Source organism: Bradyrhizobium sp. USDA 4473 (genome assembly GCF_054063335.1).
The window spans coordinates 5,623,035-5,737,852 of the sequence record NZ_JBSSGE010000001.1 but is presented as its reverse complement, the minus strand read 5'-3'; the positions used below and the strand labels follow the sequence as shown (position 1 = coordinate 5,737,852).

At 65.2% G+C, this 114,818-nt stretch carries 100 protein-coding genes, 3 tRNA genes and 4 pseudogenes (2 of these 107 cut by a window edge); 35 read left to right on the top strand and 72 right to left on the bottom strand.

Annotation, left to right across the window (positions count from 1 at the left end; genetic code table 11):
- From hfq to dusB, 6 genes are all read right to left on the bottom strand, one after another.
- Positions 1-175 carry the 5' portion of an RNA chaperone Hfq gene (gene hfq, locus ACVW17_RS27075; protein WP_006020546.1) on the bottom strand. Its footprint begins 74 nt before the window's first position, so the window shows 175 of its 249 coding nt (coding positions 1-175); the start codon lies at positions 173-175; the stop codon falls past the left edge of the window.
- Positions 176-535: 360 nt separating this feature from the next.
- On the bottom strand, positions 536-1,906 hold the full coding sequence (ntrX, locus tag ACVW17_RS27070) for a nitrogen assimilation response regulator NtrX (protein WP_456754740.1): 1,371 nt from the start codon (positions 1,904-1,906) through the stop codon (positions 536-538).
- A gap of 17 nt (positions 1,907-1,923) precedes the next feature.
- Positions 1,924-4,404 (bottom strand): ATP-binding protein, encoded by a 2,481-nt coding sequence (locus ACVW17_RS27065; protein ID WP_456754739.1) that lies wholly within the window; start codon positions 4,402-4,404, stop codon positions 1,924-1,926.
- A gap of 176 nt (positions 4,405-4,580) precedes the next feature.
- Entirely contained in the window at positions 4,581-6,023 is a 1,443-nt protein-coding gene (ntrC, locus tag ACVW17_RS27060) for a nitrogen regulation protein NR(I) (protein WP_050419700.1), read from the bottom strand.
- Positions 6,024-6,035: 12 nt separating this feature from the next.
- Positions 6,036-7,211: a two-component system sensor histidine kinase NtrB gene (locus ACVW17_RS27055; RefSeq protein ID WP_456754738.1), complete on the bottom strand. Its 1,176-nt coding sequence runs from the start codon at positions 7,209-7,211 to the stop codon at positions 6,036-6,038.
- Positions 7,208-8,209, bottom strand: coding sequence for a tRNA dihydrouridine synthase DusB (gene dusB / locus ACVW17_RS27050; RefSeq protein ID WP_456754737.1), 1,002 nt, complete (start codon positions 8,207-8,209; stop codon positions 7,208-7,210). The genes ACVW17_RS27055 and dusB overlap by 4 nt, the downstream gene beginning before the upstream one ends.
- Before the next feature lie 284 nt (positions 8,210-8,493).
- On the opposite strand from dusB, the gene ACVW17_RS27045 reads away from it, so the two are divergent.
- From ACVW17_RS27045 to ACVW17_RS27035, 3 genes are all read left to right on the top strand, one after another.
- Positions 8,494-9,690: a bifunctional 2-C-methyl-D-erythritol 4-phosphate cytidylyltransferase/2-C-methyl-D-erythritol 2,4-cyclodiphosphate synthase gene (locus ACVW17_RS27045; RefSeq protein WP_456754736.1), complete on the top strand. Its 1,197-nt coding sequence runs from the start codon at positions 8,494-8,496 to the stop codon at positions 9,688-9,690.
- Position 9,691: 1 nt separating this feature from the next.
- A complete protein-coding gene (locus ACVW17_RS27040) occupies positions 9,692-10,291 on the top strand; it encodes a CinA family protein (protein ID WP_194454282.1) in 600 nt (199 codons plus the stop codon).
- A 172-nt stretch (positions 10,292-10,463) separates the two neighbouring features.
- Positions 10,464-10,862: a BA14K family protein gene (locus ACVW17_RS27035; protein ID WP_456754735.1), complete on the top strand. Its 399-nt coding sequence runs from the start codon at positions 10,464-10,466 to the stop codon at positions 10,860-10,862.
- 338 nt (positions 10,863-11,200) lie between these two features.
- Here ACVW17_RS27035 and ACVW17_RS27030 read toward each other — a convergent pair whose 3' ends face one another.
- The 3 genes from ACVW17_RS27030 to lipA form a co-directional block, all read right to left on the bottom strand.
- A complete protein-coding gene (locus ACVW17_RS27030) occupies positions 11,201-11,659 on the bottom strand; it encodes a type II toxin-antitoxin system RatA family toxin (protein ID WP_456754734.1) in 459 nt (152 codons plus the stop codon).
- A 13-nt stretch (positions 11,660-11,672) separates the two neighbouring features.
- Complete coding sequence (locus tag ACVW17_RS27025; RefSeq protein WP_456754733.1) at positions 11,673-12,212, bottom strand: DNA topology modulation protein; 540 nt, start codon at positions 12,210-12,212, stop codon at positions 11,673-11,675.
- 78 nt (positions 12,213-12,290) lie between these two features.
- A complete protein-coding gene (gene lipA / locus ACVW17_RS27020; protein WP_456754732.1) occupies positions 12,291-13,250 on the bottom strand; it encodes a lipoyl synthase in 960 nt (319 codons plus the stop codon).
- A gap of 132 nt (positions 13,251-13,382) precedes the next feature.
- On the opposite strand from lipA, the gene ACVW17_RS27015 reads away from it, so the two are divergent.
- On the top strand, positions 13,383-13,988 hold the full coding sequence (locus ACVW17_RS27015) for a DNA-3-methyladenine glycosylase (RefSeq protein WP_456754731.1): 606 nt from the start codon (positions 13,383-13,385) through the stop codon (positions 13,986-13,988).
- A gap of 4 nt (positions 13,989-13,992) precedes the next feature.
- Here ACVW17_RS27015 and ACVW17_RS27010 read toward each other — a convergent pair whose 3' ends face one another.
- The 7 genes from ACVW17_RS27010 to ACVW17_RS26980 all read right to left on the bottom strand — a co-directional run bounded on the left by ACVW17_RS27010 (position 13,993) and on the right by ACVW17_RS26980 (position 21,607).
- Positions 13,993-16,860, bottom strand: coding sequence for a valine--tRNA ligase (locus ACVW17_RS27010; protein WP_456754730.1), 2,868 nt, complete (start codon positions 16,858-16,860; stop codon positions 13,993-13,995).
- 161 nt (positions 16,861-17,021) lie between these two features.
- On the bottom strand, positions 17,022-17,759 hold the full coding sequence (locus tag ACVW17_RS27005; RefSeq protein WP_456754729.1) for a PopZ family protein: 738 nt from the start codon (positions 17,757-17,759) through the stop codon (positions 17,022-17,024).
- A 335-nt stretch (positions 17,760-18,094) separates the two neighbouring features.
- Positions 18,095-19,477, bottom strand: coding sequence for a TolC family outer membrane protein (locus ACVW17_RS27000; protein WP_456754728.1), 1,383 nt, complete (start codon positions 19,475-19,477; stop codon positions 18,095-18,097).
- A gap of 211 nt (positions 19,478-19,688) precedes the next feature.
- Positions 19,689-20,354: a protein-L-isoaspartate O-methyltransferase family protein gene (locus ACVW17_RS26995; protein WP_456754727.1), complete on the bottom strand. Its 666-nt coding sequence runs from the start codon at positions 20,352-20,354 to the stop codon at positions 19,689-19,691.
- A gap of 123 nt (positions 20,355-20,477) precedes the next feature.
- Complete coding sequence (locus ACVW17_RS26990) at positions 20,478-20,657, bottom strand: hypothetical protein (protein WP_076859518.1); 180 nt, start codon at positions 20,655-20,657, stop codon at positions 20,478-20,480.
- Positions 20,658-20,793: 136 nt separating this feature from the next.
- Positions 20,794-20,868: transfer RNA gene (locus ACVW17_RS26985), tRNA-Asn, on the bottom strand.
- A gap of 253 nt (positions 20,869-21,121) precedes the next feature.
- On the bottom strand, positions 21,122-21,607 hold the full coding sequence (locus ACVW17_RS26980) for an anthrone oxygenase family protein (protein ID WP_456754726.1): 486 nt from the start codon (positions 21,605-21,607) through the stop codon (positions 21,122-21,124).
- A 92-nt stretch (positions 21,608-21,699) separates the two neighbouring features.
- Here ACVW17_RS26980 and ACVW17_RS26975 point away from each other — a divergent pair, with 92 nt between their 5' ends.
- A complete protein-coding gene (locus ACVW17_RS26975) occupies positions 21,700-22,347 on the top strand; it encodes a TetR family transcriptional regulator (protein ID WP_456754725.1) in 648 nt (215 codons plus the stop codon).
- Between the two features lie 12 nt (positions 22,348-22,359).
- Here the strand turns inward: ACVW17_RS26975 and ACVW17_RS26970 are convergent, their stop codons facing one another.
- The 6 genes and pseudogenes from ACVW17_RS26970 to ACVW17_RS26945 all read right to left on the bottom strand — a co-directional run bounded on the left by ACVW17_RS26970 (position 22,360) and on the right by ACVW17_RS26945 (position 28,983).
- On the bottom strand, positions 22,360-22,743 hold the full coding sequence (locus ACVW17_RS26970) for a RidA family protein (RefSeq protein ID WP_456754724.1): 384 nt from the start codon (positions 22,741-22,743) through the stop codon (positions 22,360-22,362).
- A 22-nt stretch (positions 22,744-22,765) separates the two neighbouring features.
- Positions 22,766-24,013: pseudogene (locus ACVW17_RS26965) on the bottom strand (acetamidase/formamidase family protein); the annotation flags it as partial.
- 83 nt (positions 24,014-24,096) lie between these two features.
- Positions 24,097-25,117, bottom strand: a pseudogene (locus tag ACVW17_RS26960) (helix-turn-helix domain-containing protein); the annotation flags it as partial.
- Positions 25,118-25,167: 50 nt separating this feature from the next.
- Entirely contained in the window at positions 25,168-26,409 is a 1,242-nt protein-coding gene (locus ACVW17_RS26955; protein WP_456798042.1) for an acetamidase/formamidase family protein, read from the bottom strand.
- Between the two features lie 49 nt (positions 26,410-26,458).
- Positions 26,459-28,078 (bottom strand): amino acid ABC transporter permease/ATP-binding protein, encoded by a 1,620-nt coding sequence (locus ACVW17_RS26950; protein WP_456754722.1) that lies wholly within the window; start codon positions 28,076-28,078, stop codon positions 26,459-26,461.
- A gap of 5 nt (positions 28,079-28,083) precedes the next feature.
- Complete coding sequence (locus ACVW17_RS26945) at positions 28,084-28,983, bottom strand: ABC transporter substrate-binding protein (protein WP_456754721.1); 900 nt, start codon at positions 28,981-28,983, stop codon at positions 28,084-28,086.
- A gap of 503 nt (positions 28,984-29,486) precedes the next feature.
- Between ACVW17_RS26945 and ACVW17_RS26940 the strand changes: the two genes are divergently transcribed.
- Positions 29,487-29,669 carry a hypothetical protein gene (locus ACVW17_RS26940; protein WP_024584196.1) on the top strand — a complete coding sequence of 61 codons (183 nt, stop codon included), beginning with the start codon at positions 29,487-29,489 and terminating at the stop codon, positions 29,667-29,669.
- A gap of 43 nt (positions 29,670-29,712) precedes the next feature.
- Here ACVW17_RS26940 and ACVW17_RS26935 read toward each other — a convergent pair.
- From ACVW17_RS26935 to ACVW17_RS26910, 6 genes are all read right to left on the bottom strand, one after another.
- Positions 29,713-29,786: transfer RNA gene (locus tag ACVW17_RS26935), tRNA-Cys, on the bottom strand.
- A 55-nt stretch (positions 29,787-29,841) separates the two neighbouring features.
- Complete coding sequence (locus tag ACVW17_RS26930; protein ID WP_456754720.1) at positions 29,842-30,567, bottom strand: tRNA-uridine aminocarboxypropyltransferase; 726 nt, start codon at positions 30,565-30,567, stop codon at positions 29,842-29,844.
- A gap of 37 nt (positions 30,568-30,604) precedes the next feature.
- The gene (locus ACVW17_RS26925; protein ID WP_456754719.1) at positions 30,605-33,709 is read right to left on the bottom strand and encodes an efflux RND transporter permease subunit; all 3,105 of its coding nucleotides are present in this window, start codon (positions 33,707-33,709) and stop codon (positions 30,605-30,607) included.
- Positions 33,706-36,834, bottom strand: a complete 3,129-nt coding sequence (locus ACVW17_RS26920) for an efflux RND transporter permease subunit (RefSeq protein ID WP_456754718.1) — start codon at positions 36,832-36,834, stop codon at positions 33,706-33,708. Before ACVW17_RS26920 ends, ACVW17_RS26925 begins: the two co-directional genes overlap by 4 nt.
- Before the next feature lie 48 nt (positions 36,835-36,882).
- On the bottom strand, positions 36,883-38,340 hold the full coding sequence (locus ACVW17_RS26915) for an efflux RND transporter periplasmic adaptor subunit (RefSeq protein ID WP_456754717.1): 1,458 nt from the start codon (positions 38,338-38,340) through the stop codon (positions 36,883-36,885).
- Positions 38,330-39,799: an efflux transporter outer membrane subunit gene (locus ACVW17_RS26910; RefSeq protein WP_456756538.1), complete on the bottom strand. Its 1,470-nt coding sequence runs from the start codon at positions 39,797-39,799 to the stop codon at positions 38,330-38,332. The genes ACVW17_RS26915 and ACVW17_RS26910 overlap by 11 nt, the downstream gene beginning before the upstream one ends.
- A gap of 440 nt (positions 39,800-40,239) precedes the next feature.
- Between ACVW17_RS26910 and ACVW17_RS26905 the strand changes: the two genes are divergently transcribed.
- The gene (locus ACVW17_RS26905) at positions 40,240-40,641 is read left to right on the top strand and encodes a DUF2177 family protein (protein WP_456754716.1); all 402 of its coding nucleotides are present in this window, start codon (positions 40,240-40,242) and stop codon (positions 40,639-40,641) included.
- Here ACVW17_RS26905 and ACVW17_RS26900 read toward each other — a convergent pair.
- Genes ACVW17_RS26900 through ACVW17_RS26890 form a run of 3 tightly spaced genes read right to left on the bottom strand, consistent with a single transcriptional unit; the run spans position 40,630 to position 42,704 of the window.
- Positions 40,630-41,445 (bottom strand): DUF1295 domain-containing protein, encoded by an 816-nt coding sequence (locus ACVW17_RS26900; RefSeq protein WP_456754715.1) that lies wholly within the window; start codon positions 41,443-41,445, stop codon positions 40,630-40,632. The genes ACVW17_RS26905 and ACVW17_RS26900 overlap by 12 nt on opposite strands.
- A gap of 24 nt (positions 41,446-41,469) precedes the next feature.
- Complete coding sequence (locus tag ACVW17_RS26895) at positions 41,470-42,120, bottom strand: ChrR family anti-sigma-E factor (protein ID WP_456754714.1); 651 nt, start codon at positions 42,118-42,120, stop codon at positions 41,470-41,472.
- Positions 42,117-42,704 carry a sigma-70 family RNA polymerase sigma factor gene (locus ACVW17_RS26890; RefSeq protein WP_456754713.1) on the bottom strand — a complete coding sequence of 196 codons (588 nt, stop codon included), beginning with the start codon at positions 42,702-42,704 and terminating at the stop codon, positions 42,117-42,119. Before ACVW17_RS26890 ends, ACVW17_RS26895 begins: the two co-directional genes overlap by 4 nt.
- A gap of 237 nt (positions 42,705-42,941) precedes the next feature.
- Between ACVW17_RS26890 and ACVW17_RS26885 the strand changes: the two genes are divergently transcribed.
- From ACVW17_RS26885 to ACVW17_RS26865, 5 genes are all read left to right on the top strand, one after another.
- The gene (locus ACVW17_RS26885) at positions 42,942-44,294 is read left to right on the top strand and encodes an NAD(P)/FAD-dependent oxidoreductase (RefSeq protein WP_456754712.1); all 1,353 of its coding nucleotides are present in this window, start codon (positions 42,942-42,944) and stop codon (positions 44,292-44,294) included.
- Entirely contained in the window at positions 44,291-44,869 is a 579-nt protein-coding gene (locus ACVW17_RS26880) for a DUF1365 domain-containing protein (protein WP_456798041.1), read from the top strand. The genes ACVW17_RS26885 and ACVW17_RS26880 overlap by 4 nt, the downstream gene beginning before the upstream one ends.
- Positions 44,836-45,096, top strand: a complete 261-nt coding sequence (locus ACVW17_RS26875; RefSeq protein ID WP_456798998.1) for a DUF1365 family protein — start codon at positions 44,836-44,838, stop codon at positions 45,094-45,096. Before ACVW17_RS26880 ends, ACVW17_RS26875 begins: the two co-directional genes overlap by 34 nt.
- A gap of 46 nt (positions 45,097-45,142) precedes the next feature.
- Positions 45,143-46,324 carry a class I SAM-dependent methyltransferase gene (locus ACVW17_RS26870; protein WP_456798040.1) on the top strand — a complete coding sequence of 394 codons (1,182 nt, stop codon included), beginning with the start codon at positions 45,143-45,145 and terminating at the stop codon, positions 46,322-46,324.
- Positions 46,325-46,547: 223 nt separating this feature from the next.
- Positions 46,548-47,582 (top strand): cysteine synthase A, encoded by a 1,035-nt coding sequence (locus ACVW17_RS26865; RefSeq protein ID WP_456754709.1) that lies wholly within the window; start codon positions 46,548-46,550, stop codon positions 47,580-47,582.
- A gap of 81 nt (positions 47,583-47,663) precedes the next feature.
- On the opposite strand, the gene ACVW17_RS26860 is transcribed toward ACVW17_RS26865, so the two are convergent.
- From ACVW17_RS26860 to ACVW17_RS26845, 4 genes are read right to left on the bottom strand one after another with little or no spacing between them, the layout of a single operon-like run.
- Positions 47,664-48,404 (bottom strand): amino acid ABC transporter ATP-binding protein, encoded by a 741-nt coding sequence (locus ACVW17_RS26860; protein WP_249136587.1) that lies wholly within the window; start codon positions 48,402-48,404, stop codon positions 47,664-47,666.
- Positions 48,405-48,415: 11 nt separating this feature from the next.
- Positions 48,416-49,936 carry an amino acid ABC transporter permease gene (locus ACVW17_RS26855; protein WP_456754708.1) on the bottom strand — a complete coding sequence of 507 codons (1,521 nt, stop codon included), beginning with the start codon at positions 49,934-49,936 and terminating at the stop codon, positions 48,416-48,418.
- A complete protein-coding gene (locus ACVW17_RS26850; RefSeq protein ID WP_456754707.1) occupies positions 49,933-51,138 on the bottom strand; it encodes an amino acid ABC transporter permease in 1,206 nt (401 codons plus the stop codon). The genes ACVW17_RS26855 and ACVW17_RS26850 overlap by 4 nt, the downstream gene beginning before the upstream one ends.
- A 24-nt stretch (positions 51,139-51,162) precedes the next feature.
- On the bottom strand, positions 51,163-52,182 hold the full coding sequence (locus ACVW17_RS26845) for an amino acid ABC transporter substrate-binding protein (protein ID WP_456754706.1): 1,020 nt from the start codon (positions 52,180-52,182) through the stop codon (positions 51,163-51,165).
- Positions 52,183-52,513: 331 nt separating this feature from the next.
- On the opposite strand from ACVW17_RS26845, the gene metC reads away from it, so the two are divergent.
- The 5 genes from metC (at position 52,514) to ACVW17_RS26820 (ending at position 58,322) form a co-directional block, all read left to right on the top strand.
- Complete coding sequence (gene metC, locus ACVW17_RS26840; RefSeq protein WP_456754705.1) at positions 52,514-53,710, top strand: cystathionine beta-lyase; 1,197 nt, start codon at positions 52,514-52,516, stop codon at positions 53,708-53,710.
- 288 nt (positions 53,711-53,998) lie between these two features.
- Positions 53,999-54,802 carry a Flp pilus assembly protein CpaB gene (cpaB, locus tag ACVW17_RS26835; protein WP_456754704.1) on the top strand — a complete coding sequence of 268 codons (804 nt, stop codon included), beginning with the start codon at positions 53,999-54,001 and terminating at the stop codon, positions 54,800-54,802.
- A 13-nt stretch (positions 54,803-54,815) separates the two neighbouring features.
- Complete coding sequence (locus ACVW17_RS26830) at positions 54,816-56,282, top strand: type II and III secretion system protein family protein (RefSeq protein WP_456754703.1); 1,467 nt, start codon at positions 54,816-54,818, stop codon at positions 56,280-56,282.
- Positions 56,283-56,316: 34 nt separating this feature from the next.
- Positions 56,317-57,057 (top strand): CpaD family pilus assembly protein, encoded by a 741-nt coding sequence (locus tag ACVW17_RS26825; protein WP_456798039.1) that lies wholly within the window; start codon positions 56,317-56,319, stop codon positions 57,055-57,057.
- Positions 57,054-58,322: an AAA family ATPase gene (locus ACVW17_RS26820; RefSeq protein ID WP_456798038.1), complete on the top strand. Its 1,269-nt coding sequence runs from the start codon at positions 57,054-57,056 to the stop codon at positions 58,320-58,322. Before ACVW17_RS26825 ends, ACVW17_RS26820 begins: the two co-directional genes overlap by 4 nt.
- Positions 58,323-58,452: 130 nt before the next feature.
- On the opposite strand, the gene ACVW17_RS26815 is transcribed toward ACVW17_RS26820, so the two are convergent.
- Positions 58,453-59,277: a tetratricopeptide repeat protein gene (locus ACVW17_RS26815; RefSeq protein WP_456754700.1), complete on the bottom strand. Its 825-nt coding sequence runs from the start codon at positions 59,275-59,277 to the stop codon at positions 58,453-58,455.
- 139 nt (positions 59,278-59,416) lie between these two features.
- Positions 59,417-59,662, bottom strand: coding sequence for a PilZ domain-containing protein (locus ACVW17_RS26810; RefSeq protein WP_021079298.1), 246 nt, complete (start codon positions 59,660-59,662; stop codon positions 59,417-59,419).
- 256 nt (positions 59,663-59,918) lie between these two features.
- On the opposite strand from ACVW17_RS26810, the gene ACVW17_RS26805 reads away from it, so the two are divergent.
- Positions 59,919-61,601 (top strand): Na/Pi cotransporter family protein, encoded by a 1,683-nt coding sequence (locus ACVW17_RS26805; RefSeq protein WP_456798037.1) that lies wholly within the window; start codon positions 59,919-59,921, stop codon positions 61,599-61,601.
- 16 nt (positions 61,602-61,617) lie between these two features.
- On the opposite strand, the gene ACVW17_RS26800 is transcribed toward ACVW17_RS26805, so the two are convergent.
- The 7 genes and pseudogenes from ACVW17_RS26800 to ACVW17_RS26770 all read right to left on the bottom strand — a co-directional run bounded on the left by ACVW17_RS26800 (position 61,618) and on the right by ACVW17_RS26770 (position 74,753).
- On the bottom strand, positions 61,618-63,429 hold the full coding sequence (locus ACVW17_RS26800; RefSeq protein WP_456798036.1) for a M23 family metallopeptidase: 1,812 nt from the start codon (positions 63,427-63,429) through the stop codon (positions 61,618-61,620).
- A 145-nt stretch (positions 63,430-63,574) separates the two neighbouring features.
- On the bottom strand, positions 63,575-63,913 hold the full coding sequence (locus tag ACVW17_RS26795; RefSeq protein ID WP_456754697.1) for a lipid-A-disaccharide synthase N-terminal domain-containing protein: 339 nt from the start codon (positions 63,911-63,913) through the stop codon (positions 63,575-63,577).
- Positions 63,913-64,692, bottom strand: a complete 780-nt coding sequence (locus tag ACVW17_RS26790) for a glycosyltransferase family 2 protein (RefSeq protein WP_456754696.1) — start codon at positions 64,690-64,692, stop codon at positions 63,913-63,915. Before ACVW17_RS26790 ends, ACVW17_RS26795 begins: the two co-directional genes overlap by 1 nt.
- A gap of 69 nt (positions 64,693-64,761) precedes the next feature.
- A complete protein-coding gene (locus ACVW17_RS26785; protein WP_456798035.1) occupies positions 64,762-65,607 on the bottom strand; it encodes a phosphatase PAP2 family protein in 846 nt (281 codons plus the stop codon).
- Between the two features lies 1 nt (position 65,608).
- Positions 65,609-67,351, bottom strand: coding sequence for an ArnT family glycosyltransferase (locus ACVW17_RS26780; RefSeq protein ID WP_456754694.1), 1,743 nt, complete (start codon positions 67,349-67,351; stop codon positions 65,609-65,611).
- An 82-nt stretch (positions 67,352-67,433) separates the two neighbouring features.
- Positions 67,434-69,548 carry a penicillin-binding protein 1C gene (gene pbpC, locus ACVW17_RS26775; protein WP_456798034.1) on the bottom strand — a complete coding sequence of 705 codons (2,115 nt, stop codon included), beginning with the start codon at positions 69,546-69,548 and terminating at the stop codon, positions 67,434-67,436.
- Positions 69,545-74,753, bottom strand: a pseudogene (locus ACVW17_RS26770) (alpha-2-macroglobulin family protein). Before ACVW17_RS26770 ends, pbpC begins: the two are co-directional and overlap by 4 nt.
- Before the next feature lie 290 nt (positions 74,754-75,043).
- On the opposite strand from ACVW17_RS26770, the gene ACVW17_RS26765 reads away from it, so the two are divergent.
- The 4 genes from ACVW17_RS26765 (at position 75,044) to ACVW17_RS26750 (ending at position 77,722) form a co-directional block, all read left to right on the top strand.
- A tRNA-Arg gene (locus tag ACVW17_RS26765) sits at positions 75,044-75,120 on the top strand.
- Between the two features lie 595 nt (positions 75,121-75,715).
- On the top strand, positions 75,716-76,186 hold the full coding sequence (locus tag ACVW17_RS26760; RefSeq protein WP_456798033.1) for a DUF992 domain-containing protein: 471 nt from the start codon (positions 75,716-75,718) through the stop codon (positions 76,184-76,186).
- A gap of 680 nt (positions 76,187-76,866) precedes the next feature.
- A complete protein-coding gene (locus ACVW17_RS26755; protein WP_456798032.1) occupies positions 76,867-77,229 on the top strand; it encodes a hypothetical protein in 363 nt (120 codons plus the stop codon).
- Positions 77,230-77,416: 187 nt separating this feature from the next.
- Positions 77,417-77,722 (top strand): hypothetical protein, encoded by a 306-nt coding sequence (locus ACVW17_RS26750; RefSeq protein WP_456754689.1) that lies wholly within the window; start codon positions 77,417-77,419, stop codon positions 77,720-77,722.
- A gap of 99 nt (positions 77,723-77,821) precedes the next feature.
- Here ACVW17_RS26750 and ACVW17_RS26745 read toward each other — a convergent pair whose 3' ends face one another.
- The 3 genes from ACVW17_RS26745 to ACVW17_RS26735 form a co-directional block, all read right to left on the bottom strand.
- On the bottom strand, positions 77,822-78,457 hold the full coding sequence (locus ACVW17_RS26745) for a 2-dehydro-3-deoxy-6-phosphogalactonate aldolase (RefSeq protein WP_456754688.1): 636 nt from the start codon (positions 78,455-78,457) through the stop codon (positions 77,822-77,824).
- 11 nt (positions 78,458-78,468) lie between these two features.
- Positions 78,469-79,383: a 2-dehydro-3-deoxygalactonokinase gene (locus ACVW17_RS26740; protein WP_456754687.1), complete on the bottom strand. Its 915-nt coding sequence runs from the start codon at positions 79,381-79,383 to the stop codon at positions 78,469-78,471.
- Between the two features lie 170 nt (positions 79,384-79,553).
- Positions 79,554-79,769, bottom strand: coding sequence for a hypothetical protein (locus ACVW17_RS26735; protein WP_456754686.1), 216 nt, complete (start codon positions 79,767-79,769; stop codon positions 79,554-79,556).
- 207 nt (positions 79,770-79,976) lie between these two features.
- Between ACVW17_RS26735 and ACVW17_RS26730 the strand changes: the two genes are divergently transcribed.
- Positions 79,977-80,153: a hypothetical protein gene (locus tag ACVW17_RS26730; RefSeq protein WP_456754685.1), complete on the top strand. Its 177-nt coding sequence runs from the start codon at positions 79,977-79,979 to the stop codon at positions 80,151-80,153.
- Positions 80,154-80,232: 79 nt separating this feature from the next.
- On the opposite strand, the gene ACVW17_RS26725 is transcribed toward ACVW17_RS26730, so the two are convergent.
- Positions 80,233-80,556, bottom strand: coding sequence for a hypothetical protein (locus ACVW17_RS26725; RefSeq protein ID WP_456798031.1), 324 nt, complete (start codon positions 80,554-80,556; stop codon positions 80,233-80,235).
- A gap of 143 nt (positions 80,557-80,699) precedes the next feature.
- Entirely contained in the window at positions 80,700-80,912 is a 213-nt protein-coding gene (locus tag ACVW17_RS26720) for a hypothetical protein (RefSeq protein WP_456798030.1), read from the bottom strand.
- 150 nt (positions 80,913-81,062) lie between these two features.
- Here ACVW17_RS26720 and ACVW17_RS26715 point away from each other — a divergent pair, with 150 nt between their 5' ends.
- Both ACVW17_RS26715 and ACVW17_RS26710 read left to right on the top strand, forming a co-directional pair.
- Entirely contained in the window at positions 81,063-81,299 is a 237-nt protein-coding gene (locus tag ACVW17_RS26715; RefSeq protein ID WP_456754682.1) for a hypothetical protein, read from the top strand.
- A gap of 263 nt (positions 81,300-81,562) precedes the next feature.
- Positions 81,563-81,919: a DUF6481 family protein gene (locus ACVW17_RS26710; RefSeq protein WP_456754681.1), complete on the top strand. Its 357-nt coding sequence runs from the start codon at positions 81,563-81,565 to the stop codon at positions 81,917-81,919.
- Positions 81,920-81,974: 55 nt separating this feature from the next.
- On the opposite strand, the gene ACVW17_RS26705 is transcribed toward ACVW17_RS26710, so the two are convergent.
- Positions 81,975-82,208: a pentapeptide MXKDX repeat protein gene (locus ACVW17_RS26705; RefSeq protein WP_456754680.1), complete on the bottom strand. Its 234-nt coding sequence runs from the start codon at positions 82,206-82,208 to the stop codon at positions 81,975-81,977.
- 317 nt (positions 82,209-82,525) lie between these two features.
- Between ACVW17_RS26705 and dctP the strand changes: the two genes are divergently transcribed.
- Genes dctP through ACVW17_RS26690 form a run of 3 tightly spaced genes read left to right on the top strand, consistent with a single transcriptional unit; the run spans position 82,526 to position 85,454 of the window.
- Positions 82,526-83,548, top strand: coding sequence for a TRAP transporter substrate-binding protein DctP (dctP, locus tag ACVW17_RS26700; protein WP_456798029.1), 1,023 nt, complete (start codon positions 82,526-82,528; stop codon positions 83,546-83,548).
- Positions 83,548-84,099 carry a TRAP transporter small permease gene (locus ACVW17_RS26695; RefSeq protein WP_456798997.1) on the top strand — a complete coding sequence of 184 codons (552 nt, stop codon included), beginning with the start codon at positions 83,548-83,550 and terminating at the stop codon, positions 84,097-84,099. The genes dctP and ACVW17_RS26695 overlap by 1 nt, the downstream gene beginning before the upstream one ends.
- A complete protein-coding gene (locus tag ACVW17_RS26690; protein ID WP_456798028.1) occupies positions 84,096-85,454 on the top strand; it encodes a TRAP transporter large permease in 1,359 nt (452 codons plus the stop codon). The genes ACVW17_RS26695 and ACVW17_RS26690 overlap by 4 nt, the downstream gene beginning before the upstream one ends.
- A gap of 26 nt (positions 85,455-85,480) precedes the next feature.
- Here the strand turns inward: ACVW17_RS26690 and ACVW17_RS26685 are convergent, their stop codons facing one another.
- Positions 85,481-85,618: a hypothetical protein gene (locus ACVW17_RS26685; RefSeq protein ID WP_456754677.1), complete on the bottom strand. Its 138-nt coding sequence runs from the start codon at positions 85,616-85,618 to the stop codon at positions 85,481-85,483.
- Between ACVW17_RS26685 and ACVW17_RS26680 the strand changes: the two genes are divergently transcribed.
- On the top strand, positions 85,617-85,865 hold the full coding sequence (locus ACVW17_RS26680) for a hypothetical protein (protein ID WP_456798027.1): 249 nt from the start codon (positions 85,617-85,619) through the stop codon (positions 85,863-85,865). The genes ACVW17_RS26685 and ACVW17_RS26680 overlap by 2 nt on opposite strands.
- Before the next feature lie 50 nt (positions 85,866-85,915).
- Here the strand turns inward: ACVW17_RS26680 and ACVW17_RS26675 are convergent, their stop codons facing one another.
- Positions 85,916-86,764 (bottom strand): SMP-30/gluconolactonase/LRE family protein, encoded by an 849-nt coding sequence (locus tag ACVW17_RS26675; RefSeq protein WP_456798026.1) that lies wholly within the window; start codon positions 86,762-86,764, stop codon positions 85,916-85,918.
- Positions 86,765-87,051: 287 nt separating this feature from the next.
- On the opposite strand from ACVW17_RS26675, the gene ACVW17_RS26670 reads away from it, so the two are divergent.
- Entirely contained in the window at positions 87,052-89,271 is a 2,220-nt protein-coding gene (locus ACVW17_RS26670; RefSeq protein WP_456754674.1) for a lytic transglycosylase domain-containing protein, read from the top strand.
- 273 nt (positions 89,272-89,544) lie between these two features.
- On the opposite strand, the gene ACVW17_RS26665 is transcribed toward ACVW17_RS26670, so the two are convergent.
- From ACVW17_RS26665 to eno, 13 genes and pseudogenes are all read right to left on the bottom strand, one after another.
- A complete protein-coding gene (locus tag ACVW17_RS26665; RefSeq protein WP_456754673.1) occupies positions 89,545-90,516 on the bottom strand; it encodes a tripartite tricarboxylate transporter substrate binding protein BugD in 972 nt (323 codons plus the stop codon).
- 123 nt (positions 90,517-90,639) lie between these two features.
- A pseudogene (locus ACVW17_RS26660) lies at positions 90,640-91,882 on the bottom strand (threonine synthase).
- Between the two features lie 179 nt (positions 91,883-92,061).
- Positions 92,062-93,483 (bottom strand): dihydrolipoyl dehydrogenase, encoded by a 1,422-nt coding sequence (gene lpdA, locus ACVW17_RS26655; protein WP_456754671.1) that lies wholly within the window; start codon positions 93,481-93,483, stop codon positions 92,062-92,064.
- Positions 93,484-93,500: 17 nt separating this feature from the next.
- Entirely contained in the window at positions 93,501-93,743 is a 243-nt protein-coding gene (locus ACVW17_RS26650) for a hypothetical protein (protein ID WP_456754670.1), read from the bottom strand.
- On the bottom strand, positions 93,744-93,920 hold the full coding sequence (locus ACVW17_RS26645) for a hypothetical protein (RefSeq protein WP_456754669.1): 177 nt from the start codon (positions 93,918-93,920) through the stop codon (positions 93,744-93,746).
- A 12-nt stretch (positions 93,921-93,932) separates the two neighbouring features.
- Positions 93,933-95,297 (bottom strand): pyruvate dehydrogenase complex dihydrolipoamide acetyltransferase, encoded by a 1,365-nt coding sequence (locus ACVW17_RS26640; protein ID WP_456798025.1) that lies wholly within the window; start codon positions 95,295-95,297, stop codon positions 93,933-93,935.
- A gap of 2 nt (positions 95,298-95,299) precedes the next feature.
- On the bottom strand, positions 95,300-95,605 hold the full coding sequence (locus ACVW17_RS26635) for a DUF5076 domain-containing protein (protein ID WP_021079261.1): 306 nt from the start codon (positions 95,603-95,605) through the stop codon (positions 95,300-95,302).
- 5 nt (positions 95,606-95,610) lie between these two features.
- Positions 95,611-97,020: a pyruvate dehydrogenase complex E1 component subunit beta gene (locus ACVW17_RS26630; RefSeq protein WP_456754667.1), complete on the bottom strand. Its 1,410-nt coding sequence runs from the start codon at positions 97,018-97,020 to the stop codon at positions 95,611-95,613.
- A gap of 45 nt (positions 97,021-97,065) precedes the next feature.
- Positions 97,066-98,085 carry a pyruvate dehydrogenase (acetyl-transferring) E1 component subunit alpha gene (gene pdhA / locus ACVW17_RS26625; protein ID WP_456754666.1) on the bottom strand — a complete coding sequence of 340 codons (1,020 nt, stop codon included), beginning with the start codon at positions 98,083-98,085 and terminating at the stop codon, positions 97,066-97,068.
- A gap of 159 nt (positions 98,086-98,244) precedes the next feature.
- Positions 98,245-98,562, bottom strand: a complete 318-nt coding sequence (locus ACVW17_RS26620) for an FtsB family cell division protein (RefSeq protein ID WP_456754665.1) — start codon at positions 98,560-98,562, stop codon at positions 98,245-98,247.
- Between the two features lie 96 nt (positions 98,563-98,658).
- Entirely contained in the window at positions 98,659-99,210 is a 552-nt protein-coding gene (locus tag ACVW17_RS26615; RefSeq protein ID WP_456754664.1) for an NADPH-dependent FMN reductase, read from the bottom strand.
- A gap of 167 nt (positions 99,211-99,377) precedes the next feature.
- Entirely contained in the window at positions 99,378-100,514 is a 1,137-nt protein-coding gene (locus ACVW17_RS26610) for a zinc-binding dehydrogenase (protein ID WP_456754663.1), read from the bottom strand.
- Between the two features lie 48 nt (positions 100,515-100,562).
- On the bottom strand, positions 100,563-101,846 hold the full coding sequence (eno, locus tag ACVW17_RS26605; RefSeq protein WP_456754662.1) for a phosphopyruvate hydratase: 1,284 nt from the start codon (positions 101,844-101,846) through the stop codon (positions 100,563-100,565).
- A gap of 165 nt (positions 101,847-102,011) precedes the next feature.
- Here eno and queF point away from each other — a divergent pair, with 165 nt between their 5' ends.
- Entirely contained in the window at positions 102,012-102,488 is a 477-nt protein-coding gene (queF, locus tag ACVW17_RS26600; protein ID WP_456754661.1) for a preQ(1) synthase, read from the top strand.
- Between the two features lie 29 nt (positions 102,489-102,517).
- Here the strand turns inward: queF and ACVW17_RS26595 are convergent, their stop codons facing one another.
- The 5 genes from ACVW17_RS26595 to kdsA form a co-directional block, all read right to left on the bottom strand.
- Complete coding sequence (locus tag ACVW17_RS26595) at positions 102,518-103,828, bottom strand: glycoside hydrolase family 5 protein (RefSeq protein WP_456754660.1); 1,311 nt, start codon at positions 103,826-103,828, stop codon at positions 102,518-102,520.
- A 13-nt stretch (positions 103,829-103,841) separates the two neighbouring features.
- Positions 103,842-105,062 (bottom strand): VpsF family polysaccharide biosynthesis protein, encoded by a 1,221-nt coding sequence (locus ACVW17_RS26590; protein ID WP_456754659.1) that lies wholly within the window; start codon positions 105,060-105,062, stop codon positions 103,842-103,844.
- A 107-nt stretch (positions 105,063-105,169) separates the two neighbouring features.
- Positions 105,170-107,260 carry a GumC family protein gene (locus tag ACVW17_RS26585; RefSeq protein WP_456754658.1) on the bottom strand — a complete coding sequence of 697 codons (2,091 nt, stop codon included), beginning with the start codon at positions 107,258-107,260 and terminating at the stop codon, positions 105,170-105,172.
- A gap of 230 nt (positions 107,261-107,490) precedes the next feature.
- A complete protein-coding gene (locus ACVW17_RS26580; RefSeq protein WP_456754657.1) occupies positions 107,491-108,687 on the bottom strand; it encodes an MFS transporter in 1,197 nt (398 codons plus the stop codon).
- Positions 108,688-108,702: 15 nt separating this feature from the next.
- Positions 108,703-109,557 carry a 3-deoxy-8-phosphooctulonate synthase gene (kdsA, locus tag ACVW17_RS26575; RefSeq protein ID WP_456754656.1) on the bottom strand — a complete coding sequence of 285 codons (855 nt, stop codon included), beginning with the start codon at positions 109,555-109,557 and terminating at the stop codon, positions 108,703-108,705.
- A gap of 167 nt (positions 109,558-109,724) precedes the next feature.
- Between kdsA and ACVW17_RS26570 the strand changes: the two genes are divergently transcribed.
- A complete protein-coding gene (locus ACVW17_RS26570) occupies positions 109,725-110,057 on the top strand; it encodes a PAAR domain-containing protein (RefSeq protein ID WP_456754655.1) in 333 nt (110 codons plus the stop codon).
- 51 nt (positions 110,058-110,108) lie between these two features.
- On the opposite strand, the gene ACVW17_RS26565 is transcribed toward ACVW17_RS26570, so the two are convergent.
- Positions 110,109-110,435 carry an NIPSNAP family protein gene (locus ACVW17_RS26565; RefSeq protein ID WP_456754654.1) on the bottom strand — a complete coding sequence of 109 codons (327 nt, stop codon included), beginning with the start codon at positions 110,433-110,435 and terminating at the stop codon, positions 110,109-110,111.
- A gap of 172 nt (positions 110,436-110,607) precedes the next feature.
- On the opposite strand from ACVW17_RS26565, the gene ACVW17_RS26560 reads away from it, so the two are divergent.
- The 3 genes from ACVW17_RS26560 (at position 110,608) to ACVW17_RS26550 (ending at position 113,427) form a co-directional block, all read left to right on the top strand.
- Positions 110,608-111,282, top strand: a complete 675-nt coding sequence (locus ACVW17_RS26560; protein WP_456798024.1) for a response regulator transcription factor — start codon at positions 110,608-110,610, stop codon at positions 111,280-111,282.
- Positions 111,279-112,658, top strand: a complete 1,380-nt coding sequence (locus ACVW17_RS26555) for a sensor histidine kinase (RefSeq protein WP_456754652.1) — start codon at positions 111,279-111,281, stop codon at positions 112,656-112,658. The genes ACVW17_RS26560 and ACVW17_RS26555 overlap by 4 nt, the downstream gene beginning before the upstream one ends.
- Positions 112,659-112,761: 103 nt before the next feature.
- On the top strand, positions 112,762-113,427 hold the full coding sequence (locus tag ACVW17_RS26550; protein ID WP_456754651.1) for a class I SAM-dependent methyltransferase: 666 nt from the start codon (positions 112,762-112,764) through the stop codon (positions 113,425-113,427).
- Between the two features lie 20 nt (positions 113,428-113,447).
- Here the strand turns inward: ACVW17_RS26550 and ACVW17_RS26545 are convergent, their stop codons facing one another.
- Positions 113,448-114,818 carry the 3' portion of a CTP synthase gene (locus ACVW17_RS26545; protein WP_456754650.1) on the bottom strand. The gene runs 261 nt beyond the window's last position, so the window shows 1,371 of its 1,632 coding nt (coding positions 262-1,632); its start codon lies beyond the right edge, outside the window — the gene reads right to left on this strand; the stop codon is at positions 113,448-113,450.

The window sequence follows — 114,818 nt, the reverse complement described above, 5'->3', positions numbered from 1 at the left end:
TGTAGACCAGCTGCGAGTGACCGTCGCGCCGCAGCAGCAAGCAGAAATTGTCGAACCATGTGACAATGCCCTGCAGCTTTACTCCGTTGACCAGAAATATCGTCAGTGGCGTCTTGGTTTTACGAACGTGATTCAGGAAGGTGTCTTGTAGATTTTGTGCGCGGTCTGCCGCCATTGTTTTTGTCCCGCAAGCTTGTGCTTCTTTTTATTGAACCGGTTGCGGCCCTCTGACGGGGCCTCCTCCGGCTGCCCGCCTGCCCTGAGATCCCCCTCTGGCAGGCGTAGCGGTAGGATTAGAGGCCACGCGCGGTTTTTAGGCAAGCCGGTTCGCAGTGCAGTCGGTAGGAACACGGTGGCAATTCTAAGAAATGGCAGGGAAAGAGACGAATATTCTCGCGGAGAGTGGATAAATCCCCGGTTGTACCGGCTCCGCTCTCGCCTTACCGGCCACCCGGCCCGAGCCCGAACAGGCTCCGGTATCCCCGGCGGATCGCCGGGGCGTCGCTCCAGGCCGCCGACCCGGGAGCGTTCCGGGTCAGCCGACCCCGAGCGCCTTCAGCTTGCGATGCAGCGCCGAGCGCTCCATGCCGACGAACTCCGCGGTCCGCGAGATATTGCCGGAGAAGCGGCTGATCTGGGCGATCAGATAATCGCGCTCGAACACCTCGCGCGCCTCGCGCAGCGGCAGGCCCATGATGTGCTCGCCGTTGTTGGAGGTCGGCATCGCCGGCACCATCGAGCCGACGTCCTGCGGCAGCATGTCGGCGGTGATGATCGCCTCCGGGCCGCCGCCCGCCAGGATCATCACACGCTCGACGTTGTTGCGGAGCTGGCGGACGTTGCCGGGCCAGACATGCGACTGCAGCACGGCCATCGCGTCCTGCCCGATCTGCCGCTTCGGCAGGCCGGTCGCCGCCGAAATCTGGTCCATGAAATAGTCGATCAGCTCGGGGATGTCCTCGCGGCGCTCCGACAGCGGCGGCACCCGGATCGGCACCACGGAGAGGCGATGATAGAGGTCCTCGCGGAAGCGGCCCGCCGCAATCTCTTCCTCCAGATTGCGCGCCGTCGAGGAGATGATGCGGACGTCGACATGCACCTTGCTGGTGCCGCCCTGGCGCTGGAAGGTCTGATCGACCAGCACGCGCAGGATCTTGTTCTGGGTCTCGCGCGGCATGTCCGCGATCTCGTCGATGAACAGCGTGCCGCCATGCGCTTCCTCGAGCGCGCCGGCCTTGCGTTGCTGCTCGCCATTGGCTCCTTCGATGCCGAACAGCTCGATCTCCATGCGCTCCGGCGTAATCGCAGCGGCGTTGATCACCACGAACGGTCCCTCGGCGCGTCCGGAGGCGTGATGCAGCGTCCGCGCGGCGAGCTCCTTGCCGGCGCCGGACGGCCCGACGATCAGGATGCGGCTGTTGGCCTTGGCGGCACGGTCGATGGTCTGGCGTAGCTGGTTCATGCAGGCCGAGCGGCCGGTCAGCACGCTGGCTGCGGGAGCCAGCTGCTTCAGCTCCTTCACCTCGCGCTTCAGCCGCGAGGTCTCCAGCGCGCGGGTCGCGACCAGGATCAGCCGGTCCGACTTGAAAGGCTTCTCGATGAAGTCATAGGCGCCGCGCTTGATCGCGGCGACGGCGGTCTCGATGTTGCCGTGGCCGGAGATCATCACGACCGGCAGATCGGCATTGTCCTTCTTTATCTGCTCGAGCAGCTGCAGGCCGTCGAGCTTGGAGCCCTGCAGCCAGATGTCGAGGAACACCAGGTTCGGGCGGCGGTTGGCGATCTCGGCGAGCGCCGAATCGCTGTCGCGCGCGGTGCGCGTGGAAAACCCCTCATCGTCCAGGATGCCCGCGACGAGGTCGCGAATGTCAGCTTCGTCGTCGACAATCAGAATGTCACTGGCCATGGGTTACACCTGCGTTGTCAGTCGCCCGTCGCGGCTTTGAATTTTGGCACATGGATTTCTGGCTGTTGCGCATTTGGCTCTTGATTATTGGGTTCTGGATTAGCGGGGTCTTGGATTGGTTCTTGAATTTTTGGTTCATTGTTGGTCGCCTGTGCCGGGCCGTTGGTCGGCTCTTGCGGCGGATTTTTTTCGCTGTCGGGTTCGGTCTCGTCCGGCTTTTGCTCCTTGCCCTCGGGCTTCGTCTCAGGCTTGGCCGCCTGGCCGGTGACGGAAAAGCGCAGCCGCATCCAGGCACCGCGCTGGCCCTCGCGGAAATCGGAGGCGTCCTTGAGCTCGATGCGGCCGCCATGGTCCTCGAGGACGCGGCCGACGATCGCAAGTCCGAGGCCGGTCCCCTTCGCCCGCGTCGTGACATAGGGCTCCAGCAGCCGCGCACGCGCGACCTTGGGCAGGCCGATGCCATTGTCGACGACGTCGATCAGGATGTCGTCATTCTCGCGCTGCGCCACGACGTCGATGCGGCCCTTGCCGAGCTCCTCGGGCGGGACCTGCTCGATCGCCTCGGTGGCGTTCTTGATGATGTTGGTCAGTGCCTGCGAGATCAGCCGGCGGTCGAACTGCGCCGGCAGCGGTGACTGCTTGATGTCGGCCTCGATGTCGAGATCGGGATGCGCGACCTTCATCAGGAACACGGCCTGGCGCACCACGTCGGCGACGTCCTCGCCTTCCATCACGGGCTTCGGCATCCGCGCAAAGCGCGAGAACTCGTCGACCATGCGCCTGATGTCGTCGACCTGGCGCACGATGGTGTCGGTGCACTGCTCGAAAATCGACTTGTCCTTCGCTTCGGTGATGGTCTTGCCGAATTTGCGGCGGATGCGCTCGGCCGAAAGCTGGATCGGGGTCAGCGGGTTCTTGATCTCGTGGGCGATGCGGCGCGCGACGTCGCCCCAGGCCGAGGTGCGCTGCGCCGAGACCAGTTCGGTGATGTCGTCGAGCGTGATGATGTAGCTGTCGCGCGACTGGCTGGTCTGCTCGGCGGACACCCGAACCGACAGATTGCGCTCGTTGCCGTCGCGCAGGATCGTCACCTGGCCCTGCACCAGCCGCTGCGTGCCCTCGCGCGCGGTCTTCATCATCTCGTCGAGTTCGGGCAGCACGTCCGAGAGCGGATGACCGAGCGTCTCCGACTCGGCATGCCCGATCAGCTTCTCCGCCGAGCGATTGAGGATGCCGACGCTGCCCGAGCCGTCGACCCCGATGATGCCGGCGCTCGCCGACGACAGCACCGCTTCGATGAAGCGGCGGCGGCTGTCGATGGTCTCGGAGGCATCGACCAGCTCGTTGCGCTGGGTGCGCAGCTCCTGCGTCATCTTGTTGAAGGTTTCGCCGAGCAGCGCGAGGTCGCTCGCCGATTTGTTGACGGGCACCTGGACGTTGAGATTGCCGGTCGAGACCTCGCTTGCCGCACCCATCAGCTGGCGGATCGGCGACACCAGGCCGTTGGCGAAGTTCAGCCCGATCAGCACCGAGGCCATCAGGATGGTCAGCGCGATCACCGCGAACATCAGCGCGAACGCGACCTGGATGCCGAGCCGGCGGGTCTCGAGCTGGGCATATTCGGCGGCGCTGGTCTGGGTCTGCTTGAGCTGGGCAACCACGGCCGGATCAAGCAGCCGCGCCACGTAGAGGAAGGTGTCGTCGAAGGTCTTGAGGCGAACCACGGAGGCGACATAGCTCTCCGGGAATACCGAGATCTCGGGATCGGTATCGTTGACCTTGCTGAGGAAATCCGGCGGCGGCAGCGCGTAGCTCAGGTTGATCCCGGTCTCGGCGCTCTCCAGGATGTGGCCGTCCTTGTCCATCAGCACCACGACCGGCAGGTTGCGCGCGGCCGCGGCCGCGGTCAGGAACTCGCGGAACGAGAGGCGGTCCTGGTCGTAGAGCGGGGTCAGCCGGGCACGGGAGATGTCGTTGGCCATCCCCAGGATGTCGCCGCGGATCAGCTGGGCATGCTCCTGCATGTAGGCGCTGGCAATGGTCAGCGAATTCTGGATCACCTCCTTGGTGGGACCCGAGAACAGCCGGTCGAGGCCGCGCTCGATGGTGACGTTGGCCACGATCGAGACCAGCACGGCGGGCAACACCGCGATCACCGAGAACAGGCCGACGATCTGCACATGCAGCCGCGCCGCCGCCCGGCCGCGCCGCCTCGCCTGCACCATCTGCCAGACTTCCCGGACGATGATCCCGACCAGCAGCAGGATGGTGCCGGCGTTGATCATCAGGAACGAGCGCACCACCTCGGGCGTCGGCTCGATCGGGGTCAGGTTGGTCAACACCACGAAGGTGAGGAAGCCCGACAGCAGCGCGAGGGCGATGGCGAACGGCGCCAGCCAGCGCCGCAAGGGGAAGCCGCGCGCCTCCGCCCCTGCCTCTGGATTGGGCCCGGCCGGTGACGCGTGTAATGTTGAAGCGGTGGTCTCTGCGCTGGTCATACCGGCAATTGAGCTGAGTGCGATCGCCCGCGGGAATTGCGAACTGATGCAATCATATCACAATGTTGCCGAATTGCGACATTTCCGCGGCGCAAACCGCAGTGCGGCGCCGTGTCCTCAAAACCATTTGTGACTACTCAATAAAGGCAGCGAGGCCTGAAGCCCCGCCCGTGGGCCTACCCGCCGCTGCGGTAGACCTGGATGTCGAGGTCGCGGATCTTCTTGCGCAGCGTGTTGCGGTTCAGGCCGAGCAGGTCGGCGGCCCGGATCTGGTTGCCGCGGGTCGCCGCCAGCGCGGCGGTCAACAGCGGGATCTCGATCTCCTTGAGGATGCGGTGGTAGAGGCCCGGGGGCGGCACGCCGTTCGGGAAACCGGAGAAGTGCGAGGACAGATAGGCCTCGACCGCGCCGCCGAGATTGTCGACGCCGACGGTTGCAGTGCTGCCCGAGGTGACCGCCGGCGGCGCCAGCTCGCCGTCGATGACCGATGACGTGATGACGTCCTGCGGGTAGAGCGCGGCCAGCCGCCGGGCGAGGTTTTCCAGCTCGCGGACGTTGCCCGGCCAGCGGTGCTGCTTGAGCCGCTCCAGGGCCTGGGCGTCGAGCTTCTTCGGCGGCAGGCCGTCCTTCTCGGCGAGCGAGAAGAAGTGCCGGATCAAATCGGGCAGATCCTCGATGCGCTCGCGCAAGGGCGGCAGCCGCAGCGGCACCACGTTGAGCCGGAAGAACAGGTCTTCGCGGAACAGGCCCTGCTGGATCAGGATGCGCAGGTCCTTGTTGGAGGCCGCGACGATGCGGACGTCGGTCTTGATCGGGGTGCGGCCGCCGACGGTGGTGTATTCGCCCTGCTGCAGCACGCGCAGCAGCCGGGTCTGCGCCTCCATCGGCATGTCGCCGATCTCGTCGAGGAACAGCGTGCCGCCCTCGGCCTGCTCGAAGCGGCCGGAGGCGCGGGTGTTGGCACCGGTGAAGGCGCCGCGCTCATGGCCGAACAGCTCTGATTCAATGAGGTCGCGCGGGATCGCCGCCATGTTGACCGCGACGAACGGGCCGTTGCGGCGCCGGCCGTAATCGTGCAGCGCGCGGGCGACCAGCTCCTTGCCGGTGCCCGACTCGCCCGAGATCATCACGGTGAGATCGGTCTGCATCAGCCGCGCCAGCACGCGATAGATTTCCTGCATCGCCGGCGAGCGGCCGACCAGCGGGATCGAGTCGAACTCGCCGTCGTCGGCGGGGCTCGAGACCCGCTCCTTCGGTTCGGCCAGCGCGCGGCCGACGATGGTGATCAGCTCTTTCAGGTCGAACGGCTTCGGCAGATATTCATAGGCGCCGCGCTCGGAGGCGCGGATCGCGGTCATGAAGGTGTTCTGCGCGCTCATCACGATGACAGGCAGATTGGGCCGCATCTTCTTGATCCGCGGCAGCAGATCGAACGCGTTCTCGTCCGGCATTACCACGTCGGTGATGACGAGGTCGCCCTCGCCCTGGCTGACCCAGCGCCACAGCGTGGCGGCGTTGCCGGTCAGGCGAACCTCATAGCCGGCGCGCGACAGCGCCTGGTTCAGGACGGTCCGGATGGCAGTGTCGTCGTCAGCGACAAGTATGCTACCTGCAGGCATTGTTGTTGTTCCTCATCGTGCGTCCTGAGAGGCAGGCGAGGACGTACCCGGAACGTCATCGCGGTTGCTATGGTCGTGTTGCTTGGCGGCGCTGTACATCGGCATCAGCACGCGGAAAGTGGTTTTGCGCGGCTGCGACTCGCATTCGATGATGCCGCCGTGATCGCCGACGATCTTGGCGACCAGCGCGAGGCCGAGCCCGCTGCCGGTCTGCTTTGTCGTGACGAAGGGATCGAACAGGTTCGGCAGCAGGTCTTCCGGCACGCCCGAGCCGTTGTCCTTGACGCAGAATTCGAGCGGCAGCGAGACCCGCGATTTCTTGCCGGGCACCGACAGCCGCACGCCCGGCCGGAACGCCGTGGTGAGCTGGATCTCGGCATCGGTGCCGAGATCGGCGACGGCTTCGGCCGCGTTCTTCACCAGGTTGAGGAACACCTGGATCAGCTGGTCCTGGTTGGCGAGCACAGGCGGCAGCGACGGATCGTAGTCCTCGATGAAGCGCACGTTGCGGGCAAAGCCCGATTGCGCCAGGCGCTTCACATGATCGAGCACGGAATGGATGTTGACCGGGCCGCGCGCCACCGGGCGGTCGTCGCCGAACACCTCCATGCGGTCGACCAGCGTGACGATACGGTCGGCTTCGTCGCAGATCAGCCGCGTCAGCAGCCGGTCCTCGGATGACGCCTGCTGCTCCAGGAGCTGCGCGGCGCCGCGGATGCCCGACAGCGGATTCTTGATCTCATGGGCGAGCATCGCGGCCAGCGCGATCACCGAGCGCGCCGCGCTGCGATGAGTGAGCTGGCGGTCCATCTTGTCGGCGATGGTGCGCTCCTGCAGCATTACCACGATGTGACCGGGCCGCTCGGTCAGCGGCGCGACGTGCAGGTCGACCTGGCGATCGCCGCCGATCCGCGGCGTACCGAGATCGACCTTGTATTCGTTGACCGGCGAGCCGCTGGTCCGCACCTGCTCGATCAGCGCCAGCAGCGGGCTGCCGAACGGCACCAGCTCCTTCAGCGACTGCCGGCGTAGGAACTGGGTCGAGATCTCAAAGAAGGATTCGGCCGCGATGTTGGCATCGACGATGCGTCCATCGGGCGCGACCAGCAGCACCGGATTGGGCAGCGCGTTGAGGATGGCCTCGCCGTCGGTCGGCACGGGGCGGCGAAATTCCATGGCTGACGTCATGCGGCAGCACTCCAGGCAAAATCGTCGTAGGCGTCTTCGAGCGAGCGATGCACGCTGGACGGCTCTTCCGAAGTCAGGATCGCCTGTCGCCAGGTCTTCAAGGTCGCCGCCGGCGCGCAGCTATAGGCGGCCGCGATCTCCAGCGCCCAACCGAGATGCTTGCGCGCATGCTTGAGGCCGACGCGCAGGCCGTAATGGCTGCAGACCTCGTCATAGAGCGCGCGAACATGCTTGAGCTGCTCGGCGAGCGACGGCGCGGTCTCGGCGATCCCGGTCTCCAGGCGCCGTCCGATCTGGCCGGGCAGCCAGGGCTGGCCCTGCGCGCCGCGGCCGATCATCACGGCGTCGGCGCCCGACATGTCCAGCGCGTCGACAGCCTTGTCGAACGAGGTGATGTCGCCGTTGACCACGACCGGGATCGTGACCGCGTCCTTGACCGCGCGCACCGCCGTCCAGCTCGCCTCACCCTTGTAGAACTGGCAGCGGGTGCGGCCATGCACGGTGATCATCTGCACGCCCGACGCCTCGGCGCGGCGCGCCAGTTCGGGTGCGTTGAGCGAGCGGTCGTCCCAGCCGAGCCGCATCTTCAGCGTCACCGGCACCTTGACCGCGGCAATCGTCGCGTCGATCAGCGTCACCGCGTGGTCGAGGTCGCGCATCAGGGCCGAGCCGGACTGGCCGCCGGTCACGTGCCGTGCCGGACAACCCATGTTGATGTCGATGATGTCGGCGCCGGCGGCTTCGGCGATCCGTGCGCCCTCCGCCATCCAGCGGGTCTCGCAGCCGGCCAGTTGAACCACATGCGGCCCGATCCCGGCGGCCTCGCAACGCAGCTTCGACATCGGCTTGCCGTTCACAAGATCATCACTGGCCGTCATCTCGGAGACCACCAGACCAGCTCCCAGGGTGGCCGCGAGTCGCCGGAAGGGCGCGTCCGTGATCCCTGACATGGGCGCGAGAAGAACCCGGTTGACGATAGCAATATCGCCTATCTTCAATGGGTTACGAGGACTACTTTGCACGCCGGTCACAGCCGTCTCGTCGTTTTGTCAGCAACGCCATTGCAGCTGACATGGTCTATTCTGCGCACAATTCTTGTGCAGTCAAGGCTCATGCCTACGGTTTAGACATTCCTACCACTGACGCAAGTGCACTGCAACAAAATCTGCTTTTCCCACAGTCATCGCAAACGCTCTGTTTTTGCGCAGCGGTCATGCTAAGGGCTGTGCGCGGCGGTATCAGCCGCCCCCCTCATCCCCGATTCGTCTGTCGTTGGTTCAAAATGCCGAAGCCTGAGCGTACCGCAGCCATCCTCGTCGCCGCAGGCCGTGGGCTGCGCGCCGGCGCAGGCGGGCCGAAGCAATACCGGATGATCGGCGGCCAGACGGTGATCTACCGCGCCATGGAGGCGTTCTCCGCGCATCCGGACGTGTTTGCGGTGCAGCCGGTGGTCAATCCCGACGACGCCGCGCTGTTCGATGAGGCGGTCGCGGGCCTTCGCCATCGGCCGCCGACGCCGGGCGGCGCGACAAGGCAGGCCTCGGTGCATGCCGGGCTCGAGGCGCTCGCCGCCGACAAGCCCGACATCGTCCTGATCCACGACGCCGCGCGGCCCTTCGTCACGTCGGCCGTGATCTCGCGCGCGATTGCCGCCGCCGGCCGGACCGGCGCCGCGATCCCGGTGATTCCCGTCACCGATACCATCAAGCTCACCGGCGATGCCGGCGACGTCGAGGCGACACCGGAGCGCGCGCGGCTGCGGATCGCGCAGACGCCGCAGGCTTTTCGTTTCGACGTAATATTGGAAGCGCATCGTCGTGCCGCGCGCGAGGCGCGCTCCGATTTCACCGACGATGCGGCGCTTGCCGAATGGGCGGGATTGACGGTTGCGACATTTGAAGGTGATCCTGCCAACATGAAACTGACCACCCCCGAAGACTTCGTGCGCGAGGAAGCGCGGCTCGCAAGCCAGCTCGGCGACATCAGGACCGGCACCGGCTACGACGTGCACGCCTTTGGCGACGGCGACCATGTCATGCTCTGCGGCGTGCGGGTGCCGCATACACGCGGCTTCCTGGCTCATTCCGACGGCGATGTCGGGCTGCATGCGCTGGTCGACGCCATCCTCGGCGCGCTGGCCGACGGCGACATCGGCTCGCATTTCCCGCCGAGCGACGCCAAGTGGAAGGGCGCCTCCTCCGACCAATTCCTGAAATACGCCGTCGAGCGTGTCACCGCGCGTGGTGGACGGATCGCCAATCTCGAAGTGACGATGATCTGCGAGCGGCCGAAGATCGGTCCGCTGCGTGACACCATGCGGGCGAAAATCGCGGAGATCTCCGGCGTCCACGTCTCGCGCGTGGCGGTCAAGGCGACCACCAGCGAGCGGCTCGGATTCACCGGCCGCGAGGAAGGCATCGCAGCGACCGCGAGCGCGACCATCCGTCTTCCCTGGGACGACAAGAGCTGGAGTGCCTGACATGGGCGGCAGCGACGCTCGTGCCCTCTCCCGCTCGCTGCTCGACCTGTGCCGGATGCGCAAGCTGACCATCGCGACCGCCGAATCCTGCACCGGCGGCCTGGTTGCTGGCGCGCTCACCGACATCCCCGGCTCCTCCGACGTGATCGACCGCGGCTTTGTCACCTATTCGAACGAGGCCAAGCGGGTGATGCTCGGCGTCAAGGCCGCGACGCTCGAGACCTTCGGTGCGGTGAGCAAGGAAACCGCGACCGCGATGGCGATCGGCGCGCTGGAAAAGGCCGGCGTCGACCTTGCGGTCTCGATCACCGGGATTGCGGGCCCCGGCGGCGCGACGCCGGGCAAGCCGGTCGGCCTGGTGCATTTCGCCGTCGCCGCGCGCGACGGCCGCATCCTGCATCGCGAGCAGCGCTTCGGCGCGATCGGCCGCAGCACGGTGCGGCAGCGCTCGGTCGTCGAAGCGCTGCGCATGCTGATGGAGCTTGCGCGTCCGCCGCAAGCCGCCAAGCCGCGCCGCGAGGCCGCCAGCAGGTTGCGGCCACGGGTGGCCCGTTCGCCGCGCAGCCACGCCGCGAAACGGCGACGGCCGCCACGCGGATAGGCCGACGAGAGTCGAATCGCGCCAGGGCGCACGTCTCGCTACCCTTCAGTCAACTGCGGCCCAGTGCCGCCTGTCTCAGGTGGAACCTGGACGCCGGCTCGCCGCTTTCTGTTGTTCCAACTCTGCCGTTTCGACCGTTCTTCGAACGGCAAAATCCCACAACAAGGAGAAAATGATGAAGTTGGGAACTTTGGTCGTGGCCGCAATTACTGCCGGCGCCATGACGCTGTCGACTGTCGCCCCCTCATTCGCCGCCCCGCTCGCACCCGCCGCCCGCTTGCAGGACCAGCCGACCTCCGTCGAACACGTGCAGTATCGCCACTGGCACGGCGGTCCGCGTTACGGCTATCGGGGTGGTTACGGCTACCGCGGCGGGTATTATCGCGACCGTGGTGGAAACGGCGCTGCGATCATCGGCGGGCTTGCGGCCGGTGCGATCATCGGCGGCGCCATCGCGGCGAGCCAGGCCAAGGCCAACAACGACGCCTATTGCTCGCAGCGTTTCCGCACCTACGATCCGGCGTCCGGCACCTACATCGCCTCCGGCGGCGTGCGCCGTTCCTGCCCGTAACGGCAACCTTCCGTCATTGCGAGCCAACGCGTCGCGCGAACGCGCGCCCGATGACAGGCTGCGCGAAGCAATCCATCTCACCACGCGGGGAGACCTGGATTGCTTCGTCGCTATCGCGCCGCAATGACGGCAGCGCAATCGCGCATGGCTACCGCCACGTCCCCTCGCGCGGGGTCAGCGGGTCTGCAATTTCTGTATAGTAGAATAATACCGCCGATTTGCCCGACATGTCGAGTTGCCGGGTCGAATGCACGCGGCCGGCTCCTTTGCATGGGGTTGTTTTCGCTGTTTTGGCAGTGCGCCCCTGCGGAGACAGGCAGCCTTGGCAAGCAGCTTCGCTAGGCCGGCTTGCCGTAGACCTGGTCCGCGCGCTTCTCGAACGCCGCGGCGAAACGCGAGAATGCGGCGTCGAACATCGAGCCCATCAGCATCGCCAGCATCCGGCTCTTGAATTCATAATTCAGGAAGAAGCCGACGTCGCATTCGGTCTCCGACTTCGGCTCGAAGCTCCAGCGGTTCTCCAGATTGCTGAACGGGCCGCGCAGATATTCGACCAGGATCTTCAGATTGGACCGGTCGAGCGTCACCTTGCTGGTGAAGGTCTCCTTGACCAGCTTGAAGGAGACCGTCATGTCGGCCACCACGATTTCGGTGCCGTCGTCCTTCGGCGTGCGCTGGCGAATCTTGAGCGCCTGGCACAGCGGCACGAATTCCGGATAGCGCTCGACGTCGGCGACCAGATCGAACATTTGAGACGCGGTGTGGCGAACCCGCCGCTTGCTTGAGAATCTTGGCATCAGAGTTTTGGCATCAGTGAATACTCGCACGGTTTTGCCGGCGTGCGACGCTCTCCAGATAATGGTCCGCCTGCGCCCGATCCGTGAAGCAGACCAGCGCTTGATCGGGGCGCAGTTCCTTGAAATATTCGAGCAGTTTCGGCCGCTGCTGCTGGCGATAGGTCCAGACATAGCGGAAGAACTCCAGATCGATCTTCTCCGGGCAACCTTCGGCCATCTCGGGGCGTACCTCGCCATAGCTGCCGGCAATGCGCCTGACGATGCCCAGCATGCAGGTCGATCGCGGCAGGTCGAACCAGATGATCGTGTCGGAGCGCTCGCGGCGCAGCTCACCTGCGCCATATCGCGTGTAATTCCCGTCCATGATCCAGCGCGGCTCGCGCGCGGCTGCGATCATGCGCTGCTCGAATTCGTTCTTGTCGGATTCGATCCAGCCCGGTTTCCAGAACAGCGCGTCGATCGACACGGTCGGGATGCCCGTCATGACGGACAGCCGCCGCGCAAATGTCGACTTGCCGGATCCCGACGATCCCATCACCAGAACACGCTGCATTGGTCCCGTCCAAAGGCTCAATCAAGGCTCGATCAAGCAACGGCGCGTGACGGCGCCGGCTCACCGCCGTTTACAAATCTAGCGGCCGCGGGCCGTGCGGGCCGCCTGCAGTTTGGCAAAATCCTCGCCGGCATGATGCGACGAGCGCGTCAGCGGGCTCGCCGACACCATCAGAAAACCCTTGGTATAGGCGACGCGCTCGTAGCCGGCGAACTCATCCGGCGTCACGTAGCGCATCACGGCGTGATGCTTGCGGGTCGGCTGCAGGTACTGGCCGATGGTCAGGAAGTCGACCTCGGCCGAGCGCAGATCGTCCATCACCTGCAGCACCTCGTGGCGCTCCTCGCCGAGGCCGACCATGATGCCCGACTTGGTGAAGATGGTTGGGTCGATCTCCTTGACCCGTTGCAGCAGGCGGATCGAATGAAAATAGCGGGCGCCGGGACGGACCGTCAGATAGCGCGACGGCACGGTTTCCAGATTGTGGTTGAAGACGTCGGGCTTGGCCGCGACCACGCGCTCGAGCGCGCCGTCCTTGCGCAGGAAGTCGGGCGTCAGGATCTCGATCGTGGTGGTCGGGCAGCGCGCGCGGATGGCGCGGATCACTTGCGCAAAATGCTCTGCGCCGCCGTCAGCGAGATCGTCGCGATCGACCGAGGTGATCACGACATGCGCCAGTCCCAGCTTGGAGACCGCCTCGGCGACGTGTTCGGGCTCATCGGCATCGAGCGCGCCGGGCATGCCGGTCTTGACGTTGCAGAACGCACAGGCCCGGGTGCAGGTGTCGCCCATGATCATGAAGGTGGCGTGCTTCTTGTCCCAGCACTCACCGATATTGGGGCAGCCCGCCTCCTCGCACACCGTGACGAGGCCGTTCTCCTTCACGATCTTGCGGGTATCCGCATAGCCGCGCGTGTTCGGCGCGCGAACCCGGATCCAGTCCGGCTTCGGCGGCGACACGGCATCCGGCCGGTTCACCTTTTCGGGGTGCCGCGGGCGAAGCTGAGTGGTGGAGATGGTATCGACGATGGTGACCATAGGTGCCTGCAAGTCGCGAGAAACCATAGCTAATCGGTGTTGATGCGGCTCGCAACCCGCGCCGCGACGCTAGCAGATCAGCCCATATATTGGCAGTGTTGCGGCCTGTTCCACGCCGATTCCTACCTCAAAATGGCTCAAAAACCCCGCCTCACCCGTGCGACCGCGCCGCGCCTCGGCAAGGCGCTGAAGCGCTCCTTCTTCGACCGCAACGTGCTCGAGGTCGCGCCCGACCTGATCGGTGCGACCTTCCTGGTCGGCGGCGTCGGCGGCATCATCACCGAGGTCGAGGCCTACCATCACACCGAACCGGCGGCGCACTCCTACAACGGCCCGACCCCGCGCAACCAGGTGATGTTCGGCCCGCCGGGCTTCTCCTACGTCTACCGCTCCTACGGCATCCATTGGTGCGTCAATTTCGTCTGCGAGGAGCCGGGCTCGGCCAGCGCCGTGCTGATCCGCGCGCTGGAGCCGACCCATGGGCTCGCCGCGATGCGACGGCGGCGCGGGCTGGAGGACGCGCGCGCGCTGTGCTCCGGTCCCGGCAAGCTCTGCGAGGCACTCGGCATCACCATCGCACACAGCGAATTGCCGCTCGATCGCCCGCCGATCGCGCTGCATGCGCGGACGGAGACGCCCGAGATCGTCACCGGCATCCGGATCGGCATCACCAAGGCGGTCGAACTGCCCTGGCGCTACGGGCTGAAGGGATCGAAATTCCTCAGCAAGCGATTTTGAGCGGCTATGACGCCTTCTTCAGCCGCTCGATCGCCTCGAGGATCTTGGTCCGGCGCTCCTGAGCTGCGGCGCGCTTTTCCTTCTCTTCCTCGACCAGCTCTTCCGGCGCGTTGGCGACGAACTTCTCGTTGGAGAGCTTTGCGTCGACCCGCTTGATGTCGGCATCGGCCTTACCGAGCTCCTTCTCCAGCCGAGCCCGTTCGGCCGCCAGATCGATCACGCCCTTCAGCGGCAATGCGACGACTTCGCCGCGCACCAGAAGCTGCATGGCGCCCTCCGGCGCGGCGTCGGCGAAGGAGATGTCCGACAACCGCGCGAGGCGCTTGATCGTGTCGTTCCAGCGCCGGGCGCGGTCGCGCGTCTCATCCGACGTCGTCACGATCACCAGCGGCGTCAGTGTCGACGGCGGGATGTTCATTTCCGCCTTCACCGAGCGCATCGCGGTGACGAGATCGACCACCCAGCCGATCTCGGCCTCGGCTGCGGGATCGCTGAACTCGTCGGTGTCGAGCGCGGCAACGACAGGCGGAATGATCGGATCGGCCACTGGACCGGCGGTCGCGATCGCCGCGAGTTGCTCGCCGGTCACGCCGGACTTGCGCGGCCAGGCCGCCAGCACCAAAAGGCCGTCGCGCTTGGCCGTCACGGCCCACAGCTCTTCGGTGATGAAGGGCATGAACGGATGCAACAGCTTGAGGATCTCGTCGCGCGTCCAGGCGATCATGGCGCGGGTTTCGGCCTTAGCCGCGCCCTCCTCGCCCATCAGCACCGGCTTTGCGAGCTCCAGGTACCAGTCGCAGAACACGTTCCAGACGAAACGGTAGATCGCCGCGGCGGCGTCGTTGAAGCGATGGTCCTCGATCGTCTCGGTCACCTCGCGGGTGACGCGCGAGGTCTCGTGCGCGATCCACCGGTTCAGTGTCTCCTTGGCGCCCCTGGGATCGAAACCGTCCGGCTTCACGCACTCGTTCATCTCGGCGAAGCGGCAGGCGTTCCAGAACTTGGTCGCGAAATTGCGGTTGGTCTCGACCAGATGCGGCGACAGGCGGATGTCATGGCCCTGCGCCGCCTCGCGGGTCAGCGCGAAGCGCAGCGCGTCGGCGCCGTATTCGTCGATCACGCCGAGCGGGTCGATGACGTTGCCCTTCGACTTCGACATCTTGGCACCCTTCTCGTCGCGGACGAGGCGGTGGATGTAGACGGTCGAGAACGGCGCCTGCTTCATGAAATGCAGGCCCATCATCATCATGCGGGCGACCCAGAAGAAGATGATGTCGAAGCCCGTCACCAGCGTGTTGGTCGGGTAGTAGCGCGCGACCTCCGGCGTATCGTCCGGCCAGCCCAGTGTCGAGAACGGCCACAGCGCCGACGAGAACCAGGTGTCGAGCACGTCCTCGTCACGCGTGATGAAGCCCTCGCGCTTGGCGGGATCGGTGGCCATCTCGTGGCCCTGCTCCGGCGTGATGACTTCCTGCTCGACGTAATAGCCGAGCGCGTTGCCGACCGCCTCTTCCTCGGTCTCGGCGACGAACACCTTGCCGTCCGGCCCATACCAGGCCGGGATCTGATGGCCCCACCACAGCTGGCGCGAAATGCACCAGGGCTGGATGTTCTCCATCCACTCGAAATAGGTCTTTTCCCAGTTCTTCGGCACGAATGTCGTCTCGCCCGAGCGCACCGCCGCCATTGCCGGCTGCGCCAGCGTGTGGGCGTCGACATACCACTGGTCGGTCAGATAGGGCTCGATCACCACGCCGGAGCGGTCGCCATGCGGCACCATGTGGGTGTTGGGCTCGATTCGCTCGAGGAAGCCGAACTCCTCCAGCCGTGCCACAATCTTCTTGCGCGCGGCGAAGCGCTCGATCTTGTCAAACTCGGCGGCGAATTCGTCCGCGCCCATCGGCAGGCCGCGCAGATAGTCCTCGTTGCCGGTGAGGTTGAGGCAGCCTTCCTGGTCGAGCACGCTGATCTGCGGCAGGCCGTGGCGCTTGCCGATCTCGAAGTCGTTGAAGTCGTGCGCAGGCGTCACCTTGACCGCGCCCGAGCCCTTCTCCGGATCGGAATAGTCATCGGCGACGATCGGAATCTTGCGGCCGACCAAGGGCAGGATAACGTGCTTGCCGACCAGATCGGTGTAACGCTCGTCGTCCGGATGCACGGCGACCGCGGTGTCGCCCAGCATCGTCTCGGGCCGCGTCGTCGCGACCACGATGAACGACTTCGGATCCTCGGGGCTGAAAGTCCGGCCCTCGATCGGGTAGCGCAGGTACCAGAGATGGCCCTTGACCTCGACCTGCTGCACTTCGAGATCGGAGATCGCGGTGAGCAGCTTCGGGTCCCAGTTGACCAGGCGCTTGTCCTTGTAGATCAGACCCTGCCGGTGCAGCTCGACGAACACCTTGACGACGGCGCGCGACAGGCCCTCGTCCATGGTGAAGCGTTCGCGCGACCAGTCGCAGGAGGCGCCGAGGCGCTTCAGCTGATTGACGATGGTGCCGCCGCTCTCGGCCTTCCACTGCCAGACCCGCTCGAGGAATTTGGCGCGGCCCATGTCGCGCCGTCCCGGCTCCTGCCGTTCCATCAGTTGACGCTCGACCACCATCTGGGTCGCGATGCCGGCATGGTCGGTGCCGGGCTGCCACAGCACGTCGCGGCCGCGCATCCGCTCGAACCGGCACAGGATGTCCTGCAGCGTGTTGTTGAGCGCGTGGCCCATATGCAGCGAGCCGGTCACGTTCGGCGGCGGGATCACGATGGTGAAAGGCGCAGCATCCTTGCGCTCGGGCCGGCCGGCTTTGAACGCCCCGCTGTCCTCCCAGATCCGGGCCATGCGGTGCTCGATATCGGCGGGCTGGTAGTTTTTCTCGATCATGACAATGCGCTGTGGACCATGAGGAAAGGCTAGAAAGCCGCCGGAGCGCACCAAGTCAACCGGACCGGTACGTCAAAACGGCGTTTTGGGTGTTTTGGGCATTTGGGGGCTGAAATGGAGGCCGCCAGGCCCTCGCGGCCAGCACGGCCTCCCGCGCGGAGCTACCGCCCGCGGGAGACCCGCTCGATCTCGGCCTTGACGATCCGCTCGACCAGCCCCGGCAGGTTGTCGTCCAGCCAGGACTTCAGCATCGGCCGCAGCATCTCCTTGACCAGATCCTCCAGCGTCCGAGCATTGTTGCTCAGCACGGTGTTGGCCAGCGAGTTGAACGCGGACTCGACCGCTCGCATCGTGGTTCCGGAGATGATCTGCTGCATCGGCGCAGGCTCGCTTGCAGGCTGTTCGCGACCAGGTTCCTGCGCCCGGCTGCGGGCTTCGGTGAACTCGACATCATCTTGCGGCTCGACCTTGCGGAACGACGGCGCGGCTGCCGCAGGGGCAGGGTCCGGCAGTGCCATGTCGTCGGTGAGCTCGAACACGTCGGCTTCCGGTTGGGCTTCGGGCTGCGGAGACGGCCGGATCTCGGCCGCCGGCGTCGCCTCGTCGAGACTGGCGAGCAGCGAGTCGATGTCGTCCTGACTGTTGCTGGCCGGCGCCGGCGCAGGCGGCGGTGATTTCGGCGCGGTCGCGGCGGCCTTCGCGGCCGGTGGCGCTGCGGGCGGCGGGCTCTTCATCGCGGGCTTGGCTGCGGGCGGCGGCTCAACCTTCGGCGACGGCGGTGCGGCGGCCGCAGGCTTCTCGGCAGCGCCCGGCTTCGCCTCGTCGTCGGCAATGATGCGACGGATCGACGCCAGGATCTCCTCCATCGAGGGCTCTTGGACCTTCGCAGGTTGCGTCATCTCCGACTCCACATCGAAACTTATTTTACATCAAGCCCGAGAGGATTCGCCGGTTCCGATGATGCGGGCGGAGATTTTCACGGCTCCCGCCCGACTTGTCCCCAGATCAAGCCCGCCCGAGGCTTTGTGCAAGCTTCGTGTCGCCCACTGCAGCGTGACCACAGGTGGCGTCGCACCCGTCATCACGCTACGCCGGCGCGCCGCGAATCGGCTTGCTGCCCGATAAAACGGTATGTCAGGCCAATTATCGATTGCAAGCAAACGCGCCAGTCCGTGGTTCTGATTAGCTCAGAACCACAAACATGGCGCGACAAGCGACGATGAAGTGAAGGTGTTTAGCGGCCGTCGGGCGTGCGTACGCCGGCCCAATTGTCACGAACTTGCTGGTAATGCACGCTCGGATCGTAGACGCTGGTGGCAAGGCCCATCACCTGCGGCGACAGACGGCCGATGTAGTTCAGCACGTTGTAGGACGCGACGACGCGATCATGCTGCGCGGTGACCAGCGCGTTGCGCGCATTGACGAGCGCCTGCTGCGCGTTGAGCACGTCGAGCGTGGTGCGCTGGCCGGCCTTGGCTTCTTCGCGGACGCCGTTCAGCGCGATCTCCGACGCGGTCACCTGCGCCTGCGCCGATGCCACCTGCGACTTGCCGGCGATCAACTGGCCCCACGCGGTCACGACGTTGGCACGTGCCTGATCTCTTGTCTGTTCCAGGACCAGGCGCTGCTGCGCCAGCGATTCCTTGGACTGCCGGATCAGCGAGTATTCCGCACCGCCCTGATAGATCGGCAGCGTCAGCTGAACGCCGACCGAGGCATTGAAGAGGCGGTATACGGTCAACTGCGTTTCGTAGCCCTGGCTGACCGATGCCTGCAGCGCAACCGACGGCAGCAGCGCGCCCTCGGCAACCTTGGTCTGCAAGTAGTTGACGTCGACGCCGTACATCGCTGCGGTGACGTTCGGGTTCTGGGTCAGGCCGAGCTCGACGGCGGCCGACAGCGTCGCCGGCAGGTACCGGTCGACCGGCGAGCCCGGCGCCGGATTCTGCGGGTCGACACCGATGATGCGGCGGTAGTTCGAGCGCGTCGTCGTCAGGTTGGATTCCGCTGTCAGCTGCTGGGTCCTGCCCGCCGCAAGCTGTGCCTCGGATTGCGCGACGTCGGTTCGTGTCACTTCGCCGACGTTGAAGCGATCCTGGGTCTGCTTCAGCGTCTGTTCCAGCACGCGCGTATTGCTGCGCTGGACCTCGACGATGGCCGCGTCACGAAGATAGTCCATGTAGATGGTCGCCGCGGCCAGCAGCACGGACTGCTCGAGCGCACGCAATGCTTCGCGCGCCGACGACACCTGGCTTTCGGCGGCCCGCACCCTGGGCGCGGTCTGCGCGTTGTACAGCGATTGATTGGCGGTGAGGCTGACGGTCCGCTGCCGGCTCACGCCCGACACAGCCGGAGTTCCCTGCCCCAATTGCTCATCGGTATATTGTCCGCCCGCATTCGCGGTGAGCGAAACCTTCGGGCGGTAGCCCGAGAGCGCTTGCGGAACGTTTTCGTCGGTCGACCGCACCAACGCACGTTGTGCGTTCAGCTGGGGATTATTCTGGTAAGACCGCACCAGCGCGGATTCGATAGTTTCGGCGAGCGCGGGCACAGGGCCCATCTCCGCCAATAGAAGGACGGCAGTCGCAGCCGCGGTGATAGCCTTCACCCCACGCATCCCCGGTAATCCAATCATTGTAGTCGCCGTCTCCACACGCAAGTCGGTCCGGCGGTCGCCTCAGACGAAGTGAGTCCCGCCTCACCTTAGTCCGCAGCTAAGGGCAACGGAACTACCCCGCAACGGAACGCGGTCGAAACTCTTCACATGGGGCAAACGGGCCACACTTCTGATTCGGAACGGGATTTTATCAGCTGGCGCAGTGCGGTAGTCAGAAGACGAAGGCGGGCAGCCGCTCCAGTCCGGGCAGCACGGGAGCCGTGGCGTCGAACAGCTCACGATGGCCGAAATCCCCGTGGGAGTGCGTCACGAGGGCGGCGCGCGGCGGCGGCGTCAGGCCGAACACCCCGACCAGCCGGCCCCCCTCCTTGAGCTGGCCGAACAGCCCGGTGGGGAGAGCCTCGGTCGCGCCATTGAGGACGATGACGTCGAACGGCGCGCCCGCGGCATCGCCATCGGCGGCCGCAGCGGTCTTGACCGTCACATTCTGGATGCCGAGGCGGGCGAACACCGCGGTCGCCTTGGCGGCCAGCGCCGAATCGCTCTCGGTTGCGCTGACCTCGGCCGCAATGCGCGCCACGATGGCGGCGGCGTAACCGGTTGCGCAGCCGACCACCAGGACGCGGTCGGTGGCCTTGATCGCAGCGGCCTGCAACATCCTGGCCAGCAGCGCCGGCGTGATCAGGCAGCGCCTGGCCGTCCCACCCTCGCTGACATCGAGATCGAGATCGAGATAGGCGAGCGCCTGCTTGTCGGCCGGCACGAATACCTCGCGCGGCACGGTCAGCATGGCTTCGAGAATACGATCATCGGTGACGTCGCTCGGACGCACCTGACCATCGACCATGTACTGGCGCGCGGTCGAAAAACCGGTCATTGGCGGGACCCTGCAAATCGCGGCATTGCCGCTGGAGAAGCTCGAACAGGGCCATCTTTTGGAACAGGCTCCGCCAAAACGCAACACGGCGTTGGCGTGCAGGACATGCGCCGCGGCGCGCGCCTACTCGATCGTGACCGCCAGCCGGCCGATCAGGCGGGCCACTTCGTCAAGATGCTCGGAATCGTGCTCCTCGACGGCTTTTGCGAGCAGGCGAACGCACTCGTCATCACTGATGCAGGGGGCATCGTTCGGAACGAGCGTTGGCTGCGGCATCGACAGGTCGATCAGGTTAATGGCCATCAAAATCACCTCTCAAGACCCGGCAAGACGAAGTGTCGACGGCTATTGAGTCGATTTGACGACGTTTTTGGTTCTGCCGGTAACAGACCACAGGCTTGTGATTGGCGATGTCGGATGTTGATGGGGCCAGCAAAACTGGCTCCCCGGGCTGGATTCGAACCAGCGACCATTCGATTAACAGTCGAATGCTCTACCGCTGAGCTACCGAGGAATAGGCGAACAAGTGTTCGCGAGCGGGCAGCGTATAACAAAGCCTTTCGGGCTTGCAAAGAACCAAATGGGGCTCCGGCCAAACTTTAGCGGCGGACGGTAAACCTCTGCTGCACAAGGGTTTGCCGGCGTTCCAGGGCGGTGCAGGTCCGTCCCGGCTGTCCTGTCGGCGCCGTCGCGTGTCCGGAAGCACTCTGTCGGCGCGGCCATTGCGCCGCGCCGGCGATTCTGGCTCGGGCGTCCCCGCCCCCGCCTCATTCCGCAGCGATCGCGACGGTGAACAGCGCGGTCGCCGCCAGCGAGGCAACGGTCCGGACGTGGTTCCAGAAGGTCCAGTCGGTCAGATAGCGCGCCCAGACCGGCGCGGCCGCAGCGCTCGCGGGATCGGTGGCCGCAAGCTGATCGTTCAGCGGCACGTTGAAGACGGCGGTGACGACGAACATCCCGACGACATAGAGGATGCCGCCGCCGATCATAGGCATCGCGCCCGGCTCCTGCCAACGCAGCGCGCCGAGCACCACCAGCGCGGTACAGGACAGCGTGGTGCCGAGGAAGACCGGCATGAACAGCGAGCGGACAATGGCGACATCGATCGCGTTCATCGCCGAGATGCCGGCGGCCTGATCGATGCGGCCCAGCGCGGTCATGACGAAGGCCGAGAACGCGAAATAAACCCCGGCAAGCAGGCCGCAGCCGAGCGCAGAAAACCACAGCAAGCCCGAGGTCAGCATATGGCGCATCTCTCCACCCTCCAAATGCGAGAATAACTCGTATTTGTGAAATGCGATAAACTCTCGTATTAGAGACGTCAACCGGTTTGTGGAGGACAGCGATGACGAAACGAAAGGCCGCGCCGGCGGCGCGCGCCGCCCTGCCCGGGCTGGCGCGGATGGCCCCGACGCAGCAGCGCAGCCGCGATCGCTTCGAGCGTATCCTTGCCTGTGCGACCGAGATCATGGCGGAAAAGGGCAGCGAGGCGTTCCGCATGAGCGACATCGTCGCGCGCAGCGGCGTCGCCTTCGGCTCGCTCTATCAATATTTCCCGGATAAGGCCGCGATCATCGGCACGCTTGCGGAACGTCATAACGCCGCCGGGCGCGACTGCGTCAGGCGCGACCTTTCCGTGGTCACGACCGCACGCGATCTGCATCCTGCGCTCTGCCGGATCGTCGACAGCTACTACGAGATGTTCATGCGCGAGCCGGGCGTGCGCGACATCTGGCAGGCGACCCAGGCTGACCGCGCGCTGCAAAAGCTCGATGCCGAGGACATGGCCGTGCTCTCGGGCCTGTTGTCCGATGCGATCAAGCGGGTCGCGCCCGGCATGCCGGCCGCAACCCTTGCCACGCTCTCGGGACTGACGATGACGCTGATCGCAGCCGCGGTACGTCACGCCATCACGCTGCCGCCGAAGAAGGCGCGGCAGGCGCTGACGCAGTTCAAGGCCATGCTGCCGCGCGACCTGACCGATCTGGGATGACGTCAGCGGCCGTCACGGCCGTCGGCACACCAGGTCGATTTCGATCAGCGCGTCATAGGCAAGCCCGGTGACGCCGACGCACGTTCGCGCCGGCAGGCGATCCGGCGGGAAGAACGTCCGGTAGGTCTCGTTCATCGCGGCATAGTCGTCGTTGAAACGCGTCAGATAGATCCGCGACATCACGATATGCTCGAGGCCGAGACCAAGGCCTGCGAGCACGACACGCAGGTTCTCCATCACGGCGTTCGTCTGGGCGACGATTCCATCCGGCAGCACGCCGGGCGTCGCCGGCGTATCCGGCATCTGACCGGTCACGAACACGAAGCCGTCAGTCTCGACGGCATGGCTGAACGGCGCGACCGGCTTCGGTCCGCCTGCAATCATATGGAATTTCACTGTTGGTCTCCGCTTTGCGCGATCAGCCGTCGCAGAACAGCCGTTTGCTCAGAATGGCGTGCACGCCCCAATTGCCATCGACCACCTGGGTCACGCCGAAGTCAACCGCCGCCGACATCAGCGCGATCGCCTCGTCCTCGCTCAGGCCTTTGACGCTCATCAGGAAGCGACGCATCTTGCGGAAGGCATCCTTCATCGCGAGATCGAGCGACGACTTGGCGTAGACCTCGCTCTGCCCCTGCGCGCCGAACTCGGCGAGATAGTTGGGATGGCTAAATCCGGTCAGCACCCAGTCGGTCCCGGTCTCGATCAGGGGATAGCTCAGGTCGGCGAAGGGCTGTCCGGTGTGGCTGCCTTTCTTGTGCAGGATCACCTGGAACGTGCCTGTCATCGAGCATTCGATCGCAGTGCCGCTGAGCTCGCCGTCGCCTTGCGCCGCGTGGGGATCGCCGACGGAAAGCAGCGCGCCCGGCACGGCCACCGGCAGATAGACGGTCGAGCCCTTGCCAAGCCGCCAATTGTCGAGATTGCCGCCGAAATAGGACGGCGGCACCGAGTCGACGAAATCGACCTCGCGCGGTGCCACCGCGATCACGCCGAAATGCGGCCGCAGCGGAATGCGGATGCCGTCAAGCACGGCATGGCGGCGCTTGACGCTGCCGGGCGCAACCGGGACGCCGGGATAATCATAGGTCGCGTGCACCACGCCGGACGGATCGGTCTGCGGCTCCCAGCGATAGGAGTAGAGCGCCCGGGCATGCGATGAACCGTCTCCACTGGGAAATATCTCGTAGATGGTGACGACCTCGCGCGGCTTCGGACCGGCGAGAAATTCGCCGTAATGATAGCCCCACCAGGCGGCGACGCTGGAGCCGAACACACGGCCTTCGAACTGCGGGTGGCGGCTTGGCCGCGGCACGATGTCGAGGATGCGCACCTCGAGCACGTCGCCGGGCTGCGCGTCCTTCACCGCGATCGGGCCGGTGCAGATATGCACGCCGAACCCCTCGCCCGCCCCGCGCCCGAACACCGAGGCATCCATCGGGCCGGCGCCACGCCGATCCACATTCTTGCGATCCGCGGTCCAGCCGAACACGCTCTCCGCACCGGGATCGCCCGAGATCATCCGCTCCGGATCGTCGGAGGCATGCTGCGAGAGCGTCTCGATCGTGATGGTGTCGCCCGATGCGATCTCGGCCTGCGGCGGCAGCGTGCGGCTGAAATAGCCCCAGTGAACCTTGTCCGCCTCGACCGCGAGGTGATGGTGCGCCTGTGCGTCAAGAATACCATGAACCGCACCATGAACCGCGCGGTCATCGTCGCGCGACACTGCCGCGGTTTTCGGCGAGGTCGCCACCGGCGGATGCGTGCGCAACTGTGCCAGCGCATCCTGCGGCCAGCCGCGCTGGCCGATCGACGCGGGGGCTGCGCGTTCAGCCTCCTGTTGGCGGAATTCGCGTGGCGGCAGACCGAAGCGATGGCGGAAGGCGCGGCTGAAATGAGCAGAATCGCTGAAGCCGAAGCGATAGGCGATCTCGGAAATCGAGCGATGCGCCTCGCCCGGATTGGACAGGTCGGCCCAGGCACGCTGCAGCCGGCGCTCGCGCACATAGTGCGTGAAATTGTCGCCGACCCCCTCGAACAGCTTCTGCAGGTAACGTTCCGAAATCCCTTCGGCCTGCGCGACGCTCGCCGGCGCAAGGTTGGGATCGTCGAGCCGCCGCTCGATCGCCTGGCAGATCCGGTGCAGGGTCGCAGCCTGCGATGCGGTATGGCGGGCATCGGGGGCCGCACCGGCGAACTGATGCGCAATGGTGAGCAGGAGATCGGCCATGGCCTGCGCCACGGTCATCCATGCGCTGTCGTCCAGCGTCTCCAGCGTCCGCGCGGTCGCATCGAGCATGCGGGAAAAGACAGCGGCCACGCCGCCCGGCGCCACCACGCGCGCCTCGCCCAGCCGCAGCTTGCCGGGAATCCGGCCGTGCAGCGCGTCCGGCGTCACCGACAGCACGATCGCCCGCATGTCGCGCTGGAACACGACGCTGCAATCCCCGCTCCTCGGCAACAGCAGCAAGTGGCCGACCGGAACGATCTGATGGCTGGCGCCATGCCGCAGCATCACGCCGTCGTCGATCGGCAGCAGCGCAATCGGGAGGCCCTCGGCGCCCTGCGGCAATGGCGCCACCGTCTGCGCCCCCGCGGCGATCCGGGTCAGCGCGATCCCGGCAGCGCTGCGGTGCGAGGCGGTGGCATGGCCATCATAAGGAGGCCTGGCGGGGTCCGGCCGCAGGCCAATGGCGCCCAGCACGTCCCGCCACGCCTCGGGCCGGTCATCCTGCGCATAGGATTCGCTCGTGTACGGACGGAAGCTCATCGCATCGACCCAATCGGGGTCGATCGAAGCAACCTGCGTGCCAGTTGCGCCTAATCGCACCTGAACACGTTCTTCCGGATGGTGCCGTGCACGCCCCAATTGGCATCGACGACCTGGGTGACGCCGAAGTCGGCGCCGACCGACATCAGGGAGATCGCCTCGTCCTCGCTGAGCCGATGTACCGTCATCAGGAACCGGCGCAGCTTGCGGAACGCGTCGCGCATCGCCCGGTCGAGGCTGGAATGGCTGGCGATCTCGGTCTGGGCGTTGGCGCCGAGCTCGGCGAGGTAGTTCGGATAGGTGAAGCCATAGACCGACCAGGCCTGCTCGGTTTCCAGCATCGGATGGGTCAACCCTTCCAGCGCGGTACCGCCGAGATCGTTCTTCTTGTGCAGGATGAATTCGAAATCGCCGGTCAGCGAGGTCTCGATCGCGGTGCCGCCGAGCTCGCTGTCGCCCTGGGCGGCATGGGGATCGCCGACCGAGAAGAAGGCCCCGGGCACGGCCACCGGATAGTACATCCGCGCGCCCTTCCCGATCCGCCAGTCGTCGATATTGCCGCCGGTATAGCTCGGCGGGATCGAGCTGACGAAATCCGCTTCCGACGGCGCCAAGCCCATGGTGCCGAAATGCAGCCGCGCCGGCACCTTGACGCCCGTCAGGATGTTCTCGCGCTTGCGGATGGTGCCGTGATCGACCCGCACGCCGGGATAATCGATGGTCGGATGAACGATGCCGTCGGGATCGGTCTGCGGCGTCCAGACGTAGTTGTAGACCGCCTTGGCGAAGGGTTCGCCCGAAGTGTCGAGCTCGAAGATGGTTACGACCTCGCGCGGCTTCGGCTCCTCGATCAGGTCGTGATAGTGAAAACCCCAATTGGCCGCGACGTTGGAGCCGAAGCAGCGGCCGGCGTGGCAGGCGCTGCAACTCGGCCGTGGCTTGATGTCCAGGATACGCACTTCAAGGACATCGCCCGGCTCGGCATTCTCGACCGCGACGGGACCCGTGAGCAGATGAACGCCGAGCCCCTCGCCGGAGCCGCGTATGAACGGCGCGTCGGTTGAGCCGGCACCGCGGCGCGCCACCGCCTTGTGCTCGCGCGTCCAGTGAAACACGCTTTCGGCGCCCGGATCGTTCGCGATCATCCGCTCGTAGTCGTCGTTGGCGTGATGGGTCAGCGTTTCGATCGTGGCGCGATCGCCCGAACGCAGCGTGAGCGCGGGCGCGACCTTCTTGCTGAAATAACCCCAGTGAACGGTCGCCGGCGAAACCGGCAGATTGAAGTGCCTCATGCAAATGCCTCTTCGATGGATCGGAGGATCGTCCGGTCGCCGGTCGCGTTCATCGCACCGTCTCCGGCGTTTTGTCGGCGTCCATCACGTTGAGGAAACGCGCCGTGACGGGGTTGCGCGGGTTGGAGAGCACCTCGTGCGCCGGTCCCTCCTCGAGGATGGCGCCGCCGGTGAGGAAGGCGACGCGGTCGGCCACCTCGTCGGCGAAACGGATCTGGTGGGTCGAGATGATCATCGTGAGGCCGTCATCGACCGCCAGCCGCCGGATCACTTCGAGCACCTCGTTGACGAGCTCGGGGTCGAGCGCCGAGGTCGGTTCGTCGAGCAGCAGCACGCTCGGGTTTGGCGCCAGCGCGCGTGCAATCGCCACCCGCTGCTGCTGGCCGCCGGAGAGATGACGCGGCAGCGCATCGGCGCGATGGCTGAGGCCGACGCGGTCGAGCAGCTCGCTCGCCCGGCGGTCGGCATCGACCCGCGTCATTCCGTGGACCCAGCGCAGCGGCCCCGCGATGTTCTCCTTCGCCGTCAAATGGCTGAACAGGTTGAACTGCTGGAACACCATCCCGACGCCGACGCTGGCGCGCTCATTCGCGATTGCGCGCGGCGACAACGCCTTGCCGTGTTCGGAAAAGCCGAGACGGCGTCCGCCGACCCGAACGGTGCCGGCGTCCCAGTCCTCCAGATGATTGATGCAGCGAAGCAGCGTGCTCTTTCCGGAGCCACTGGGCCCGAGCAACGCCACGACTTCGCCGACGCGCACCGTCAGGTCGACGCCGTTAAGCACGGCCTGCGCGCCGTAGCTCTTGCGCAAGTCCCTGACCTCGACCGCAACGTTGTTGCGCGCGATCGCCGCGGCCCGCCTGGCGCGCCCCTCCGCCGACAGAACGCGCGTCGCCGGTGGCGGGATGTCAGCGGGCGGCACCGCGACCTCGATACCGGGCGCGGCCTTTTCGACCAGCGCGAGCACGGCTTCAGGATCGCCGCGCCGCCACGGCAGGAGATCCGCAAGACCGCGCTGGCGCCGGTCGAGATCGAGCATCCGCTCCAGCACGAGCTGGATCAGGCTGACGGCGCCCGTCAGCACCAGATACAGCAGGCCGGAGGCAAAAAAGATCGAGAAGAAGTCGAACGTCGAGGATGCAAGCTGCGTGCTTCGGAGCGTCAATTCCTGCACGGCGATCACCGAGGCGAGCGACGAATTCTTCAAGGCGCTGACGGCCTCGTTGCCGAACGCCGGGATCATGGTCCGGATCGCCTGGGGGGCCACCACCCGCCGCAGCAGCACGGATGGCGTCATGCCCAGTGCCTGCCCGGCGGCGAGTTGTCCGCGATCGACGCCCAGCACACCGGCGCGCAACATCTCGGCGATGAAGGGAGCTTCGTTACAGGCCAATGCGAGACCTGCCGCGAGGATCGCCGGCAGCTTGATGCCGATATGCGGCAGCGCGTCGTAGGCAAACACCATTTGCAGGATCAGCGGCGTGCCGCGGAAGATCACGGTGTAGCCCCGCGCCAACCCTGCCAGCAGCCCGAACCGGCTGAGCTGCATCGAGGCGAGGATCAACCCCAGCAGCAGCCCGCCGCCGAGCCCGAGGGCAGTCACCTGGAGGGTGATCTCGATGCCCTCGAGCAGATACGACAGACTGAGATAGTGCAGGAACAGCGACATCAGGATCAGTTGACGGTCAGCAGTCCCGGCTCTTTCAGGTTATTGGGGTCGAGATCCCACTTCTTCAGAAGCGCGAGCTGATCGCCGGATTTGTGGATTTCAGTCAGCGCCGCCATCACGGCTTCACGGAACTTGGGCTTGTCCTTCGGCACGGCGATGCCGACCGAATACGGAATGGTGACCGCAACCGCCTTTTCGAGCTTGTCGGGATAGGCCTTCACGGCGTTGTCGACCGTGTTGACGTCGTTGACGTAGGTGTCGGCGCGCCCCGCCAGGATGGCCTGGATGCAGTTCGCGTTGTTGTCGTAGAGCTGCAGCGTCGGCTCCGGCTTGCCGGCGGCCTTGCATTGCGGAATCAGCGCCTGCACCAGCGGCACCTCGACGAAGCCCGTATTCTCGGCGGCTGCGGCGCCGCACAGCGACAGATTGATGCCGTTGATGCCCTTGGGATTGCCCTTGGCGACCAGCACGCCGTCGAACACCTTCGAATAGGTGATGAAGTCGGCCGCCTTGGCCCGCTCTTCGGTGGCATAGATGTCGGAGATGACGATGTCGGCCTGCCCGCTCGCCAATGTGGTGAGCAGCGCAGCGAACGTCACCGCCTTGTAGGTCAGCTTGAAGCCGAGACACTCGCCGATCTCCTCGCCGAGATCGATGTCGAAGCCGACATATTTGCTGGGATCCTTCGGATCGATCGCTTCATAACCCGGTGTATGCGGGTTGATGGCGTTGACCAGCGTCTTGCCCTTCCAGTCCGGATATTTCGCCTGCAATGCGGCGCATTCGGCAGGCGCAGCCTGGGCGCCAACCGGCGTCAAAAGCCCGGCGGCGGCGACGGCACTCAATATCGCCAGGCACACTGAACGCGACGCGCGCCATCCACTCCCACAAAGCCAATTTTGCATATTGCCAACTCCTCCGAATTTGTCATGGCAAGGCCATGTCCCAAAACTCGACGGAAAGGCTACGGGGAACGATGCCGGGAAGGCTTGTCCCGGGACGTACAAAAAATTGGATCAGCCGGGCCTGAGAATTGGGCAGGCCTGCTCAAGATTCATCCGTGACGCCCGCCGATCCATTGCTGATCTCTTGGGATCGCGTGGTTGCTCGCGCACCGCGACACGCGACCGACGGCCAGCTTGCCCTCGCTGTCACGTCTCCCTAAAATTCCTGCGATATTTGACGGCTATGAATACTGCCGGACAGTCCGGAACAGTTTTTCGAAACATGTGATTTGTCTCACACGAGGTGCGGCCATGCCGACCTAGGTTCCCCCCGCGGGAGGGGTATCAGTGATTCATTAACCAAGCCGGGCGCCATCGTTCTTTTCATAAAATTCGAACGAATCGCTCAATCCGGACCGAAGACAGTTTTGCGACCATTGCGCTCTCGAACCTCGGAGAGCGCGATGAGCGAAGTCGAATTTGATCTGCTGCTGGACGCCGTGCGTACGGCAATCGCGCCCATTGCTCAGGAGGATTTCGTGGCTCAGCCCTCGCCCCGTATTCAGCCGCCGCCGCGTGCTGCCAATGACAACCAGGCGCCGTGGCCGCTGATTCCGTTTCCTGAAGGTTGGTATGCCGCAAGCTAATGCGGCTTCTCATTGATCGGCTGCAAGCCATTGATGAGATGAATGGAGGCCACGACCAGAATTGAACTGGTGTACACGGTTTTGCAGACCGTTGCGTAACCACTCCGCCACGTGGCCCCTTGCGGCGCACTTCATATACGCCCTCTCTCAGATAGGCAACCAAGCCCAATAGCTATCGCCGACGCTTCCGATAGTCCCGTTTCCTGGGTTTTGGCGCCAATTCCGGCATTTTGGCCTGGACTTCGCGGAATCTCGCCAGCATCCGCTCGAAACTGTCGGTTAACGTTGCGGCGATATCGGGCCGCTTTTGCAGCCCGGCCAGCAGGATCGCGGCCGCTTCGATGGTGGACAGGCCGTCGCGACGCGGTTCCCGGCGCAGCTTGCCGTAGCGCGAGGGCTTTTTCGGCCCGAGAATCACCCGCTGGCACTTCAGCATCCAGGCATTGCGCCACCACAGCGCCTTGGCCTGGCTCCAGGTGCCGTCGAGCAGCACGACCCCCTCGATATCGGACAGGATGGCGCGCTGGTGCGGCTCCAGTTCGCCCTTGCGGTTGATCGCGACGATCTCGGCCTCGGTCTCGAGCTCCTCGACCTTGGCCGAGCCGAGATAGAGCACCGCCCAGCGCGACGGATCAGGCACCGGCCGGCCGAGCGCCTTGGCGAGGCTCGGCCAGGACAGCCCGATCCGCACCACGGCGTTCTCGAAATGCTGCGCCAACAGCCGCGCGGTGCCGAGCGCCCGGTCCTGCTCCTGCGGATGGATCAGGATCAGCAGCTGGATGCGGCTCTCGATCGGGGTGACGCTGTCGCAGATGCAGAGCGGCAGCGGCTTGCCGCAATGCGGGCACTCCTCGATCTCGGCAACAACGTCGGCTTTGACTTCGGTCGGGTCGGACATGGCTCCGCTATACGCGCGCGGAGCTGTACAATTCAACCTATTCCGCCGGGGCGTGCACGCCCGACGGCTCGCGGCGCTGGCGCAGCCGGTCGATCAGGAGATAGATCACCGGCGTGGTGTAGAGCGTCAGGATCTGCGACACGAACAGGCCGCCAATGATGGTGATGCCGAGCGGCCGGCGCAGCTCGGTGCCCGGACCGGTCGCAATGACCAGCGGAATGCCCGCGAACAGCGCGGCCATGGTCGTCATCAGGATCGGACGGAAACGGGCCCGGCAGGCCTCGAAGATCGCGTCCCGCGACGACAGCCCCTGATGCCGCTCCGCGTCGAGCGCGAAGTCGACCATCATGATGCCGTTCTTCTTGACGATGCCGATCAACAGGATGATGCCGACGAAGGCGATCACGGTCAGCGGCGTGTTGGTCACCTGCAACGCCAGCAACGCGCCGAGGCCGGCTGACGGCAGGGTCGAGATGATCGTAATTGGATGCGCCAGGCTCTCATAGAGCACGCCGAGCACGATATACATCGCGATCAGCGCGCCGAGGATGAGCAGCGGCTGCCGCCCGCTGGTCTTGTTGAAGTCGCCGGCATTGCCGTCGAAGCTGCCGCGAATGCCCTCCGGCATGTGCAGCTCGTTGACCGCCTGCTGGATGTTGGTGGTCGCGACCTCGAGCGGCACGTCGGGCAGCAGGTTGAACGACACGGTGGTCGAGGGGAAGCCGCCGGAGTGGAAGACCGCGAGCGCCGACAGTCCGCGCTGATAGTGCACCAGCGCCGACAGCGGCACCTGCACGTCATTGGCGCCTGCGACATAGATGCGCTCGAGGTTCGACGGATCGCTCTGGAATTTCGGATCGATCTCGAGCACCACGACGTACTGGTTGCGCTGGGTGTAGATGTAGGAGATCTGCCGCTGCGAGAACGCGTTGTTGAGCGCGTTGTCGATGTCCTGCACCCGGACGCCGAGGCTGGAAGCGGTCTTGCGGTCGATCACGAGGTTGAGCTGCAGGCCGCCGGGATCGCGATCAGATGACACGTCGGTGATGCCCTCGACGGTCTCCATCCGCTTGGCGACCAGCGGCGCCCATTTCTGCAACAGCTCGAGATCGGTCGAAGCGAGCGTGTACTGGTAGTCGGAATCGCTCTGGCGGCCCCCGGTGCGGATGTCCTGGGCGGCGAACATGAACAGGCGGATGCCCGGCACCATGAACAGATTGCGGCGCAGCCGGTCGATCACCTGCGCGGTCGATAGGCCTGCCCGCTCCTCGGGCGGCTTCAGGCTGATGAACATGGTGCCGCGGTTGGAGGTGGCGCCGCCCGGGCCGCCGCCGGAGCCGACCGACGAGCCGATGCCGGCGACCGCCGGGTCGGCCATCACGATGTCGGCGAGCCGCTGCTGCAGCTGGAGCATCGCCTGGAACGAGATATCCGCCGACGCCCGCGTCGAGCCGATCACAAAGCCGCTGTCGTCGGTCGGGAAATAGCCCTTCGGCGTCTTGATGTAGAGCGTCACCGTCAGCGCGACGGTAGCGAAGAACACCACCAGGGTCAGGAAGGGATAGCCGAGCACGATCCGCAGCGTCGACGCATAGAACGCCACGACGCGCGACAGCGTGCCCTCGATGGCGCGGTCGTACCAGGTGGCGCGATCCGAGGTCGCCTCCCTGATGTAGTGCGCGCAGATCATCGGCGTGATCGTCACCGACACCAGCGTTGACACGATGATGGCAAAGGTCAGGGTCAGCGAGAATTCGCGGAGCAGCCGGCCGACGATGCCGTCCATGAAGATCAGCGGGGTGAAGGCCGCGATCAGCGACAGCGAGATCGACAGCACCGTGAAGCCGATCTGCTTGGCGCCCTCGACCGCCGCCGGATATGGCGCCATGCCCTGCTCGAGGTTGCGGTACATGTTCTCGATCATCACGATGGCGTCGTCGACCACGAAGCCGACCGAGATCGCGAGCGCCATCAGCGACAGATTGTCGATCGAGAAGCCGGCGAGCCACATCCCGGCGCAGGTGCCGGCCAGCGCCAGCGGCACCGAGACGCCGGCCGCGATCGTCGGCACCACACGACGCAGGAACACGAACACGACGACCATCACGAGCACCGCGGTCGCCAGCAGCGTGAACTGCATGTCCTCGACGCTGGCGCGGATCGTTCCGGTACGATCCACCAGGGTCGAGATCTCGACGCCGGCCGGAATCCACTTCTTCAGTTCCGGCAGCAGCCGGCGCACGCTGTCGACGGTATCGATGACGTTGGCGTCGCCCTGCTTGGTGATCTGGATCAGCACCGCCGGCTGCTTGTTGAACCAGGCAATCGAGCGCGAGTTGCGGACGGAATCCTCGACCTCGGCGACATCAGAGAGGCGGACGAAATTGCCGTTCGAGCTCTTGATGATGATGTCGCGGAACTCGGCCGCGGTGCGCATCTGCTTGTTGATCGAGAGCGTCTCGCTCAGCCGCTCGCCATTGAAGATGCCGACCGGGCCGAGCGGATTGGCATTGATGATCGCGGTCCGGACGTCGTCGGTCGCGATCCCGGCATTCGCCAGCGACACCGGGTTGAGCGCGATGCGCACCGCCGGTTGGTCGGCGCCGCTGACGGTGACCTCGCCGACCCCAGGCACCTGCGAGATGCGCTGCGCCAGCACAGTGTCGGCGACGTCGTACATCGCGCTGGTCGAAATCGTCTTCGAGGTCAGCGCCAGCACGAACACCGGCGCCGCGGCCGGATTGGCCTTGCGGAACTTGGGCAGCGACGGCAGGTCGCTCGGCAGATCGGCGAGCGAGGCGTTGATCGCGGCCTGCACGTCGCGCGCGGCGCGGTCGATATCGCGGCCGATCGAGAACTGCACCTGGATGCTGGTGGTGCCGAGCGAGCTCGTCGAGGTGATCTGGTCGACGCCCGAGATGGTGCCGAGCTTGCGCTCCAGCGGCGCGGCGACGGTCGCGGCCATGACAGAGGGATCGGCGCCGGGCCGCGACGCCGACACCCGGATGGTCGGGAAGTCGACATTCGGCACCGAAGAGACCGGCAGGAACTCGTAGGCGACGATCCCGACCAGGAACAGCCCGATCGCCAGCAAGGTGGTGCCCACCGGCCGGCGGATGAAGGGCTCCGAGATCGAGATCACTGCATGCCCTCGGTGGCTCCCGCGATCGGCGGGCCGCCCCGGCCCGGCTCCGGCACCGCCCGCTCGATCCGGCGATTGAGCCGGTCGAGCGCCAGATAGATCACGGGCGTGGTGTAGAGCGTCAGCAGCTGGCTCAGCAGCAGGCCGCCGATGATCGAGATGCCGAGCGGAAAGCGCAGCTCGGCGCCGGTGCCGCTTTCGATCGCGAGCGGCAGCGCGCCGAACAGCGCCGCCAGGGTCGTCATCATGATCGGCCGGAAGCGCAGCAGGCAGGCCTGCACGATGGCATCATAGGACGACATGCCCTGATGCCGCTCGGCCTCCAGCGCGAAGTCGATCATCATGATAGCATTCTTCTTGACGATGCCCATCAACAGGATGATGCCGATCAGGCCGATCACCGAGAGGTCCTGCCCGCACAGCATCAAGGCGAGGATGGCGCCGACGCCGGCCGAGGGCAACGTCGACAGGATGGTGATCGGATGGATGTAGCTCTCATAGAGCACGCCGAGCACGATGTAGATCGTGATGATCGCGGCCAGGATCAGCCAGGGCTGTCCGGCCAGCGAGCGCGCGAATTCGGCGGCGTCGCCGGAATAGATCCCGACGATGCTGCCGGGCATTCCGATCCGGGTCTCGATTGCCTTCACTGCCACCACGGCATCGCCAAGCGCCTCGCCCGGCGCTAGGTTGAAGCTCAGCGAGACCGACGGGAATTGCGCCTGGTGCGAGATCGCGAGCGGCGCCGTGGTGCGGATCAGCGTCGCCACCGCCGACAGCGGCACCTGCGCGCCGTTGGCTCCGGGCAGATACAGTTTGTCGAGGATCGAGGGGTCGCGCTGGTACATCGGCAGCGCCTCGAGCACCACGCGGTACTGGTTGGCCTGGCCATAGATCGTCGAGATCTGCCGCTGAGCGAAGGCATCGTTCAGCGTGTCGGTAACACCCTGCAGACTGACGCCGAGCTGGCCGGCGCGCTGGCGGTTGATGTCGAGCGCGGCGCGCAAGCCGCCGTCCTGCGCTTCCGACGAGACATCGCGGAAGATCGGGTCGCGCCGCATCTCGGCGACCAGCTTCTGCGCCCATTGCGAGACCTCGGCGGCGTCGGTCGCGGTCAGCGTATACTGGTATTGCGAGCGGCTCGACTGGGTCGAGATCTGCACGTCCTGCACCGGCTGGAAGTAGACGGTCATGCCGGGCACCGTCGCGACCTTCTGCTTGAGCCGCTCGATCACCTTGACGACGCCGTCGCGCCGCTCGTCGAGCGGCTTCAAGGTCATGACCAGGCGGCCGACATTGGTGGTCGGATTGACCGAGCCCGAGCCGATCACCGAGACCACGCCGACCACATCAGGGTCGGCCTTGATGAGCTCGGAGACAGCGCTCTGCCGCCGCTGCATCTCGGCGAACGACACATCGGGGCCGGCCTCGGTCACCGCCGTGATCGAGGACGTGTCCTGCAACGGCAGAAAACCCTTCGGCGCCAGCACATACATGATGAGCGTCAGCGCGATGGTCGCGAACGTCACCAAGAGCGTCGCGCGCTGACGCTGCAGCACCCAGAGCAGCGTGCGATGGTAGAACTCGACCATCCGGTCGATGAAGCGGCTGACCGCGGCCAGCCCCGGCACCGCCATCTCCTCATGGATGTTCTTGAGCAGCCGCGAGCACATCATCGGCGTCAGCGTCAATGAGACGATCGCCGAGGTCACGACCGCGATGGTCAGGGTCAGCGCGAATTCCCGGAACATGCGGCCGACCAGGCCGGACATGAACAGCAGCGGGATGAACACGGCGATCAGCGAGACCGTCAGCGAGATCACCGTGAAGCCGATCTCGCTGGCGCCCCTCAATGAGGCCTCCATCACCGTCTCGCCGTCTTCCATGTGGCGGACGATGTTCTCGATCATGACGATGGCGTCGTCGACCACGAAGCCGGTTCCGATGGTCAGCGCCATCAGCGACAGATTGTCGAGGCTGAAGCCGGCGAAATACATGATGCCGAAGCTCGTGATCAGCGACAGCGGCAAGGCCACGCCGGCGATCAGGGTCGCGCGCAGCGACCGCAGGAACAACAGCACCACCAGGGTCACCAGCACGACGCTGAGGATCAGCGTGAACTGCACGTCGTGGACCGAGGCGCGGATCGTCACGGTGCGGTCGGACACGACGGTCAGCTTGACGCCGGCCGGGACCGCGCGCTGCAACCGCGGGATTTCGCCGCGGATCTGCTTGACCACGTCGATGACGTTGGCGCCGGGCTGGCGCTGGATGTCGATGATGACGGCCGGCGTGCCCTGGTACCAGCCACCGGTGCGGTCGTTCTCCAACCCGTCGACGATCTGCGCGACGTCGCCGATCGTGACCGGCGAGCCGTTGCGATAGGCGATGATGATCGGCCGGTAGGCGTCGGCGGCGGCGATCTGGTCGTTGGCGGCGATGGTGTAGGATTGCTGCGCGCCGTCGAGTGAGCCCTTCGGCCCCGACACGTTGGCGCCGGCGATCGTGCTGCGCAGATCCTCCATAGCGATGCCGTAGGCAGCGAGCCGCGCCAGATCGGCCTGCACGCGGACCGCAGGCTTCAGGCCGCCGAGGATCGAGACCCGGCCGACGCCGGAAATCTGGCTCAGCCGTTGGCCGAGGATCGTGTCGGCGAGATCGCTCATCGCGCGCAGCGAGATCGTGTCCGAGGTCAGCGCCAGGGTCATGACCGGCGCGTCCGCCGGGTTCACCTTGGCGTAGACCGGCGGATACGGCAGCGTCTTCGGCAGGATACCCGCCGCGGCATTGATCGCGGCCTGCACGTCCTGGGTGGCGCCGTCGATATCGCGGTTGAGATCGAACTGCAGCGAGATCTGGCTGACGCCGAACGAGCTCGTCGAATTCATCGACGACAGCGACGGGATCTGGCCGAGCTGCCGCTCCAGCGGCGCCGTGATCAGCGAGGCCACCACGTCGGGGCTTGCGCCCGGCAATTGCGTCGTCACCTGCACGGTCGGGAAATCGACCTGCGGCAGTGCGGAGACCGGCAACGCCCAATAGCCGAGCGCGCCGCCGATCATCAGCGCGATGCCGAGCAGCGAGGTGGCGATCGGCCGGCGGATGAACGGTTCGGAGACGCTCATGGCTGCGTGCTCGCTGGTAGGTCGGACATTACGAGGTCAGGATGTCGGTCATGGCTGCGCCTTCGGCGTGCCGCCCGACTGTTCGCTCCCCGCCGCCGGTGCAGGCGCCGGTCCGGTCTGCCCCTTCTGATCGCCGTCGCTATGCTCGCGGCGGCCGCGGTGCTCGCCGTTCTTGCCTTGACCGTCCTGCCTGCCGTCCTTGCTTTGGCCGTCGCCCTGCGCCCCGCCGCGCTTGCCATCGGGATTGCGGCTGCGCTTGCGCGGCGCGAGATCGGCTGCCGGCGGCCCCTCGTCCTTGCCGACCACGACCTTTGCGCCATCGGAGAGATTGGCAAAGCCCGTGGTCACGACGCGATCCGATGTGGTCAGGCCGCTGGCGATGACGGCCTCATGCTCGTTCTGCTGCGTGACTGTCACCGGCTTGGCGGTGACGACGTTGTCCTCACCGATCACGTAGCTGAAGGTACCGGCGGGACCGCGCTGCACGGCCGAGGTCGGCACCACGATCGCCTGGGCCAAGGTCTCGACCTTGAGGCGAACGTTGACGAACTGGCCGGGCCAGAGCTGGTAGCTGGCATTCGGCAGTTCGGCCTTCAGCTTCAGCGTGCCGGTGGTCGGATCGACCTGGTTGTCGATCCCGGTGAGCTTGCCGGTGTCGATCACGGTGACGCCGTCATTGCCGAACACGTCGACCGCAAGCTGGCCCTTCGCGGCGGCGGCGTTGACCCGCATGATCTGCTGCTGCGGCAGGCTGAACCACACCGCGATCGGCTGCAACTGGGTCAGGATCACGAGCCCGGTGGTGTCGGAGGCGTGGATGATGTTGCCCTGGTCGACCTGGCGCAGGCCGGCGCGGCCTGCGATCGGCGCCACGATCTTGGTGTAGCTCAGCGTCGCCGCCGCATTGTCGATCGCGGCCTGGTCGGCCTTGATCAGCGCCTCCTGCTGCGCGACCAGCGCGCGTTGCGTGTCGGCCTGCTGCTTGGAGCCGGCATTGGTCGACGCCAGCTGTTCATACCGGGCGAGGTCGAGCTTCTGGTTGGTGAGCAGCGCGACATCCTGCGCCTTCTTGGCGACGGCCTGGTCGTACTGCGCTTGATAGATCGCGGGATCGATCTCGCCCAGCACGTCGTCCTTCTTGACGTCCTGGCCTTCGACGAAATTCACCTTGAGCAGCTTGCCGTCGACCTGCGAGCGCACGGTGACGGTGTTGAGCGCCTTCACCGAGCCGACGCCGTCAAGATAGACCGGCGCGTCATGCAGCTGCGGCGTCGCCGCCAGCACCGGCACCGGCAAATCGGGCCGCGCGCCTGCGCCGCGCCCGCCGCCTCCGCCCTGCTTCGGCTGGAACGCGAGCCAGCCGAGATAGCCGAGCCCGCCCAGGATCACGAGCGTAATGAGCAGCGATACCATGCGCCCAAGCAGGCGCGAGATCAGGCTCCGCTTGCGCGGCGCAGTGCTTTTCTCGTCGTCCTTGCCGTTTTTGGAGTCGGGCTTAAAGAGCATCGACCGGTCTTTCCATCTTCGGTTCCCAGCCGCCCCCCAGTGCCTGATAGAGGCTCACGATCGCCAAAAGCCGGGCCAATTGGGCCTGCGAATAGGCATCTTCCGCCTGAAACAAGGTCAGCTGCGTGTTTAGCACAGTTACGATGTCGGCAGTGCCGGCCTTGAGCTGCTGCTCGGCGAGGTCAAAGGCGCGGCGTGACGACGACAGCACGTCGCGCTGCAATTGCAGCCGCCGCGTGGTCTCGCGGATCGCGACCAGCGCGTTGTCGACATCGGTGAACGACTGCACGACGGTCTTGCGGTAGGTCTGCAGCAGTTCGTCCTGCCGCGCCTTTGCGTTCTCGAAATTGCCGAGGATCCGGCCACCGTCGAAGATCGGCTGCGTCATGCTGCCGACCAGGTTGAAGAAGGCCGCGTGCGGCTGGAACAGCGAGACCAGCGCCTGGCTCTGGTAACCGCCCGTTCCGGTCAGCTGGATGCTCGGAAAGAACTGCGCCCGCGCGCTGCCGACATTGGCCGTGGCGGATGCAAGCTGCGCCTCCTGCCGGCGAATGTCAGGACGCTGGGTCAGCAATTCCGACGGCAGGCCCGGCGTGACGCGGGGGATCGCGACGGAGTTGAGCGAGCCGCCGGCGACGCGCACGCTCTCGGGCGGCCGCGACACCAACACCGCGAGCGCGTTGATGTTCTGGTCGAGCGTCTGCCGCAACGGCGGCACCAGCGCGCGCTGATTGGCGAGCACGCTCTCCTGCTGGGCGACGTCGAGATCGGAGCCGGTGCCGGCCTTGAAGCGCTCCCGGATCGCATTGAGGATGCGCTCGGCGCTGGCGATGTTGCGCTGCGCGGTGCGTAGCCGATCTTGCGTCGCGAGCACCGTGAAATAGGCGTTGGCGACGCTTGCCAGCGTGGTCAGCGCCACCACCTCGCGGTCGAACCGGTCGGCGACCGCGGTCTCCTCCGCCGCCTGCGCGGCGTCGCGGTTCTGGCCCCAGAAATCGAGCTGATAGCTGGCGCTCAGCGAGGCATTGTAGTTCACCACCTCGCGCCCGCCATTGGTGAGGCCGCTGGCGCTGGAGCCGGACGTCCGCGAGTAGGTTTCCGAGCCATTGAGATTGACGGTCGGCAGCAGCGCGGCGCCAGCCTGCCGCGCCAGCGCGTCGGCCTGGCGGAAGCGCGCCACGGCCGCGGCGATGTCGAGGTTGACGGTCTGCGCCTCCTCCATCAGCTGTGTCAGCTCCTTGGAGCGGAAGCCCCGCCACCAGTCGAGCGTCGGAAGCGCGTCGCCCGGCCGGCTCAGGCGCGCCACCTTGTAGCCCTGGGGCACGTCGAGCGCCGGATCGGGGATGTCCTGGGTCAGGATGCAGCCGGCGGAGCCCGCGACCAGGCCGAGGGCGACCAGCGAGCGTCCCGCGAGCCGTCGCAGGCGGACAACGAGGCCGAAATGGCCTCCAGGCACCATCGCGGACGCGGTCTGGATCACACCCGTTCTCCGCCGCAGCCAGACTTCGCCTGTGGCGCACGAATGACGCGTTCAGCGATGGTCTGGGTAACGTTCACGGGGCAATGCTTTCAATGGAACCTGCTTGTCCATTCTACCCTCGGGATGATGGGGCGGACAGCCCTGTCAGGATTGCGCGACGTCGCGTCCACCGTGATTCGTCGCCACCCCAAATGGCGACTTTCCCCCATTTTTGCAGCGTTTCCGCGCCTTCGGGCGATATCTCAGCCGCTCGGATTCTAACAAAGATTTCATGGGGATTTCTTCACCCCTGTTGCGCCGAATCCGCAATTTCGGGCGCCTTACCCTGCGTTACCATGATCCAGACGCCATGATCCGTCGTTACCTTCCAGCAAGTCGCACCTTGCGGCTGATAGCGGCGTTCAACCTTCGGACCCGACATGACCTATCTCTACGCTTACCTCTCGACGTTGCTCGTCTTCCTACTCTGCGACATGGCCTGGCTTGGAACGATGGCGAGCCGACTATACCGTCCGACGCTCGGGGACATCCTGTCGACCGAAGTAAACCTGCCCCCGGCGATCGTCTTCTACCTGATCTACCCAGTTGGGCTGGTGGTGTTCGCCGTACTCCCTGCCCTAAAGTTGGGAAGCCTCGGCTCGGCCGCGCTCAGCGGCGCACTGCTCGGCTTTTTCAGCTACATGACCTACGATTTGACGAACCAGGCGACATTGCGGAACTGGACCGTCCAACTCACCCTGCTCGATGTCACTTGGGGGACATTGCTCGGTGCGATTTCCGCGACGATGGCCTGTCTCGTGACAGCGAGGTTAGTGGCCTGACGTCGGCTTCGGGAACGGAAAGAACGGCCGGGTTCGCGCCTGCACGTCGCGGAATTGCTGACCGCGCGAGCGCACCATGTGCTGTTCGAGCGGCGGCACGCCGGATACATGAACCAGAACCCAGTACATACAGGCAGGCGCCAGGAGCGTGATCCAGCCGGCTGGGTACCAAGCGTCGATGGCAATCAGCGGATAGGCCAACCAGCACACCCATTCGAAGAAATAGTTCGGATGACGCGACCACTTCCACAGCCCGACTTCACAGACCCGATGTCGGTTGGCAGGGTCCGAGCGAAATTTGCGTAGCTGCGCGTCGGATGACGCCTCCCCGATCAAACCGGTGAGCAGCAGCAGCGCGCCGAGCAGATCTCCAAACCCCAGCCCGGGGCGCGGGTTATGCGCAGCGAGCGCGACTGATGCCGCCAGGATCAAACCGACTGCTGCCTGCGCCTGCAACTGCAGGAACATGCGCCTATCGGCCGTCGCGCCCCATTGTTCGATCAGGTCGCGGTAGCGCGGATCGTCGCCGGCTTTCCAGGTTCGCAGCAGCAGATGACCACCGAGCCGGAGCGACCAGATCGCGACCAGCAGCGCCACCACGAGCTGCCGCTCGCTGGCCGTCCCGCCCTGCGGGACCGGGACGAGGCTGGCCGCGCAAGCAACCAGACCGGTCCCGAATGTCCAGCAGACGTCGATCCATCCGGTAGCGTCTGTTCGTCGCTGAATTTGCCAGGCGATCGTCATGAGCGCAGACAGCACAAGAGCCATGACGATGAACTGGGAGATCAACTGAAGCAGGCTCATGGAGAGCATCTTCCGGGGCGCTCGTCACATGCGGATCAGCGGTTGCAGCAAGCGGCCGATCACTCCGTTGAGCTTCAAATCGCCCTGCATTGCGACCAGGCAAATACAGTCTTCCGTCGAGTCGATCCAGATATCGTGATCCACCGTACCGTCGCCAAAGTCGAAATCTCCCGGCCCGAACTGGCCACCGGCGTGAACGAAGCTTCCGGACAGCACGCAGGTCATCTCAAAGCCGGTGTGTGTATGTTCGATCATCTTCGTGCCGGGGCTGGATTTCAGCAGAAAGGCGCGCGTCGCGCTCGGCTCGGGCAGCCGGATCGGCCGCAAATGCACCTTTGGCGCAATCCATCGCCACGAACTGTCGGGATAGCTGCCCAGAAAGTCCGGCAAGCCCGGCACATCGCGGAATGCCCGCCCCGGGCGTCGCACAGGAACGGACGCCGCCGACGCCTCGTCCAATCTGCGCTCCAACGCCTCAAACGATCCATCCGACATCGCGGCCGGCCGCAGTTGGTCCAGCACCGCACCGCCAACATGCTCCATTGCCCGTACCGCTCCGCGGCACTTGGCGCAGCCGATCAAATGGGTGGCAATCGCAATATGCTGACCCAGGTCGATCGTGCCGGCCGCAAACGCCGCCAACAACTCGTCCGGGGGGTGATGATGGACGGTCATGCGAAGTCATCCAGCAAGCTGCGCAGCCGGGCCATCGCCAGCCGCAAGCGCGATTTGACGGTGCCGAGCGGGATATCGAGCGCCTTTGCGATATCCGCATGGGCCGTTTCGTGAAAGAAGGATAGCTCGATCACCCGCATCTGGTCGTCCGGCAACACCGACAGTGCATCGCGGACTCGCGCCTCTATTTGATACGCCGCCACTCCCGCGTCAGGCAACGGGCCCTCGTCGCGCTGAAACTCAAGGTCCGTCTCCGACGTATCACTGTTCGGAGTTCGCTTCTGACGACGGAGCGCGTCAATGCGCAGGTTTCGCGCGATCGTGAATATCCAGGCGGCGGCACCACCGCTCTTGGGGTCGAACAGAGTGGCCTTCGACCACACCAGGAGCAGGGCCTCTTGCGCCAGTTCGTCGGCAAGCTGCTCGCTCGCCCCCGAGCGCTTCATGAACGCCTTTACGCGCGGCGCAAAATGCCGAAACAGCGCAGCGAAGGCCTCGCGATCCCTGCGAACAGCAACGGCTTCGATCAGCCGCGCCCATCGGGCGGCATCCGACGTCTCGTTGTCGGGAGTTTCACTCAGCATGCCGCGCGGACACTCCCTGTCGTTTAGCGCTCTGCGACCGCAATACCGGATCGCGCCCGGCCTGACCAGACCGGCAATCCCGGAGATATGTCGTATGGCGGCTTGCATACAACAGGAACGCTCTCTGGCTGAGGTTGGATCACTACCGGTGATCCAACGGTCATGATCCGTCGTTCTTACCCATGTCGTCGTCCGCACGACGCGCCGGCGCATTAGTGGATCGAAAAGGAATAGTCGTTGAGGAACGACGGCAAACTAAACGTCGCCGTAGTCGGAACCGGCATTTCCGGCCTCTCGGCCGCCTGGCTGCTCAGCCAACGGCACGATGTGACCGTCTACGAGAAATCCAATCGGATCGGCGGGCATTCCAACACCGTGACTGCGTCCCTCGGCGGCCAGCGCGTCGCCGTGGATACCGGCTTCATCGTGTTCAACCGGAAGACCTACCCTAACCTTGCCGCGCTGTTCCGATATCTCGACGTCTCCACGCAAGCATCGGAGATGTCGCTGTCGGTTTCTCTTGACCAGGGCGATCTGGAATATTCCGGGACCGGCCTTTCCGGCCTGCTGGCTCAGCCCGGCAATCTGCTGCGACGGCGCTTTTGGTCGATGCTGCGCGACCTGGTCCGGTTCTACGATCGCGCGACACGCGATGCGGCGCTGCTGCGTGACGAGACCATCAGCCTCGGCGAATATCTTGCGAAAGGCGGCTACAGTTCAGCGTTCCGCGACGACCATCTGCTGCCGATGGCAAGCGCCATCTGGTCGGCGCCTCCAGATGAAATTCTTGCCTTTCCCGCAGCGACGTTCATCCGCTTCCACCACAATCACGGCCTGCTTCAGCTAACCCAGCGGCCGGCATGGGAAACCGTGACCGGCGGCAGCCGCATCTATGTGCAGCGGCTGGTCCAGCCGTTCGCAGACCGGATCAAGCTCGACTGCGGCGTGGTCAGGATACGACGCTCGGCGCGCGGTGTGACCGTGACCGACGTTCACGGCGAAACGCGACCATACGATCATGTCGTCCTGGCAACGCACGCGAATGAAGCGCTGTCGGTGATTGATGAGCCGACTTCGGATCAATCCAGATTGCTCGGTGCCTTCCGCTACTGCCGCAACCTCGCCGTCCTCCATTCCGATACAACGTTCATGCCGCAACGGCGCCTGGCCTGGTCGAGCTGGAACTATGTCGGATCGCGCGGCCGACGTGCCACGCCGGCCGGAGTCACCTATTGGATGAACCGGCTGCAGGGCATCCCGCGGCATATGCCGCTGTTCGTCACGCTCAATCCCGCCCGTCCCCCGCGGGCGGACACGCTGCATCAGACGGAGGTCTACGAGCACCCGATCTTCGATGCGGCCGCAATCGCCGCGCAGCGCCGGCTTTGGTCGCTGCAAGGCGACGGAAACATGTGGTTCTGCGGCGCGCATTTCGGCGCGGGCTTCCACGAGGACGGGTTGCAATCGGGGCTTGCGGTCGCCGAGCAACTTGGCAAGGTACGCAGGCCGTGGAACGTGCCGAACGAATCCGGACGCATTGTGCTCGCCGCTAATACTAGATCCTTGCCCGAACGGGAGCTGCAGCCATGACACTCCGCTCCTGCCTCTATCGCGGTAGCGTGATGCATCGGCGTCTGCGTCCGACATCTCATCGGTTCCGCTACCGCGCGTTTTGGCTGCTGCTCGATCTCGACGAGATGCCCGCGCTGATCTCGCGGTTGCGGCTATTCTCGCACAACCACTTTAACCTATTCGCGCTGTACGACACCGATCACGGCGACGGCCGCGCAACGCCGCTCCGCGCTCAGATCGAGCGACAGCTCGAGCAAGCCGATATCGATCTGGCAGGCGGACAAATCCAATTGTTCTGCATGCCGCGGACACTCGGCTACAGCTTCAATCCCCTCAGCCTTTATTTCTGTTACCGAGACTCCGGCCAACTCGCGGCGATCGTCTATCAAGTCCACAACACATTCGGCGAACGTCACGCCTATGTAGCGGCGATCGATGCCGACGACGCGAGCATTCGGCACGACTGCAACAAGGACTTCCATGTGTCGCCGTTCATGGCCATGAACCAGAGCTATCATTTCCGCTTGCACTTGCGCCCGGCGAGCGCTTCGCGCTCGGTATCAGCGCGAGCGAAGACGGCGAAACCATACTGAGCGCCTGCCTTGGCGGGTCGCGCCAGCCACTGAGCGACTGGACGCTGTTGCGCAGCTTCCTTGGAATTCCGCTGGTGACGACCAAGGTCATCCTCGCGATCCATTGGGAGGCGGCACGGCTTTGGCTGAAGGGCATGCGCATTTGCGAACGACCTAGACCATCCGCGAACGGCATGACGCGCGTGGCCAAATCATTTAAGCAACGGACGAATTTGCATGCGCATTGACCATGAGCAGACCGCCCCCGGCTGGATGCCCGTCGAATGGCCGCCGGTGCTCCGCGCGACGATCGGGGTGCTGCTACGGCGATTGCTCCGCCGGATCGATTGCGGCGAAATACTCGTACAATTGCCCGGCGGGCGCGGCGTCACAATCTCCGGCTTGCGCGGCGGAGAACCGGTGCATATCAGGATTCACAGCTGGAAGTGCCTGCTGCGGCTGCTTGTCGGCGGCGACCTGGGCTTTGCTGAAGGCTACCTTGCCGGCGAATGGTCGACGCCCAACATCCACGCATTTCTCAGCGCGGCCGCCCCACGATCGGCCCACGCAACCTCGTTCGAAAGGCTGAGGCCTCCGCAACCCTTTATTTGGCTTCGCCATGCCCTGCTGAATCGCAATACCAGGCGCGGCAGCCGGCGCAACATTCGGGCTCATTACGATCTCGGCAACGATTTCTACCGGCTCTGGCTCGACCCGACCATGACCTATTCGTCCGGGATCTACATCTCGGCCGACCCAACCCTCGCGCAAGCCCAACAGACCAAGCTTGATCGGGTCACCGATCTGCTAGAACTCAAGGGCGGCGAGAAGATCCTCGAGATCGGTTGCGGCTGGGGCGCGCTGGCGCGGCACCTGATCGAACGACACGACTGTCACGTCACCGGACTGACGCTGTCGACCGCACAGCTCGGCTACGCGCGCGAGCAGCTGGCCGTAAAAGGGCTTTCGGAGAAATCAGACCTGCGGCTCGAGGACTATCGGGACACTGATGGCAGCTACGACCGGGTCGTCTCGATCGAGATGCTGGAAGCGGTTGGCGAAGCCTATTGGCCGCTGTTCTTCGACGAACTGCGGCAACGGCTCGATGTCGGCGGCGTCGCGGTGCTGCAAGTGATCACGATCGACGAACGTCGCTTTGAAAGCTATCGCAGGCGGCCGGAATTCATCCAGCGCTACATTTTTCCCGGCGGAATGCTGCCGACCGTCGAGATCGTCAAGCAACTGGTGAGCAATTCCGGATTGCGGCTGGTTTCGACCAAGTTCTTCGCCGATAGCTATGCACGGACACTGGCAGATTGGCACGACCGCTTCCTCGTCGCCTGGCCGTCGATTGAAGCACTCGGCTTCGATATCAGGTTCAAGCGGATGTGGGAGTACTACTTGGCATATTGCAGGCTGGGCTTTGAAATTGGCGCCCTTAATGTGGGGCTGTACAAGGTCGAGCGATCATCCTGAATTGGGTCCGCGCACAGAATCTGACGCAGCATGGTCAATTGCAGCAAGATTTGGCCGGATCGCAGGCCATTCGCAAAACGAGCGTCCTGCCAAGGGTTTTGATCAACGCCAGCGGCTGACCGTCGTACGAAATTCGCCGCACTGCAAAAGCCTTCCCCTTTTGCCGTCGGCACACTAGTTTCCGGCCAGGGCACCACACGGACCGGCAAAAGATTACCCCCGCATGGCATTCAACAAAGACGTCATTGAAGCGATCGGCAACACCCCGCTCATCAAGCTGAAACACGCATCCGAACTGACCGGCTGCACCATTCTCGGCAAGGCCGAATTCATGAATCCGGGCCAATCCGTCAAGGACCGCGCCGGCAAATGGATGATCCTGAAGGCTGAGGAGCGTGGCGTCCTGAAGCCGGGCGGCCTCGTGGTCGAATCGACCGCCGGCAATACCGGCATCGGGCTTGCGGTCGTCGCCAGCGCGCTGGGCTATCGCACCCTGATCGTGATCCCGGAGACCCAGAGCCAGGAGAAGAAGGACTTCCTGCGGCTGTGCGGCGCCGAGTTGGTCGAGGCACCGGCGCTGCCGTTCTCCAATCCCAACAACTACCAGCATCTCGGCAAGCGCCTCGCCGATCAGCTGCGCAAGACCGAACCGAACGGCGTGCTGTTTGCCGACCAATGGAACAACCTCGACAATCCCAAGGCGCATTATGAGTCGACCGGACCGGAAATCTGGCAGCAGACCAACGGCAAGATCGACGGCTTCATCTGCTCGGTCGGCACCGGCGGCACGCTGGCCGGCATCAGCCGCTACCTGAAGGAGAAGAACAAGGACATCGTCACGGCCTGTGCCGACCCGCACGGCTTTGCAATGTATGAACTGTTCAAGCACGGCGAACCCAAGATGACGCCGGGCAATTCGATCACCGAAGGCATCGGGCTCGGCCGCGTCACCCCGGTGGTAGAGACCGCCAAGGTCGACACCGCATTCCTGATCTCCGACACGGACGCCGTGACGGTGATCTATGAATTGCTCGAGCACGAGGGCCTCTGCCTCGGCGGCTCGACCGGCGTCAACATCGCCGGCGCGATCCAGCTCGCCAAGCAACTCGGGCCCGGCAAGACCATCGTCACGATCCTGGCCGATTCCGGCAGCCGCTATCTGTCCAAGCTGTTCAATCCGGAGTTCATGCGCTCGAAGAACCTGCCGGTGCCGGAGTGGCTCGAGAAGCGCACCAAGATCGAGCTGCCGTTCGTTTGAAAGGCGAGTAGCGAGTGGTGAGTGGCGAATAGCGGGAATCCCTACTCGCCATTCGCTACTCCCTACTCGCGCTTTGTGCTCTCACCGCAAAATCTGGCTCAAGAACAGCTTCGACCGCGCATGCTGCGGGTTGGCGAAGAATTCCTGCGGCGTGTTCGACTCGATGATCTGGCCGGCGTCCATGAACACGACGCGATTGGCGACCTCGCGGGCAAAACCCATCTCGTGGGTCACGACCAGCATGGTCATGCCTTCCCTGGCGAGGTCGACCATGGTGTCGAGCACCTCTTTCACCATTTCCGGGTCGAGCGCCGAGGTCGGCTCGTCGAACAGCATCACCTTCGGGTTCATGGTCAGTGCGCGGGCGATCGCGACGCGCTGCTGCTGGCCGCCTGACATCTGACCGGGAAACTTGTTCGCCTGATGCGGGATCTTGACCCGCTCGAGGAACTTCATCGCGGCCGCCTCGGCATCCTTCTTCGGGATATTGCGCACCCAGATCGGCGCCAGCGTGCAATTGTCGAGCACGGTGAGATGCGGAAACAGGTTGAAGCTCTGGAACACCATGCCGACCTCGCGCCGCACCTCGTCGACCCGGCGCAAATTCGGGCCGAGCTCGATGCCGTCGACCGTGATCTCGCCTTCCTGGAATTCCTCCAGCGCATTGATGCAGCGGATCAGGGTCGACTTGCCCGAGCCTGAGGGGCCGCAGATCACGATGCGCTCGCCCTTGCCAACCTCAAGGTTGATGTCACGCAGCACGTGGAAGTCGCCGTACCATTTGTTGAGCGTGGAGATGTTGACGATCGGAGTTGTGGACATGGTGACCTTGTTCAATGGCGGCGGTGGGCGTTGAGCCGGTGTTCGACGAACAGCGAGTAGCGCGACATTCCAAAGCAGAACACGAAATAGATCATTCCGGCAAAGGCAAATCCGGTGAACGCCGTGGTCGGCGTCGACCAGGCCGGGTCCGAGAACGATGCCCGCAGGGAACCCAATAGGTCGAACAGCGCTACGATCGACACCAGCGAGGTATCCTTGAACAGCGAGATGAAGCTGTTGACGATGCCGGGGATGACGTAGCGCAGCGCCTGCGGGAGCACGATCAGCGACGTGGTCTTCCACCAGGACAGGCCGAGCGCCGATGCCGCCTCCGCCTGCCCGCGCGCCACCGCAGCCAATCCGCCCCTGATCACTTCGGCCATATAGGCGCCGGTGAAGATGGCGACGCCGATCAGCGCACGCAACAGGCCGTCGACCGCGAAATTCCCCGGCACGAACAGCGGCAGCATGTAGGTCGCGAAGAACAGCACCGTGATCAACGGCACGCCACGCCAGAATTCGATGAAGGCGATCGAGAAGATCCGGATCAGCGGGATGCTCGAGCGACGGCCGAGCGCGAGCGCAATCCCGATCGGCATCGAGGCGACGATCCCGGTGATCGCGATCACCAGCGTCACCAGCAGGCCGCCCCACAGCCGGGTGTCGACGATCGGAAAGCCGCCGCGATCGAGCCCCATCAGCTTGATGCCAACCGCGATTCCGGCAAACGTCAGCACGCTGCCGATCAGGACCTTGCCGCCCGTCCGCACGCCGCCGCCGAGCACGAACAGCGCGGCGGTGACGATCGCGGCGGTGACCACGAAATCGCTCCAGACCGGCAGCGACGAGGCCTGCAACAGATCGCGCAACCAGGTCAGCGGGTAGATCAGCCAATGGATGATTGCGCCGGCCAGCACGAGCAGCTTGCCCAGCACCCACAGCAGCGGGGCGAGCGCCGAACCTTTGCTGAGATTGACCAGCAGATCGCCGGCGCCGCCGATGCTCTGCTCGAACAGCTGCAACAAACCGGCGGTCCAGCTCACGCCGAAACCTGCAATGCCGCCACCATGCAGCAGGAAGAATGCCACCACGGGAAGCGCGAAGAAGAACAGGCCGGAATTCAGGCCCTTGGCCGGCAGGCGCGGCATCAGCAGCGGCAGCAACAGGGCGGCGCCGAGACCATAGGTCAGATTGACCCGCCAGCGCTGGGCTTCCGGATAGAAGCCGTAGATCAGTTGCGTCAGCTTGGCCTGGATATAGGGCCAGCAGGCGCCGACTTCGTGCCCCGCCTTTTCGGCCAGGCAGGCGGTGCGATCCGTGCCGGTCCAGACCGCGTCGACCAGCAGGAACTTGACCGCGGGGATGATCAGGTACCAGGCCAGCAACAGCCCGAGGATCGTCAGCAGGATGTTGCCCGGCGAATTCAGCAGCCGCGTGCGCAGGAAGCCGATCAAGCCGGTGGTCTTCGCCGGTGCCGCACGCTCGGCGACCAGATCCTGCCGGACAAAGGACACGGCGGAGATGTCCGTCATGCCACCATGCTCCGGTTGATCCGCCAGCCGTAGATGCTCATCAGCGCGCTCGTCGTCAGCGAGAGCAGCAGGTAGACGCCCATCGTCATGGCGATGATCTCGATCGCCTGCCCGGTCTGGCTCACCGCGGTGCCGGCGAACACCGAGACCAGATCCGGATAGCCGATCGCGACCGCCAGCGACGAATTCTTGGTGAGATTGAGGTACTGGCTGGTCAGCGGCGGCACGATGACGCGCATCGCCTGCGGCACCACGATCAGCCGCAGCGTCGCGGAGCGGCTCAGCCCGAGCGAGGAGCCCGCCTCCATCTGCCCCTTGTGCACCGACAGGACGCCGGCGCGGACGATCTCGGCAATGAAGGCCCCGGTGTAGGTCGACAACGCCACCGTCAGCGCGACGAATTCGGGGATGATCCGCGCGCCGCCGGCGAAGTTGAAGCCCTTCAGCTGCGGCAGCTCGAACGTCAACGGCCAGCCGAAGACCAGCATCGAAACCAGCGGCAGCCCGACCAGGCACCCCAGCACATAGGGCCAGATCCGGATCATCTGCCCGCGCTGGAACAGGACCCGCCGCGCGGTACGCCGCAAACCCAGCGCCACGACGATGCCGACCGCGAACGCGGCCAGGAACGGATCGAGCCCCGGCTCGCTGATCGGCTGCGGCACGATCAGCCCGCGATTGTTGAGGAAGACCGCGCTGAAGATCGAGATGCTCTGCCGTGGCGCCGGCAGCGCTGCGAGCACGGCGAGATACCAGAACAGGATTTGGAACAGCAGCGGCAAGTTCCTGACGATCTCGACATAGATGCCGCCGATCCTCGACAGCAGCCCATTCGGCGACAACCGGCACAGCGCCACGATGAAGCCGATCACGGTGGCGAAGACTATGCCGATCACCGAGACCAGGATCGTGTTCAACAGACCGACGAAGAACACCCGCCAGTAGGTGTCGGAGTTGTTGTACGCGATCAGGCTCTGATTGACGTCAAAGCCCGCATTGTAGTTGAGGAAGCCGAAGCCCGATGCAATGTGCTGGGTCTCCAGATTGGAGCGCGCATTGGCGACGACCTCATAGGCGATCCAGGCCAGGATCGCGGCGAAGGCAATCTGGGCCGCCACTCCGTTCCAGCCGCTCTTGCCGCCAAGCGCACGCTTGAGCCTGAGGGCCAATTGCAGCGGTGGTTTGCGGGGCGCGATGCTCATCGCCGCAGCCGTCGGCCGGATCGATCAGCGGATCGGCGGCGCGTACTGGATACCGCCCTTGTTCCAGAGATTGTTGACGCCACGGGCGATGCCGAGCGGCGAGCCGGTGCCGACGTTGCGCTCGAAGGCCTCGCCGTAATTGCCGACCGCCTTCACGATCCGCACCACCCAATCCTTGGTGAGGCCGAGCTGTTCGCCCAGATTGCCGTCGGTGCCGAGCACCCGTTTCATCTCCGGCTTGTCGGATTTGAGCATCGTGTCGACGTTCTTCTGGGTGATGCCGAGCTCCTCGGCATTGATCATCGCAAACAGCGTCCACTTCACGATGTCGAACCACTGGTCGTCGCCGTGGCGCACCATCGGCCCCAGCGGCTCCTTGGAAATGATTTCCGGCAGCACGATGTGATCGGCGGGGTTCGCGAGCTTGAGACGGCTGGCATAGAGTCCCGAAGCGTCATCGGTGAAGACGTCGCAGCGTCCGGATTCATAGGCCTTGACGGCCTCGTCGATGCTGCCGAACGCGATCACCTCGTACTTCATGTTGTTGCCCTTGAAGAAGTCGGCGAGGTTCTGCTCCGTCGTGGTACCGGTCTGCACGCACACCGACGCGCTGTTCAATTCCATTGCCGAATTGACCTTGAGCGACTTCTTCACCATGAAGCCCTGCCCGTCATAGTAGGTCACGCCGGCAAAATTGGCGCCGAGCGAGGTGTCGCGCGACACCGTCCAGGTGGTGTTGCGCGACAGCACGTCGATCTCGCCGGACTGCAGCGCGGTGAAGCGATCCTTGGCCGACAGCGGCACGAACTTGACCTTGGTAGGGTCGTCGAGCACCACGGCGGCAATGGCGCGGCAAACGTCGACGTCGATCCCGGTCCAGTTCCCCTTGTCGTCGGGCGCGGAGAAGCCCGGCAGGCCCTGGCTGACGCCGCAGGACAACTGGCCCCGATCCTTGACCGTCTTGAGGGTTTGCGCCGAGGCCGCCTGGCCCGACAGGGCGGCAGCGGCAACGGCAAGAAAAACAGCCAGGGATGCGCATTTCATGGGCAGGGCCTTTCAGGGTCGTCCGTTGGACGTTTGCTTTGTGATCGCCTCGCGCGTTTCACGGGCCATCCCAATGATCCAATGCAGCAAAAGATGCTGGTCCGACCGGCAGTTTGGCGGGCAAACCGATCGGGCAACGGATCGTAGGTCGCGGCAGGCCCCTCAACGTGCGGCGACTGGTAGTTGCGCCGCATCACATAGCGACTGACGAGCCGGGTCAAGGGGTTGACGCATGTCTTCTGCGTCCTGTTAGTAACACCTCCCGGCGCAGCCCCGTCGTCCGACGCGGTGCGGCCGCGGCAAAAAGTCTAAAGTCGAACGGCAGCGATCCATGACCTCCTCAGACGGCTCCACGCCCGCCCACCCGCAGCACATCGCAACCCGCCTGGTCACGGCCGGCCGCGATACCAAGGCCCAGAAGGGCTTCGTCAATCCGCCGGTGTTTCACGGCTCGACCGTGCTCTATCCCACCGCGGAAGACCTCCACGCCCATCGCGCCGAATTCACCTATGGCCGCCACGGCACCCCGACTACCCGGGCGCTGCAGGACGTGCTGATGGCGCTGGAAGGCCCGCAATGCGCCGGGGTCGGGCTCGCACCGTCAGGCGCGGCCGCCATCAGCACCACGCTGCTCGCCGTGCTGAAGGCCGGCGACCATCTGCTGGTCTGCGACAATGCCTACCGGCCGACGCGAAACGTCTGCAACGGCATGCTGGGCAAGCTCGGGATCGAGACCACGTATTTCGACCCGCTGATCGGCGCCGGCATCGAGACCCTGTTCAAGCCGAACACCCGCGCCGTGCTGCTCGAGGCGCCGGGATCGCAATCCTTCGAGATGCCCGACCTTCCGGCCATCGCGGCGGTGGCCCATGCCCGCGGCGCGCTGGTCATCGACGACAACACCTGGGCGACGCCGCTTTATCACCGCTCGCTTGAGCAGGGCGTCGACATCAGCATGCAGGCCGCGACCAAATATATCGGCGGCCATTCCGACATCATGTTCGGCACCATCTCGGCCAACGCGAAGGCCTGGCCGCTGATTGCCGAGGGTATCCGCCTGCTCGGCGTCTGCGCCGGCCCCGACGACGTCTATCTCGCGCTGCGCGGTGTCCGCACGCTATCAGTGCGGCTTGCGCAACATCATCGCTCCGGCCTCGAGATGGCACGCTGGCTGGCCGCCCGGCCCGAGGTCGCGCGCGTGCTGCACCCTGCCCTGGAAACCGATCCCGGCCACGCGATCTGGAAGCGCGACTTCACCGGCGCCTCCGGTCTGTTCAGCATTGTGTTGAAGCCCGTTCCGCAAACCGCAGTCGATACCATGCTCAACGCGCTCAGGCTGTTCGGCATGGGCTTTTCCTGGGGCGGCTTCGAGAGCCTCGCGATCCCGTTCGACTGCAGCGATTATCGCACCGCGACCAAATGGTCGCCGGGCGGACCGACGCTGCGGCTGCATATCGGGCTCGAGAATGTCGACGACCTCAAGGCCGATCTCGATCGCGGCTTTGCGGCGTTGAAGGCCGCACTCTGATCCTCGGCGCCGGCTGCCGGGTTAGGCGGGATTAACCACAACGGACATGCCGCGACGGCGCGTTGCGACCAAGGCCGCACGCGCTGGAGCGCGCACGATCTCCGGGATTCTGCGGAGATGCGGCCGGCGCCGATAACTCGCCGTTCACCATCCCCACCAATCCCTTAATTGTCCGGACCTTCCATCAAGTTCCCTTATACTTTTGCGGCCGTAGTGATGCCTCCGGGAAGGGCTGTCAGTGCCGCAAGGAACGTGACTGCCCGGCGTTAAGGGCATTCAGACAATCGCATGAAGACGGCACGCATCGTGGTCCTCGGCATCGCCGGCGTCGCAGGCCTCGCGGCCATGTATCTCGCGAGCGTCGGCGATAAAAAACCGGCGCCGGTCGCGCCGCCGGTGGTGCAACTGCCGACCGTCGAGGTGCTGGTGGCGAAGTCCGACATCGGCCTTGGCCAGTCGGTCAAGGCCGAAGACCTGCAATGGCAGCGCTGGCCGGCTGAGACCGCGAGCGCCGCGTTCATCCGCCACGACACCAATCCCGACGCCATGAACGACGTCATCGGCTCGATTGCGCGCACGCCATTCATCATCGGCGAGCCGATCCGCGAGCAGAAGCTGGTCAAGGCCAATGGCAGCGGCTTCATGGCCGCGATCCTGCCCTCCGGCATGCGCGCGATCTCCACCGAAATCTCGCCGGAGACCGGCGCCGGCGGCTTCATCCTGCCGAACGACCGCGTCGATGTGATCCTGTCGCGACGCGACAAGAACCCCGATCAGGTTCAGGGCAGCCGCGACATCATCACGACCGAGATCCTGCTGTCCAACGTTCGCGTGCTGGCGATCGACCAGGCGCCGAAAGAGAAGGACGGCAACAACTCCCTCGTCGGCAAGACCGTGACCCTCGAACTCAAGCCCGAGCAGGCCGAAACGCTGGCGCGTGCCCGGCAGAGCGGCACGCTGGCGCTGGCGCTGCGCAGCATCGCCGACGTCAACGAGAAGACCGACGAGACCAGAGACCAGGCCCCGAAGCGGGGCGAGAGCATCAAGGTGGTGCGCTTCGGCATCCCGAGCTCGCAGACGACACAGAAGTGATGGGGGCTTCGCTATGACAACGGCTGCAAAACAACTGGCGACACGGACCACACTGGTCCGCTCGCTGTCATTCTCGGCGGTCACCGCCCTGATGCTGATCCCTGCCCTCGCCAGCGCGACCGATCCCGACAAGAACGCGGATGTCGCGGTCACGAGCAGCATCGCCGCCAAGACGCGGTTCGTTTCGCTCGGGGTCGGCAAGTCTGTCGTGGTCGACCTGCCGCGCGAGGCCAAGGACGTGCTGGTTGCCGATCCCAAGATCGCCAACGCGGTGATCCGCTCGGCGCAGCGCGCCTATATCATCGGCGCGGCGGTCGGCCAGACCAACGTGGTGTTCTTCGATGCCGACGGCAACCAGGTCGCCTCCTACGACATCGCGATCAAGCGTGACCTCAACGGCATGCGCGCCGCGCTGAAGCAGATGCTGCCGGGCGTCCAGATCGAGGGCGTCGGCGAAAGCGTGGTTCTGACCGGCACGGTGGCGAGCCCGGTCGAAGCCCAGCAGGCCGGCGACATCGCCGCGAAGCTGGTCGGCAGCGCCGACAAGGTCGTCAACTCCATCGTGGTGCGCGGCCGCGACCAGGTGATGCTGAAAGTCACCGTCGCCGAAGTCCGCCGCGACGTCATCAAGCAGCTCGGCGTCGATCTCAGCGCCAACATGAACTACGGCACTGCCGCTGTGGTCTTCAACAACGCCAACCCCTTCACCGCCAACAACGGGCCGCTCACCAGCAACTTGCTGACCGGCGCTGCCCTGAACAAGCTCGGTGTGCCGACCGTCACCGCGACGCTGCGCGCGATGGAAAGCGCGGGCGTGGTCAAGACGCTGGCCGAACCCAACCTCACCGCGATCTCCGGCGAGTCGGCGACGTTTGTTTCGGGCGGCGAGTTTCCGATCCCAACCGGCGTCACCTGTCAGACGACGACGTCGGGCACGATCGGCAATTGCGTGCAGACCGTCAGCTTCAAGAAGTTCGGCATCTCGCTCAACTTCACCCCGGTGGTGCTGTCCGAGGGACGCATCAGCCTGAAGGTGATGACCGAGGTTTCCGAAGTCTCGATGGACAACGCCCTGACCGGCGGCCAGAACGGCACCACCATTCCCTCGATCAAGACCCGGCGCGCCGACACCACGCTGGAGGTGCCCTCCGGCGGTTCGATCGCGATGGCCGGATTGATCCAGGAGCAGACCAAGCAGGCCATCAACGGAATGCCGGGCGTCGATCAGATCCCGGTGCTCGGCCAGCTGTTCAGGAGCCAGGACTTCGTCAACAACGAGACCGAGCTCATGGTCATCGTGACGCCCTATGTGGTGCGCGCGGTCGCCCAGAAGGAATTGTCCCGTCCGGATGACGGATTTGCTCCGGCCTCCGACGCACAATCGGCGCTGCTGGCGCGCGTCAATCGCATCTACGGCGTTGCAGCCCGTGGCGAGCCGATCGGCGCCACGCCGGTCAATTTCGGCTTCATCATCGACTGAGGCGCGGGCCTGAAGGGGGTTGGGGGATCCTATGATGACACGCAACACGCAAGCCGGTCACGTCAGAGCGCTGTCGCTGTGCGGCGCCCTCGTCGTCAGCGCGATCGCGCTCGGCGGCTGCAACCTGACCGGCGACAATGTCGTCACCGGCACCGTGCCCGACGACTACCGGCAACGGCATCCGATCGCCATCACCGAGGGCGAGCAGTCGATCGTCGTGTTCGTGAGCCGGACCCGCGGCAACCTCACCGAAACCCAGCGCGACGACGTCATGGGACTGGCCCGCACCTGGCGCCGTGAAGGCACCGGCGCGATCGCGGTCGACGTGCCGGCCGACACCTCGAACGCGCGCTCGGCGCAGGCGGTGTACCAGGAGATCCGCGGCGTGCTGGCGTCGATGGGGGTGCCCGGCCACGCCATCACCAGGCGCGCCTATCGCGTCGACGACCCGCGCGCGCTTCCGACCATTCGCCTCAGCTACCCGAAGATGGCCGCGGTCGCCGGTCCCTGCGGCCTGTGGCCGAGCGATCTCGCTCCCTCGATCTACAATCCGAGCTACAACGAGAACAAGCAGTACGAGAATTTCGGCTGCGCCACGCAGCGCAATCTCGCCGCGATGGTCGCCAATCCGTCCGACCTCGAGCAGCCGCGGACCGAAACCGCCGCCTACACGCCGCGCCGCTCGGTCGCGTTCCAGAAATACAGCAAGGGCGAGTCGACCACGACCAACTATCCTGAAGCCGACAAAGCCAAGTTGAGCGACGCCGGGAAATGACCGAACCACAACACGAGCCGCAGCACGCCAACGACCACATCGCGCCGGCGCCGCGGATTTCGGTGCAGGCGTTCTGCGCCAGCGTCGCGACCGCCGCAACCGCGCGCGCCGCCGCCGAGGACCGCCGGCTCGCCAAGGCTCACCTCTCCGTCCACATGGGCGGCATCGCCGCGGCGATCGACACCTATCACAAGGCGCCGACGCCCAACGTCATCATGCTGGAGACCGAGCCGGACAGCGATTTCCTCGCCGGCCTCGACGAACTCGCCACGGTGTGCGATCCCGGCACCCGCGTTGTCGTGCTCGGTACGCCCGGCGAGGCTGCGCCGTATCGCGAATTGGTGCGGCGCGGCGTCAACGACTACGTCATCGGGCCGGTCAAGGTGCTCGATGTCGTGCGCTCGATCTGCAGCCTGTTCTCGTCCTCGGAAGCGGTCTCGGTCGGCCGCCTGATTGCGGTCGCGGGCGCCAAGGGCGGTGTCGGCGCCTCGACCATTGCCCACAATGTTGCCTGGACCATCGCGCGCGACCTCGGGCTGGATTCGGTCGTGATCGATCTCGACCTCGCCTTCGGCACCGCCGGGCTCGACTACAACCAGGATCCGACACAGGGCATCGCCAACGCGGTGTTCTCGCCCGAACGTCCGGACAGCGCCTTCATGGATCGCCTGCTCGCAAAATGCAGCGATCATCTGAGCCTGCTGGCGGCGCCGGCCACCCTCGACCAGGTCTACGATTTCGGCGCCGAAGCATTCGACGCCATCTTCGACACCATGCGCATGACCACGTCCTGCATCGTGCTCGACGTCCCGCACCAATGGACCGCATGGACCAAGCGCGTGCTGGTGGGAGCCGACGACATCCTGATCGTCGCCGAGCCCGACCTTGCCAATATGCGCAACACCAAGAACATGATGAACCTGCTGAAGGCCGCGCGTCCGAACGACCGGCCGCCGCTCTACTGTCTGAACCAGGTCGGCATGTCGAAGCGCCCCGAGATCGAGATCAAGGACTTCGCCAAGACGATCGACAGTCAGCCGATTGCGACCATCCCGTTCGATTGCAGGCTGTTCGGCGAAGCCGCCAACAACGGCCAGATGATCGCGGAAGTCTCCGCACGCCATCGCACCACGAGGACATTCCTGCAGATCGCCCAGCGCCTCACCGGTCGTCCTGACCTCGCCGAGGCGCGCGAATCGTTCCTGTCGCCGATCCTCAAGAAGCTGCAGTCGCGCCGCGGCAATAGGCGCCGGGCCGCCGGTTAGAGCGTTTTCGAGCGAAGTGGCTGCCGTTTTGCGCGAAGAAAACGCGCCAAACAAGAATCTCTAGAGTCCCGTTCCGATCCCATCGGAACGGAAAGGGCTCTAGCCCGCCAGATTCTCGCCTGAAAACGCGTTAGTCGCGGCGGCTGGCCGCGACCGGGATCTTGTCGGTATCGGTCCGGCTCGCGTCCCTGCGCGCCAACAGCCGCTTCAGCGCGGCAACATTGGCCGAACCCTGCTCCGGCGGCAGATCGGCCTTCATGATGGCTTCAGCATCGGCCTGGCGGCCCTGCAGGCCGACCACGACGGCAAGGTTGGTTCGCACCCGCATGTCGTCGGGAGCACGCTCCCGCGCGTGACGCAGAGTCTCCTCGGCCTTCGGCAGGTCCTTCGACAGCAGATAGGACAGGCCGAGATTGGACAGCACCGACGGATCGTCGGGCACAATCTTCAGCGCGCTCGCGTAATACTGGCGTGCCTCGTCGTGGCGATCGAGCTGGTCGAGCACGGCGCCCTGCGCCGACAGGATGCGCCAGTCCGGGTCCTCCGGGGTGTGGGCGCGCCCGAGCACGTCGAAGGCCTGCTGGAAATTGCCATTGTCGGCGAGCGCCCGCCCGTAACCTGCGAGCAGCGCCTTGTTGCTGGGCTGCGCCAGCACCGCCTGCTCCATGACGGCGACGGCCTGCGCCCGCTGGCCGGTAGCGCGCAGCGCCCGGGCGTATTTCAGGGCAGCGTCGGTGTCTTTCGGATTGGAGCGGACCCGTTCATGGTAAGTCGCGATGTCGCGCCGCGGATCGGCCGGGGCCGGCGTGGCCTCCGCCGTGTCGCCCAATGACCCGGTGATGTCGGACGGACCCGAGGTCTGACAGGCGGAAAGCCCGATCAGCAGGATCACGGCAGATACCGGGCCGGCGAGCTGGCGCACGCGGCCCAAAGGTCGGGAAAGTTTCTCAGACATCAACGAGACTCGGAACGGCGAATGTTCCGGGATGCTCACAGCTTAACCCTAAGTTCCGGTTAAGGATGCCATCATCTCGCCGTCATCCGGCCCAAAAGCGCCGCCGGATGCCGGGCGGCCAGCCAGCCTGGCGGCTGGTTCAGTCGACGAACTGGGCGCCGAATTCGTGCCCGATGCGCCAGGCCAGCCGGCACTGGCGCGGACTGCCGGACGACAGGATGATGGTGAATTCCGGCGGAATCTCCAGATATTCGGCGATCACCTTGACGCCACCCGCCGAGATGTCGGTGATCATGCAGTCACGCGGCAACGACCCCGTGCCCAATTGAATTTTGGCGACGCTCCGGCACTCGCGGCGTTCGCTCTTGCGGCGATTCACAAACATCCTGATCCCCACGCCTTTCTGGGCAGCTTGCTGGCTGGATAGCTCTCTCGTTGCTACGGTCATAGCGGGGAAAGATTGGAAACTGCCTAGCGGAACCCATCGCAATTGAGCGGACATTTTCGAGGTTCGTTTACCAGCCCCGCCCCCGTCGGCGCCGCCGCCAACCGTTTCCAACAGGAACAAAAAGGGTTGATCCCAGGTCATTTGGCGATAGCGTGACCCCTTCGACTCGAATTTGCCGGGATATCCAAGACGTATGGGAAGCCTTGTTCTGCTTGATCTGATGGGGGGCGTCGCGCTCCTGCTGTGGGGCCTGCACATGGTCCACAGCGGAATTCTGCGGGCCTTCGGGCCCGATTTGCGGCTGTTGCTGGCGCGGGCGCTGAAGAACCGCTTCACCGCCCTTGGCGCCGGCCTCGGCCTCACCGCCCTGCTCCAGAGCTCGACCGCGACCGCGCTGATCACCAGCTCCTTCGCCGCCGAGGAGATCGTCAGCCTGGTGCCGGCGCTCGCGATCATGCTCGGCGCCAATATCGGCACCACGCTGATCGTGCAGGTGCTCTCGTTCAACGTGGCGGCCGTGGCGCCCGTGCTGTTCATCGTCGGCCTCGTCGCGTTCCGCAGCGGGCCGCGCTCCCGGATCAAGGATCTCGGCCGGGTCTCGATCGGGCTTGGCCTGATGCTGCTCGCGTTGCACATCCTGCTCGACACGATGGCGCCGGCCGAGAATGCGCCGGGCGTGCGCGTATTTCTGAACGCGATCACCGGCGATCCCGTGCTCTGCATCCTGATCGGCGCCGTCGTCACCTGGCTGGTGCATTCCAGCGTCGCCAGCGTGCTGCTGGTGATGTCGCTGGCCTATTCCCAGTTCATCTCGCCCTATGCCGCGTTCGCGCTCGTGCTCGGCGCCAACCTCGGCAGCGCCGTCAATCCATTGCTGGAAGGCGCGCGGCGCGACAATCCGGCGAGCTACCGGCTGCCGGTCGGCAACCTCATCAACCGCGTCGTCGGAATCCTGCTGGTGACGCCGTTCCTGCGGTCGATCACGGAAGCCATCTACGCCTGGCAGCCTGATCTCGCCAAGGCGACTGCGCTGTTCCACATCGCCTTCAACGTCGCAACCGCGCTGCTGTTCATCGGCGTGCTCGACCAGATGGCGCGGCTGCTCGAGCGGCTGCTGCCCAAGCGGGCGCAGGCGACCGATCCGTCACGGCCGCGCTACCTCGACGAAGGTGCGCTGGAGACGCCCTCGCTCGCGCTGGCCGATGCCGCGCGCGAGGTGCTGCATATGGGCGACTACACCGAGGCGATGCTGCGCAAGGTGATGGCGGCGATGATGACCAACGATCGCGCGTTGGTCGACCAGGTGTCGAAGATGGACAACACCGTCGACCGCCTCAACGAGGCGATCAAGCTTTACGTCACCAAGCTCACCCGCGGCAGCCTCGACGAGCGCGAGGGTCAGCGCGCCATGGAGATCATCGCGTTCGCGATCAACCTCGAGCATATCGGCGACATCCTCGACAAGAACCTGAGCGAGCTCGCGACCAAGAAGATCAAGCACCGCCTGCAATTCTCTCCGGAAGGCGCCGAGGAGTTGTCGGCGTTCCACAAGCGCACGATCGATTCGCTGCGGATGGCGTTCGGCGTCTTCATGTCCGGCGACGCCAACGAGGCCCGCAAGCTGCTGACCGAGAAGGCGGCACTGCGTGCGGCCGAACTGGCCGCCGTCGAGCGCCATCTGGAACGCCTGCGCGAAGGCCGGCCGCAGACCATCGAGACCACCTCGCTGCATCTCGACGTGCTGCGCGACCTTCGCCGCATCCACTCGCACATCTGCTCGGTCGCCTACCCCGTGCTCGATGCCGCCGGCGAGACCGCCGCCGATCGCGAGAGCGCCGTGGATGCGGCCGAACTGCCGGCGCCCGGACGGCTCTGATCGGGCGTCTTCGAGGTCAGGTCGGCGGCCGGTGTTCGGAGCCGGGATGCCGCAGAGGAGAGCCGGAGGCTGCGGCGAGTTGGTCGATGCTGTCGCGCTGGCGATCGAATGCTCCAAGGAGCTCGCCTTGCAGCAGCCGGCCGCCGGACAATTTCATCCGAAGCGGATCGACATTGCGGCCGTTGATCCGCACCTCGTAATAGAGGTGCGGTCCGGTCGAGAGTCCGGTCGATCCGACATAGGCAATCGTCTCGCCCTGACGAACACGGTCCCCGATCTTCAGCCCGGGCGGAAAGCTCGCGACATGGGCATAGGTCGTCTCATAGCCGCGATCATGAAGCACGCGGATATATTTCCCGTAGCCGCGTTCATAGCCTTCGATCTCGACGACGCCAGCGCCCGCAGCCGCCACCGGCGAGCCATAGGGCGCTGCATAGTCGACGCCCTCATGGAAGCGGCGGTCGCCAAGGATCGGATGAATGCGCCAGCCGAAACCGTCGCCGAGACGCCCGCTGACGACCGGCTTGCGCAACAGGAATTTGGTGATGGACTGTCCAGCCTCATCATAGAAATCGGAGCTGCCGTCGTCCGGTGCCGTGAAGCGATAGTACCGCCGCGTCTGGCCGCCGGCCGTCAGGTCGATGAAGAGCAGCTCCGGCTGGCCGATGTCGTTGGGCGCATAGATGATCTTGGCCGCGTCGGCATCGCCGAGCGGGGCATCAAGGTCGAAATCGCGGCCACAAAGCCGCATCAGTTCGGCAACGATTCCCTCATCGACGTGATTGGAGCGCGCCAGCGCGTTGAGGCCGTCGCGCAGCGTTTCGCCGGCGACCGCATGCGTGTCGATCGACTGACGCAGCAAGCTTTCGCTCCGCGAGGAGGCGTCCGGCTGCTCGGGGACGATGGCCTGGTACTGGCCGCCATCGGTACGACCGACGGCGGATACACTGGAGTCCGTCCGTTCGATCGACACCTTCGCGACATGACTGCGCGGCGAGCCACCCTCTTCGCTCTGTTCAACGATCGTGATCTTCTCGCCGCCGGACAGTGCCGCTTGAGTGCCCGCCGGCGGGAAAGCGGCAAGCACGGCCGGCGCGTCCTCTGCAGCCGCGGTCAAGGCCCGCAGGATGGCCGACAGCGTGTCGCCAGCTCGCGCGATGACGACGTGCCGACGGTGGCGAGGCGACGCGGCTGATTTCGGCAGGTTGGTGACGTTGACGGCGTCACCGATCGGCGCAGCCGGATGCGGCACGTCTTCATCGGCGGCGTACGCGCTGGTGCCGCCCGGCAGCTCGCGGCGTGACGGACCTGTCCGGATGATGGGTGGTAAGTCCGATAGCGCAGCGCCTGGCGAGGATGCTCGCTGCTGGTCCTTGCCGTCTGCCGGTACATCGCGACCGCGTTCCTGCCGCGGTTCGGGATCGATCTCCGCGAGCCGCGCGGATACGCGGGTGAACGAACGGACCGCGCCGGCGTCGCTCAGCTGCTCGATCCTGAGTGCGGAGCGATTGCCTTGCGCGCCCTGCTTCCGATCGAGCCGGTCGCCGAGCCCCGCCTCGTCGACCATTTGTGCCGTGAAGCGCGGAAGCGAGACGATCGGCGAGACTGCGAATCGTGCGTGATAGCCAAACGTCCCGCGAAGCGCGCCACCGAGCAGCGCGACGGCGGCGGCTCCGATCAAGACCGTCCCCGCCATCCAGCGGAGACTGATCGTGCGCCGGTCCGGCAACTCGCCGTCGCCGGTCAGCGGCGGCGCGTCAAACGGCGGGACATCGCGGGCGCTGGATGCTTGACCACCCGCTTTCGTCGCTTCGCCACGGCCGTTCATCGACGCCCCTCATCCGGTGGCGCAGGGTCTTCGGATGCCGCTACGCCCACGGCAAGCCGTAGATGCCATACGCGTTGGGGCGATTGTTTGACCGCCGTTCAGATTCGGCCGCAATTGATGCCGGGACTGGGGATGATCGCGACGATCAGTTCTCGAGCGTCTTCGAGGCACGCCCGCGGTTCTTCAGGATCAGCATGATGTTGCGAATATAGATCAGCGTCGCGAGGCCCTGCCCGATGATGATGACCGGCTCGCGTTTGGCGAGCCCGTAGATCAGCGTCATCAAGCCGCCGCCCATCGAGAAGAACCAGAACGCCATCGGCACCACGCTCTGGCCGGCGCGCTCGCTGGATATCCACTGCACCAGGAAACGCGCGGTGAACAGCAGTTGCGCGACCAGGCCGAACGCCAGCCAGAAATCGAACTTGGCGACGAACGTGTCGTAGAAATAGGCGCTCAGCGCCTGGCCAAACTGAATCAGCATCACTTCACCTCAGTGCCGCGCGTCACTTCGGAGACATCAGTCACCTCGGTGACGACCGGCGTCGGCTTCTTGCGGCGGATCAGCCACCACACGCCGGCGAGATCCATGATCCCGATCCAGAGCCGGTCGAAAAATCCGTAGTTCGAGACGCCGGAATGGCGCGGGCGGTCGACGACATCGACATAGGCGATCGCAAATCCCTCGCGGCGGACCAGCGCCGGAAGGAAGCGATGCAGTCCGTCGAAATAGGGCATGGCCAGGAACACGTCGCGCGGAAACGCCTTCAGGCCGCAGCCGGTGTCGCGGGTACCATCGCGCAGGATGACGCCGCGCACCGCGTTGGCGATGCGCGATTGCAGCTTCTTGAAGCCGGTGTCCTTGCGGCCGATGCGCTGGCCCGCGGCAAGACCGACCCGGCCATTGCCGCTCTCGATCGCCGCGATCAGATTGGGCAGGAAGGCCGGATTGTTCTGGCCGTCACCGTCCAGCGTCGCCACGATCGCCCCGCGCGCGGCACGCACGCCGCTGCGCACAGCGGCCGACTGGCCTGAAGAGACCGCATGGCGGAGCTGGCGGAGATTGGGCCGCTGCGCCATGATCGCGCCCAGCCGCTCGCCGGTCGCATCCGTCGAACCGTCATTGACGTAGACGATCTCGTAGGCCCAACGGCCGTCGAGCGCGGCCGCGATCTCGGCGATCAGCGGCGCGATATTGTCCGCCTCGTTGCGCACAGGCACGACGATGGAAACGGCGACCGGCGTCTGGTCGGAAACAGGCAATTCGGCACTCGTGGTTGATGGAGGGCTCGCGGCTGGAACCCGCCCGATCCGGCCGCCGGGCGACCGCTTTTATGGGGCGAAGGCGCTCCTCGCAACCCCTTTGAGGCGCCCTTCCGACGGTCCCGGCAACGCCAAAACGGTGCCATCGCGACCGATGGCGAAACCAAGGCGGCGGGCGGCGAACCAATAGCGCACGGCCATGGCGCCGACGACGCCGACCAGCGCGCCGGCCACCACGTCGCTCGGATGATGGGCCAGCAGCACGAGCCGCGTCGCAATGATGATCAGCGCATAGACCAGCATCGCGACCCGCGCGCGCGGCCACACCGCCGAGACGGCAAAAGCCAGCGCAAACGCCGTGATCGAATGGCCCGATGGAAAGCTCGAATAGGCTTCGGTGCCGGCGAAATGCTGGAAGTTGAATGCGTTGGCTTTGCCGCCGACAAAAGGCCTCCCGCGGCCGACGATCCACTTGAGCACCTCTCCTATCGCCACCGAGAACGCGACCGAGAGGAACAAGTATTGCAGCCGCGTTCCGAGGCCGAGCAAGGTGGCGCGCGGCACGCCGCGCAGCGCTGGCGCCGCCAACCCGACTATGATTAGCAGCAGGCCGAGCGCGCTCAGCACATACTCGTCTTTGCCGAAATCGGTGAGCACCTTCACCCACCAGAGACCGGGCGTGCCGCGTGGCGGCATCAGGCTGATCTCGGCGACGTCGACCGCATACATCAGCGTGATGATCACGGCGCCGACGATGACGACGAGCAACAGCACGTGGCGCGCCGAGCGCCGCGCCGCCTCGGCCCGTCGCGAATGCGACGGTGCGCGCACGAGCTGGGCAAGGGACAGCCAGACCAGCGTCAGCAATCGTCCGAAATAGTTGGCGGATTCCGGGTTGGCTGGCAGCGCCGGCATGTCACTCCGTCCCTTCGGAACGGAAGATCGCGATCGAGACCGCCTTGCCTTGCGAGATGTTGTAACCCTCGATGCGCACCGGCGCGTTGTAGCGCAGCCCGATCGCCTCGGCGCGCTGCACGAAAGCGCGCTCCGAGCGCTGCTCGACCAGCGCGAAGCGGCAGGAGCCCTGCCCGAGGAAATCCGCCGCACCCGAGCCGTCGGTGAGCAGCGTCGAGGTATCGGTCATGAATACGAGGCTCGGTTCATGGAAACCGGCGGCCGCCGCCTTCGGGCCGACGCAGGTCACATTGCGCAATGCGCGCGCAACCTCCTGGCTCGGAAACACGGTGGTGAGCCGCGGCAGTACCACGCCATAGGTTGCGCCTGCCATCAGCGCCGCGGCGATCACCGCATTGAGCAGCGAGCGCTCGGCGCGGCTGTCTTCGAACATCCACCACGCGATCAGGCCGAACACCATCGCCACCGCGAACAACGGCCAGGCCGGAAACACCGGCTGGTGGATCGCCTTGATCGCGCCGACGATCACCAGCACCGCGCCGAACGCAGGGATGGCGAACCACCACGCCGCGCCGCGGATCAGCCAGGACCGCGACAGCACCCGCCGTTCCAGCGCGCCCACGGTGAGGATCGCGATCGCCGGATAGAGCGGCAGCACGTAATGCGGCAGCTTGGTCAGCACCGCCTCGAACACGATCCAGGACGGGATCAGCCAGGCCAGCAGGAACTGGGCGCCCGGCTCGCGTCGCGCGCGCCAGATCGCCGGCGCCGCCATGCCGGCGAGCGGTGCACCCGGCCAGAACGTGATCCAGAACAACAGGAGATAAAGTCCGGGCGGCGCGCCGTGGGATTCCTGAGCGCCGAGTTTGCTCAGCATGTCGCCGCCGACCGAGTCGGCGAAAAAGGCATCACCCGCGCGCAGGAAGATCAGCACGAACCACGGCAGCACCAGCACCAGGGTCCACATCAGGCCCCACACCGGGCGCATGCGCCAGAACCACGCCGCCGATCGATCGAGGATGGCAAGCCCGGCCATCGCAAGGCCGACGAACATCAGGATCAGCGGCCCCTTGAGCAGGATGCCGACCGCCAGCGCGGTCCAGAAGATCGCGGGTGGTCCCCACGAGGGATGGGCCGGATCCTCACCGCGCTGCCAGGACAGATAGACCCGCGCCATCGCGCCCATCGCGGCGGTGACCGTCAAGAGCAGCATCGCGTCGGTCTTGGCGAGCCGCGCCTCGACCCCGAGCAGCACGCAGCTTGCCATCATCAAGGCGGCCAGCACCGCCCCCTGTCGTGTCACGAAGGCAAGCGCGGTCCAATAGGTCAGCAAAACGGCGCCGATGGCGCCGATCAACGACGGCAGGCGGTAGACCCAGATCCTGACCTGGGCGCGCGGCACCCCGAGCGCGGAGATCGTCTTCAGGGCCGCCGCCTGCATCCAGTAGATGCCGACCGGCTTCTTGTAGCGGACGTCGTCCTGGAAACGGATGTCGACGAAATCGCCGCTCTCGACCATCTGCTTGGTCGCCTGGGCGAAGCGCACCTCGTCGCGGTCGATCGGCGGGATGGTGAAGAAGCCGGGCAGGAACAGAACCAGACAAGTCAGCGTCAGGAACAGGATCGAACGCCATTGGCTGGCCGTTGCGAATTCGAACGCCATGAACAGCCTGCGGCTGGAATGCGCAGGTTTTACAGACTGTTGCCCTGCTCCGAAGCGCCGGGGTTGGAGGCTATCCACCATGGGTTTCGCATACGATGAAACCGCACCGCAAACAACCGTGCTGTTCCGCTTTCCAACGCTGCCGTTCCGCTTTCCCGCGCCATCATTGCACGCGGATCACAACGGTATCCGCTGCCCCCGTGGCATCGATCACAGTGAGCCGCGCAAAGCCCGGCCCCGGCGGCTCGATCAGTCGCTGGCGGCGGCTGTCGATGTCCCCGGCTGAGACACCGTTCACCAGGACCGTCAGCGGCAACACGCCACCGGCGACCTTGACCGGCATCGGCGCATTGCGACCGCCCTCGGATTGATCGACGTCGATGCGCGAGCCATTCAGCGGAAACTGGATGTGCGGCGCCTGGTCGTTGCCGCTGCGGACCAGTTCGCCGAGCGGCCGGAACCGGCGCAGCGGCGGCGGCAGCTTTGCATTGGAGGCGACCAGCACGCCACGCGGCGGCTTCGGCAACGCCGCCGGGATCCTGCCGGTGCGCGCAAAGGCATCGAACAAGATCGGCGCCGCCGCGGTGCGGCCGACCAGGCCCGGCACCGGCGCGCCGTCCGGACGGCCGACCCAGACCCCGATCGTGATGCGGCCGTCGAAGCCGACCGACCAGGCATCGCGATAGCCGTAACTGGTGCCGGTCTTGAACGCGATCCGATTGTGCACGCCGTTTTCCGGCGGCGGCGTCCCGAGCAGGACGTTGCCGACCTGCCAGGCCGCGGCCTGGTCCATCAGCCGCATCGTGTCCCGGCCGTCATTCGCCTGCATGATCTCGCGCAGTGGCTTGGTGGCGCCGAGCCGCGCCAAACCCGAATAGAGCTGGACAAGATCCTGCAGCGTGACGCCGACGCCGCCGAGACCCATCGCAAGGCCGGGCGCTTCGTCTTTCGGCAGCACGAGATTGGTGCCGGCCTGCTTCAGCCGCGACGACAGCCGGCTGGCGCCGACCCGGTCGAGCAGCGCGATCGCCGGCACGTTCAGTGACAATTGCAGAGCCTTGCGGATCGGCACCGTGCCCTGGAACGTCATGTCGAAATTCTCCGGCGCGTAAGTGCCGAAGCGGATCGGCCGATCCTCGATCAGGCTGTCGGGATGAACAAAGCCGTCCTCGAAGGCGAGGCCGTAGATGAACGGCTTCAAGGTCGACCCCGGCGAGCGCACCGCGCGCGTCATGTCGACCTGCCCGGCCCGCCGCTCGTCGAAATAGTCCGCCGAGCCGACGCGCGCGAGCACGTCGCCTGATTCATTGTCGACCACGATGATCGCGACCGAGACATCAGGCCCCTGCGCAACGGCGCGGTCGCGCGCCAGCACCTCCAGGTTCCGTTGCAGCGTGGCGTCCAGCGTCAGCTTGATGATGGGGGTATCCTTCATCGTCGCGATCGCCTGATCCGACGAATGCGGCGCCAGCATCGGGATCTGCTTGCGCAGCTTCGGTACCGCCGTTGCCCTGGCTTGCGCGGCGTCGTCCTTCGACACCACGCCATCCTCGACCATGCGGTCGAGCACGCGGTCGCGCGCGGCATGGGCCGCTTCCGGATAGCGATCGAGCCGCCGCCGCTCCGGCGATTGCGGCAGCGCGACCAGCAGCGCGGCCTCGGCAAGCGAGAGCCGCTTCGGCTCCTTGCCGAAATAGGCGATCGAGGCGGCGCGGATGCCCTCGAGATTGCCGCCGAACGGCGCCAGCGCCAGATAGAGATCGAGGATCTGGTCCTTCGAAAGCTGCCGCTCGAGTTCTACCGCCCGCACCATCTGCCGCAGCTTGGCGTAGACCGAGCGCTGGTGCCGCGGCTCGATCAGCCGCGCCAGTTGCATCGTGATCGTCGAGCCGCCCGAGACGATATGGCCACGGGTGAGCAGTTGGAGCGCGGCACGCGACAGTGCCAGCGGATCGACACCGTGATGCTCGTAGAAGCGCTTGTCCTCATAGGCGAACAACAGCTTCAGATAGCCGGGATCGACAGCGGTCTTCGCATCGACCGGCAACCGCCAGCGTCCGTCCGCCATCGCATAGGCGCGCAACAGCTTGCCATTGTGGTCGACGACCGTGGTCGAGACCTGCTGCGCCAGCGTGAGCGGCAGCGGACCGAGCGAGACCACCCAACCGGCGAAGGCTCCGGCTGTGACCAGCGTCGCGACCGCGCAGATCGCGAGGACGGTTCTGATCCGTCGCCAGCGTGATCTGCGCACTTGTGCTGTCGTCAACGTTGCGCTCATTTCGCCGGCTTCACCTCAACCGAACCGGTGCCGCTGCGGCCGTAGCGCGAGGGGTTGTACATGTCCTCGACATAGGCCTGCGGCAGCACGTATTTGCCCGGCGACACCGCGCGCACGACATAGGCGACCGTGAACACCGACTTGTCATTGGCGCCACGATCGATCGCCGCGGTGAAGCGGTCATCGCGGAACTCGGTGTTCTTCGGCTCTACACCATCCTCGATCCATTCCAGCGTGCCGGAATCGCCCGATGACACCAGGTTCGGGTTGTCGATCTCGAGCCCGGCCGGCAGATAGTCGGCCACCATGATGTGCCCAAACTCGGGTTTTGCTTCCGTCACCTTCAGGACAACCGCGAAGCGGTCGTTCTGTTTCGCCTTGCTGACGTCGGCCGCCTTGCCGTCGAGCGTGAAGTAATTTCGTTCGATCTTGAAACCGTTCGAAGCCGCAGGCTCCGGCGTCACCGGCGAGCCCGACACCGAGATCACCGCCTGCACCGGCGCATCGCCGGTGTTGGTGATCTTGAGCGGCTGGCCCGTCATCTCCTCGGCCTTATAACTGCGATAGACCGCGGTCTTGACCGCCTGCCCGTTGATGTCGAGCGCCAGCGTCTCCTTGGCGAGCGCGCGTGCCGCGAGCACCATCCACGCATTCTCCTGCGTCGAGGTGTAGGGCGACAATCCCCGCGCCGCTTCCACCCGCAGCACGGCCTGCGTCAGCGTGGTGCGCGGGGCATTGCCTTCGCCCGCAAGCGAGACCAGCGCCGCCGCATCGCGCAGCGCCGAACCATAATCGACCCGGCCGAACTCGATCACTGGTTTCGGGTTCAACGCGTCGAGCGCCGCACCATAGACCCGCTCGGCCCGCGCCTTGTCGCCGACCAGCGCCAGCGCCGCAGCAAGCTGCGCCTTGGAGATCGGCGTCGCCAGATTGTTCAGCTTGGTGTCAGCGAGATAGCGCAGGTCACCGATCGGCGCGGCGCCGTTGCGCGCGAGCACGTAGAGGCCGTAGGCCAGATCGCGGCCGCCATCCTTCTCCGGCTCGTTGGCATTGACCACCGAGTTCCTGACGCGATCGAGCGCGTTCTTGAACAGCACGTCCGGCACCGCAAAGCCCTTCTCGCGGGCCCGGGTCAGGAAATCGGTGACATAGGCGTCGAGCCAGGCGTCGTCGCCGCCCGCCGACCACAGGCCGAACGAACCGTTGGAGCCTTGCCGCGCCAGCAGCCGCTCGATCGCGTCGCGGATGCGCTGGTCGACCGCGGTGTCCATCGCAAGATGAGCACCGGCGGCGAGATCGTTGACATAGAGCAGCGGCAGCGCGCGGCTGGTGATCTGCTCGGAGCAGCCATAGGGGTAGCGGTCGAGCGCCTTCAGGATGCTCGCGGCATCGAGCGCGGTCGACAGGCTCGCCGAGACCGAGACGCTGCCGGTGCCCGGCACCAGATCGGAGAACATATCCGAGGTCAGCGTCAGGCTCTCGCCCTTCGCCAGCGTGCGGATCGAGCGCCGCGCCAGCACTTGCGTGGCCGGCTTGACGTCGAGTGCATAGTGCCGCGCCAGCGTCAGCCCGTTCGGGCCTGAAATGCTGACATCGAACTCGGCGCGCCCGGCGCCGCCGGCCTCGAGGCCGAGCGCCAGCGACGAGCGCTGCTTGGCGGCGAGCTTCACCGTCGTGCTCGAATTGCCCGAGGCCTTGATCGGGCCGGTCGCCTTGACGCTGATGGCGTAGTCGCCGGCGGCGCCTTCAACATTGTCGATATCCATGCTGATGGTGCCCTTGTCACCGGTCAGCAGGAAACGCGGCAAGGTCGCGGTCACCACCACGGGATCGCGCACGATCACGTCGGTCGTGGCGCGGCCGAGTTTGGTTGCGCTCCAGGCCACCGCCATCACCCGCGCGGTGCCGGCGAATTCCGGGATGTCGAAGCTCACTTCCGCGGTGCCGTCAGGGCCGACCGTGACGATGCCAGAATACAGCGCCAGCGGCTTCTGCGTCGGCGGCGAGCCCTGCAACTCGGCGCCGGCGGCGTCACCGCCGCTGCGGATCTGGCCGCGCGTGCCCTGCATGCCGTCGATCAATTGCCCATAGAGGTCGCGGATCTCGGCGGTCAGGCGGCGCTGGCCGAGATAGTAATCGTCCGGCGCCGGCGGCTTGTAGTTGGTGAGGTTGAGGATGCCGACGTCGACTGCGGCCAGCACCACCTTGGCGTCCTCGCCGGGATTGAGCCCGCCGAGCTTGACCGGGATCTTCAGCGTCGAGACCGGGGCGTACCAAGGCGGGCGGCGACAGCTCGACGGCCAGCGTGCGGGTCTTCTTGTCGATGCCGAACCATTTCAGCCCGATCGCGCGGCCGGGCATGCGCCCGGCGGCGGCATCGAGCGGACGGCGCAGCGTCGTCATCACATAGGCGCCGGTGCCCCAATCCTTTCCGACCGGCAGCTTGACCTGCTGGGTGCCCTCCTTGACGTCGACGCTTTGCGTCGTCAGCAGGCGGTCGCCGAGCACATAGACCGTGAGCTTGCCTGACGTGCGCGCATTGACCGACACCGTCATGGTGTCGCCCGAAGCATATTCCGGCTTGTCGATCGAGGTTTCCAACAGATCAGGCGTGTCGGCGCTGCCGTCGGAATACCAGCCGACATCGAACTGCACCGAGGTCACGGGACCGTCGGCGTCGGTGGATTTGACGTCGAGCCGGTAGCGGCCGGGCTGCGGCTGGAAGGTCAGGCGCATCGGCTTGTCGGCCGCGAGGTTGACGTCGCCGTCGGCAACCCTGCGGGTCGACTTGACCGGTTCATAGTTCCACGACGAATTCTGCCGGTACCACTGGTAACGCGACTCGAGCTTCAACAGCTCGTAGCGCAGCCCGTCGCGCTGCAACTGCTTGCCGTCGGGCGATACGAACACGACGTCGAACTCGGCCTTGTCACCCTCGGCCACGCTCTTGTCGCCGAACAACGGCTTGACGCCGATCAGCGACGCGCCAGGGGCCACCGGCAGCACGATCTTGCGCTCGACCGAGCGGCCGCCGGTCTCCGCCATGCGGATGAAGATCTGGGCTTCCTGCGGCCGGGTCGAGGCCGGGACCTTGTCGAGCTTGACCGGGAAGGTCGCCGCGCCATTGGCATCGGCCTCCGGCAGGTCCTCGATCGGGGTCCGCTCGTTGCTTGCGGTTTGCTCGTCGTCGACACCGAACTGGTAGCCCGGATAACCGGGCCGGCCATTCGCTGCCGGTGCGACCAGCATGTCACCCTCGAGCTGCAGGCCCGAGGCCGGCGCGCCGTAGAGGAAGTGGCCGGAGACCTCAAGTTCCACTGGAACTTCAGCTTTGATCATCTTCTCCTTGCTGGTCAGGTCGAATTCGACCCGCTCCGGGATGTAATCCTCGACCATGAAGGTGGTCTCGCCGACCGCGGAGCCCTTCGGGTCGGTGAAGACGCGCGCCCGCCAGGTGCCGGTCGGCACCGCGGAATTGAGCGCCAGCGCCAACATGCGGCCGCCGGCGCCCTGGTCGGGCAGCACGGCACGGCGGAATTCGACGCCGTCGGGCCGCTCGATCACCATGGTCAGCGGCGTTCCGGTCAGGGCGTTGCCCTGCCCGTCGCGCAGCAGCGCGGTCAGATAGACCGTCTCGTTGGACCGGTAGACGCCGCGCTCGGCGTAGACGAAGGCGTCGGCACCGGCCGGGATCGCCCGGCCGGCGACGCCGCGATCGGTGAGATCGAAGGCATTGGTCTTCAGGCTCAGGAAGGCGTAGTCGGACTTTTCGCCCATCACCGTGAGCAATGCCGGCGACAGCCCGCCCTCGCCGCGCGCCAGCCCCTGCTCGAACAGCACATGACCGGCCGCATCGGTCTTGCGGGTGGCCAGGATCTCGTTGTTGCGGGCGACCAGCTTCACCTCGGCATTGGCGACCGGCTCGGTCGAAGCCAGCGAGTTGACGAAGACGTGGATACCGTCATTGCCGGAGAACGTCGACAGGCCCATGTCGGAGACGATGAACCATTGCGTCGCCAAGGTGCCGTCGTCCTCGCTGCCCGGCCCCTTGGCCGCGGCGGTCATGACGTAGACGCCGGGTTGCAGGTCGCCGAGCGCCTGATCGACCGGAAACGCGGTGACGACATCCTGGTTCAGCGTGGTGGCGGTCGCGAGTTCGCCGGACCACACTTTGACGCCGCGCTGGTCGCCAAGATCAGACAGCTGGTAGCGGCTCAGCGTGCTCTGGAAATCAGAGTCGATCACCGTATTGATCAAATTGCGGTCGCCGATCCGGAACACGTCGACCGTGACCGCCGGCGTGTTGACGCTGACCACCGGGATACCGCGCTGTCCGGTCCGCGGCAGCACATAGGCGCGCCCGGTGAACCGCACGAACGGCTTGCGGTCGCGGACATAGATGTTGAACTCGGCCGATTTCGGCAGCGTCTCCTTGACGGTCGACGGCAGGCCGGCGCGCAGGTTGATGTTGTAGCGCTCGCCATGCTTCAGCCCGTCGACGCAGAGCTGCTGGCCTTCCGCCGACAGAGCCGGCTTGTCGGTGCCGGCGAGCGCGAGGAACGGCGCGAAGTCGACGCGCTTGGCCAGTTCTTCGGAGAACTGGAAGCAGGCCCGCGGCGAGGCCGCGTCGGAATCGACGGTATAATCGAGCAGCCGGAAGCCGTGCTCGTCGCGCAGCTTCTCATACTGGCCGCGGACGTCGGCCACCTCGCGCAGGTCGAGCGACAGCCGCAAGCTATCGAGCGCCGGGCGCCACAGCTTGCGCTCGGCGAGTGCCTTGCCGAGCACCGCCAGCGCGTCGGCCTCCTCACCGGCATTGCCGGCACGCTGATAGGCGATGTAGCCGGCGGTGGAGGCGCGCTCCATCAGGAAGGTCTGCTCGCTGGAGCTCGCGGAGCGGATCTGGAACACGGTCTTGGCGAGCCGCAGCCAGTTGGCGCCGTCCTCCGGCGCGGTCGCGGCGATCTGGCCAAGGATCGTGAGCCCGCCACGGAAGTCATTGCGCTTGAAGGCGGCGTCCGCGTCGGTGCGCAAGGTCGCGGCCGACTTGTTGACCGCGCCGGCCTCGCTCTTGATCTGGGCTTCCAGCTTGATCGCGGAATCGGCGAGATCGTCGCGCCTGAAGGCTTTGTCCGCGGCCTGGGCACTCACCATGGCGAGCGCCAGCGTGGCGCAAATTGCGGCGGCACGAACCAATCCGGTCATGATGGAGCTCCTGAACGCCCCGCGGTCGAGCGCCGCGTTGGGGACAAAAATGCGCGAAATGGTGACGGAGTGAAGGCACGGACATGAACGGACGAAAACGTCGCAGCTCGCATTGCCGACATTCCTTCGACCAGCCCCGGCGGCCGCGTCAATGGCGGCTCGGCGGACTGGACAGGCCAATGCAGGACGAGGACCCCTGCTCGCCTTTGTCGCGCGACCACAAAAATCGGTTCGGCAGGGCTTGGCGGAAAAGCGGATTTTTCATAATGGCGGTGCTACAAGGCCGGCACGGTCCCGTAGCTCAACTGGATAGAGTAGCGGATTTCTACTCCGCGGGTTGCAGGTTCGAATCCTGCCGGGATCGCCAGCCACGCCACTCCGCGTCGACGAAACCATTTTCCGCAAGCCGCGAAGCCGGCCGGAAACAAACCCGGCCTAGCGTCCCATCATTGGACCAAAGGGGATTCGGTCATGTGGCATTTCATCAACGAATTGTATCGGGATTTTTGCCTGGCTCGCGTGCAGGAGATGCGGAAGCTCGAGCATCGCAGCTGACCGGTCGGAGCTTGAACAAACCATCGCCCCTGGCCGGCGCGCTACTGACCGCGATGGCCATTGCGGCGGTCATTTGGGCCACAACCGGAGCGCCGTCGGGGCACAAGAAGGTCAGCGGCCAACACCAGACGATCGCCAATCGCTGATCCCCGTAGGACTCCGGTGCTTTCGAACCTTGGCGGCGGTCTTGCAGACACACCAATACTGGGATTGCGGGCCCAGATTGGAACAGGGCGCCGCCGGGACAATACATTTCGAGCCCGGCGGCGTACTTTCGCGAGGCGAGCCCATCCGTTGCGAATGCGAGCAGCGGCCAAGTCCGCGTTCCGGATCCGCATTCTAAGGCTCTCTTAACCACCAGCGAAGGCCGTCTCGACTGGTGTGGACCGATTGCGCATCGATCCGCGTTGTCCGGCACCATGCCCACAACGAGCCGCTGGATCGCGCTTGTCATATGCGGCGCGGCAATCCTCGCCCCGCCCATCACGACGGCAGATGCACAACAGGTGCAAGCCGGAACGCTCGATTGCCGCGGCGGCCCCGACACCGGCTTCATTCTGGGCCCCGTGACCACGCTCGATTGCGTTCTGCACGCCGATAGTGCGCCGGACAGTCGCTACGTCGCAGCCATCAGGAAGCTCGGCGTTTTCATCGGCGACCAGGACGTTGCATTGACCTGGAAGGTGATGGCGGCGGTGCCGTGGCTCGGCGGTGACGACCTCACCGGTGGTTACATCCATCCCGGCGGCGCCGATACCAATGTTCTGACCGGTGGCTCGACTGCATCGATCACGTTACATCCATTGAATGAGCAGAACGCCGGCTCAACTCCAACAGTGAAAATCGACAACCTGGAGCTACGGCCGGTGGATCGCTGACAACAGCCAGAATGCACAACGCCGCCCGCTTGAAATATATGCGGACGGCGTCGGCCCTAGCCCCAGGAAGGTCATGCAAAATCCTGACGACCTCAAGTGTGCACAGTTTGTGCCAGGGCGCATGTCCCAAATTGGCTATCACCGGACCGCCGATCGACCCGGATCGGGATCTGGCTTGTCGCGAAACACGGCGGCTCGCAAATCGATGCCGGCGAACAGCAATCGAAGACACCAGACAACTCGAGCGTCGATCGCAGGCGCGACATGCCGCGCGCAAAGGGCACAACGCCGCCCGCTTGTAATCCCTGCGGACGGCGTTGGCATTGGCCCAGGTGGTGCAACATCCTGATGGTGCAAAACCTCCACGTCCTCGGCCAACGATCATGGCCCATATGGGCTATTTTGCTGGTGAGAAACGAAGGTAGGTTAAGCGCTGAGGCGTCGGGTGACGGTGCCTCACGACCAAAGTGTCAACTTGGCCTCAGCGTGGCCCACGCGCTGAGGCCTTTCTTTTTGTGTTCACGGTGTTTGTGTTCACGCTCCGCCCTGAAATCGCATTCCGTTCTTTCTCATTCAGCGCACGATTCCATTCCGTAGTTCTCCGTGCGTGAACAAAGTTCCGGCACCGTTTGAGCAGCCAACACGCCCTTTTCGTCGGCGATAGGCTTCGCGATTTGTTAATGCGGAATTGCTTCCTCAAGGAGATTGCAAGCGCGCTCATTGTTCATCGATATTTCGGAACCGATATGGAAGACTCCGTCCAGATCCGCTGCACACGTTGCAAGAATGTCTTTCGCGACCGGGCCAAGCGGTTGCAGAACGGCTATTCGCGCCAGTGCCCGAGTTGCGAGATCGTCCTGTTCTTCGACGAGGACTCGCACGATGCCAACATCAAGCGCGCGATGCGAACGGCGCGGCGCGCACGCAAGGACATGCGCGAGAACGAGGGTGTGAGCGCAAGAAAGACCGCCGCCGTTCCCCGCCACTATGGCGGCCGCTCGGCTTCTGACGCACGGAGCAGCGAAGACGCGGACGGCGATTGAGTTTGGCTTTGCCGGTCGCTCGCCTGACTGGTCAGTCCGTGTGCGCCTGATGGCAGGCCGCACGCTCCGATCGATCCGGTGCTGAGCCGGGCCACCATTCGGCGAACCGGATAGTGTCGGGCCGGCACAAGAATTTCGTCAGGAATGACCGTGTAAGGAAGACGATCCATCGCCCGGAGAGGACGTCATGCGGAACCTGAACACTGTCCTGACCAAGCTGAACGACCGCCTGCTGCGGCTGGAGGGCGAATTGTTCGTGCTGCGGTCGATTGCGCGTGCCGCCCTCACTTCCGGCGACGACGCCGCCGTCCGGACCCGCAAACTGCTCGAAGGCGCCAGGCTCGCGCTCTCGGACGAAGCCGAACGGCCGCTCGATGCGGCGACGGGAAAATACGTCGCCGCCGCGATCGCAATGGTCGAGGAGTTGCTCGAAGACCCGCGCAAGGCGGCGCCGCTGTTCCGGGTCATCGACGGAGGCAAGCGGGACGATTAAAGCGCGTTGGGGATTGGGGTTGAATCGTCGCGCGCTTTGGCTCCTCGTTTGAGCATGATCTTTCCGGAAAACCGCTTCGCACTTTTCCGCGATCATGCTTTAGCCGGCGCCCTGCACGGCCCTGTCATAGGCCTCGATCGTCAACTTGGCCCGGACAGCGATATCCGCGGCGGTCATGCCCGGCTTGTAGAGGCTGCTGCCGAGACCGAAGGCACGGATCCCCGCCTTGACATACTCGGCAAAATTCTGGTCGGAGACGCCGCCGACGGCGGCGATCATCAGATCCGGCGGCAGTACGGCGCGGATCGCCGTGATGCCGGAGGCGCCGAGCACGCTCGCCGGAAAGAATTTCAGGCCCGAGGCGCCCGCGCGTGCCGCCAGCAGCGCCTCCGTCGGCGAGAACACGCCGGGCAGCGTGACCATCGCGTGATCCCGCGCGCGAGCCAGCACGTCGACATCGACATTCGGCGACACCATCAGGCGGCCGCCGGCGTCATGGAGACGATCGACGTCTGCCGCCGTCAGCACCGTGCCGGCGCCGATCAGCACATCGGCGGGCGCGCGTTTCGCTGCGATCTCGATCGAACGGAACGGCTCCGGCGAGTTCAGCGGAATCTCGATCGCCGTCATGCCCGCCTCGATCAGCGTCCTGACGATATCAGGCGTTTCTTCGGGCTTGATGCCGCGCAGGATCGCGACCAACGGACGCTGCATCGGCGGAAACGGAATGCTCATGCGTGGATCCTTCACTTGTTCCAGATCGCCGTCGCGGCGTTGCTGAGGCCGCGGCGAACCGCCTCGTCCGCATCCATGACCGTGAGCGGAATCGAAAGCGCCTCGATCGCCATCTGATAGAGCCGCTGCAGCCGGCCCGACGCAATCAGCCTCACCGGTGTGGCTGGTTCGCGCTCCGCGAGTCCCGCCGCCAGTTCGACGCCGATCAACGTGCCCGAGATCGCCTCACGCGCGGCCTGCGCGCTGCCGCCGAACAGCAGCTGCCGCGCGCGCACCCGGAACAGCAGATTGGCCGCGCGCGCCGGTGCGGCGAACGCCTCGGCGACGGCCGCGCGGAACGCATCGCCGTCGACCGCCTGCTCCGCGCCGGCCACGGCGTGCGCCAGGATGGTGTCGCGCGCCACCGCGCCGAACAGCTCGCCGGTCATGAAGGTCGCAAAGCGTTCGACCGTGCCGCCGCGCATCCGCACCCATTTGGAATGCGTTCCCGGCAGACAGACATCGGCCGCGTCTGCCGCATCGAGGCCGAGCGCGCCGAGCAACTGGGTTTCCTCGCCGCGCATCACGTCGGGCGCCGCGGCATCGCGCTGCGCGATCCCGGGCAGGATCCGGATCTCGCGCGCCTGCCCGCTGACCGCGACGGCGCCTGTGAGGATGTCGGAGAGATGCGCGGGCGTATCGACATAGCCGGCCTCGACCCAGCCCTGCCGCGCGCCGGCCATGCCGCAGATCACCACCGGCAGTTCAGCCGCAACTCCGAGCGCATCGAGATGCGATTGCAGCACGCCCGCAAAGCCGGTCCTGGCGGCCGCCGTCATGCCCTCATCGCTGCGGCGCTCGCCGAGCACCTGGCCGCCACCGTTCATCAGCCAGAGCCGGAAGCTGCTGGTGCCCCAATCGACCGCGACATAGGAAGGATCGCTCATCGCGTTCGGTTCCACGCTCTCAGTTGCCGGCGCGCTGACTGCGCCGCTGCCCAGAGGCGATAACGGCGTTCATCACGCCGCGCAAGGCGCGCCTAATTCGCGAGGCTACGCGACCACGCGCACGCGTGCGACCACGATGTCCGGTTCGCGTCGGTGTGTGCACGGATCGATTACCGCGCGCCCTTCAGCGTGCAGGAGGTCGTGCAGGTGGTGACGTTGCCGCGGTCACATTTGATGCAGGCATTGACGCACTGATCCATGACCTTGGGATTGTACTGGCTGTAAAGGTTGGCCGCGCAGCTGTTGGTCGATCCCGTGACCTCCGGGTCGGGCCAGCAACCGGACAGTAAAAATGCTGCGGCACTCAAAATGGCGACCTTGCGCATAAGGCCTCCTGCCACGCTCTATCCAATGACTTTGCGAGTAACCTTGATGGGTTAGGTTAAATTCCGGTTTCAATTGCGACCTTTTCCGGAAGCAGTATTGGTTATCCACCGGACATTTCCCCAAGGTCCGGGCCCACACCGGCAAGGCCGTCAGGCGACCCCGCCTGGCGGCTTTGTTGCCCAGCAATGCGCAAGGATACCAACAAGATGGCCCGAAAGCCGCGGTGGTCGTTCAAGGAGGACCGACGACTGATCGAACTGGCTCGCTCCTCCAAGTCGCTGGAAGAGGTCGTGAAGGCCACCGGCCGCTCGCCCGAGCGAATCAAGAAGATGGCGATGCGCCTCGGCCTGTCGATCAAGCCGCGCGGCACCACCAAGAAATAATCAGAAGCGCTGCCGCTGCGGCGGCCCACCGGTGAGAGCGTTCCGGATCGGCGCACACGAACGTATCAGAAAACAGCATTTAAGGTTCCGGCGGACAATCGTCCTTTGCCCGCACCGGGATCGCCTGGATCTCAGCCGCCGGCTTGATGTCGCCTTCTGCCTTAGCCTCTGGCTCAGCCTTGGCCTCTCCCTCAGCTTTGGCCTCTCGCTCGGTCTCGGCCGTCCGGTTGCAAGTTGTCACCACGAACGCCACCCGGCTGCATTGCCACGCCGGCCCGAGGGCCGCGCTGGACACCGGCTCGGGCGACGCCAACGTGAGGGAGAGATACGCTACCAAAACGGCACCCGCCGCGCCTGCGGCAGCCAGCGCCGCGCCCTTTCCGGACCACAGCTTGGATATCATGGCCTTGGTTCCCGCCGATCTCTGGGAGTCGATTAAGGCAACCCACCCGTCCGCGTGTGATCGGAATCACAACCGGTAGCAAACAGATCAGCCCTGATCTTTGCGGGTGATGTGGGATCGATATTGCACTGCCGCAAGATGGGTCAGCGTGGCGGCTCGATCACGTTACAGTTGGTCCGGCCCGACATCAGGCAGTCCTGCATCTTGCTGGCCGCGGTCAGGTCATGCGCGAGCCACAGTCCCACCGCGAGCATCACCGCGGCCACCAGCAGTCCGATCAGCGCGCCCCGGCGGCTGCCTCCATCTTCGGGTTCGCTCATCCTTGTTTCGGTTCCCGGTTGCAACGCGCGCATCATGACGATTTGCACGCTTGGGTGCGATCAATTCTGCAACACTTGTACAGCGAAATGCGTGCCCGCAGCAGCGAGCACTGCAATTCCGTTGCAGGCGGTCACGACTCGCGAAACACTGCTCGCAGCAATGGAGCGCGTGTACGGGGCGTGCCAGTGAGCGAACAGCAAGCAACCACCCAAGCAACGACCTACGACTATCGGCGTTACAGGCAGCTGCTCTCGGAAGCAATCGACGAGACCAGCCGGCTGCAGCTGATCAGCCTCCTGATCTCCGAAAAAGCCCGCGACAGATTGGAATCCCAGCGTGCCTCGGACCGCAGCGCGATGACCGCCGAGACCGTCGCCAAGGTGCTCGGCAACGGGCGGCGCGAGCAGCTTCAGCGCGGCTAGAGCATGATCCGGAAAAGTGGAAACCGGTTTTCCGAAAAGATCATGCTCAAACAAAGAGATGAGCGGCAGATTCGGTGACCAACCACTCACCAGGCCGGCAGCCTGGCGAGGCAGTCACCAGCAGTCCACCATTTGCTATCAGCTCATATCACCCCTGCTCCACAACCTTCCCTTCGCCACTGGCAATTTCGCCGCCGTTCACTTATTGAAGCGCCGAACCAAACCCCATCCATCACCCGAACAGAAAGCAGCAGGCTTCCTCTATGAGTGGCTTCAAGGAACCGGGTTTTGCCGACCGCCAAAAGGCGGCCCTGCAGGCACGGCAAAACCTCCTCAACAAGTTTCGCGCCCAGCCGGGCGCTGACGATCCGACGGTGAAGGCACGTGCCGAGGAGCGCGCGGCGATCGCCGAACGCCGCGCCAAGGCCAAGGAAGCCCGTGAGGCCGAGAAGGCCGAGCAGAAGCGCCGCGAGGAAGAAGCCGCTGCGGCCGAGGCCGCCCGCATCGCGCGCGAGAAGGAAGAAGAAGCCGCTCGAGAGGAGGCCCTGCTCGCCGAGCAGAAGGCCAAGCGTGACGCGCGCTACGCCGCGCGCAAGGAGCGCGGCAAGAAGAAGCGCTAAGCAGGACCAGGCCCGCCACGATGGCGGGCCTGCGCACGATGAGGGGTGGCGGCGATCAGTTCTTCTTCATCCCGTCGTCCTTCTTCATCATCGCACCGCCATCCTTCTTCATGGCGTCGTCCTTCTTCATCATGCCACCGTCCTTCTTCATGGCATCCTTGGACATCGTGTCTTCCTTCTTCATCGCGTCGTCCTTGCCCATCTTGTCCTGAGCGAAGGCGGCGGGCGCCAGCGCGAGGCTGAACGAGAGCAGCGCGGCGGAAAGGCCAAGGCGGGTGTTGGTGGTCATGATGATGATCCCTTGTGTGGTCGAATGTGAGCGCGACGACTTGCCGCTATCTGCTCGACGCGCTTGCAAGGCCCGTTGTTACCTCCAATAACAAATTCTTGAAGCTGCACGGCGCGTGCCCGCCTGGGTTGAATAGCGCCGCAGCACCGGCGCGGCAGTGTGCGCCGCAACAACGGCAAGACTTGCTGCCGCCTATCGGCTCGCACTATCAGGGCGCCTCGAACTATCAGACTAGAGAATATTCAGGCGAAGACCGGCTAAGCTAAGGCTCCGCGCCGGCCTAACAGCCACTCAAGAAGCTCTTCAGGGGAACAACCATGCTCACACGCCGCCACGTCCTCGCGTCCGCCCTCGCCGCCCCAGCCGTGCTGCGGATGGGCGTCGGGACCGCGCATGCCGCGACCACCCTGAAGATCTCGCACCAGTTTCCCGGCGGCACCATCGACAAGGGCGACTTCCGCGACCGGCTGTGCCGGATGTTCGCTGCCGAAATCGCCAAGCGCTCGGGCGGCGACCTGACCGCCGAGATCTATCCGAACTCGTCGCTGATCAAGACCAACGCGCAGTTCTCCGCGATGCGCAAGGGCGCGCTCGATCTCAGCCTGTATCCGATGCCCTATGCCGGCGGCGAATTGCCGGAGACCAATATCGGCCTGATGCCGGGCCTCGTCACCACCTACGACCAGGGCCTGCGCTGGAAGCAGGAGCCGGTCGGCAAGGCCCTGACCGATTTCCTCGCCGACAAGGGCATTCTCCTGATCTCCTGGGTCTGGCAGGCCGGCGGCGTCGCCAGCCGCTCCAAGGCGATCGTGGCGCCGGAAGACGCCAAGGGCCTGAAGGTGCGCGGCGGCTCGCGCGAGATGGACATGGTGCTGCAGACCGCCGGCGCCGCGGTGCTGTCGGTGCCGTCGAACGAGATCTACGCCGCGATGCAGACCGGCGCCTGCGATGCCGGCATCACCTCCTCCACCAGCCTGATCTCGTTCCGCCTCGAGGAGGTCGCGAAGTCGCTGACCTCGGGCGCCGGCGCCTCGTACTGGTTCATGCTGGAGCCGCTGATGATGTCGAAGGCGATCTTCGACAAGCTGCCGAAGAGCCAGCAGGACATCATCCTCGCGGTCGGCACCGAGCTCGAGGCGTTCGGCCGCAAGGGCGCGCAGGACGACGATGCCGAAGTCGCCAAGGTCTACGAGAAGGCCGGCGCCAAGGTCAGTGCGCTCGATGCCGCCGTGGTCGGCAAGTGGCGCGACATCGCGCGCGACACCGCCTGGAAGGACTATGGTGCCAAGACGGCGACGGCCGCCAACCTGCTGAAGCTCGCAAGCGACGTCGCCGCATGATGCATGGTCCGGTCGCGGATCAAGCCGAAACGGCTGGCATCGCCACGGGCAATACCGCCGTGGGGATGCTTGGGCGCGCGCTGTCCGTCTGCAACAATGTCATCGTGGTGTTCGCCGCGCTCGCCCTGATCGCGGCCTGCGCGATCCTGAGCTACAGCGTGCTCGGGCGCGCCTTGTTCCACAGCCCGAACTACTGGCAGGACGAGGCCGCCGTGTTCCTTTTGGTCGGCGCCACCTTCATGACCTCGGCCTATGTGCAGAGCCAGCGCGGCCATGTCAGCATCGAGGCGTTCGTCGGCCTGCTCTCGGCGCGCGCCAACGGCATCCGGCTGTGGCTGGTCGATGTCGCGAGCTTCGCGTTCTGCACCTTCTTCGCCTGGAAGTCCTGGACCCTGGCCCACGAGGCCTATGTCGACGGCCAGGTCTCCAACTCGATGTGGTCGCCGCCGCTCGCCATCCCCTACGGGCTGATGGCGCTGGGCATGACGCTGCTCTGCGTGCAGCTACTTTTGCAGATCATCCTTCCGCTGACCGGTGGCGCGCGCCGATGACCGTGTTTGGTATTGGCATCTCCTACGGGCTTGCCACCCTGTTTGCGATGTTCTCCGGCATGCCGATCGCATTCGCGCTCGGTGCAGTCGCGGTCGTGTTCATGGCGATCTACATGCCGGCGGCTTCGCTCGATACGGTGACGCAGAACGTCTATGAGGAGATGGCCTCGATCACGCTGCTGTCGATCCCGCTGTTCATCCTGAAGGGCGCGGCGATCGGCAAATCGCGCGCCGGCCAGGACCTCTACTCGGCGCTGCATGCCTGGCTGCATCGGGTGCCCGGCGGCCTCGGCGTCGCCAACGTGTTTGCCTGCGCGCTGTTCGCGGCGATGGCCGGCTCATCGCCCGCGACCTGCTCGGCGATCGGTTCGGCCGGCATTCCGGAGATGCGCAAGCGCGGCTATTCCGGCGGCTTTGCCGCGGGTATCATCGCCGCCGGCGGCACGCTCGGCATCCTGCTGCCGCCCTCGATCACGATGATCCTGTTCGCGGTCGCCGCCGAGAAATCGCTGGGGCGGCTGTTCCTCGCCGGCATCGGCCCGGGGCTGCTGCTGGTGTCGCTGTTCGGCCTCTACGCCGTGTTCCGCTTCCGCAGGGAATATGCGACGGCCAAGGCCGCCTATGCGGCGACCGGCAAGGACGCGGCGATCCTGCAGCGCGACGAGTTCACCATGGCCGAACGCTTCAGCGCGCTGCCGCGCGTGATCCCGTTCGTGCTGCTCCTGACCGGCGTGATGATCGCGCTCTATGGCGGCTACGCCACGCCGTCGGAAACCGCAGGCCTCGGCGGCCTGCTGGCGCTCGGGCTGATCGCCGTGATCTACAGCGTGTGGAAACCCAGCGACCTGTCGCCGATCCTGAAATCGACCATCCGCGAGTCGACCATGCTGATGCTGATCATCGGCATGTCGCTGCTGTATTCCTACGTGATGAGCTATCTGCACATCTCGCAGTCGGCGGCCGAGGCGATCGTCGCGATGCACCTGCCGCGCTGGGAGCTGCTGTTTGCGATCCTGGTGATGGTGATCGTACTCGGCTTCTTCCTGCCGCCGGTCTCGATCATCCTGATGACCGCGCCGATCATCCTGCCGCCGCTGCGCGCGGCCGAGTTCGACATCATCTGGTTCGGCGTCGTCATGACCATCGTGATGGAGATGGGCCTGATCCATCCGCCGGTCGGCCTCAACATCTTCGTCATCCGCAACGTCGCGCCCGACATCCCCTTGAGCGAGGTGATCTGGGGCACGCTGCCGTTCGTGCTGCTGATGATGTTCGCGGTGCTGATGCTGTGCGTCTTCCCGGAGATCTCGACCTGGCTGCCGAACCTGGTGATGGGGCCGGACGGCGGGCGCTAACGCGTTGGAAGCGGAGTGGATGGCGGTCAGGCCGCCTCCTGCTCCCGTGCCGCCAGTGCCTGCTCGATCCGACGGACGAGCGACGCCGTCGGACGCCCCTCGCGCTGGAGCCGGCGGAGTTCGTTCCATAGCCTGATGATTGCACGGTCTCGTTCGGCGTCCATGGCGGCATTCTCCCGGGCAAGCCAATATGAACGAAACAAGAACGAAACTCAAGCCTTCAAGATGCCGGCGCGCGCGCTGGAACCAGAGCGGCGCTGCGCGATTGGTTCCTTCATGAAAATGGCCAAGGCAATTCGCAAGCAGGCGCAGACCGCGGAACGGGTCGCAACGACGACGGCGGACGCCATCGTCGCGCCAACCAGATGCGCTCGCTCGCGCGCGCCTTCAGGAGCCAGGCCGACATCCTGAAGAAGAAAGGGAAGAAAAAGAAGAAGCAGTCCTAGCTTCCCGACTGTGACTCAGGGATAGCCGTCACCGGGCGTTTCGACCTCGACCACGTCGAACCGCGACACCGATTTGCCCTTCCGCAGCTCCTCGTACGATGTCTCTGCGCTCAGGCAGAACAACGTCCTGCGATCCGCACCGCCGAGCGCACAAGCCAGTGCGCGGCGGCCGGGCACGGAGATGCGTTGCCGCTCCACACCATTGCGATCGATCCGCACAAACGCATCCTCGGTGAACGACGCGACCCAGACCGCGCCGTCACCATCGAGGCAGATGCCGTCGGGATCATTGATGCGACCGAGCCGCCCGCGGAGGCTCAGGCCGCCATCGGCTGCGACGTCGTAATCGGCAAGGCCGGCACCATCCATCTCCGCGACGACGAGCCGGCGATGATCGGCAGAGACGGCAATGCCGTTGGGAAAACGCAAGCCGTCGGCGACGACGCGCGCACTGCCGTCGGGCATCACCAGGATGATCCGGCCGACGGCGCCGCGGCCCTCCGGCGGCGGCAGATTGAAGCCGAGATCGCCGATATAGGCGCGGCCCTGCCCGTCGACGATCATGTCGTCGATCGTGCCGGCCGCGACCTCGGAGAGGTCGGCATAGAGCGACAGTGCTCCGTTGGAGAAACGCAGCAGCCGCTTCCTGAACATCGTCAGCACGACGATGTCGCCGTCAGGCAGCACGCCGAGACCACAGGGCGTGTCGTCGCTCACCGCAGCATGCTCCTGCAAGTCGCCGGACGGACTGACGCTGAGCAGCGTCCGCGCCATGCAGTCGACGAACCAGAGCCGCCCGAGATGCCATCGCGGGCCTTCGAAATAGCGACCACCGTCGAGAATGGTCGTGAGGCGAGCCGTCATGGCGCCTCGGCTCGCACGAAGTGATCTGTCGGTGACATCGGCAACCCCCACGGCGTTTGCAGCGAGGATACATCTCAGGGTCACCCGATCAAAGTGCGGCGCTTCACCCGTAAAAATCCCGGTTCCCGCGGGTTCCACACGCCGCATTCCATATTTCGCCGCGTTTTCCCTGTTGAGTTGCAGCCGCATTAACACTCGAGAATCGAGGGTAGTGGTAATCTGCGGCGGTTGTGCCGCCGTATGACGCGTTCTGTTGTGCCTCATGGTTTCTCAGGGGGGACCAGGGAATGAACCGTTGCCTACGTCCGCTGGCGTGCTTCGCCACCGCCGCCGCGCTCGCGCTGCTGCCGATCAAGGCAGACGCCAAGCCGCATCACCAGCACCAGGCCAAGAGCAGCCACGGCGCCAAGGCCGGTGGCTCATCAAAGGCCGGCAGCAAGGTTGCGCGCGAGGCCTCGGCCAAGCGCCGGCACGCCAGGCATGGCGCCGACAAGCACAAATCCGCCAAGACCAAATCCGTTCCGTCAAAATCGGCTGAGACCGCGCCGGCAGAACCGGTGAAACCCGCCGGGCCGCAACTGTCGGGCGATCTCGCCATGGTCAGGGACGCGATCACAGCTGCGCGCCGGGGCAAGACCAACGACGCCACCGATATCCAGGCTGGGATCACCGACCCGGTCGGACGCAAGCTCGTCGAGTGGTATCTGCTGCGCCATTCGGAATCGAATGCGCCGTTCAGCCGCTATGCGGCGTTCATGACCGCCAACCCGGACTGGCCAAGCGTCACGCTGCTGCGCAAACGCGCCGAAGCGCGGATGTGGCAGGAGCGCAGCGATCCGGCCACGGTGCACGGCTTCACGCTCGACCAGCCGATCAGCGCCAAGGGCAAGTTCGCGCTCGCCCGCACCCTGCTCGCCGAAGGCGACCGCGACGGCGCCGCCCGGCTGGTCCGCGAGGCCTGGCGTTCGGACGAATTGCTGGAGCGGACCGAGAGCGACGCCTACGACGCGTTCAAGGATCTGCTGACGCGCGACGACCATCGCGCGCGCATGGACAAGCGGATCGGCGCCAAGGACCTCGCCGGCGCCCGGCGCGCGGCGCAGCACCTCGGCAGCGATTATCTGGCGATCGTGAAGGCCTGCGGCGCGGTCCGCGGGCAATCCAGCAAGGCCGAGGACACGCTTAACGACGTGCCGGCCGATGCCCGCAGCGATCTCGGCTACACGCTGTGTCGCATCCAGTTTCTGCTCGCAAAGAACCGGATCGACGATGCGGCGCGCGTGACAATCGCGGCAGCGCCCGAGACGATGGCGCAGCAGGACACCGACCAGTGGTGGCGCGAGCGGCGCATCCTCTCCCGCAAGCTGCTCGACCAGGGTGAGTACCAGGCGGCCTATGACGTGATCCGGGGCGCGGCGGCGCCGGACAATCCCTATTACCGCTCCGACATGCACTTCATGCGCGGCTGGATCGCGCTGCGTTATCTCGACGATGCCAAGACCGCCGCGGCGCATTTCGCCCACATCGACGAAGGCCAGACCAACCCGACGGTGCTGTCGCGCGCCGCCTATTGGCGCGGCCGCGCCGCCGAGGCGCTCGGCAACAGCGTGGCGATGCGGGCCGACTACCAGGCCGCCGCGCGGTACCCGACCGCCTATTATGGCCAGCTCGCGCTGGCCAAGCTCGGCCGCGACGGCGGCGTCGAGCTGCACGCGCCCTCGCCGGCCGCCAGCGCCTCCAGCATGGCGGCCGACGAGCGCGTCCGCGCCGCCGACATGCTCTATGCGATCGGCGAACCGGACATCGTGCTCTATTTCGCGGCCGACCTGGCCGAGGAAAGCACCGATGTCGGCATGCTCGAGGCGCTCGCCGAGCTCACCGGCCGCCGCAACGATGCCCGCGCCATGCTGCAGATCGGCAAGATCGCGCTCGGGCGCGGCTTCGCCTTCGATCATTACGCCTTCCCGGTGATCGGCATTCCCAAGCACACCCCGATCGCGCCCGATATCGGACGCAGCATGACCTACTCGATCGCGCGCACCGAAAGCGCGTTCGACCAGCGCGACAAGTCGGCGGCCAACGCCGTTGGGCTGATGCAGGTGACGCCGGAAGCCGGCCGCGACACCGCCAAGCGTTTCGGCGTCAGCTATGACTGGAGCCGGATGGTGTCCGATCCCGTCTACAACACCCAGATGGGCGCAGCCGAGCTCAGCGCGCTGCTGTCGGAATACCGCAACTGCCACATCATGACGTTTGCCGGCTACAATGCCGGCCGCGGCCGCGTCCGCGACTGGGTCAAGGCCTATGGCGACCCGCGCGATCCCAACGTCGATCCGGTCGACTGGGTGGAGCGGATCCCGATCTCGGAGACGCGCAACTACGTCCAGCGCGTGATGGAGAATTTCGCGGTCTACCAGGCGCGGTTCGAGGACGCCGGCACGGCGATAGCCAAGAACGGCGAGCGCGTCGTGACGCAGGAGAGCAATGCGGCGCCGGCATCACAGTAGGAACGTAGGGCGGGTTAGTACTACTGCGTCACAAGCGCTCTTTCAGCCGATCCTGAGAGGCCGTGAACGAATCCAGCCGTCATTGCGAGCGAAGCGAAGCAATCCACCGTCCCGCAAACGCGGTTGGATGGATTGCTTCGTCGCTATCGCTCCTCGCAATGACGGCGGAGGCAGAATTATGACGCAGTAAGATTAGTTAGCAACGCGTAACCCGCCGCGCCGCCCGGCCCGCGAATGGCGGAGTACGCCTGCGGCTAATCCGCCCGACAATCTTCAATCCACCTTCACATTGGCGGCCTTGATCATCGGCCACCACTTCGCGATTTCCGCCTTCTGCCAGACGCCGAGCGCTTCCGGCGTCAGCTGGTCCTTCGGCGGCATCTGCAAGCCGAGATTCTCGAGCTGCTTCTGCACCGTCGGATCGGCCATCGCCGCGACCGCGGCGGCGTTGAGCTTGGTCACGATCTCCTTCGGCGTGCCCTTCGGCACCCAGAGGCCGGACCACAGTGTCATGTGGAAGCCCGGCAGGCCGGCCTCGTCGACCGTCGGAACCTCCGGCGCATTCGCGACCCGTTTGGAATCGGTCACCGCGTAGGCGCGGATGTTGCCGGCGCGGACCTGGTTGATCGAATTCGAGGTCTGGTCGACGATGATGTCGATCTGGCCGGCCACGAGATCGTTCAGCGCCGGCCCGGTGCCGCGATACGGCACGTATTGCAGCTTGATGCCGGAAACGTTCTCGAAATAGAGCCCGGCGATGTGGCTGCCGCTGCCGGCGCCGGCGGTGCCCGCGGTCGGCGGCTCCGGCCGCGACTTCAGCCATGCCAGGAGCTCCTTGAGCGATTTCGCCGGCACCGCGTTCTTGCTGACGATGATCATCGGGTTGCTCGGCAGCAGCACCACCGGCTCGAGATCGGTGACGAGATCATAGCCGAGCTTGTAGATCGCGCCGTTCGCGACATGGGTGCCGAGATGGCCGAACGAGACGGTGTAGCCGTCGGGCGCCGAACGCACCGCGCGGCCGACGCCGATCGAGCCGCCTGCCCCGGTCACATTCTCGATCAGCAGCACCTCGCCGAGCGACTGCTTCATGTGCTCCCCGAGGATGCGCGCCATCGCATCCGACGGACCACCGGCGGCGAACGGCACCACGATGGTGATCGGGTGCGCCGGCCAGGTTTCGGCATGCGCTGGGCTGGTGATGGTCAACAATGCAGCCAAGGCAGCCCAGATCGTTCTACGCATCATGCACTCCCTCGAATGATTTTGTCATTGCAAGGAGCGAAGCGACGAAGCAATCCATGGTTCAGCGCAAGCGGTGAAATGGATTGCTTCGCTTCGCTCGCAATGACGAACTAGAATGACCGCTCAGAACTGCGAGAAGTCGATCGGCTTGTGCCGATCCAGCGTGCGGGTGATCGGCGGCAGCGGGTATTTCAGGCCGCTGGCGCAATTGAACAGCATCACGCGGTCGCCCTTCGCGACGCGGCCGTCGGCAAGGCTCTGCTTGTAGGCGGCATAGGTCGCGGCGCCCTCGGGGCAACAGCAACAGCCCCTCCACGCGCGCGACCTCATTGAGCGCCGCGGTGATCTTGTCGTCGTCGACGGCGATTGCAAAGCCCTTGCTTTCGCGCACCGCGCGCAGGATGAGGAAATCGCCGATCGCCTGCGGCACGCGGATGCCGGAGGCGATGGTGTGGGCGTCCTCCCAGCGTGCCGCGTGCTCGGTGCCGGCCTCATAGGCCCGCACCATCGGCGCGCAGCCGGACGCCTGCACCGCCACCATGCGCGGGCGCTTCGAGCCGATGAAGCCGATCTTTTCGAGCTCGTCGAACGCCTTCCACATGCCGATCAGGCCGGTGCCGCCGCCGGTCGGATAGAAGATCACGTCCGGCACGTCCCAGCCGAGCTGCTCGGCGAGCTCGAGGCCCATGGTCTTTTTGCCCTCGATCCGGTACGGCTCTTTCAGGGTCGAGGTATCGAACCAGCCGACTTTTGCTTTTCCCTCGCCGACGATCTTGCCGCAGTCGTCGATATAGCCGTTGACGCGATAGACGGTGGCGCCCTGCAGCTCGATCTCGCTGACATTGACCTCAGGCGTATCCGCCGGGCAGAAGATCGTGGTCTTGATGCCGCACGAGGTGGCATAGGCCGCGAGCGCCGCGCCGGCATTGCCGTTGGTCGGCATCGCCATGTGCTTGATGCCGAGCGCCTTGCCCATCGACACCGCCATGACAAGGCCGCGCGCCTTGAACGATCCGGTCGGCAACCGCCCCTCGTCCTTGACGATGATCTCGCCGCCGCCGAGCTTGGCGCCGAGCCGCGGCAGCCGGATCAGCGGCGTCGTGACCTCGCCGAGGCTGACGATGTCCCCGCATTTGCGCACCGGCAGCAGCTCGCGATAGCGCCACAGGTCCGCCGGACGCTGGGCCAGCGCGTCCTTTGTGAGCGCCTTCTTCACGCCGGCGAGGTCATAGCGCACCAGCAGCGGCTTGCCGGCCTTGGACAGGTTATGGACCTGGTCGGCCGCATAATGATCGCCCTCCATCGCGCATTCGAGATGGGTCACGAAGGTCGGGCGTTCGATGGTGAGGTTGTCGTTGTCCTTCACGAGATTCTGTCCTTCTTGTTCTTCGTGATGTCTTCTCTGCCAGACCCGTCACCCTGAGGAGGCCGCGCAGCGGCCGTCTCGAAGGGCGAACGGTCCCGCGGAGTAATCCGGGCCGTGCATCCTTCGAGACGCGCTCTGCGCTCTTCAGGATGACGGGACCGGGGGCGGCGTCCGCGGCGTCAAATATTCAGCACCCGCCCGTAGGCGTCGAGCACCGCTTCCTTCATCATTTCCGACAGCGTCGGATGCGGGAACACGGTGTGCATCAATTCCTCTTCGGTGGTCTCCAGGTTCATGGCCACCACATAGCCCTGGATCAGCTCGGTGACCTCGGCCCCGATCATGTGCGCGCCGAGCAACTGCCCGGTCTTCTTGTCGAAGACCACCTTGACCAGGCCCTGGTCCTCGCCGAGCGCAATCGCCTTGCCGTTGCCGACGAACGGGAAGCGACCGACGCGGATCTCGCGGCCGCCTTCCTTGGCCTTGGCTTCGGTGAGGCCGACGGAAGCGACCTGCGGGTTGCAATAGGTGCAGGCCGGGATCATCAGCTTGTCCATCGGATGCGGATGCAGGCCCTTGATCGCCTCGATGCAGATCACGCCCTCATGCTCGGCCTTGTGCGCGAGCATCGGCGGGCCCGCGACGTCGCCGATCGCGTAGATGCCGGGGACATTGGTCTTGCCGAGGCCGTCGATCACGATGCAGCCGCGGTCGGTCTTGACGCCGAGCTTTTCCAGCCCGAGCCCCTCGATATTGCCGACCACGCCGACCGCCGAGATCACGCGCTCGAATTCCTTGCTCTGCGGCTGGCCCTTGCCGTCGTCGATGGTCGCGACCACGCTGTCGGCCTTCTTCTCCAGCTTCGTCACCTTGGTCGAGGACATGATCTTAATGCCCTGCTTCTCGAAGCGCTTGCGGGCGAGGCCGGCGATCTCCGCGTCCTCCACGGGGAGGATCTGCGGCAGCACCTCGACGACCGTCACGTCGGCGCCCATAGTGTGGAAGAACGAGGCGAACTCGATGCCGATCGCGCCGGAGCCGACCACCAGCAGCGATTTCGGCATCCGTTCCGGCACCATCGCCTCGAAATAGGTCCAGATCAGCTTCTTGTCGGGCTCAAGCCCGGGCAGCACGCGCGGCCGTGCGCCCGTCGCGACGATGATGTGCTTGGCCTGATAGGTGCCCTCGCCGCTCGCGCCCTTCGGCGCCTCGACCGTGGATTTCTTCACCGTGATCTTCCCGGGCGCATCGATCGTGGCGTCGCCCCAGATCACCGTGACCTTGTTCTTCTTCATCAGGAAGCCGACGCCGTCATTGAGCCGCTTTGAGACCCCGCGCGAGCGCTGCACCACCGCCTTCGGATCGAACGAGACGTTGTCCGCCGACAGCCCGTAATCCTTGGCGTGCTGCATGTAGTGGTAGACCTCGGCCGAGCGCAGCAGCGCCTTGGTCGGGATGCAGCCCCAGTTCAGGCAGATGCCGCCGAGATAGGATTTCTCGACGATCGCGGTCTTGAAGCCGAGTTGCGCGGCGCGGATCGCGGTGACGTAGCCGCCGGGGCCGGAGCCGATGATGATGACGTCGAAGGATGTGTCGGCCATGGCGGCTCCCGTTCAACTCAATGTGTGACGCCGCGCGCGCGGCTTCTTGCGATCAATGTCCTGACCAGCCATTCGAGCCCGATCGTCACGGCCATGATGGCCAGGGCCGTCAGCACGATCGGCTGGGCGATGTTCCGCGCCAGTTGTTCGCCGGCGAAGAACGCGGAGTGCAGAAAATCCAACCCGACCGGATTGCACACCAGCGCGGCCGACAGCAGCAGCGAGATCCAGGGCCAGCGCGTGCGGGCCGTGCCGGCCATTCATCGGTACTCCTGCCATACCGCACCGAGGAAGATGGTCCACACCACCGCGAGCACGGCCGCGCCGATCATCATCATCCTGAACTGGAACGTCGAGATCAGGTCGCGGTTGACCGCGACCAGCAACGCGACGGCGATGGCGACGAGCAGGACGTACGGACCGGCGATCGCGTACATGGCCGATGCCCGTCACACCATCATCATCACGGGGTTCTCGATCAGCTGCTTGAAGGCACCGATCAGCTCGGCACCCAGCGCGCCGTCGATCGCGCGGTGATCGCACGACAACGTCACGCTCATGATGTTGGCGATCTCGATCTTGCCGCCGCGCACCACCGGGCGCTCCTCCGAGGTGCCGACCGCGAGGATCGAGGCGTGCGGCGGGTTGATCACGGCGGTGAAGTGGTTGATGCCGTACATGCCGAGGTTCGACACCGCAGTGGTGCCGCCCTGATATTCTTCCGGCTTCAGCTTGCGGGCACGGGCGCGGGCGGCAAAGTCCTTCATCTCGTTGGAGATGGTCGACAGCGTCTTGGTCTCGGCCTTGCGGATGATCGGCGTGATCAGGCCGCCCGGCATCGCCACCGCGACGCCGACGTCGGAATGCTTGTGCTTGAGCATGCCGCCTTCGGTCCAGCTGACATTGCAGTTCGGGATTTTCTGCAGCGCGACCGCCATCGCCTTGATGACGAAGTCGTTGACCGAGATCTTGTAGAGCGGCTTCTTCTCCTTGTCCTTCGGCGCGGCCGCGTTGATCTCCTCGCGCGCGGCGAGCAGCTTGCCGATGTCGCAGTCGATCGTGAGATAGAAGTGCGGGACGTTCTGCACCGAGGCGGTGAGCCGCTGCGCGATGGTGCGGCGCATGCCGTCATGCGGCACGACCTCGTAGGAGCCCGGCTCGAACAGCGCCAGGATCTGCTTGTCGGACATTGACGGCGCGATGCTCGGCCCCGCGGCGGGCGCAGCCGCCGGCGCCTTCAGGCCCTTGCCGGACTTGGCGTCGTCGACGTCGCGGGCGATGACGCGGCCATGCGGCCCGGTGCCGGTGATGCGGCCGAGATCGATGCCGGCTTCTTTCGCCAACCGGCGCGCCAGCGGCGAGGAAAACACGCGGGCGTGGCCATTGGCCTGCGACGCCGCGGCCGCAGGTGCCGCCGCCTGGGTCGGCCCGGCCGCGGGTGCCGGAGCCGGTGCGGCCTTCGGGGCTGATTCAGGGGCCGGCGCGGCCTGGGCCGCGGGCTTCGGTGCCTCGGCGGGCTTCGGCGCTGGCGCTGCGCCCGCCCCGGCGCTGGCGGCCGCCTTCACATCCTCGCCGTCGCCGGCCATCACCGCGATCACGTCGTTGACCGGAACGTCCTGGGTGCCCTCGGGCACCAGGATCTTGGCGATCGTGCCTTCATCGACCGCTTCGACTTCCATCGTCGCCTTGTCGGTCTCGATCTCCGCGATCACGTCGCCGGACTTGACCTTGTCGCCCTCTTTCTTGAGCCACTTGGCGAGGTTGCCCTTTTCCATCGTCGGCGACAGCGCGGGCATGAGAATATTGATCGGCATTGTCAGTGACCTTGTTGCGACCGCGGTTTGGTTTGGCCCATGTCGGTCGGCCGGGCGATTTCGGCTTCGAACATCTCGACGATGCGCGCGAGCGCCTCGTCCTCGGTGTATTCGCTCTCGCGCGAATAGGCGCGCGCGGCGTGACGGGCGATGTCGACGAGCATCAGCCCCCACATGTCCGGCTCCTCGAAGGCGCGCTGGAACGCGATCGACAGGCCGCCGTCGACCACAAAGGCGCGCAGCACCTCGACGGCGTCGTCGCGGCCCATCACGTCGGGCGGCAGCGGCTGCTCCTTGGGACCGGCCATCGGCGTTACCGGTAGGACACGGCCTTGGCGGCCGCGACCACCTCGGCGACGGAGGGCAGAGCGAGCTTTTCGAGATTCGCGGCGTAGGGCATCGGGACGTCCTTGCCGGAGACACGCGCGACCGGCGCATCGAGATAGTCGAAGGCGTGCTCCATGATGCGCGCGGCGACCTCGGAGCCGACGCCGCTCTGCTGCCAGCCCTCTTCGACCGTGACGGCACGGCCGGTCTTCTTCACCGAGTTGATGACCGTCTCGGTGTCCATCGGGCGGATGGTGCGCAGGTCGATTACCTCGGCCTCGATGCCTTCCTTGGCGAGTTCATCGGCGGCCTTCAGCGCATAGGACATGCCCATCGCCCAGGAGACGATGGTGACGTCCTTGCCGGCGCGGGCAATCCGCGCCTTGCCGATCGGCACCACGAAATCGGGTAGCTTCGGCACTTCGCCGGTGTGGCCGTACAGCACCTCGTTCTCGAGGAAGACCACCGGATTGGGATCGCGGATCGCGGCCTTGAGCAGCCCCTTGTAGTCGGCAGCCGAATACGGCGCGATCACCTTGAGGCCCGGGATCTGCGAGTACCAGGCGGCATAGTCCTGACTGTGCTGGGCGGCGACGCGCGCGGCGGCGCCGTTCGGGCCGCGGAACACGATCGAGCAGCCCATCTGCCCGCCCGACATATAGAGCGTCTTGGCGGCGGAGTTGATGATCTGGTCGATCGCCTGCATCGCGAAATTCCAGGTCATGAACTCGACGATCGGCTTCAACCCGGCCATCGCCGCACCGACGCCGACGCCGGCAAAGCCGTGCTCGGTGATCGGCGTATCGATCACGCGGCGGGCGCCGAACTCCTGCAACAGGCCCTGCGTCACCTTGTAGGCGCCCTGATACTCGGCGACCTCCTCGCCCATGATGAAGACGTCGCCGTCGCGGCGCATCTCCTCGGCCATCGCATCGCGCAGCGCTTCGCGGATGGTCTGGGTGACCATCTCGGTGCCGGCGGGGATCTCCGGATCGGGCAGTGGCTCGCTGGCGGGCGCGGCCGGTGCCTTCGCCGCCGGCTGCGGCGCTTCCGCCTTTACATCTCCCTTGGCTTCGGCAGCAGGCGCGGCCTCGGCAGCCTTCGGCTGCGGCGCGGGAGCGGCCGGCACCTTGGCGAGGTCGGCGGCGCTTTCGCCGTCGGCCAGGATGGTGGCGATCGGCGTGTTGACCGCGACGTCTGCGGTGCCTTCCGGAATCAGTATCTTGCCGAGCGTGCCCTCGTCGGTGGCCTCGACCTCCATCGTCGCCTTGTCGGTCTCGATCTCGGCGATGACGTCACCGGACTTGATGGTCTCGCCTTCCTTTTTCAGCCATTTGGCGAGGTTGCCCTTCTCCATGGTGGGCGACAGCGCAGGCATCAGCACTTGAATGGGCATATCAGCTCCCGAAATCGGTCTTGAGATTCGTCTGCGCGGGTGGGGTCAGCGGTAGATGTCGGTGTAGAGCTCGGACGCATCGGGCTCCGGATCGTGCTGGGCGAAGTCGGCGGCCGCGTTGACGATCTCGCGCACCTCGGCGTCGATCGCCTTCAGGTCCTGCTCGCTGACGCCGGATGCCAGCAAGCGGTTGCGCACCTGCTCGATCGGATCCTGGTCGTGGCGGACCTTCTCGACCTCCTCGCGCGTGCGGTACTTCGCCGGATCGGACATCGAGTGGCCGCGGTAGCGGTAGGTCTGCATCTCCAGGATGATCGGTCCGTTGCCGCCGCGGCACCAGGCCGTGGCTTCATCGGCGGCGGCCTTCACCGCGCGCACATCCATGCCATCGACCTGTCGTCCTGGAATGTTGAATGAGGCGCCACGCTTGGAGAAGTCCTGCTGCGCCGACGCGCGCGACACCGAGGTGCCCATCGCATAGCGGTTGTTCTCGATCACGTAGATCACCGGCAGCTTCCACAGCTCCGCCATGTTGAAGCTCTCGTAGACCTGGCCCTGGTTCGCGGCGCCGTCGCCGAAATAGGTCACGCTGACGTTATCGTTGCCGCGATAGCGGTTGGCGAAGGCAAGGCCGGTGCCGAGCGGCACCTGTGCGCCGACGATGCCGTGACCGCCGTAGAAATGCTTCTCCTTGCTGAACATGTGCATGGAGCCGCCCTTGCCGCGGGAATAACCGCCGCGGCGTCCGGTCAATTCGGCCATCACGCCCTTGGCTTCCATTTCGGTGGCCAGCATGTGGCCGTGGTCCCGGTAACCGGTTATGACCTCGTCGCCCGGCTTCAGCGCCATCTGCATGCCGACCACGACGGCTTCCTGGCCGATATAGAGATGGCAGAAACCGCCGATCGCACCCATGCCATAGAGCTGGCCGGCCTTCTCCTCGAAGCGCCGGATCAGCAGCATGTCGCGCAGCGCCTTGAGCTCCTGCTGCTTGGAGAATTCCGGCGGCGAGCCAGCCTTCTCCTGCCCTGAGTCCTTTGCGACGGTTTTCTTCGGTGTGGCCATGGCAATTCCGGGTGAGAGAAGTCGAAGAACCCTCTCTAACCCAACTCAAATCGGCTTGGAAGGATTGCGTTCGCCCGATGGAATTTTGCTATGCCGCAGTGCAGCGCGGCGCGACACTTTTGTGATAGCGCGCACGTGTTTTTGAAATTTGAGAACGCGTCAGTTCGGCTTGTTGATCCGGACCAGATCGCGCGGGTTGACGTAGTCGAGCTGGAAGCGCGCGCGCTCGTCCAGCATGTCGGGGTCGACCCGGTCCGACCGCAGCAGCGACACCCGCTGCTCGCCCTCGGCGCGCTCCTTCTTCAGCCGCGCCAGCTCCGAGGTCAGCGCGATGATTTCCTGGTCGAGCTCCTGGCGCGCATTCAGGCCGTATTTGCCGGTGTAGGCGTTGACGCCGAAATAACCGACCATCAGCGCCGCCAGCGTATAGAGGGCGAGACCGGACAGAATCGATTTGAGGCGCGTGCGGGAAACCATGGCCGCGAAGATGCGGCCATGGAGTTAACGAACGCTAAACGAGAGCATTTCGAGCGACGCGGATACCGATTCAACCGGAACGACGACCGCTCCGGATCAGCGGTTCTGCTTTTCAATGAAGGCCGCGAAGGCGTCGAGATACTGCTGCAACACGGCCTTGAGCGACTCCTTGGTCAGCTCGCCCTTGTCGTCGAAGGCATCGCCGACGCCGTTGAGATAGGCCTCCGGCTGGCCGAGGATCGGGCCCGAGATGCCCGGCAGGATGTTCTGCAGATGCTTCACCGCGCTGACGCCGCCGAGCGGTCCGGGCGAATTGCCGATGATGCCGACCGGCTTGCCGAGGAACGAGCTCTTGCCGTAGGGCCGCGAGGCGACGTCGATCGCGTTCTTCAGCACGCCCGGGATCGAGCGGTTGTATTCGGGGGTCACGAACAGCACACCGTTCGACTTCTGCAGCTTCTCGCGGAGCGCGAGCCAGTCCGCCGGCGGGGCCGCCTCGAGGTCCTGGTTGAAGAAGGAAATCCCCTGCAGCGTCGTGACCTCGAGCTTCAGCGAGGCGGGCGCGAGCTTGGCCAGCGCATTGGCGATCTTCAGCGAAAAGCTCTCCTTGCGGATGCTGCCGACGATGGTGACGATGTTATAGGCCATTACAGATTTCCCCTCGGGTTTGCGTGAAGCTCGTGGACCTCACCTACCGGCCCGTCAAGAAAGATGCAAGTGCATGGATCACCCAATTCCGGAAACGCAGCGTTTCGCGGAATTGGTCTACGCTAAAGTAAAAAGGCCGTCCCGGGGACGGCCTTTCGTTTCAGTCCTCATCCCTTGTTCGGGTTGATCAGGAATTTCTCGCCGGTCGCGCGCTTGTTGTAGACGGCGATGTTGTCGAGCTGCAGGGTCTCCTGCAACGACACCACCTTGGTGTAGTGGCTGGCGAAGGTCGTCTTCAGTTCGGCCACCACGCGCTGGCGCAGCTTGTTGCCGGCCTCGGGTCCGATCTTCATCAGGAACGGGAACAGCAGCCAGCCGCCGACGCCCCAGGCCATGCCGAAGCCGCGCGGCAGCTCGATCGATCGGCTGTCGAGGCTGCCATAGACATAGACCTGCTTGTGCACGTTCGAGCCGTAGCGGCTATAGGCCTTGGCGGTCTTGTTGATCGCGCTCTCCATCGCGACCAGGATCTGGCCCGCGAGCTTGCCGCCGCCGATCGCATCGAAGGCGATGGTCGCGCCGGTCTCGACCAGCGCGGCGGTGAGCTTGTCCATGAAATCGGGCGCCGAGGAATCGACGACATGCCGGGCGCCGATCTTGTGCAGGATCTCGGCCTGCTCCTTGTTGCGCACGATGTTGACGAGGCCGATGTCGTCCTTGAGGCAGATCCTGTTCAGCATCTGGCCGAGGTTGGACGCCGCCGCGGTGTGCACCAGCGCCTTGTGCCCCTCGCGCCGCATCGTCTCGGTCATGCCGAGCGCGGTCAGCGGATTGACGAAGCAGGAGGCGCCTTCCGCCGGCGTGGTGCCCTCGGGCAGCGGCAGGCATTCGCCGACCCGCAGCGTGCGGTATTGCGCATACATCGCGCCGCCGATCATCGCGACCGTCTTGCCCATCAGCGCCTTCGCGGCGTCCGAGGAGCCGGTCCGGATCACGACGCCGGCGCCTTCATTGCCGACCGGCATGGATTCGTCGAGCCGCGCGGCGAGGCCCGGCAACGCCGCGTCCGGCACGCGCGCGGTCACCACAGGCAGGTCCTTGCTGCCGGAGACCTTGGCGGCCGTCATGTCGGCGGGGCCGATCAAGAGACCGAGGTCGGACGGATTGATCGGGGTCGCCTCGACCCGGACCACGACCTCGTCGGGACCGGGCTCGGGGGTCGGGACATTGACCAGCGACAATTCCAGCTCGCCATCCTTCTTGAGCAGCGAACGCAGTTGCAGACCGCTCTTGCCGTCGCTCATCCCGACCTCCCTTTTTTGCGTCTTGTTCAGTCCCGATCAGTTGGGGCGTTACGCCAGCGCCTTCAAGGCCGCCCTGCCGGCGTATTTCGCCTGCGTGCCGAGTTGCTGCTCGATGCGCAGCAGCTGGTTGTACTTGGCGGTGCGGTCGGAGCGCGCCAGCGAGCCGGTCTTGATCTGCCCGCAATTGGTCGCGACCGCGAGGTCGGCGATGGTGGAGTCCTCGGTCTCGCCGGAGCGATGCGACATCACGGCGGTGTAGCCGGCCTTGTAGGCCATCTCGATTGCCGCCAGCGTCTCGGTCAGCGTGCCGATCTGGTTGACCTTGACCAGGATCGAATTGCCGCGGCCGTTCTTGATGCCGTCGGCGAGCCGCTTGACGTTGGTGACGAACAGATCGTCGCCGACCAGCTGGCACTTGCTGCCGATCGCATCCGTCAACTCCTTCCAGCCGTCCATGTCGTCTTCCGACATGCCGTCCTCGATGGTGACGATCGGATAGCGGCCGACCAGATCGGCGAGATACTTCACCTGCTCGGAGCGCGAACGGGTCTTGTTCTCGCCGCCGTAGACGTAGGCGCCTTCCTTGAAGAACTCGGTGGAGGCGCAGTCGAGGCCGAGCACGACGTCGTCGCCGGCCTTGTAGCCGGCCTTGCCGATCGCGTTCATCACGAACTCGAGCGCGGCGTCGGCCGACGGCAGGTTCGGCGCGAAGCCGCCCTCGTCGCCGACATTGGTATTGTGGCCGGCCTTCTTCAATTCGCCGCGCAGGGTGTGGAAGATCTCCGAGCCGCACCGCAGCGCCTCGGCGAACGAGGTGGCGCCGACCGGCAGGATCATGAATTCCTGGAAGTCGATCGGATTGTCGGCATGCACGCCGCCATTGATGATGTTCATCATCGGCACCGGCAGCGTCCGCGCCGAGGTGCCGCCGACATAGCGATACAGCGGCATGTCGAAGGATTCGGCGGCGGCCTTGGCGCAGGCCAGCGAGACGCCGAGGATGGCGTTGGCGCCGAGCCGGCTCTTGTTCGGCGTGCCGTCGAGATCGATCATGATCTGGTCGATCGCGACCTGGTCCTCGACCGAGTGATCGGCGAGCGCCTCGAAGATCTCGCCATTGACCGCGGCAACCGCCTTCTGCACGCCCTTGCCGAGATAGCGCGTCTTGTCGCCGTCGCGCAGTTCCACCGCCTCATGGGCACCGGTGGAGGCGCCCGAGGGCACTGCCGCGCGGCCGATTGACCCATCCTCCAGCACCACATCGACCTCGACCGTAGGATTGCCGCGGCTATCAAGGATTTCGCGGCCGATGATGTCGACGATGTCAGTCATGAGAACCTCTTATGGCAGTGAGGGGGTCGGATGGCGGTGCTTCTACCGCAATGCATCGAGGGGGAAAAGGCCGCCTGACGGGCTCCTTTGCATGGGGTTGTTTTGCAGGAAAACCGGTTTCCACTTTTCCGGATCATGCTCTATGAGACCCGAACGGAGACCCCAATGGCAAAGACATCCAGCAAATCAACGACCTCCCCCGGCCTGCAGCTCGGCCGCGCGGTTGAATGGCCCGACGCGCCGGACAAGGCGCAGCTCGACCGCGTGCCCAATCCGCAAGCTGGGACCGATTATCTGGTCCGCTTCACGGTGCCGGAGTTCACCTCGATCTGCCCGGTGACGGGCCAACCGGATTTCGCGCATCTGGTGATCGACTATGTGCCGGGCCGCTGGCTGCTGGAATCCAAGTCGCTGAAGCTGTTCGCCGCGAGCTTCCGCAACCACGGCGCCTTCCACGAGGACTGCACCGTCATGATCGGCAAGCGGATATCAGACGAGATCAAGCCAAAATGGCTGCGCATCGGCGGCTACTGGTATCCGCGCGGCGGCATCCCGATCGACGTGTTCTTCCAGACCGGAAGACTGCCGAAGGGCATCTGGGTTCCCGACCAGGGCGTCGCGACGTATCGCGGGCGCGGCTGAATCCCGCAGGGAGGTTGGAGCCTTGATATCTATCGCATCAGCATGCGGTCGGTGATCGCCTGCTGTTCCCGTCGGTAATTGCCGATGCCCCATTCCGTTTGCAAACCATAGGGCGGATCGTTCGATGGACCGATCAACCACCAACTGCCGCTGATGGGTTGTTGACCGGGGCCAAATGCCGGGCCGCCTTGGCTGCCATATTCGCCCGCCATGTAGCCGATCAATGTCGCGGCCCAGTCACGATCAGCCTGTGTCCGCAGCGACGAGCCCATCTCGCCGATCCAGACCGGCGCGATATTGTCCCGGACCAGATAGCCCCAGGTACGGTTCATCCGATCGACGTAGTCTGCGCCACTTTGCGCCAAACCAAATCGCGCAATATCGGACACTTCGTCCGGATATTCATGGACGGTGTAGACCAGCTTGTTGGCAATCGGCAATTTCACGGGATTGGCCCCCGCAGCGGTCAGATTTCCCGCAGGGGAGGCATATCTTGGATCCATCCCCGAGGCCGGCGGCGGGGGTGAATAAAAGAACGGCCCAGGACAGATAATCAGCACGTCCTTGTTGACCGACTGGATCGCCGAGCCCACGCTTTCACACATCGCCTTGATGTCCGTCGGCCCGCCGCCTCCCCAGGTAATGCGCCCCTTTTCGCCGTTCGGCTCGTTATGCAGATCGAAGCCGATCACGGTGGAATTTCCGGCAAATGTTCGGGCCATCCGCACCCAATTTTGCCTGAACGTGTCGGCGGTGATCCGACCTTTGATGCCTCCGTCCCTCCCCTCGCTCCCCGGTCCCAGATCAAACCAAAGGCCGTTCTTCTGCTCGGTCCCCGCGTTGCTGTGATGGTCGAAAATCACCTTCAAGCCGAGCTGACCGGCGTAGGCGACGACTTTTTCGAACAGCTGCAACGTGGTGACGTATCGATAGTGTCCGTCCACATCCGGCACCGGGTCGGCCACCAGATCCCAGTTCAAGGTCGTATGAATCCAGCCGAGCCGATCACTGTAGCCATTGAGCGGCGCATCGAGGCCGGCATCGGTCCAGGGGATTCTGACCGCGTTGAATCCATCGGCGACGATGGAATCCAGGACAGTCGTGTAGCTCACCCGCCATAGGCCCGAGAGCGCCGCGCCCGGCGGACTATCCGTACCGTTCCAACCGATCGACGCGATGCGAACGCTGCGGCCCGTCTCGTCCACGATCTGGCTTCCCGACGTCTTCAAGAAGCCGGATGGCAGGAGGCGGCCGCCATGTGCCGATGGCCGCTCGCGATCTGCAATTTGAAGCACAATCGCGGGTGGAGCGATATGAGGGTCCAACGTCAGCACGGCCATGAAGTGTTCCTTGTCAGGTCACGTAGTCCCTCGGAACATCGCGCCGCCGGAACAGCGCCGAGATCATGACGATGAAAATCGAAAAATTGACGAAGCGCCCTGCGAATGATCCGAAAGTGTTGCAAAGCGACAGGTAAATGACGATCGGAAAGATCACGGTGGCATCAAGACGCTTGTAGACATCATACAAGAGTAGCAGCAGCCCCGACATGACCAGGGATGCGACCACCACGCCCTGAAAAACACTCATCTGGATAAAGGGATTCTCTACCCCCCATTCCAAACCGAAGGAATAGACCTGCGCCAGGGCATAGTCGGTGTTGGCGCCCCACAGAAAGTCCGTCCAGTTAAAGGACAAGAGAAGCGGGAGCATCAGCACGCGGCTGCGGGCGCTGCCGCCGTCCTCCGAAAAGCGATCGAGAAACTGGTCGAAGAATCCGGCGTAGGCCAGAACGGAGACGATCGCGATCCCAACCGGAACGGTCGCGATCGCAAGGATCACCTTGGTGCGCGAAATATGCCTTCCCCCGGTAAACCGCAGCACCTGCCATAGCGAGGCGAAAGCCAGGATGGCCAGGGTCAACAGCAAAGCGGTCCGGCCGCCAAAGGCAAGCAGCGCGACCGTTTGCAAGCCGATCATCGGAATGCGCAAGTCGGGACGCAACAGCCTGCCGGCGCCGACCAGGAGGCTGACGATGTAAGCGCAGGTTACGGTTGCCGCGTGAAGCGGATGACTGAGAAAAGCGGTTGCCCGCGGTTCCAGGGTCGTCATGCCATCCGGCGAGTATGTCATGAGCGGAAAAACATTGACGCCGGAAACCAGCTCGAAAATGCCGAGAACCGCGTTGATCGCAAAAAACCAATGCAGGAAGCGCTCAAGCCTTTCCATGCCGTCCGGCGGCACGAATGGCAGCAGCATGCAGCACAGAAACAGATGTAGATCGGTGTCGAAATACATCCCGAATCCGTTCCGCCGACCGACGACGATGTTGATCACTGCGAAGGTTGTCGCGAGAAAGAAGTAGATCGTTCCAAGCTTTGTCGCGAGATAGTAACGGGCAAGATCCGACTTCTGCGGATATGAGACAATGAAGGCCACAAACAGCAAGACGATGAAATAGGTGGCTACGTGTATCTTCGTGAGCGGCATTCCGCCGATCGATGAATAATCATACCCGATCAGATCGAGAAACGTCGAAGGAACGAACAGCAGGACAAAATAAGCCGCCAGCATTTTTTGGATGCGAGGGCCGGCAAACGGCAACCTCAGTCTGATCGTTCCGCCAGACGACGCTGCACGCGGGAGCGTGATTCCATCATCGCAAACGCGGCTGTTGGGACTCATGCCGCCACTGTTTCGGGATCGGAATCGACAATGACGGATCTGGCCTTGATTTGATTGTGCTTCAGCAACTCGGCCAGAACCTGCGCATCATCCGTCCTGGCGCCTCTCGGAGATTCCAGGAAGATCACCTCGTCAGCCATGGCGTAAAGCCCCAATTCGGACGGCGTCCCGCCCAGCTCCCCACCGTCGATGACGACGCGATCGAAGCTGCGTGCCTCCTTCAAGGCAGTCGAGAGCAAATAGCGCATCTGATGGTCCGGCGAAGCCAATGTCGTTACGCCGACCGGAACGATCCGAATGTTGGTTTTTCCCAATGCGTGGGCTGCCCGCTCGATCGTCGATTTGCCCGCCAGCACATCGCGGATGCCCGGGCGCTGGGCGAAACGTAACCGCGACGTCACGGGATGGCGCGCCAGATCGGCATCGATGACGATTACCTTCTGCCCTGCGGCGTCGACCGAACGTGCCAGTTCCAGCGCCGCCAGATCGAGCGAGGCCTCGGACGAGGCGCGGACCAGCAGCACGGAATGCCCCGAGGGTGCGCCAAGCAGTTCTGCCGCAAAATCGTCCAGTCGGACTTGGCCGCCCATTTGCCGGTCCGCTCTGACGGGATGGCTGGCCTCCGGCTGCACCGGCGGTGGCACCCTTACGCGCCTCGTATTCGGGTTTGGTGCCTCCCTGTCCCCAGGATCGAAACCTTCGCGCGCCAGGGCCAGGACGATGCCCAGACTAAGACCACCGAACAACGCTGCCGCCATGATGATCGCGGTCGGCGGCCAGCTCTTGCGATCCGGCGGCGACGCTTGCGAGATCAGCCTGATATTGGTGGTGTCGATAACCTCCTGCACGCCCGCCGTCTTGGCTTTCGCAAGAAAGGTCTCGTAGAGGGAACGATCGGAGTCCGCCTTACGCTCGAGCTCGCGCAGCGGCACCATGACCTTTTCGTTGTTTTCCGAGAGCTTCTTCAATGCATCGAAACGCGCCTGGAGGGTCTGGACGTTTGTTCGCTCGCCGGCGGCCACGTTTCGGACCGCCTCGGCGATCAGCCTGACTTCGTTCTTGATCGCGACCTGCACGTCATGGAGCTGGGCGCGCGCGGCCCGCAGGGCGGGATGATTGGGTCCATTGATCAGCGCCAGTTGCGCTTCGTCGCGGGAAACATCCGCCGCGCGGGCCCGAAGCTGCGCGATCGTCGCGGACTGGACGGCTTCCGGCAAGGCCTCCAACTGCGCGCCGCCAGCCTCGATCGATTCAATCAGCTTGACGCGTGCCAGCGCCTCGTTCAGCCGGGTCTTCGCACTGGTCAGCTGGGTATTGGCCTCGTCGAGCTCCTGTTCGGTCACCAATCTGTTTCGCGCGCCGACCAGGTTATTGGCTGCCTTGTAGGCAGCGACGGCCTGCTCCGATTGGTTGACGGCAGCACGCATCCGGTCCAGCTGCGACGTGATCGCATCCGAAATGCGCCGGTTGAAATTTGCGTTCGCGCTGGCCTGCCCTTCGAGGAAGGCATTGGCCACGGCATTGGTGAGCTTGGCTGCCAGCTCCGGTGTCCTGGCCGAAACCATGATATCGATGACGAATGAACGGTCGTTGCGCTTGACGACCGTGTTCAGGCGCAGATTGCGCAAGGCAACCAGTTCGGGGGATTCATTCCGCGACAATCCGAGCAGAGCCCTGATCGTCGCCGAGAGGCCGCTCCGGCCATTGAAATCCGGATTGTCAGCCAGCTTCATGTCATCGACGACGCGCGTCAGCACTTCGCCGGACGTGATTATTTTCAACTGGCTTTCAACAAGCAGCAAGCCGTCGCCGGGCACGGAGTTCTGCACCGCAGGCTCTTCCTTCGGCGTTGTGCGGTCGCGCGGATCGACATAGACCTCTGCGGTCGCGGTGTAGATCGGCCGAGCGATCGCGAGATAGATCGTCGCCACCGCACAGAAGGCCGCAGCCACTCCGAAAATCCAGCCCTTGCGCCGGAGCAGAATGCCCGTCACGTCCTTGAAGTCGACGCCGTCCCGAACCGATCCAGCCCCCCCGCGCAGAATGGCGCTGATTGCCTTGCTGCTGTCTGCCTGCTGAGCGGTCATTACAAACTCCAACCCGACCGTCACAACAAGACTCCGGACCAGCCGACGGCTAGCCGTAAAGTAAATAGGTACAGTTAATCGGGGGTTACCCGATCCAGCCATACCTCCTGTGGTGGCGTCCGGTGAACGGACAGCAGCCTTTGGCGATTACGGCATTGTCCGCCGGGTCGGGCGGGAACCAATAGCGGCCGGGAGCAGCCATTGAGGCGTGGATGCCTCGCAGCCCCCACTCAGGTCCCTGCATGCGCGTCGGCTGGCGCCCGCTGTTTGAGGAATCTTGCGCAGATGAAGCCGAGCACGACCATCACCGCGCCCGCCGAGACCAGCGTCGCGGTCTTGCCGGCGTGTTGCAAGCCGAAACCGTAGGCGATCGGGCCGACGGTCTGGCCCATGAAGAAGAAGAACGAGTGCAGCGACAGCGCGGTGGCGCGCGCCTCGACCGACAGCTCGCTGGCGAACACCTGCAGGCAGCCATGGATCATGTAGAAGCCGAGGCCCATCACCAGGAGGCCCGCCATCTGCAGCTTCCAGTGCGGCCCGAAGGCGACGCCGACCAGCTGGATCGCGACCAGCGTCGCGCCAACGATCATCATCCCCCTCACCCCGATCATCGGCAGCAGGCGCGCCACCGTCAGCGTGTAGAGCAATCCGCCGATCGCAAAGCCCGCGATCACGATGCCGGCGATCGACAGCGAGGTCTCGCCGAGCTCGAACAGGAACGAGGCGATGAAGGGAAACAGGCCGAGCACGCAGCAGCCCTCGACGAAAACCGCCGAATAGCAGATCCGCGCGTTCGGGTTGGTGAAGATGGTGCGATAGCCGTGGCGCAGCGCCTTCAGGCTGGTGCGCGGCGGCCGGTTCAGCTCGGCGCCGCGGAAGCCGGCTGCGACCGCCAGCGCAACGACGATCACGAGGCCGCCGAGCACCGCAAGCACGCCGCGCCAGCCGAGCAGATCGCCGATCAGGCCCGAGGCCGTGGCGCCGAGCAGATTGCCGGTCATCGAGCCCGCCAGCGTCCGTCCGATCGCGAGCTGCCGCTTGTCCGGGCCGACGAGATCGCTGGTCAACGACAGCGCCACCGGAAACACGCCGCCCGAGCCGACGCCGGCGAGGATGCGGGTCACGAACAGCATCGGAAACGAGGTCGAGAGCGCGCCGAGGATGTTGGCAACGCCGAGCAGCCCGAGGCAGATCGTCATCAGCCGCGCCTTGCCGAACAGATCGGCGGCGGCGCCGATCGCCGGCTGGACCGCGGCAAAGGTGAAGGCGAACACCGCGGCAAAGCTCGCCGCGGTCGCGATGCTGACGCCGAAATCATCCGCGACATGCGGCAGCACCGGATCGAGCGCGCGCACCGACAGGCTCGCCGCGAAGGTCGCCAGCGTAATCACGTTGAGGGCCGGCGGCATGCCGCTGGTTGCGGTCATGTCGTTGTCCGCCGGTCAGGCTGCCGTCTTGGCGAGCACGTCGAACTGCATCAGCCGCTTGACGAGGGATTCGAACTCCCGCAGCGGCACCATGTTGGGTCCATCGGACGGCGCATGATCCGGATCGGGATGGGTCTCGATGAAGACGCCGGCAACCCCGACCGCGACCGCCGCGCGCGCCAGCACCGGCACGAATTCGCGCTCGCCGCCCGACGAAGTGCCCTTGCCGCCGGGCTGCTGCACCGAATGGGTGGCGTCGAAGATCACGGGCGCGCCGGTCGTGCGCGACAGGATCGGCAGCGCGCGCATGTCGGACACCAGCGTGTTGTAGCCGAACGACGCGCCCCGCTCGGTGACCAGCACATTGGCGTTGCCGGCGCCCGTGATCTTGCTGACCACGTTCGTCATGTCCCACGGTGCCAGGAACTGGCCCTTCTTGACGTTGACGGCCTTGCCGGTCGCGGCCGCGGCCAGCAAGAGATCGGTCTGCCGGCACAGGAACGCCGGGATCTGCAACACGTCGACCGCCTGGGCCGCCTCCGCGCACTGGTCGGGTTCATGCACATCGGTCAGCACAGAGAGCCCGAGCGACGAACGGATTTCGGCGAAGATCGGCAGCGCCTGCTTCAGTCCGATGCCGCGCGCCGCCGATGCGCTGGTCCGGTTCGCCTTGTCGAACGAGGTCTTGTACACCAGACCGATCTTGAGCCTGGCCGCGATCTCCTTCAGCGCCGAGGCCACTTCAAGCGCGTGCGCGCGGCTCTCGAGCTGGCAGGGACCGGCGATGATCTGTAGCGGCAAGGCGTTGCCGAATTTGGCCGATCCAACGGCAACGATCGGCGCGGCTGGCGCGGAAACCTGATTGGTCAAAATGCTGCATCCTTATTGGCCTGCGACCATGCAATCCCACACGGGAGGGATCAAGCCATCCCGCACGATGAGGGGGTTGCGCTGACGCCGTGGGTGGGCCGTGCTATCACAATCCTGCCCCATCCGCCCCTGTAGATTGAGCGGAACAGAGTCCCAATGAGGATGACATGCGCCTGTTGATGATCGGAGCCTTTGTCGCCTCGTCGGCGATGTCCGGCCTGGCCTATGGCCAGGCCAGCAGCCTGCCCGGGGTCGTCACCAGCGGCGCCGCCGGCGTCACCATCAACGGCAAGCCGGCGGCGCGCAGCGGAGACACCACCAGCAATGGCGGCCCGCTGGTCGAAGGCGTGCCCAACGTGCTGATCAACGGCAAGCCGGCGGTCGTGATGGGCGACCGCACGCATTGCGGCGGCAAGACCACCTCAGGCAGTCACGGCGTCTTCATCAACGGCAAGCCGATGGTGACCCAGGGCGATCAGACCTCGGGCTGCCCGCAATAAGGAGCTGCGGCACGACGAGGCCTCGTCATCGTGCCCCTGACGGCCACCGCATCACTTGACCGCTGAGAACGACGTCGGCACCAGGAGCTGGTTGACGATGTTGAGAACGATCTGGCCGTCCTCCTCGGTCTTGGCGCGCGCGCTGATCCATTCCGGATCGGTCGTGAACGCGGTCCACTTCTTGTCGCGCTCGGCGAGCGATTCCCAAGCGAGCAGATAGGTCAGTTCCTGGTTGGATTCGCCGACCAGCGTCGTGAAGAAGCCAGCCTGCTTGATGCCGTGCTTCTCCCACAGTTTCAGCGTGATGGTCTCGAAACGCTTGAGCAGCGCCGGCAGCCGGCCCGGCAGACAGCGATAGACGCGGGTCTCGTAGATCATTGGCGGTACTCCCCAGAATTGTTTGCGGGGGCGGTTATAGCTACTCGGTTCCGGACTGTCTTGAGGGAGTGACAACATGGCACCCCTGCTCGCCGCAGGCGGCCATTTCCGCAATGTTGTTGCAATGTTACTTGCCTTAAAAGCAGCCCTTCGGGATCTGGACCCAAAGCACATGCGGATATTGCTGGTCGAAGACGAGGCCGAGATGGCGGCGGCGCTGTCGCAGGCCCTGAAGGGCTATGACATGGTGGTCGACCATGTGCCGAACCTTGCCGAGGCCGAGGAAGCGATTTCCGCCGATGTCCATGGCGCGGTGCTGCTCGACCGCCAGCTTCCAGACGGCGACGGGCTCACGCTGATCCCGAAATTACGCGCCAAGGCGGACGGCGTGCCGATCATCGTGCTGACCGCGCGCGGCGACCTCGCCGACCGCATCACCGGCCTCGACTCAGGCGCTGACGATTATCTGGCCAAACCCTTCGCGGTCGAGGAACTGCTGGCGCGGCTGCGCGCCGTGCTGCGCCGGCCCGCCGGCCTCCAGCTCGAGATCATCAAGGCCGGCCGCGTGGCCTTCGATTGCGGCCATCGCGAGGCCAGCGTCGACGGCCGCCCGCTCGAGCTGCCGCGGCGCGAGCTGCTGGTGCTGGAGACCCTGCTGCGTCGCATGGGCCGCACCGTGCTGCGCGCGACGCTGGAGGAAGCCGTCTACAATTTCGAGGACGAGATCCAGTCCAACGCGCTCGACGCCCATGTCTCGCGCCTGCGGCGCAAGCTTGCCGACGCCGATGCCGGCGTCGAGATCCACAGCATCCGCGGCGTCGGCTACCTCCTGAAGCAGACGTCATGAGCGAGGCGGCCGATCACTATTGCCTGCGCTCCAAACTGAGCTGGTGGCTGGTGACGTTGCAGGCAGCCCTGCTCGCCCTGCTCGTCATCCTGCTGATCGCGGGCCTGTGCGCCTCCGGCATCCTGCTCGTGCCGCGCGACGAGGACCACGTCATCGGCATCGTGCAGGGTGCGCTCGCGCGCGATCCTCAAGGCGGCTTGATGCTGCGCCCGACACCGGATCTGAAGGAGCTGCGCGAGAACACGCCCGACCTCTGGTTCGTGGTGCGCGACCGGCAGGGCCATTCACTGTCGGAAGGTGCGGTGCCGAACGAGTTTGCCAGGATCGGTGATGCGCTCGACCAGATCAGCCAGGCGCGGCTCGGCTGGCAGATGTTCGAGGACGACCCGCGCAAGCCGCCGGCCCGCATGAAGCGCGTCAACACCGATGCCGGACCGGTTCAGGTGATGACGGCCACGCAAGGACCGATGACGCGCGCCAAGACGGTGCTCGCCACCTCGCTGGCGTTTCTCGCCGTCGCCCTGCCCGGCCTGATGCTGATGGCCGCGGCGACCTTCGTGGCAACGCCGATGGTGATCAGGCGAGCCTTTGCCGGCCTCGACACCGCGGCCGACGAAGCACGCCGGATCGATTTCCGCCAGCGCGGCAGCCGGCTGTCGGCGGAGCATCTGCCGCTCGAAGTTGCCCCACTGGTGACCGCCGTCAACGATGCGCTGAAGCGGCTCGACGACGGCTATTCGCGCCATCAGCGCTTCGTCGCCGACGCGGCGCACGAATTGCGCACGCCGATCGCGATCCTCAACACGCGGCTGGAATCCCTGCCTCCGGGCCCCGAGAAAACCCGCCTGCTGGAGGATTCGGCGCGGCTTGCGACCCTCGCCGAGCAGTTGCTCGACATCCAGCGCTTCGACCAGTGCCGCAACCCGTTCGTGCGGGTCGATCTCGTCGCGGTCGCGCGCAATGTCGCGGCCGATCTCGCGCCGCTCGCGATCGCGGCTGGCTACGAACTATCGCTCGAAACCGCAACCGACCGGGTCGAAACGCTTGGCGACCGTGCTGCGCTGGAGCGCGCGCTGACCAACCTCGTGCAGAACGCCATCCAGCATGGCGGCCGCCGTGGCACCATCACGATCCACGTCGGCAGCGCCGCGACCATCGATGTATCAGACGAAGGCGACGGCATTCCGCAGGACCAGCGCGCGCGGATCTTCGATCCGTTCTACCGCCTCGCACCGCTCGACCGCGGCGCCGGTCTCGGTCTCAACATGGTGCGTGAGATCGCAAGGCTGCATGGCGGTCACGTCTCCGTGCTCGACGGCCCGAAGGGCGGCGCGTGCTTCCGTCTCACCTTACCGCCGGCGCCGTTGCTGTCGTGATGCGCACAATGTTGCGCAATGTTCTCGCAATGCAGCTCCCGCAAACAACGCATCACGCTTCGCATCTGAGTCGAAGCGCCGCGATACTTTGCTGGGAATCCCAATGTCACATGATCTCCTGTCTTTCTTCACGGCGTGGATGGCAGCCCCCGGCCGCGTCGGCGCCATCGCGCCGTCGGGCACAGCGCTCGCCGAACTGATCACACGCGACATCACCGCTAACACCGGCCCGGTGCTGGAGCTCGGACCGGGCACCGGCGCGTTCACCTACCAGCTGCTGAAGCGTGGCGTGCGCCAGCAGGATCTCACGCTGATCGAATACGGCTCGGATTTCATGCGGCTGTTGCAGCTGCGTTTCCCCGGCGCGCGCGTGCTGTGGATGGACGCGGCGCGGCTGGCCTCGGAACGGCTCTACGACGGCGCGCCGGTCGGCGCCGTGGTCAGCGGACTGCCGCTGCTCAACATGTCGCCGCGCAAGGTGATGGCGATCGTCGGCGGCGCGTTCAGCTATCTGCGTCCCGGCGGCGCCTTCTATCAATTCACCTACGGCATGCGTTGTCCGGTGCGGCGGCCGATCCTCGACCGGCTCGGCCTGCGCGCCACGCTGGTCGACCGCGCCATCCTCAACGTGCCGCCGGCCGCAGTCTACCGGCTGACGAGGCGCCCGCAACACAGATTGATGACGCGCGACGCCGCGCCGGCGCCCGGTGCAGATGTCTTACCGATCAAGAAAGAACGCCGGGCCAGCGAGGACTGCGCCGCCGTCTGACGGCGCAGCTGATCGAGGCTTTAAACCAGCCGGCTCTGCTTCGCCGCCGCCTCGATGAACGACGCGAACAGCGGGTGCGGTTCGAACGGGCGCGACTTCAGTTCGGGATGGAACTGGACGCCGATGAACCAGGGATGGTCCTCGTATTCGACGATCTCCGGCAGCACACCGTCGGGCGACATGCCGGAGAAGCGCAGGCCGTGCTGCTCGAGCCGGTCCTTGTAGGCGGTGTTGACCTCGTAGCGATGGCGATGCCGCTCGGAGATTTCGGTCGCACCGCCATAGACCTGCGAGACCCGGCTGCCGCGGTTCAGCGCCGCAGGATAGGCCCCTAACCGCATCGTGCCGCCGAGATCGCCGCTCTGCGAGCGCTTTTCGAGCTCGTTACCGCGCAGCCATTCCGTCATCAGGCCGACCAACGGCTCCTTGGTGGGGCCGAACTCGGTCGAGTTGGCCTCCTCGATGCCGACCAGATTGCGCGCCGCCTCGATGACGGCCATCTGCATGCCGAAACAGATGCCGAAATACGGCACGTCGCGTTCGCGCGCGAACTGCGCCGCGCGGATCTTGCCCTCGGCGCCGCGCTGGCCGAAGCCGCCGGGCACCAGGATCCCGTTGACGTGCTCGAGGAACGGCGCCGGGTCCTCGTTCTCGAACACCTCGCTCTCGATCCAGTCGAGATTGACCTTCACCTTGTTTGCGATGCCGCCATGCGAGAGCGCCTCGATCAGCGATTTGTAGGCGTCCTTCATGCCGGTGTACTTGCCGACGATCGCGATCGTCACCGCGCCTTCCGGATTGCGGACGCGCTCGTTGATCACGTTCCAGCTCTGCAGCGCCGGCGGAATCTTCGCGGTGATGCCGAACGCGGCCAGCACCTCGTCGTCGAGGCCGGCGGCGTGATAGGCCTCCGGCACCGCATAGATATTGTCGACGTCGCGCGCCTCGATCACGGCGCTCTCGCGCACGTTGCAGAACAGGCCGAGCTTGCGCCGCTCTTCCTTCGGAATCTCGCGGTCGGTGCGGCACAGCAGGATGTCGGGCTGGATGCCGATCGAGCGCAGCTCCTTGACCGAGTGCTGCGTCGGCTTTGTCTTGAGTTCGCCGGCACTTGGAATGTACGGCAGAAGCGTCAGATGAATGTAGACGGCATGATCGCGCGGCAGCTCGTTCTTGAGTTGGCGGATCGCCTCGAAGAACGGCAGGCCCTCGATGTCGCCGACGGTGCCGCCGATCTCTACCAGCACGAAATCGTACTCGTCGTTACCCGACAGCACGAATTCCTTGATCGCGTTGGTGACGTGCGGGACCACCTGGATGGTGGCGCCGAGATAATCGCCGCGGCGCTCCTTGGTGATGATGTCCTGATAGATCCGCCCGGTCGTGATGTT

Coding starts and splice junctions, on each gene's coding strand:
- ntrX (WP_456754740.1), bottom strand. CDS start 1,906: ATGGCCAGTGACATTCTGATTGTCGACGACGAAGCTGACATTCGCGAC.
- ACVW17_RS27065 (WP_456754739.1), bottom strand. CDS start 4,404: ATGACCAGCGCAGAGACCACCGCTTCAACATTACACGCGTCACCGGCC.
- ntrC (WP_050419700.1), bottom strand. CDS start 6,023: ATGCCTGCAGGTAGCATACTTGTCGCTGACGACGACACTGCCATCCGG.
- ACVW17_RS27055 (WP_456754738.1), bottom strand. CDS start 7,211: ATGACGTCAGCCATGGAATTTCGCCGCCCCGTGCCGACCGACGGCGAG.
- ACVW17_RS27045 (WP_456754736.1), top strand. CDS start 8,494: ATGCCGAAGCCTGAGCGTACCGCAGCCATCCTCGTCGCCGCAGGCCGT.
- ACVW17_RS27040 (WP_194454282.1), top strand. CDS start 9,692: ATGGGCGGCAGCGACGCTCGTGCCCTCTCCCGCTCGCTGCTCGACCTG.
- ACVW17_RS27035 (WP_456754735.1), top strand. CDS start 10,464: ATGATGAAGTTGGGAACTTTGGTCGTGGCCGCAATTACTGCCGGCGCC.
- ACVW17_RS27030 (WP_456754734.1), bottom strand. CDS start 11,659: ATGCCAAGATTCTCAAGCAAGCGGCGGGTTCGCCACACCGCGTCTCAA.
- ACVW17_RS27025 (WP_456754733.1), bottom strand. CDS start 12,212: ATGCAGCGTGTTCTGGTGATGGGATCGTCGGGATCCGGCAAGTCGACA.
- lipA (WP_456754732.1), bottom strand. CDS start 13,250: ATGGTCACCATCGTCGATACCATCTCCACCACTCAGCTTCGCCCGCGG.
- ACVW17_RS27015 (WP_456754731.1), top strand. CDS start 13,383: ATGGCTCAAAAACCCCGCCTCACCCGTGCGACCGCGCCGCGCCTCGGC.
- ACVW17_RS27010 (WP_456754730.1), bottom strand. CDS start 16,860: ATGATCGAGAAAAACTACCAGCCCGCCGATATCGAGCACCGCATGGCC.
- ACVW17_RS27005 (WP_456754729.1), bottom strand. CDS start 17,759: ATGACGCAACCTGCGAAGGTCCAAGAGCCCTCGATGGAGGAGATCCTG.
- ACVW17_RS27000 (WP_456754728.1), bottom strand. CDS start 19,477: ATGCGTGGGGTGAAGGCTATCACCGCGGCTGCGACTGCCGTCCTTCTA.
- ACVW17_RS26995 (WP_456754727.1), bottom strand. CDS start 20,354: ATGACCGGTTTTTCGACCGCGCGCCAGTACATGGTCGATGGTCAGGTG.
- ACVW17_RS26990 (WP_076859518.1), bottom strand. CDS start 20,657: ATGGCCATTAACCTGATCGACCTGTCGATGCCGCAGCCAACGCTCGTT.
- ACVW17_RS26980 (WP_456754726.1), bottom strand. CDS start 21,607: ATGCGCCATATGCTGACCTCGGGCTTGCTGTGGTTTTCTGCGCTCGGC.
- ACVW17_RS26975 (WP_456754725.1), top strand. CDS start 21,700: ATGACGAAACGAAAGGCCGCGCCGGCGGCGCGCGCCGCCCTGCCCGGG.
- ACVW17_RS26955 (WP_456798042.1), bottom strand. CDS start 26,409: ATGAGGCACTTCAATCTGCCGGTTTCGCCGGCGACCGTTCACTGGGGT.
- ACVW17_RS26950 (WP_456754722.1), bottom strand. CDS start 28,078: ATGTCGCTGTTCCTGCACTATCTCAGTCTGTCGTATCTGCTCGAGGGC.
- ACVW17_RS26945 (WP_456754721.1), bottom strand. CDS start 28,983: ATGCAAAATTGGCTTTGTGGGAGTGGATGGCGCGCGTCGCGTTCAGTG.
- ACVW17_RS26940 (WP_024584196.1), top strand. CDS start 29,487: ATGAGCGAAGTCGAATTTGATCTGCTGCTGGACGCCGTGCGTACGGCA.
- ACVW17_RS26930 (WP_456754720.1), bottom strand. CDS start 30,567: ATGTCCGACCCGACCGAAGTCAAAGCCGACGTTGTTGCCGAGATCGAG.
- ACVW17_RS26920 (WP_456754718.1), bottom strand. CDS start 36,834: ATGAGCGTCTCCGAACCGTTCATCCGCCGGCCGATCGCCACCTCGCTG.
- ACVW17_RS26915 (WP_456754717.1), bottom strand. CDS start 38,340: ATGCTCTTTAAGCCCGACTCCAAAAACGGCAAGGACGACGAGAAAAGC.
- ACVW17_RS26910 (WP_456756538.1), bottom strand. CDS start 39,799: ATGGTGCCTGGAGGCCATTTCGGCCTCGTTGTCCGCCTGCGACGGCTC.
- ACVW17_RS26905 (WP_456754716.1), top strand. CDS start 40,240: ATGACCTATCTCTACGCTTACCTCTCGACGTTGCTCGTCTTCCTACTC.
- ACVW17_RS26900 (WP_456754715.1), bottom strand. CDS start 41,445: ATGAGCCTGCTTCAGTTGATCTCCCAGTTCATCGTCATGGCTCTTGTG.
- ACVW17_RS26895 (WP_456754714.1), bottom strand. CDS start 42,120: ATGACCGTCCATCATCACCCCCCGGACGAGTTGTTGGCGGCGTTTGCG.
- ACVW17_RS26890 (WP_456754713.1), bottom strand. CDS start 42,704: ATGCTGAGTGAAACTCCCGACAACGAGACGTCGGATGCCGCCCGATGG.
- ACVW17_RS26880 (WP_456798041.1), top strand. CDS start 44,291: ATGACACTCCGCTCCTGCCTCTATCGCGGTAGCGTGATGCATCGGCGT.
- ACVW17_RS26865 (WP_456754709.1), top strand. CDS start 46,548: ATGGCATTCAACAAAGACGTCATTGAAGCGATCGGCAACACCCCGCTC.
- ACVW17_RS26860 (WP_249136587.1), bottom strand. CDS start 48,404: ATGTCCACAACTCCGATCGTCAACATCTCCACGCTCAACAAATGGTAC.
- ACVW17_RS26855 (WP_456754708.1), bottom strand. CDS start 49,936: ATGACGGACATCTCCGCCGTGTCCTTTGTCCGGCAGGATCTGGTCGCC.
- ACVW17_RS26850 (WP_456754707.1), bottom strand. CDS start 51,138: ATGAGCATCGCGCCCCGCAAACCACCGCTGCAATTGGCCCTCAGGCTC.
- ACVW17_RS26845 (WP_456754706.1), bottom strand. CDS start 52,182: ATGAAATGCGCATCCCTGGCTGTTTTTCTTGCCGTTGCCGCTGCCGCC.
- metC (WP_456754705.1), top strand. CDS start 52,514: ATGACCTCCTCAGACGGCTCCACGCCCGCCCACCCGCAGCACATCGCA.
- cpaB (WP_456754704.1), top strand. CDS start 53,999: ATGAAGACGGCACGCATCGTGGTCCTCGGCATCGCCGGCGTCGCAGGC.
- ACVW17_RS26830 (WP_456754703.1), top strand. CDS start 54,816: ATGACAACGGCTGCAAAACAACTGGCGACACGGACCACACTGGTCCGC.
- ACVW17_RS26825 (WP_456798039.1), top strand. CDS start 56,317: ATGACACGCAACACGCAAGCCGGTCACGTCAGAGCGCTGTCGCTGTGC.
- ACVW17_RS26820 (WP_456798038.1), top strand. CDS start 57,054: ATGACCGAACCACAACACGAGCCGCAGCACGCCAACGACCACATCGCG.
- ACVW17_RS26815 (WP_456754700.1), bottom strand. CDS start 59,277: ATGTCTGAGAAACTTTCCCGACCTTTGGGCCGCGTGCGCCAGCTCGCC.
- ACVW17_RS26810 (WP_021079298.1), bottom strand. CDS start 59,662: ATGTTTGTGAATCGCCGCAAGAGCGAACGCCGCGAGTGCCGGAGCGTC.
- ACVW17_RS26805 (WP_456798037.1), top strand. CDS start 59,919: ATGGGAAGCCTTGTTCTGCTTGATCTGATGGGGGGCGTCGCGCTCCTG.
- ACVW17_RS26800 (WP_456798036.1), bottom strand. CDS start 63,429: ATGAACGGCCGTGGCGAAGCGACGAAAGCGGGTGGTCAAGCATCCAGC.
- ACVW17_RS26795 (WP_456754697.1), bottom strand. CDS start 63,913: ATGCTGATTCAGTTTGGCCAGGCGCTGAGCGCCTATTTCTACGACACG.
- ACVW17_RS26785 (WP_456798035.1), bottom strand. CDS start 65,607: ATGCCGGCGCTGCCAGCCAACCCGGAATCCGCCAACTATTTCGGACGA.
- ACVW17_RS26780 (WP_456754694.1), bottom strand. CDS start 67,351: ATGGTGGATAGCCTCCAACCCCGGCGCTTCGGAGCAGGGCAACAGTCT.
- pbpC (WP_456798034.1), bottom strand. CDS start 69,548: ATGAGCGCAACGTTGACGACAGCACAAGTGCGCAGATCACGCTGGCGA.
- ACVW17_RS26755 (WP_456798032.1), top strand. CDS start 76,867: ATGCGGAATTGCTTCCTCAAGGAGATTGCAAGCGCGCTCATTGTTCAT.
- ACVW17_RS26750 (WP_456754689.1), top strand. CDS start 77,417: ATGCGGAACCTGAACACTGTCCTGACCAAGCTGAACGACCGCCTGCTG.
- ACVW17_RS26745 (WP_456754688.1), bottom strand. CDS start 78,457: ATGAGCATTCCGTTTCCGCCGATGCAGCGTCCGTTGGTCGCGATCCTG.
- ACVW17_RS26740 (WP_456754687.1), bottom strand. CDS start 79,383: ATGAGCGATCCTTCCTATGTCGCGGTCGATTGGGGCACCAGCAGCTTC.
- ACVW17_RS26735 (WP_456754686.1), bottom strand. CDS start 79,769: ATGCGCAAGGTCGCCATTTTGAGTGCCGCAGCATTTTTACTGTCCGGT.
- ACVW17_RS26730 (WP_456754685.1), top strand. CDS start 79,977: ATGGCCCGAAAGCCGCGGTGGTCGTTCAAGGAGGACCGACGACTGATC.
- ACVW17_RS26725 (WP_456798031.1), bottom strand. CDS start 80,556: ATGATATCCAAGCTGTGGTCCGGAAAGGGCGCGGCGCTGGCTGCCGCA.
- ACVW17_RS26720 (WP_456798030.1), bottom strand. CDS start 80,912: ATGATGCGCGCGTTGCAACCGGGAACCGAAACAAGGATGAGCGAACCC.
- ACVW17_RS26710 (WP_456754681.1), top strand. CDS start 81,563: ATGAGTGGCTTCAAGGAACCGGGTTTTGCCGACCGCCAAAAGGCGGCC.
- ACVW17_RS26705 (WP_456754680.1), bottom strand. CDS start 82,208: ATGACCACCAACACCCGCCTTGGCCTTTCCGCCGCGCTGCTCTCGTTC.
- dctP (WP_456798029.1), top strand. CDS start 82,526: ATGCTCACACGCCGCCACGTCCTCGCGTCCGCCCTCGCCGCCCCAGCC.
- ACVW17_RS26695 (WP_456798997.1), top strand. CDS start 83,548: ATGCATGGTCCGGTCGCGGATCAAGCCGAAACGGCTGGCATCGCCACG.
- ACVW17_RS26690 (WP_456798028.1), top strand. CDS start 84,096: ATGACCGTGTTTGGTATTGGCATCTCCTACGGGCTTGCCACCCTGTTT.
- ACVW17_RS26680 (WP_456798027.1), top strand. CDS start 85,617: ATGGCGGCATTCTCCCGGGCAAGCCAATATGAACGAAACAAGAACGAA.
- ACVW17_RS26685 (WP_456754677.1), bottom strand. CDS start 85,618: ATGGACGCCGAACGAGACCGTGCAATCATCAGGCTATGGAACGAACTC.
- ACVW17_RS26675 (WP_456798026.1), bottom strand. CDS start 86,764: ATGACGGCTCGCCTCACGACCATTCTCGACGGTGGTCGCTATTTCGAA.
- ACVW17_RS26670 (WP_456754674.1), top strand. CDS start 87,052: ATGAACCGTTGCCTACGTCCGCTGGCGTGCTTCGCCACCGCCGCCGCG.
- ACVW17_RS26665 (WP_456754673.1), bottom strand. CDS start 90,516: ATGCGTAGAACGATCTGGGCTGCCTTGGCTGCATTGTTGACCATCACC.
- lpdA (WP_456754671.1), bottom strand. CDS start 93,483: ATGGCCGACACATCCTTCGACGTCATCATCATCGGCTCCGGCCCCGGC.
- ACVW17_RS26650 (WP_456754670.1), bottom strand. CDS start 93,743: ATGGCCGGCACGGCCCGCACGCGCTGGCCCTGGATCTCGCTGCTGCTG.
- ACVW17_RS26645 (WP_456754669.1), bottom strand. CDS start 93,920: ATGTACGCGATCGCCGGTCCGTACGTCCTGCTCGTCGCCATCGCCGTC.
- ACVW17_RS26640 (WP_456798025.1), bottom strand. CDS start 95,297: ATGCCGATCAATATTCTCATGCCCGCGCTGTCGCCGACGATGGAAAAG.
- ACVW17_RS26635 (WP_021079261.1), bottom strand. CDS start 95,605: ATGGCCGGTCCCAAGGAGCAGCCGCTGCCGCCCGACGTGATGGGCCGC.
- ACVW17_RS26630 (WP_456754667.1), bottom strand. CDS start 97,020: ATGCCCATTCAAGTGCTGATGCCTGCGCTGTCGCCCACCATGGAGAAG.
- pdhA (WP_456754666.1), bottom strand. CDS start 98,085: ATGGCCACACCGAAGAAAACCGTCGCAAAGGACTCAGGGCAGGAGAAG.
- ACVW17_RS26620 (WP_456754665.1), bottom strand. CDS start 98,562: ATGGTTTCCCGCACGCGCCTCAAATCGATTCTGTCCGGTCTCGCCCTC.
- ACVW17_RS26615 (WP_456754664.1), bottom strand. CDS start 99,210: ATGGCCTATAACATCGTCACCATCGTCGGCAGCATCCGCAAGGAGAGC.
- ACVW17_RS26610 (WP_456754663.1), bottom strand. CDS start 100,514: ATGAGCGACGGCAAGAGCGGTCTGCAACTGCGTTCGCTGCTCAAGAAG.
- eno (WP_456754662.1), bottom strand. CDS start 101,846: ATGACTGACATCGTCGACATCATCGGCCGCGAAATCCTTGATAGCCGC.
- queF (WP_456754661.1), top strand. CDS start 102,012: ATGGCAAAGACATCCAGCAAATCAACGACCTCCCCCGGCCTGCAGCTC.
- ACVW17_RS26595 (WP_456754660.1), bottom strand. CDS start 103,828: ATGGCCGTGCTGACGTTGGACCCTCATATCGCTCCACCCGCGATTGTG.
- ACVW17_RS26590 (WP_456754659.1), bottom strand. CDS start 105,062: ATGCTGGCGGCTTATTTTGTCCTGCTGTTCGTTCCTTCGACGTTTCTC.
- ACVW17_RS26585 (WP_456754658.1), bottom strand. CDS start 107,260: ATGACCGCTCAGCAGGCAGACAGCAGCAAGGCAATCAGCGCCATTCTG.
- ACVW17_RS26580 (WP_456754657.1), bottom strand. CDS start 108,687: ATGACCGCAACCAGCGGCATGCCGCCGGCCCTCAACGTGATTACGCTG.
- ACVW17_RS26570 (WP_456754655.1), top strand. CDS start 109,725: ATGCGCCTGTTGATGATCGGAGCCTTTGTCGCCTCGTCGGCGATGTCC.
- ACVW17_RS26565 (WP_456754654.1), bottom strand. CDS start 110,435: ATGATCTACGAGACCCGCGTCTATCGCTGTCTGCCGGGCCGGCTGCCG.
- ACVW17_RS26560 (WP_456798024.1), top strand. CDS start 110,608: ATGCGGATATTGCTGGTCGAAGACGAGGCCGAGATGGCGGCGGCGCTG.
- ACVW17_RS26555 (WP_456754652.1), top strand. CDS start 111,279: ATGAGCGAGGCGGCCGATCACTATTGCCTGCGCTCCAAACTGAGCTGG.
- ACVW17_RS26550 (WP_456754651.1), top strand. CDS start 112,762: ATGTCACATGATCTCCTGTCTTTCTTCACGGCGTGGATGGCAGCCCCC.